Genomic DNA, 115,343 nt, shown 5'->3' on the forward strand with positions numbered 1-115,343 from the left:
CGATGGTATCGTCGGGGTCCTTGCCGCGGCCGAGCTGCAGCCGTGCCTCCAGTTCCAGGCCGCGCATCAGGTCCAGGCCGGGGCCGGTCTCGTCGCCGACGATCCGCGGGGCCAACCGGGAGCGACCGAGCTCGACCAACCGCCGCCGCAGATCCGCGACCAGCCGGTCGATACCCTTCTCCCGCACCCGGCCCTCGGCATCCACCTCCGGTTTCAGGGCGGAGGCGATAGTCTGGCTCAGGGTCTTGCGATCAAAGGTGCCGAGGTAGGCCGCGCCATCGACGAACAAATGATGGTAGGCGCGGTCCCACAACCGCGTGCGCGGCTCCTCCAGGGTCTGCAGCACCTCAATGCTCAGCGCGTACCGCGGCTCGATCACGGCCTCGCCGCTGCGATAGCGCTCCGCCTCCCGCTCCAGCTCCGAGACCAGCGCGTCCATGCGGGTTGCCAGCCGGGCGTATTGCCGTGCGCGCGTATCCAGATAGGCTTGCAGCGCCCGCAGTTGGCGTAATGCCACCTCCGCGTCCAATACCTTGGGTGCTGCCGATGCCGCGCGCCGGTAGCCCTCATAGGCCTCGTCACGGGCCTCGAGGAAGGCCTGGTCCTTGCTGAAGATGGAACGTTTTTGCGCCTCGGCCTTTTGTTTGTCGAACAGCTCCCGTTCCAGGCGGTCCAGGACCGCCGGATTGCCGATGTCGCGCTGCTGGGCGGCCTTGAGCTCCTGCTCGCGTTGCGGCAGCCAGCGCGTGGTCAGGCGCTCCAGCAGGCGCAGGACCAAGAAGCGTTCGGCCACCGGGTCCAGTTGCAGCCGGGCGATCGGCTCGCCTTCCTCGGCCTCCATGAGCAGGCCACGCAGGCCCTCGTCCACCGCCGCGCGGGCCGCCCGCACGTCCTCCTTGAGCCGGTCGATGTAGTCGGCATACTGGCTCACCGCCTCGGCCGGATAGTTGAAGGCGCGCTGGCTGATCGATACGCGGTTCATCAGCGTGCGGCGGCTCTCCTGCAGCGCGGTCTCGACGCGGTCGATCGTGGACGGCAGCCGCACCGGGTCGCCGTTCTCATCCCGGCCGCTGATCCGACCGTCGTCGATGTCCTGCACCATCTGCGCCCAGATGCCGTCCGGCAATTCTTCCTTTTCGTCCTGGCGCGCCAGCTCTTGCACCGAGGTGATGAACGCCTGATTGATCTCGCGCTCCCGCGACTGCTCGGACAGGCGCAGAAAGCGCGGGTCGGAATAGTTCACGGCCAGCCGGGCCAGGGCCCGCGCGCGATCGTTATCGGGCGCGCGCGGATCGATGCCGAAGGTGATCAGGCTGCGAATACCCTCGGCGGCGAACCGCAGCGCGCAGTACTCCAGCAGGTCGCGCGCGGGCAGATGCATCACGACGGCACCGAAGGCGCCGAAGTTCTTGGAATAGCCGAGCCCGACATCGCGCAACTCGCCGGGAAAGCGGGTGAGCGATTCCAGGTTCTTCTCGTAATTGTCCAACTCGCTCGCCAGGTTGTCGATCAGCGGCGTGAAGGTCTGCAAATAAGCGCCGTCGCCGATGGCCGCCTCCACGTCCGGCAGGTTGATGTGGGCCGGGCGGTCAAACAGGAACGACAGGAAGAAGGGCCGGCCGTGGACCATCGTTACGTCGTCCTCCGAGGTCGCGAGGCGGGTGGTGTCGTCGCGCAAGTAGGGGTAGGGTTCCGCCCGGCGACCGCCGCGTTTGACCTGATCGTAATCGAGTTTGTTGAGATGCTCGATCTCCTTCAGCGCCGCGTAGGCATTGGCATGGATGTCCGCGTGCAGCTCCGGGCCGACCTTATCCAGCATCAGCGTCGACAGCAGCAGATTGCCGATCACCCGCGGTTGCCATTGGCGCTCGCGGATGACCGCGTCCACCAGGTACGCGGCGGACAGAAAACTGCCGGAGCCGGTTCCGCCGGCGAGGGTGCAGAACAGATAGATGTTGAACTTGGGCGGCGTGGACTGCCGCCAGGTATTGCCGGGGGCGAGGCTGGCCGCGACCAGCTCCTTCAGGCGCTGGCGGATGGTCGGCGAGTGGTAATAGAAGCCGAGCCGGGACTCCACCCGGATCTGACCCGCGCCGGGCTTGAATCCGGGGCGCGGCTCGTAGCCGCGGTCCAGCCACTGCAGCGCCTGCTGCTCCTCGGACTGGCGGAAGCCCTCAATGACCCTGGTCTTGTCGAAGGCCGCGATATTGATGCGGTTGCCGTCGGGGATGTACCTGAGCTTGTGCTGGTCGAGTTCGTTGGTATCGATGGAGATGAAGCTGGTCAAGGGCCGCAGCTTGGTCTCCCAGTCGTCCAGCGTGGCGGCGCGCTGCGCGATGCGGTCCACGATGCGCGAGCCCACACCACCGAGCCCGATGAACATGGTCGGAATGACACTGCCCTGACGCTTGCCGTTAACCTCAGCCATCGGCTGTCTCCTGTTGCGGGTTGAGGGACCGATGAGCAGGCCGCGCCAGTCGCGCGTCCGACGCTAGCGGTATTCGAGCATGAAGGAATAAGACTTGTCGCTGTCGTCGTGCCACAGCCGATAGCGGGTACACACCTCGGGATAAAACACCCCCGCCGCTCCGGCCTCCGGCCCGTCGCCGGAGCCGATCCGAAAGCCACGGCCCGGCCTCAGGGCAAACAATGCGCCTTGATGCTTGCGCCCGGCGGTCGGAAAGATCTCGGCGATCGGCCGCTCCTCCCCGAGCACGTCGATACGCTGTCGCGGCCTGAGGCCGAACAGCGTCGCAAACAGCGGCCACGGTTCCACCTCCTGCGACGCGCCTGGCTCGGCGGATTCCCAGTGTTCGACCCGGTAGACCAGATCGCGGGGGAATGCCGGGCGCGCACGCAGGTGCCAGACGACCACGACCAGATAGACGATCACCAGCGCCTTGAACAACAACAGCAGCAATGGCTACCTCCAGCGGGAGTCGGGCACAGGCCGACGGCCTGCCGTCAGGGGCTCCCACGATTGCGAATGCGGCATCCCGCATTCTAACGCCATTGGGCCGCCCAGCGAGGCGCGCGGTTGCGGTCCAACGTCGATCAGGGCGGATCATCATGAAGGGGGCCGATGGTGTTGCAGTCTCGTCAGGATGCGCCGCGCAGGGCGAGGCGGAAGAACGGCCCGCGACTGCCGATGCGATAGGCCTCGCCACCTGCCCTTGCCTGTCGGCCCGCTGACCCGACCGCAATCCAGTCGTCGGCATCGAGTTCGTAGAACAGGTCAGCGGCGAGGGGCACCACCATGACCGTACGGCCCTTAGCGACGAGACCGGCCAGCGCTCCCCGCCCCCGCCCCGAGACCTTGAAGTCCGTGTGCAGATAGGCGCGCGCCGGGCGGAACCAGCCGGCACCGGTTCCGCGGTAATTCTTCAACGCCACCGCGGTGCTCTGCTGCAGCTCATCCTGACGCGCGACGTAGACCAACGCGAGCTTGGGTGGAAACCGGGGAGCGGCGATAAATCCGCCGACCAGCGTCGCCAGCACTGTCGCGACCAGGGCGCCCGCGATCCAACGCCACCAGTGCCGCCAGAACGCCTGCCACAGGCTCAGGCCCTGCACCTCCCAACTGACGCGCATCCCCACGCCCTGCTCCGGCGCGGTGGTGCCGGCCACCTGCAGACGCAACCGGTCGTCGTCCGTCAGGCGCGAAGTGCGTGCGTCGTCGGCGACGCGCAGGCAGAGCTCGTAGCGGTCACCCGGCAGGCTCGCGACCGCCGGGCCAGCGAGTCGGATCTCCTCCCGCGGCAGCCGTACCCAGAGCGTAAACCCTTGGGGCAAGGCGTGCGTGGTCGTGAGCTTCAGCGCCACCTCGCCATAGTGCTCGGCGGCCGGATCGAACGGCAGGCAGCGCTGCGCGCCCAGGGACAGGGGCCCGAAATCCAGCGGGACCGTCACCCCGCTGGTGCGAAACACGCTGCCGGGTGGCTCGATCCGGACCGGGTGGGCCTGATCGCCGGTCAGCTCGCCCACCAGGGCCTCGCCGCGGTAGGCGCGCAGCTCGATATAGCCGAGGTAGGGGCGCCGGTGGTCCGCCCCGTGGGCCGGGAAGGTCGCGATGATCCGGTAGTCCCGGCCCTCCGCGCCGGGTTCGCCGACGTTATCGACCGGTGGCAGCGCGTCGCCGACAAAGGCGTGGCCCGTGGTGCCGTCGGCCGCGGTCAGTCGCTCCCCGAGCAACCGGAAGCTCAGCCCCACCGGTCCGGGGTCGCCGCCGCCGCTGGCCGGCGCCACGCGCACCCGCAGATCCAGCGGCCGACCGACCATCGCGCGCCCCGTCTCGTCCCCGGCGCGGGCCGGCAACACCCGTAGCGCCAGGCGGGTCGGTCGCAGCACCGCGGCGACGGCACCGGAGCCGTCGCTCGTGAGCCCGTAGCGTCCGGGTTCCGGGTTCAGGACGTGCAACAGCGTATAGGCACCGCCCGGGACCGCCGCGGTCAGCGCGCCGTCCGGGGCATTCAGCAGCGCACCGGTCGGCGGGGTCAGGCGTAGCGCCGGGGCCGGGGCATCCCGGGCGGTCGGGTTGCGGACGGTGCCCATCACCAGCGCGATGGCCCGCTCCGGGCTCACCCCGCCGGCCAGGTCAAGGCCCGGCAGGGCCGACACGGGCTGCGCCTCGTCCGCGCGATAGCCGAAACTGCGGGTAAAGATCTGCACCATCCCGTCCAGCAGGTCCGCGGCGCCCTGGGCCGGGATCAGACCGCCGGCTGGCCGGTCCCCGCCGGCCGCCGCCAGGAGCTGATCGAAGAATGCCCGATAGCGCAGCGCATCGTTGCCGAACGCGAGCACATAGAGCTGCACCTTCGCGGCGCTCAGGCGCGGCAACAGCCGCTCCCGGATCAGCGCCAGTTCGCGCTCGCGGGTCTCGGCCTCGGGCACGCCGTCGGTCACCAGGATGATCACCCTGACCCGGTGCCCATCGGCGGGCGGCGGCAGGTCATCCAGCGCCCGCGCGAGCACCGGGTAGAAATAGGTCATCGGGCTATCGTAGGGGATCGCCTTCAGTTGCCCGAGGAACGCGGCCCGGTTGCCAACCCCCGCCCGCAAAATCGGCCGCCGGGATGGCTGCGGCTCGGCATCGGTCGCCGGCCAGGCCAGCCAGTCCTGATCGAACGGGATGACCGCGAAGCTGTCTCCGAGCGTCGTGTTCGGGTGCGCGAGGTCGAACAGCATCGCCGTCGCCAGCACCGCCAGGCGGTTGGGGTCGTTGCGACCGCCGCCGCCCTGCAACGCGATCCGCATGGACAAGGACGTATCGAGCACCACCCGCACATGATCGGTCGCGACCGCCGACCAGGCCGTGCAGCAGAGCAGGATCGACAACAGCACGCGCAGTAAGAGGGTCATCGGCTCATATTCGACAAACGGAAGTAGGGGCCGCGCTCGCCGATGCGAAAATCGAAGCCGGGACGGGCCGGGTAGCCTTGGGGCGCGACCTCCTCCCAGTCGCCCTCGGCGCTCTCGCGATAGAGCTGCTGCGCCACCGGCAGCGCGCGCGGGTAGCGCGCCTCGGCCTTCAGGCAGGCCAGGGCCCCGGCGGCGCGGCCTGAAAGCCGGTAATTGCCGTGCAGATAGGCGCGCGCGTCGCGATAAAACCCCGCGCCCACGCCCCGCCACTGGCGCCGGATCGACAGCGGCTGGACCTCGTCCAACTCCTCCCGGGTCTCGACGAAGACCAGGCCCAGGGTCGGGCGAAAGCGCTTTGGCACCATGAAGCCCGCGACGATCAGGGCGAGCACCAGCGCCGCGGCGAGCAGGGCCAACAGCCAGCCCCAGCGAGCCAGAAATCCGAGTCCTTGCACCTGCCAACGCAGCCGGATCGTCAAGGGCTCGCCGTGCGTGCCCGCCGCGCGCAGTTCCAACCAGGGCTCGCCCAGTGCCACGGAGTGCGGCGCACGGGGGCCGGTGCGCAGACACAGGATCGCGGCAGCGCCGGGGGCGAAGGGCAGCGCGCCGCCGCCCGGCTCCAACTCCCCGGTCGGCAACCGCAGTGCCAGGCGATGGTCGGCGGGCAGGGCGCGGAGTGCCGCCAGTTGTACCGGCACCTCGCCCGCGTGCATCGTCGGCGCGATCGGCAGGGGTCGGCAGGCCTCGGCGGCCAGCCCGAGGGTACCTAAGTCCAGGTCCACGGGCGCACCGAAGCGCAGGGCCCCGCCCACCTCCAACTGGCCCGACACCGACCGCCGCGCGAGTGGGGAATCCAGGTGCAAGGTCACCGGCTGTACCCCCGCGCGGGGGAAGGTCACCAAGGCGCCGAAGCGCCCATCCCCGGCCACCCGGTCGCCATCGCGCCCGGCGTCGTTGAGCCCCACGGACTGTCCTTCGGCCTCCAGGGTCAGCCGTGTCGAGGTCAGTTGTGCGGCCAGGGCCGGCGTCCCCGCGGCGCCGCCGATCCTCACCTGCGCCTCCACCAAGGCCGGGGTGCCCGCCATCGCGCCGGTCGGCGAAAGCAGCACCGGCGTCAGATCGGCAAACTGAATCACCGCATAGGCCGCCGCCGCCCCGCCCCCCTGCACCGCGATGCGCCAGTCGCCGGCGGCCGGGCGTTCCAGATAGGCGACGCGATAGGCGCCGGCCTTGGGCAACATCGCCGCGGCATAGTCGGCGACGACAGTGCCGCCGGGGCCGGTCAAGGTCGCACCCTTCAGGGAGTCATCGCCGTAGGCCACCACCCAGACCTGCTCGGCACCGTCCAGAATCCGGAACACCGGCTGTTCCTGCACCCGCGCGTCGATGGCGTAGGGTGCGCGTAACGCGGTGCGCAGGGCGGCGGCGAAGGCGCGCATCAGGTCCGCCGGGGTCGGCACGACGCGCGGCTCGAGACCGGCGCCGCGCGCCAGCGCGGCATCCCCCTGGCCAAACAGAACCGCCTCGATGGCGACGCCATCGGCCTTAAGCTCACCAATTGCCGCGCGGACCCGGTCCGGGTTGTCATCCTGCCCGTCCGACAGCCAGATCACGGTCCGCGGCGGCCCCGCGTCGAGCTGGTCGAAGACCCCCCGGGCGGCACGGAACGCGAGGGCGAACATGGAGTTGTTGGCCTTTTGCTTGAGATGTTCGGGCAAGGCCCCGCGGAAGCGCCGATCCGCGCGCGCGCCCCGCTCCAGCACGCCGAGGCGACCCTGCCGCGCCAGGGTCTCCCAGTCCCCCTGGGCCTCGACGCGCTGGCATTGCCCATTGGGCGATTCGCTGCAACGGACCCGCTCGCCGGTCTTGCGGCTCGGGATCAGACGAGAGTCCTCGCCCACGTCGAGCAGTCGTACCACGGCGAACGCGCCGGGCACGATGTCCGCGAGCAGACCGGTGACCAGCAGGGAGACCTGGTGCGGGTCCATGTTCGTCGCGGCCATGCTGGTCGAGGTATCCACGATCACCACCACCTGCGCGACGGCTGCCGCTTGCGCGAGCGGCGCCCCGCAGACCAGCGCCATGGCGCACAGAATCGCGGCCAGGCGCGCACGCCGTCGGGCGGTCCGGCGTCGGCCCCATGCCGGTTGCGGCCACTCATGCACCATCTGCTTTGCGTCGGCTGCGTGCGATCTGCCCGACGGTTCAGCGCAGCCACGCCTCGACGCGGCGGTTCTTGGGGTTGCCTTCCTTCTGGTTGGGATCGTCCCAGGCCACCGGTGCCTCTTCGCAATAGCCGCGGACCAGGGCGGGGCTGGGCACCTGCCCGCGCAGCGCGCTGGCCACCGTGTCCGCACGTTTCTGAGATAACCCACAGTTCGCCTTGTAATCTCCCTTGTTGTCGGCAAAGCCGAGCAGCAGCAGCGCGCGTCCGCTGTTCTCCGGCTGCTTCATGAAGTCGACCAAGCGAGTCAGGTCATCCCGCGCCCGGTTTTCGAGGTTGTCCTTCGCAGTTTCAAAACGAAAGGTCACGGACAGTCGATCCGCCCCCTGGGTGTCCCGGATCAACTCGCCCAGGATCTTCGGGTCCTGCACCTCGATCGCGGCGGCGCGGCAGGTCGCAAGCCGGTGCTCCTTGGCCTCCTTCGAGCCGCTGTCGCCGACGTTGAGGTCGACGTACCTATCGGCGTCATCTCCGCTGGCCGCGGTGCTGACCACCCGCTGGCCCTCCTCGCTCTTTACGAACCTAATGAAGCCGCGCACGAACTCGCTGGTGTTGTCCGGCGTGTAAAAGTACAGCCGACGCGACAGCGGGTATTCCTCGGTCTTGACGGAAAAGTCGCTCGCACCGACGCTGATCCAACCCTCGTCGAGCTTGAGTGCCTTGGCGCCTTTGCTACCCTCGCCGACATAGGCCATGCCCACGAAACCGATGCCGTTCGGATCGCCGCGTACATCGCCGACGAGCTGGGTGCTGTCCTCGTAGCGGCGCGCATTGTCGCAAAGCTCGGATGTTTCCAGCACGAGGGATTTGAAGGTGTCGTAGGTGCCGGAGTTGGCGTCGCGGGCATAGGTCTGGATGCGTCCGCCGCTGCCGCCCACCTGGGACCAGTCCGTGATCTCGCAGGCGAAGATGCGCTTGACCTGATCCATGGTCAGGCTCGATACCCGGTTGTCTGGATTTACGATCACGGCAATGCCGTCCAGCGCGATGATGTGCTCGTTCCGGTCGCTGGTCATATCACCGATCGCGGCGAGCTTGAGTAATTCTTCGGCTTTGACCGGCCGCGAAGCCATGCCGACCTCGGCATTATGCGCGCCCAGGGCATCGAAGGCCGTCTTCGAGCCGTAGGGACGCACGTAAATCCGACTGGGTAGGCCCGAGTCACGACTGGTGACGTCAAGCACCTGATAGCTTTCTTGTTTTGTCTGACCGTCGACCTCCACTGGCTCCGAAAAGCGCTGCCACCCGCTGAAGCTTGCATTTGCATCACGCTGTTTCAGATAGGCCTCGATCAGCCGTGGAGCCAGTCTTGCCCCGACCGTATTTGAGCCGTGGAACCGCACTTCGGGCCCCGCCGGCGTATCGGCGATCACGGGACCGCAGATCATCACAAAGCCGAGCACAATCGCAAACCTGCCGAGCAACGCCATGGTGTGACCTCGTTTTCTCGTTCACCGGTTGTCAATTAGGCCAGCACGTTCTATCCGCGACGCAACAGCGACCTTCGTCACCATGCATCTCGAAAAAATACGGCTGCATCAAGATAAATTACGGCGCGGAATCGGGCTGTAGCTGCTCCGCGGCCTTACGCGCGTCGGTGCGGATCTGGGTATCGGCGGAACGGGTCGCAGCAAGGTCAAACATTTCGCGGGCGAACTTCGTGCTTGCTTTCCTTGAAAGTTCTCGATCAGGCAGCCGCGAGAAAGCACCGCCACACATTTGGGCCACTCTAAAGTCCCCACTGGATGCCGCTTCGCGACAACGCAATTGCGCATTCGCGAATTCTCCCTTGCGGATCAACTGTCCGATTTCCTGAAGAATTGTTGCCCATTCGGGAGAGGGCGGGGTGTCGTCGGCCCCGATATCGATATCGATCCGATGATCCGCGCTCGAAGCCTTGGCATCGTCAGTGACGCGATACCAAGCGGTCGCCACGCCGCTCTTACCCTCGGGGTCGAACGTCAGCAGACGGCCATTGGACAGGTTGATGTGCCCAAACGAGGGTTCACGGACTAGCTTGGACCGCAATCCCTGGCCTTGTGCGGCATCGGGGTCTGAAACAAACCCGGCGAGATCGATCTCGATCGGCTTGTTCGCTGCCCCGGAGATCCGGGCGTCCCGGGCCGTCGGCGGCTGGTTGACTACGGTCAGGCTGATCCGCCCAGTGCCCGACCGCCCCTGAGCGTCGGTGGCAGTAAAGCTAAACGCTGTGCTTCCGTAGCGGTCCACCGGCGCCAGGATCTCAACCGTGTGATCGTCAACGCGTCTCGGTACCCCGATGCTGGCGGTCCCCACGCTGGCCAACCGCCAGGTCGGTCCCCAACCGTTGACAATTTCGGCGAGGTCGAGGCGCCGGGTTTCGCCGACGCGGATCGGGTCAGGCACGCTTGCGTCCGGGAACCGGGTGTCTTTGGGCGGCTCGAGGCGCACCAGGATGCGCCCCTCGGCCGTGGTGCCGGCCTGATCCGTGATCCGATAGGGCCACTCCACCTGCGTATCGCCTTGCCCCGGCGTAAAAATGATCGACTTGCCGCTCACCGCAAAGCGCGGGTCCGGCGGCACCGTCAGGGTCCAGCCCTGCCCGCGGGCGCGGTCGGCATCCTGCACATAGGCGGTGACATCCACCGTGACTGGCTGGCCCACGACCGTCTGGATCTCTATGGGTTTGAGCACCGGCGGCTGGTTGTCGATCTGAACTTCCACGGTGCCGCTGCGGTGCTGTCCATCCTGGTCCGTTGCTCGATAGGAGAAGCTTGCGGTCCCGCTGAAGTCGAGAGGGGCCGTGTAGAGTATCTCACCGCCATCCAACCGGGCGCTGCCGTGATCCGGTGAGTTGACGGCAACGTCGGTGAGTCTGGTCAGTTCGGGATGCCCCGCCCTACGGAGCAACTGCCCAGGCTCGATGCGTTGCTCGGCACCAACGAGGACCCGGACAGGGCCGATCGGGGGCAGCGTGCTGACCGGCGGCGGCACCACGTCGAATATCAGCGGGACGTCAGCCATAGCCCCTACCGGATCCTTCACCTGGCAGTCCATCAGGACGTTCTTGCCGGGCCGTCCGCTGGGAAGGAACTGCGCGTTCAAACCCCCGAGCAGCTTGATTTCTCCGAATTCGTTCGGCTTACAGTTAACCAGTTCCAGTTGCGCCCCTTTGCCAGGTTTGATGTCATCGTCCCGGACGACCTCAGAGAGGTCGAATTTAGGCTGCTCATTTGTCGCAATCGGTTTGTGCCGGTATGAATCTTTAACTGTCGGGGGACGATTGACGATCGATACATCGACTTGTGCCGTTACGCTCTCCGGCGCGGTGCCATTGCCGTTTATAGTAACCCGATACGCGAAGCTGTCGGGGCCATCCTTACCCTCTGGGGCAGTGTATTGAAGAACCCGGTCACTGACGACGACGACTCTCCCGAGCGACGGTTCGCGAACCGGGCTGACCTTGAATGGTCGTCCCCGTGTGCCCGTCACCCTCCCGTCGGTGTCGAAATCCAGCAGAACCGCCTGACCGGGATGAACCTCGAATGAAATTGCTACGGCCGTCAACTTCTTATCGCCCTTATCGCCGAAGAACACCCACAGAACGATTGCCATAACCGCCAGGCTGGCGAAAACGGCCAACAAGGTACGCCAATGAATGCCGCCGCCGCCGCTGGTCTCGTCCGCGCACGGCCACAGGTCGAGCAGGCTCTGCGGGCGCCAGGATTTGTCCAACTCAAGCCCGCGACCGATTCCCGGCAGTTTGCCATCGGGTTGCGCCGGGTCGCGTAGCGCAAAGCGGACGTCGTCACCGGGCTGGAAGCGTTCTTCATCAACTTGCCAGCCGCTGAGGCCGGACTGCTCACAACGGAGCGTAACGGCGGTCTTCCAGTCCGATTCCGGAACGGTGTCATACCAGCGGTCCGAGTCCGGATCTGGGACCTTGCATGCGGCATACTGGATCTCGTCGGGCAGGCGCACCGCTAAGTCGGCCGTCTCCACTGCGACAATGCGGCTCCCCCCGTCGCTGGACGAGCGGGCCTTGTAACACTTCAGTAATAATGCCACTGCCGTATCGTCCCGAAGTCCAGCCGTTGTGCGTCCGGCCGGGCATTGGGCGCGCCGCGCGCCCGCCGGGCCGGGATGGAGGCTATCTATTTCCCCGGAGTGTAACCCCAACTATCGCACAGAGCCAAGCCCGCGTTGCCGTCCGCGTCTCCATGCACCGCACTTGGGGTATGCGGTTACTTTGTTCCCGGGCACCGGGGCGCGGCTGGCCGCCACACCGGGCGATCGGGCGCACGTCTGGCCCACGCGGTCAGTCCAGCCAGCGCCGAACACGCCGCCACCAGCCTCGGGGGCCTCGGCGCCCCTGGGCGCGGGGCGCCCAGACCCACCAAGCGGCGCCGAAGCCGATGACATAACTCAGAAGCGTACCGGCTAGGAACTGGCCCCAGGGTTGCCCGACTTGCGTCGGCTCCCGGCGGGCCAGGCTGGTATCGGTGCGGGTTCGCATCTGGTCATTGGGCAGGGTCAGGCGCCATTGCGCCAGGCTCTCGGGCGTCAGCACGCTGGCGTCGGCGTCCTCCAGGACCACCGTCAGGCCGATAAACTGGCCTGGCTCCAGGCGGGCCAGGCCGCGGATGTCGATGGTCTCCGCCCCGACCGGCCAGGGGTCCTGGACGCGCGCGCCGGGCGACCGCGGGCTTGGCTCAAGCCGCACATCGGCGACCCGCTCCAGCAAGTCCGGCGGGATCGGGATAGACACCTGCCGCTCGCCGGACTGAAAGCTCAGGGCCTCGCGCCCCGGATTCTCTATGTGCCAGGTGAGCACATGGCGCGGCTTCGTCGTCAGGCCCTTGTCGTCGCCGCAATGGATCCAATGGCTGCGATCACCCTGCTTGTAGACCAGTGCGAGTTCGGGCACCGGCGTCCAGGACAAACTTGGGATTGCGAAGTCATAGATGCCGCTGCTGATCAGATTCAGCAGGATATTGCCGCAAACGGTGCCCAGCAGGCTGAGCGCGACGACGGTCCAGTTCTTACCCATGCCGCTGTCACGGCCCCCATCGCTCATGCGTTCATCTCCCCCGTGGTGAAAAACCATCGATTGCGGCAATCATAACCCGCGTCCGCCGCTCAGCACTTGCCGATCCTCGTGGTCCTTGACCAGGGTCTCGATGAACGGCAGTTTGCTCAAGTCCTCGGCCAGTACCGACGGCAGCCGCCCCGCCGCCAGGGCCATCACGCGCAACCAGACGAGGCACTCGCCGGTGGCCGGAAGTCTGCGCAACGGACAGTCGCGCAGGCTTAGAAAGCGCTCCACCGCCTGGGTCAGCAGGGCATCGGGCAGCGCGGCGAACTCGTCGCGCCGGGCGTTGATCACGGCATTCAGATGTTTCGCGTCGAAGCGGATGTGGTGATAGACGCAGCGACGCAGGAAGGGCTCCGGCAGGCGCCGCTCGCTGTTGGAGGTAATGAACAGGATAGGGCGATTGGCTGGCGCGGCCGCGATCCAGGCGCCGGTCTCGGCGACCTGAAAGCGCATGCGGTCCAGCTCCAGCAACAGGTCGTTCGGAAAGTCCCGCGGCGCCTTGTCGATCTCGTCGATCAGCACCAGCCGCGGATGCCCGCTGTCGAAGGCCTGCCACAGCTCGCGCTTGTCGATGAACTGCCGCTTGGCCGGCAGCGGCCGGTCGCGGCGCAGATTGGCCTCGTGGAAATAGCGCACCGCATCGAAGCGGTACAGCAGGTCGCGCGCCGTGCTGTCGGATTTCACCTGAAAGTGCAGCACCTCCCCGATGCCCAGGCGCCAGGCCGCCCAATAGGCGGCCTGGGTCTTGCCGGTGCCGGGCTCCCCGGTGAGCAACAGCGGGTCGCCCAGCGCGATGGCGGTCTGCATGGCGTCCGTCAACTCCCGGCCGGGGACGAAATGGCGCGCATCGTCGGCGAAGGAGCCGCGCCAGGCGATAAAGGGCCGCGCCGCGAGGTCGGGCAGCGGCCCGGCGGGCGGGGTCGAATCGCCCTCCAACAAGTCGAAGCGATAGGTCATTGGGGGACTCCCCGATCGGGACCTTGGCCGGCAGCGGCCGGATGGGTGGATGGGCCGGCGTCCGCCGCCGGAACCGCGGAGCGCCGCGCGACGGCCTCCTCCAGTGCGTCCAGGGTGTCCTCGAAGCGTCCGCCGGTGCGCCGCAGGATGTCGTCCAGCGCGGGGTCCAGGCGGCCCGGCGGAAACCCGATCTTGAGCCGCACCAGAAAATCCTTCAGATCGCGTTTGTCCACCGCCTCCAGCCCCTCCAGCAGATGGGCGATGGACTGCCCGGGCGGATGGCGGTCGATCGCTGCCTGCATCGCGGCCGGAAACCCCGCGTCGGTGCGGCCACGGCGGTCCGGCGCCAGCAGTTTCGGCACCGCGACGACGGCAAAGGCCGACGCCCGCGCCAGCAGCGGCACCAGCTCCCGGTCGCACCATTCGAAGTAGCGCGCCAGGGTGTCCAGGTCCGGCAGCCCGTCCGGATCGATCGGCGTGTGGCGCAGGTACAGCAGGCGCGGCCGACCCGCCGGCGCACGGATCTGCGCGCGCACCTGCGCCGGCAGTTGGTCGAGGTGCCGCAGGTGCAGTGCCGCGGCGAGCATTCCGGCAAAGGGGTCGTCGCCGGCCCAGTGATCGGGCCACAGCGGCGTGACGGGCCATACACAGCCGGCGCCGTGCTCCTGTTCCAGCTCGTGGGTCAGCCGACGCTGGAACAGACCGACCCCCTGGCCGCGACTGCCGTACCAGCAATAGAACAGGCAGCGGGGGGCTTGGTCATGCAACATCGCCTTCACGTCGAAGGTCGCCTGGGCGATCTGCCGACGCCGATCGAGCTTGAGCCGCCAGTGCGGGTCTTTGCGGTCGAGCTCGCTGTCCGGGCCTGGGGGTTGGGCGTGCCAGCGGTCATACCGGGCGTGCAGTACGGGGTTCAGCCAGCGCTCGTTGCCGAAGCTCAGGCCCAGTTCCGGCAGCCGATTATAGATGTCGGCCAGCGCGCGGTGGGGCGGCTCGCCGGCAAGCAGCAGCGACTCCCAGAGGGCCAGGGCCTGGGCGCGCGCGGCCGTCACATAGGCCGTCGTGCGATTCGTGATGACCGCCGGGATGGTGCGCCCCAGCGCAGCGCCGACGCCGAGTGCGGCGCCGGCATCGCCCTTACAGCAGTTGATGTACGCGAGCCGGGGCGGTCCGCCCTGGGCCCCGGCGAGAATCTGCGCCAGGTCTTCCATGGGCACCTGGACGGCGCCCCCCTGCTCATCCTCGAACACCAACCGGGAGCGGCGTCGACTGCCGGCGCCATGACCGTAGAAATAGAAGGCGGGGTAATGTTGCACACGCAGTGCCGCTTGAAGCGCGGCGAGCGTGTGTACCACCTGCAGCTTGTGCCCCAGGGTCCAACCGGGGTCCGCGGCGGACAGCAGCGCCTCCAGGTCCCGCAGATGGTCCTCCCGCTGGGTCTCCCCCGCGCTCCCCGGCCGCGGCGCGGCGATCAGCAGCCGCGGCGACGGCGGCAGTTGTACCTCATCGTCGGTCCCCGGGCCGCACAACTCCACCGACCAGCCGCGGGCGGCGAGATAGCCCCGATCATCGGCGAGCAACACCCAGGGCAGCGCGATGGCGTGGTCGTCGTCGGCAGCATAACGCACGCGCAGGCGCCGGTCCGCGTCGTCCGGCAGCGGACGGCCACCCTCCACCCAGTGCGCGAGGGTTCCCCGATACAGATGACGGCCGAGGTCCAACTGGCCACGCTCGTCGAGATGGGCCTCCAGAAACCCCAGGTCGAAGGCGCCGAGGGCGTCGAGCACCGCAGCGAGTGCCAGGGTGCGGCCCCCGAGGCTGATCTCCGCGTCCGGGCCGATAGGCACCGGGTCGATCGCCACGGCCGGCCATTGCGGCCCCGCCTGCACCATGACCCGATACCCACCGTCGCCCTTGCGCTCACAGTGCAGCCAGAGTTGACCCATGATTCCCCCTGTTGTCCGGTAACCCGCGGGCGCGTCACGGGCCCGGCCGCGACTCCCGCACTCATTCTGTTCGTTCCCCGACGCGCGGGCAAGGCCCGGGCGGGCGACGGTGGCGAGCACATCAACGCAGCCAGACCTCGACGCGGCGGTTCTTCGGGTTGCCGTCGCGTTGGCTCGGGTCATCGCAGGCGACCGGCGCCTCCTCGCAATAGCCGCGTACCAGCGCGGGTTGGATGCCGAGGGCGCGGAGGCGGGCCGCAACCTTGTCGGCACGGATCTGGGACAGGTTGCAGTTGGCCTGATAGGGACCTTTGGAATCCGCGAACCCGAGCAGCAGCAGTTGCCGACCCTGGTTCTCCGGCTGCTGTAGAAACGCGACCACCCGGTCGAGGTCATCCGCGGCCCGGTTGTCGAGGTCCAGACTACCGGTCCTGAAGCGGAAGGTTATGGATAGTCGGTCGGCGCCCTGGGTATCCCGGATGAGCCCGCCGAGTCTCTTTGGGTCCTGCGCGTCGATCGAGACGGCGCACGTTGTCGAGAGCCGGTGTTTGAAGGCCTCTTGCGAGCCGCTGTCACCGATACGCAGGTCGGAGAAGCCGCCGGCGGACACTATAAGCTGACCGGCATCGCTCTTTGCGAAGCGGATAAAGCCCTGCACGAAGTCGCTCTGCCGGTCCGGGGTGTAGAAGAACAGCCGCCGCGACAGCGGATACTCCTCGGTCTTCACGGCAAAGACGCTCGGACCCACGCTGATCCAACCCTCGTCGAGCTTGAGTGCCTTGGCGCCGGTGCCAGCCTCGCCGACATAGGCCGCGCTCACAAAGCCGATCCCGTTGGGGTCGCCGCGTACGTCGCTGACCAGTCGGGCGCTGTCCTCGTAGCGGCGCGCATTCGAGCAGAGTTCGGACCTGGGCTCGGATGTCGCCAGCACGAGAGACTTGAAGGTGTCGTAGGTGCCGGACTTGGCGTCGCGGGCATAGACCTGGATCGGTCCTCCGCTGCCGCCCACCTGGGACCAGTCAGTGATCTCGCAGGCAAAGATGCGTTTGAGCTGATCCAGGGTCAGGCTCGCTACCCGGTTGCCGGGATGCACGATGACAGCTATGGCGTCCAGCGCGATGATGTGTTCGTTCCGGTCGCTGGTCATATCGCCGATCTCGGCTAGCTGTACTACTTCTTCGGCTTTGACCGGCCGTGAAGCCATGCCGATCTCCGCCTGGCCCGCGGCCAGCGCCCGAAACGCCGTCGACGAACCGTAGGGACGGACAAGGATGCGACTCGGCACCGGCACGCCGGGGGGCGCGCTGGTGACTTCAAGTAGCCGGGACTGTTCCTGCCGCACCTGACCCCCGACTTCCACCGGCTCCTGAACGCTCTGCCAGGGTCCGAAGCGCGCGCCCAGCTCCTCCAGGTAGGCCTCGACCAGTCGCGGCGCCAGGCGCGCCCCGATGGTGTTGGAGCCGGCCAGCCGCAGCTCCGGCACCCGGGGCCCGGTCGGTGCTGCCGACAGCGCCGCGACGCGCAGCGGTTCGAGCGCGAGCAACGCCCGCCCGGCGAGTCCCGCCCAGGTATCGCCGGCAGCGGGCAGAATGCGATCGATGCGCTGGAACCGATCCCGTGCCGGGGCCGTCGGGTCGGCTGTCGGGTTGGCCGTCGGCAACCCCTCGCCGTGCTGCCACCAGGCCAGTTGGGTGCGGTCGCCCCAGGGTGCGAGATCGGCCAGGATCGCCTCCCACTCGCCGGCCAGGTCGCGCGTGACCGGCAGCGGCCCCTGACCGTCGCGGACCGCCGGGATGGCCTCGGCGATCTCGTAGAACCAGTCGACGGAACGGTTGTTCAGCAACGCCTTCATCAGCAGCCGGGTGTCGGCGATGGCCGGTGCGCGCGGGTCCTGGAGCGCGAGGCCGACCACGAGGATGGCGTCGCGGTCGTCCTCGGCGACCGGACCCCGGTAGTCCGGTTGCCAGGGGGTGCGGGTGTCGTCCGGCCAGTCGGGCGGGCAGCGCCGGCGCACCAGGTGCGGTGTCAGCCGTTCCTGGCAGGGCTTGTCGAGCACTACGGGGTCGTGCAGCGATCGTCGGCCGCCGCCGGTGCTGGCCTTGAAGTCGGCCTCCCGGGTGGCCGAGTCGATGGTTCCGTTCCAGGCCAGCGAGAGCCGGTAGGTCCGCTCGGGGACCAGGTCCCAGCGCGCCCTGGCGGAGGTCTGGAGTGGGCCGACTGGCTGCCAGTCGTCGCCCGCGACGGGCTGCGCGAGGCGCAGCGGCACCCCGGGCGTGCCTTGGTCCGTGACGAGCAAGTAGTGCTCCGTCGGCGGACGGCTCACAGACCAACCGGTCCAGCCGAGCAACAGGCAACCGGCCAGTGCGAGCGCGGCGGCGGCGCGGCCTAGGACGCGGCGCAGCGGGTCCTCGCCCGCGATGGCCCGCGCCTGGGCCGGCAGCAGGTCGCGCCAGCGGGCCGCGTCGCGGCGGCCCCCGAGCACCGGCAGCACCGCGAGCTCGGCCGCGAGTGCCGCGTCCGCGCGCACGGCGCCGCCGAGCGGGGTTGCGGTCAGCGCGTGCAGCCGGGCCAGTGCCTCGGTGCGCTGCTTTGGGTCCGGATCGTAGAGCTGCAGCCAGCGGTAACGCCGTTCCCAACCCAGGTGCGCGAGGCAGTCCGGGGGCTTGGGCTCCTCCGCCCTGAACTGCCGGTACAGAAAATCATGCACCTGACGGCGCTGGTCGCTGGACCAGCGGCGCTCGAAACCCGTGCGCAGGGTCGCCCGCACCGGCGCCGCGAGCTGGAGCCCCGCCGCGGTCAGGAGGCTGTCCGGCAGGGCCATGAGCCGTGCCAGCCGCTCTGCCGGCAGCGCGGGGAGGAAGTGCCGACGCAACCGCTCCGCCAGGCCCAGGGACACCGGGGGCGGCACCAGCGCAACCGTTTCCGCCCAGCCCAGGGCATCGCCCAGCAGCCACTCCAGGCGCCGCGCGAGGGTGGCACCGCTGGCCGGCACCGCGGCTCGGGCCGGGGCCGCGTGGCGGTTCGGTGTCGCGGCACGCTCGGTCAAGAGTCCGCGCACGACCGCCCGCAGACCCGCGTCGCTCGCCGGGTAGCGCGGGAAACCCAGGGCGGCGATCCGCCGGTTACCCGCATCCCCCGCGCGCGGCTCCCGCGGGTCCAGCCAGGCGACGCGGGGCCAGCGCACCAGGGTTTCCAACCCCGGGTCCGGCCGCCGGCGGACCAACCCGCGGCCATCGCTGACCACCAGGACGAGGTAGCTTTCGCGCTCGTCGTCCAGGTCCGTCAGGTGGTGCTCATGGCCGTCCGGGGTCCGGAACCGGGTCAGGCTTGCCTCGAAGCGTCCATACTTGACCTCGAGGCCGCGCCGCGCCAGCCCGTCGGCCAGCTCGGCCGCAAGCGGGCACCAGGCGCGGGCCTCGGTGCGCAGGTCGTCCAGGACCAGCACGCGCCGGGCGTGCCGCCGGGGCCGGAAGCGCGGCATCGCCAAGCCCCCCTGGGCGACGGTTGCCGCGACCGAGGCGGCGGCGTCCAGGTCCCGGCCGGCCACCGGTTCCTGGAAATGACCCAGGGCGTCGGCCAGTTCATCGAGCACCGCCGGCGCAAGCCGTGGGGGTGGCGGCCCGCCGATGCGGCCGGGGTCGAAGTGCCGCGGACCGGCGTCGTCCCGCCATGGGATGGGCGTCGGGCGCGGCGCTCGGGCGAGCCACCAGCGGACCCCCTGGAGCAGGCCGGCGAGCGCGAGCAGGCCGCCGGCGATGGCGAGCGCGGGCGCCCAGGTCGCCCGGGGTTCCCCCGCGATGGACTCGTGCGGACCGAACCTGGGCATGCCGGCATAGACCCGGGTCGCGACGGTCGGCGGCAGTGCGGGTCCGGGCCCGGGCTCGGTGGGCTGGGTCGTCACCGGTTTAGCAGGACCTGTAACGCCGCCGCCCGACAGCCCGGGGCCGGTTACGGGTTCAGGCACCAGTGGCGAGTGCGAATCCCCTGTCAGCACTGCCGCCGCGACCAACAGGAGCAGCACTGCCGCGAGCCGGACCCAGCGCCGCCGGGACCGGGGCAATGGAGCGGGCGGCCGGACGGGATCTGTCCGGTCGTTCGCCCTCGGGTCAGCGGGGGTCGATGTCCGAGCCGCAGCGCCCTCGCGCAATGCGCGGATGCGGGTCAAGACCCGGTCGCGCTGCTCGGGGTTCGCCGCCGCCCCGGCAGCGGCGCCGAAGAAGGCGTCGAACAACCGTTCGTACTCCGATAACTGCTCCGGGTCGCGCACCAGCAGCCCGGCCAGGACCCTGCGCAGGCGGTCCGCCGACCAATCCGGCGCGGTGCGCAACGCGAGTGCGATCCGCCGGTGCTCCAGCGGGCCGGCCAGGATGCCGATGGACTGAAGCGACGCGATGAACGGCGCCAGCGGGAGCAGCGGCAGGTCGTCGGGTCCGACGGCATCGGCTTCCCCGCCAGACACCCCGTGAGCGCCAGACAGCAAGTGGAACAAAGGTGCAGACATCGGCAGGGACCTCCCGCTCGGCTGGCGTTGCGGTTCGTGGGCGCCTTCGCAGGTTCCGATCGGCACCGATGGTGCCAGTGGGCGGCCCGCTCCGGTCGGTCCCACAGGACTCCGCCCGGCAGCGGTACAGGCCGTGATCCGTATCCTTGCCCGTACTGGCGATGAAGGATAATCTACGCAACGGATCGACAACTAATCAATCGCGGCGCTCGCAGGATGGTATTGATGGTGGACGACGGCTCCAGGAGACCTCGCACCGACCCGCTGATCGTGCGCCTGCTGGGACTCGAGTTCGAGTTGCGGGAGCCGTGGCATAAGGGCGTGGCACTGGGCGCGCTCGTATCGGCGCTGTTGTGGGTCCTCGGCGTCTTGTTCGGAGGTTTCGGGCCGCCGCCTGGTGTAGATCCACCGGGGACGGGGCCAGCCCTGGCCCCAGTGCAGATCGGGATATTCATCGACTTCAATATCTTTGGACCTCCTGCGCCTGGCGCCCCCCCCGTGGCGGGCCCTCCCGGAGAAGGGCCCCCGCGGCGAGGGTGGCGTCCCCGCGGGCGGGGTCTACCACTGGGACGTAACGGATTTCGCCACGACCGATCGCCGCGGTCAGCCCGTGCGCGTCCAGGTGGGCCACATCTCAGGCCCCTTCGGCTGGTCGTTAGCCGCCGTGGATCGTATCCAGATCGGGGCGAGGCCCGCACGGGATCTCCCCCTCGCGGAGCTGATGTCCCATCTCGGCGCGAGTGAGAACCGACCGGTCGTCGCGGTCGGCATGGCCTCCCACGAGGGCGATGTGGCGGCCGAGGAAAACCGGGCGCAGGCGCGCTCGGACAACCTCGCCGCACAGGCCATGCGCCATCTGACGCAGGCGCCGAAGATCGGCACGTTGAACCTCGGGCGCCGCGTCGGCAATACCGTGCCGCGTGAGCAAAGCGTCTACGAGCGGCCGGTCGCCCTGGCCGTGGTCATCGAAGGGGCAGACAGCCCGGACCTGCCGCGGGTCATCGGCGAGGCGTTGGTCCGCGCGTACGAGACGCGGCGATTCCCGATCGATGCGCGGGACTATTCGCGTTTCGCACACACCGTCGAGTCGTTCCAATGGGTGAGGAATTGACCGCCACGGGGCGCCAGGGCGACGTCGCGCCAACCGGTGCGGGTGATGCGCAGACCGCCGCCCGGTCCGGCCAGCCGGGTCCGCGGCTGTCGGTCTCCCAGCCGGATGCTGCGACGGTCAGGCTCACCCTCGCCGGGGTCGGTGCGCTGCCCCCGGCGCCGCTGTTCGCGCTGCGCCGGGACGACGGCACCTATTTCGATCCGAACGGGGGCCGTGCGCAGTCGCCATTGCCCTTTCCCGCCCCGCATCGACGCGACGGCGACCGTTTGGCGGTGGACCTCCCGGACTTGCTGTGGCTGACCGCGACCGATCCCGGCCGGGATCTGATGCTCGAGGTCTGGCGCGACGGCGACACCGCGCCAATGATCACGTCGGCCCCCTGGCCCCGTGACGAGGAGGCGAGTCCGTCGCCGGTGCCCCCTCCCGTCGGGTCAGAGCCCGAGCCGCGCCAGGGGCGACGGATCAACCGGCTGCGGTTGCGCCCCGGCAGCTTTGCGATCGACCCGCTGCTGCCGAACCAACTCGCCCCGGCCGCGGTCACGGGGATCGAGGCCAGCGTCGCAACGGACGTGGACGGGGACACCGGCGTCCGGGTCGAGGTCGCGCGGGAGGCGCAGGCGATCAGGATCGACCTCCCCGCCGGTGCGCCGGTGCTGCATCGCTTGCGTTATCGACTGGACCTGGCCGATGCCCCCCCGGTGGTCGGCGACATTCGCATCCTGTATTTCAAAGCGTGGGTCTGGGCGGCACTGGGCCTGTTCGTGCCGGCGGTCGCGCTGCTGCTCTGGTGGTTGACCGTTTCGCTGGCCGCGCCGCTGCTGGCTCGCGACGATCGGGTGACGCTGGCCGCCGGCGGGGAGGCGTTGGTCGATTTCCTGGCCAATGACCGCCTGCCCGGCGACCCAGGTGTCAGCCTGGGCCCAGTGGACGCCTGCGGCGTGTCGGCCGAAGCGGTCGGCGCGGGGCGCGCAACCCGGGCGCGGCTCCAGGCGTCCACGGCGGCGGTGGGCGACTGTGCGATCCCCTATCGCCTGACCGGTGGCGGCCTCACCAGCACCGCCGTGATCCGGGCGCGGGTCGAGCCGCGCCCGCTGCACGCGCGCGAAGACCGCTTCGCCGTGCCGCGCAACGGCAGCCTGGCGCTCGACCTGATCGCCAACGACGAATTACCGGCGCCCCCCGCGCGCGCTGCGGTGACCGTAGAACTCGACCGCGAGGGCCTGATCGGCGAGCTGCGGGAGACGGACGTGCCCGGCCAGGTGCGCTATATCGCGCCCTATGGTGTCGAGCAGGCGGATCGCTTCCGCTATCGCCTGACGTCCGACGGGCAAATGTCCGAGTGGGCGCAGGTCGAGGTGCAGATCGGTCGCGGCGCCTCCGGGTCGCCCCCGCCGACGGACCTGCCAAAGCCGCGGGAGCCGATCGGCCTGGAGGCCGTGGACGACCGGTTCGACGCGGCGACCGGCTTGCCGCGCACCTTCGACGTACTGGCCAACGACCGTTTCGACCGTGCGGCCGGGGCACCGCCGCCCGGGTTGACGCTCACCCGCTCAGCAACGGGCGTCGCGGCCAGCCTGTCGCCGGACGGTCGGCTGCGGATCGACACCGCGGGCCCAGCAGCTGGCGCAGCGGCCGTCCTGGAATACCGCCTGACCCAAGCCGATCGCGGCGACACGGCGCAGGTCACAGTGCAACTGCCGCCGCCCGCAGCCGGACCCACGGCACCCCCGCCGGGATCGGCCACGGCCTGTCGATCCGCCCCCGGCGAGCCGGCCTTTGTGCTGATTCCAAAAGGCCAATACGCACGGCCCGCCAATCCTGGCCGCGAACTGGCGCGCGGCCTGGACGCCTTCGCGCAGGCCGACATCGACCTGGGCGGCCCGGATGGCGGCTTTCCGGTGGTGTTGGAGCAGGACATCTGCCTCCAGCGGGAGGAAGTTTCGGCACGGGCCTACTTCGAGTACGCGGACCACACGCCGGGTCAGCAAGAACAGGCCCAACTCGTTCGCGGCACGATGGAGCAGATGAAGGCAATGATGAAAGCGGAAGGCACAAGCGACTCGCCGGTCTTCTCCCTCGCCAGCCGAGATGCCGAGGGTTTCCTGGCATACATGCAGCGCCAGCACCGGCGGGACTACCGGTTGCCAAGCGTGCGCGAATGGCTGGCCGCGCTGTTGTACGCCGTTGCCAACCGGGATCAGGCGCTTGAGGTCAGCCTCCGGCGGCGGGTGCGGGAGTTTTCCGCGGACCGCACCGCAGGGGGGCAAGTCCTGGCACTCGGCCCATCGGAGATGCACGACCGGCGCTGGATCGAGGAGGCGGATCCGGCCGTGCCGGTCCTGGATGCGGGTCTGCGGCTGGTCAGGCCGCCGGAGGCGCCATGAGTTGCCGCCGCGCGTTGGTACCGATCGCCGCTGCCTGGCTTGGCCTGGTCGTTGCGTCGCCGTTGGCGGCCGCGCAGGGGCTACCACCGCTCCCGGTCGCGCTGCTGGGGTCGTTGCGGCCCACTGCCGCAGCCCCATTGATGCCGGCCCTGCCGGTCGGGCTCATCCAAGGCTTGGGTCCGGTACCCGCGCCATCTGCGGCCCGGCTGCCGCCGCTGCCGGTGGGGTTGCTCAGGGACATGACGTCGGTGGCGGGCACGCCCCCGGCACCCTGGCCGCCGTTGCCGGTCAAGCTACTCCAAGGCATGGCGCCGCAGGTTGGCCCGCCCCCGCTCGCGTGGCCGCCGCTGCCGGTCAGGCTGCTCCAAGGCATGGCCCCGGTCGCTGCGCCACCCCCGCCCGGTTGGCCGCCGCTTCCGGTTGCCTGGCTGAATGGCCTCGGTCCTTATCAGCCGTTGCCGACACAGCCACCGTTGCCCACCGCGCTGCTCCGGTCCCTGGGGCCAGTGACGCCGCTGGCGTTCCGCGTCAAGTTGCCGGGCGGGCTGACCTCGCGGATACCCCAAGGCACCGTGGCCCCAGCCCTCAAACTGGTGCCGCTTGATGCGCAAGGGACGGCCATCGGCGCCTGCACCGCAAGCTGGGAGGCGCCAACCAGCAGCATCGCCGCCGCCTGCGATCGGGCCCCGCGGTACGGGTTTCAATGGGGCGTCGTCGAAAGCGAGGCGTTCGGGCAACCCGAGGCTGGCGCCACGGTGGAACTGACTGAGCAGCAGTTGACCGTCAACGCGGACGTGACCATCCCGGACGCCTGGTTCGCGCTACGCGGTCAGCCCTCACCCGTGCAGCGAGACGTCAAATTGCCGCTGCCCCTCGCAGACCTGCTGCGGGTCCATACCGCGCCTTACAGCGTCGAACAGGCAGTTCAAAACGTCACTGGCGCGACCGCGGGTATCGATCTCCCTTGCCAACTCCAGCTCCGGCTCACTGACCCTGGGCTACTGACGCGACTGCTGTTCGGATCGCAACCCGTTGCAGCGGCGGAACCCTGTGTGCGCGTTCGCCTGAACTATCCCCCGGCCTGGCACGGCGGTGCCGCGAGCGCAGTTGTGCCGGAAGTTAAACCTGCGAACGGCAAGGCCATCCGCTGCCAACAGGCACAGATCGGGCAGTTCACCTGCGTCTTCGACCGCGCACTCGAGGCGCCCGCGGTGACGGTGGGCTGGGGCCCCGGGTTTGCTAAGGACCTCATTCGGCCGACCCCGCCTGCTGCACCGACGTGGGAGTCGGAACAGGCGTTGAAGGCGCCAACTCTCGCGTTCGAGAGTCAGGACCAGGACAGCATCCGCTTCACGGCCGTTCAGATGCGGCTGTGCCGTGGTGCGGACGAGTCCGCTTGTTGCCCAACGGCGTTCAAACGACTGACACCGCTGCCATCGGTGACGGACTTCGGCTGCGAGCGCGACAAGTCCCTGCCCGACCATCTGCGCGCGACCCTGAGCACCAAGAACCTGAATGCGCCCCGTGGCGGCGTCTACCGCGAGACCGTGGAGATCGTCACACCGATAGCCGACCTCTCCCGATTGTTCGACACCGCACGCGATCAAGCCTTTCTCGGCTATCCCGTGGCCGTTGCGGTCACCGACCACCGCGTCGATGGCCGATCGGTCCGCCTCTACCCGAACCTCGCCGCGTGCGAGCGCGACGACAGTGAGTTTCAGAGCGCCTCCTTCGCCTTCGATCCCGGGGCACGGGACGGATTGCACCTGCTGGCGGGCTACCATCTGCAGCAACAGGGTGCGATCGCGTTCGCCGATCGGCGCGGACTGGTCTCCGGATGCACTACGGGCGGGACTCTGGTGAAACCGGGCAACCAAGAGGTACTCCGGTTCGACCAACCGCCGCTGCTGGTCGATGACGGCAAACGGACGCTGGTGGTCCTGACCGCGACCGCAGACTTTGGCAAGGACAACATGCTTCGTGTCGGTCGCGCCTTGGGCGAACTGTTGAACCCGCGGCTGGACGCCGACACGCCGACGCCGAGCCCCCTGATACTGCTGCGCCTGGAACCGAACGGCAGCGTCGCGCCCGTCGCGGACCTCTCCAACCTGCGCCGACTGGATCCCGGAGCGGTCCGGGAGCGGCTCGAGCGGATCGCGGACCTGGGTGGCATCGGCCAGGACCCGCTGCAGGAACTGCAAACGATCGAGACTTGGCTGTTGAGCCAGGAGCTCCCCGTCGGGGCCATCCTGTATGTCGGCCCCGCCCGCGCGGGCAATCTTGACCGACGCCTGCTCGGACCGCCCCTGGCATGGCAGCGGGAAGGCGTGCGACTGTCCATCGTCGTCGCAACCGACCAGCCCCAGCGACTTGGCGGTGCCGACCCCTGTGCGCCCTGGCGGGAGCAGGTCGGCGTGGCGGATGCGGACTGTCTGACCTTGGGGACCGAGAACGGGTCGAACCTCGAACAATACCTGGAGCAGCGGTTGCCCCATGCACCGCGCAACTGACCACAGTGAAGAAGGAGGGTGTCATGTCCTTGTATTTATTAGTCCCCGGTCGATCCTGCAGCGGGTCGGCTGGCCGACTGCTCGTCGGCCTGTCACTGATGTTCGCGAGTGTGGCACCCTGGGCGGACACCCGCGATTGGGGCAATTGCGCCACGTTCGATTTCCATCACCTGTTGGAAAAGGCCGATACCCGCGAGTTGGCTCGCGATGGCGCAGGCCGGCCCCAGGTCGCCGCTGAGGGGGGCGCTGCCTTCGTGATCCGCGAGGGCACTCGCCCGCGCGTCGAACCGTCCGCTGACGCGGCGCCATCGGGCAAGCCGCTGTCGTTCAGGAACGTGGTTCGCATCCTCGATTACGAAAAGATGGACGCCGACGGCGACCCGCTGCCGGACGCCTGGGCCGCGATCGGTCTGAGTGGACAGCAGCGCATCGGCTGGATCCCGCTCGCAGACCTCCAGTGCGGCACGCGCCCGATGATCGACCGTGCGGACAGCTTCTTGGAGGTGAAGGCCTTCGCGAAGCCAGACCTATCCGAGGAGGGTCCGGCGAAAACGGTTATGGCTTGGCCGAGCCCGGACCTGACCGGCTGCGCCGGCGACGACTGCGCCAAGCTCTCCCGGTTCGATGTTTACTACGTCATGGACCAGCGCGGCGATGCATTGTTGCTCGCCAGCAGCCCCCAACTGAGCCCCAATCAGCCGGAGCTGATCGGCTGGATCGACCGCAAGGACGCAATTCTCTGGAACACGGTTCTGGAGGTGCGCCCCCACGAATTGCTTGGCAACCAGGGCACCACCTGCGGCTATGTGTCGAAGTCCGATGCCCGCGATCGAAAGGACTGTCAACCGATTCAAGGCGGGGCGCAATGGTTGGCGCGCAAGTTCTATCTTCCCATCGTCGAGGTCCACGACAACGGAGACATTTACGAGGTCGTCGTCACGAGCAAGACAAGCTTTGAACCGGGCGCCACCAATACCGGCACCCCGCCACAGCCGCGCGTCTTGGGTGATATCGAAGAGGACGACCAAGAGCGCCTGGCCCTGGAAAGTGTCAATCATGTCGATGTGTTCTTTCTGATCGACGGCTCCCAGTCCTTGCGCAACTGGATCAGTGACATCGTCGGTACGAGTCAGTCGCCTGGCGTAGTCCAGCAGGTCCAGCAGAAACTGGCTGACAAGCTGCCGAAGGGGGTGCGAGTCCGCTATGGATTCCGGGTCTTCACCGATACCTATAAGGGCCAAAGCTCCCTGGGCCTGGTCCACGCCCTCCCGAAAGCGGATTGCGGCGCCCAGACGCCCGAGCAGGTGGAACGGCACAACGCGGAGTTCAACGAGAAGTTGGCCAAGGTCCGCCAGCGCCGGGAACCGAACGACGATTACTGGGAGGATCTGTACGGTGGCCTCAACCAGGCAATGCGCGATCTCGGCGGCTGCAAAGATCACTACAAAATTCTGATCGTCATGGGAGACGGGGGCTACAGTGCCACGGCTCAGCAGGAGCACGGGGTTTCGCTGCTCGATGCGGAATCGTTTACCCGAACGGCGATGACCTTCAGCCGACTCAATGTCTATTTCATGCGAACGCCGGAAGATCCGACTGTGCTGGTTCGATACCCCGATGAAAGCCCCAGCAAGGCCGATGAACGGCACCGGCGCTATCGTGCTGCTCGACGGGACTTCACGCAACAGGGGCAGGCATTCATCGCGGCGCTCGCGGCGCGCAACGAACCGCTCTCTGGGGTACTCACGCCAACGCGGCGCGATGCACCCGGTGCGCCGCGGATGGCCGCTCCGCCCGGGGTAGGCTTTGGCGCAGGCGCCTATTCGGAGCTTGAGCTCGGCAAGACCGATGCAGGCGAGGGCCTCGTCAACCAGCTTGCGAGCAATATCGAACTCTATGCGCGGCCAGATGAGATAGCCCAGGTGCGGGACGACCTCAGGACCGGGGCCTCGGTGGTGGCGGCGATAAACCGGCTAAAACTGACCGAGGACGATGTGCCCGTGCTGCTGTGGAAACAGACCCTGGCCGCGGACCTCTGCAGGCGACTGGGGCCGGAGCGTTGCATCAACCGGGTATTCGACTACACCGATAGGCTGTTCCTACGCAAAGATGAGACCTTCACGTTGCCAGGTAGCGAGGTGTCGGTGCCGGCCTTCGTGCCCGGGGCGATGCTGGATTCGGACGCTTTCGCGAAGCTTAAGGGCTTCATCTCTGGCGTTCGTCAGGCGAGCGAGCAATCGACTGTCGGGGCCAAGCGGAGCAGACTGCTAGGTGCGATGCTTGCGCAGGCCACTCAACTGGCGCGTCAGGACGAGTCTTACAGTCAGCAAAGGGTCGATGAGATCTTGCGCAAGGGCGCCAACCTGCCGGTGCGCGAGAACAGCCCGTTGCTGCAATACGATTCGGCCGAGATCAATAATCCAGACCGGGTGCCCGCCTGCGAGATCGATGCTATTGTCGATTGGGTCAAGTACGTCGATCGGATGCTGGTGGTCGCGGGAGCCGGGACGACCCGGCCGCGCTTCGACGCCCAAGAGCTCGCGCCGGATCGACTATGTCCGGGCCAGACCTTCAACGACAAGAACTGCCCCGGGCTATCTGCGAAGGGGCGCGAAATTCCGCGAATCGTGCGCGACTTCAGTATCGATGCACTCGATTCAACGAATCCCGAAGTATCGATGCAGAAGAAGATCGGCGGTCGCGTGTATTACCACCTGCCGATGTGCTATCTGCCATGAGCGAGGCGCCGAATGCGATGATGAAGCTACCCGCGGAGCAAGTGCGCCAGTTAGCGTTGACCGCTATTCGGATCGAAGGCCTGACCATCGTCTGGCATAAGGGCACACCGCGGCAGGAGACACCCCTCGAAGATTGGTCGGAGCACCTGCGCTTCACCCGCGACGGCCCTGGCTCCCGCCTGCCGATCATCGGACGCAGCGGGTCGGGCAAGTCCAGTCTGCTGTATGTGCTCGCCGCCCTCAAGCGACCGGCCGTCGGGCGGTTGAGCTATGAGTTCCAGAGCGCCGACGGGGCGTCATGGCAGTTGACCATCGAGGCCGATCTGAAGGACCCCGAATGGGCGCGGCGCGCCCGTTTTCTGCGGCGGCATTGCCTCGGCTATCTGGATCAGGACACGCGACTGCTCCCCTACCTGCGGATGCGCGAGAACCTCGAAGCGGTGCCCCGCCTGCTGACCGGCTGGCGGGACGAGCACCAGAACCGGGTCGATGGGATGCTGCCGCGCCTGTTCCCGGAGGTCAGCGAATCCAAACCGCAGGACTTCCCGGCCACCCTGTCGGGCGGCCAGCGCCGACGCGCCGCGATGTTTCCCCTGATGGTCGATCCACCGCGGGTACTGTTCGCGGATGAGCCGACGGGGAGTCTCGACCCCGCATTGAGCCGTTCGCTGTTGGATGAGGTGGGCGCCTGGCAGGGCGAGACCGGGAGTGTCTTTATCTGGGTCACTCACGATGATCCGGCCGGGCTCGGCCAACGGGCGGGCCAGGTGCTGGACTTCGGTAACGGCGGTGGGCCACGGCTGATGTCGGCCATGGCGGCGGCAAACCATGGGGGGGTATGACGATGCGCTGGAATGGCCTGCACTGGCTCGCGTGGCGGGAGTTCGCGCGCGGGGTCTTTTCGCGGAAAGCACCGGGGGGTCGGGATTTCCTGTTGCTCAGCCTCGTCCTCGTCGGCCTGATGGCCACATCCGGCATCCTGCTCGCGGTGCGCAATGGTCTGGTGGACGGCCTGGCCTACAGCCTGCTGGGGGGCGGACCTGACCTCGACCTGCCCATCGCGGTGCGGCGGCACGGGGAGCAACAGATCGCCGGGTTGGAAGCCAACCGGGTGTTGCATGGGCGATTCTCGACCGTCACCGTCGTCGCGCCGTCCGCAATCACGTTACCGGCGCCGTCGGCGTCCAGTCGCACCGACCCTGAGGATGCCCCCATCCGGGCGAACGGCCACGGGGAGGATGGATTGGGCGACTTGACCTTCGCCCCCTACTGGAAGCTAGAGGGCAGCGAGCACGACCCAGGATTTCCGCCCCCTCCGGAAGACCTCAAGGACGAATCCGGGCGGCCGATACAACCGGACACCAGGGCTGAACAGCCCATGTTTGGCTGGGCGTTGCCGCCCGCGGACCCGCTGTGGAACTGGGTAGCGCACTACCGGATCGGCTCGGGTCCGCTGCCGCCGGCCGATCGGTTGCGGCCCTGGCTGGTACTGAATCTGGCGGCGTTCCGGGACTTCGACTACGCCGCCTACCGCCACTGGCTGGAAGACGAGTTGCCTAAGCCGGTGTTCGACCAATTGGCGCTGCCGCAGCCGCCTGACAGCAGCCCGGATACAGGTGTATCGGGGATACCAGCGCGGGCTACCCAAGCGACCGCGACGCCCCCCGACGGCAAGGTCGATGCCTGGTCCGCGCTGCGTAAGACCTTGCTCGCGTTCGATCACATGTACCTTGATACCTGGCTCGGGGCGGGTGCCGCCGAGCCGGTGCGATACCAGGTAATCTGGGTGGAGGGGCTGCCGGTAACCGAGCAGGTCACCTACCTGCTGCCGCTCGCTATCCATCACGCCGCCGCCGCGGCGCGCTTACAACAACCCGGCGGGTGGATCCGCTGGTTCCCGGAGGTCGGCGACACGGACGACGGCAAGCGGCTGCAAAGCCTGAGCGTGGAACCCCTCACCTATCAGTCCGAAGAAAAGGATGCCGCCGACGCACTTCAACGTGTGGCCGACTGCCTGAAGGTATCTCCCGCGGCCCTGCGCGACGGGCTGCCCCAGTGGTTACCCTGGAATTGGTACGAGGCCTGTGCCCGGTCCACCGGGCTTGATGAGACGCGGTTCACGATCAGGCCCGGCACCGAGTCGGCCCACCCGCTGACTGCGCCGCGGCCCCTGGTGCTGGGCGGCGTACCCTGTGACCTGCTCGATGCCCGGTATCGCCTGGCCGCGACAGGGGGGGGTTGCGAAGCGGATCTGCTGCGCAATCGGCCTGCATTCCTGGCCAACGTCCTGGCGCCGACCCGGCAGACGCTGTTCGCCGCCGTGCCGCGGCTCGAGCAGGCACGCGACCCCGAGGGTAATCGCTATTTCTTTCTGGACCCGAACTACCGCAATGCCCTGGATCGCTTTCACTTCGTGTTGGCCCTGGTGGCATGGGGTCAATGGCCGATCGTGCTTGGCTTGTTCGCGTTCGGCGGCTATGTGCTTGGGATCGTTATCCACGGTTTGCTGGGGCACCGGCGCATCGATTATGGCCTGCTGCTGTCCCGCGGCGTAACGGTCGGCACGCTGCGGGCACTGTTGCTTTGGCAGGTGACCATGGCGGTGGCGCTGGCCGCGCTGCTTGCCCTGCTAATCTTGTTCGGGGCCTGGATCGTCGTCAATGCACTGTTCGCCCCGAGCGAGGCGGCGGCCATGGGTCGCGGGCTCGGCGTCGCCGGACAACAGGTGCTGGTGTTTCCCTCTGCGCTAGAGCTGGCCGCCCTGCTCGGCGTGACCTGGCTGCTGACTACGGTACTGGTGCCGGTGACCATGTACTTCGCTGGTATCCGTAACAACTGCGAACCGATTCAACTGCTTAAATGACGAACGGAGCCCCCATGACCTCGCACAAGCCCCCGCAACGCCCGAATGCGCCCCGTCTACCCGTCGCCTTGTTGGCTGCCGGGCTGCTGCTGGTTATCGACAGTGCCGCCGTCGAGTACCCCGAGTGGCCGAAGACGCCGGTTGGAGCCTGGACCATCGACCGCTTTCTGCCAGGCGCCGCATGTTCCGGTGAACACTGCCCCAAGGACCAGCTGACCGACCGTCCCTACTGCTTCATGTCCCAACAGGGACCGGTGCCCGGGACCGCACCGGCCTGGGTCGACAGACAGAGTCCGCCAGCCCTGTTCATTACCCGTCTCAAGGTCGGCGACCAGGCTGCAGGCGCCACGCCCCCTCCAGTCGAGGTCTGGATGCTGTCCGTGTCCGCGAAGGCGTTTCCGAGCGCGCCCGCGAGAATAGAAATCACCGCAGTCATCGATAGTAAGGGTTTCCAACAGCCGTTGCAAAAGGACCCCGATTCCGGCGTCTGGTATGCGTTGTTCTCTGCTGAGGATCTTGTCGAAAAAGGTAAAACGACGCCCCAGCGGTTCACGAAGGCCGACCAACTGAAAGAGGCTTTAAAGGGCGGTAATGCGCTGAAGCTGGTCGCGAAGGAGGGCACCAATCAGGGGGATCTTACGTCAGTGAGCTTGACAGGACAAAACAGCAGCACGCAGGCACTCACGCAGTTCGAAAATTGCTGGGCAACATTGGGCAGCGCTAACTGATTTCAGGCGCCGCGGGGGTCCAGCCGGCCGAAGGGGGCGACGTGCTGGCCCATAGCCCCCCTCGGCGGCCATATGGCACCAGATCTAAATCCAACCGATCGCGACCACAACGATGACCTGGAATATCAACATCACCGTTCCGAAAATGATTGTCGGTGGTGCCGCGACTATCGCAGCATGCGTAGTCGCCACCTGGACATTGACCGATTGGGTGCATAACACCTTCGTCTCAAAGGACGCCGCCGAGGTTCAATTGTGGCAGGAGAAGAACCGAGGTCGGCTCGAGCGGATGGAGGGACAGTATCAGGCGTTGACTGATCGTTGGAACCTCGTGCAGTGGCAAGCGGTCCTCCCCGCGGAGGCCTTGGGTAAGTGCCCGCCGGACGACCCTCCCGCGCAGGCGTTGCGCGACCCGACGGGTTTCGTGCATCTGCGCGGGCGAGTGTGCGGCAGCAAGCGCGGGACCACCGTATTCATGTTGCCGGCAGCCTACCGTCCGCAGCAGGCCATCCAGCAGCCCATCGCCGCCAAATACCTGCCCTCAATCCTAATCATCGATGCGCAAGGCCACGGCAAGGTGAAGTGCCTTGAACCCTGCTATGACAGCCAGGACAGCTATTGGTGGTCCCTTGACGGAGTCGTATTCTTCGGTACCCCCGACGCAAACGCGAAACAATAGCGGTCGCCGCCGCGGCAGATGTCGCAACAATCGTCGTCGTTATCGCGCCGAGCGAAGCTTGACGTCTTTTGCGGGGTGAGAGTCCCCGTCTGGTAAGGGCTAGCGACCCGCCCGTATCAAGTGTTGGTCCCATTGCGGAGTGGGGTAACCCGCGAACAACATTATGGGGCAAGCGTACACAGAGAATTTTGTAGGCCGTAGGGAAATCGCGTTCCCTTTGAAATAGCTAATGCGGATGCCGACAGTTTTAACGCGCTGGAAGGCAACATGAAGTCAGTACGTGAGTACGTGAGTACGTGAGTACGGGGGGCGCGGTGGCCTTGATCATCGCTCCGGCCAGTCGTGGTCCGTTCGCAACCGGAGGTCGAGCCTTTACCGTGAAAGTCCGGCGGGGCTCCTGTGGGAGCGGCTTCAGCCGCGACGAGGCTTCGCGGGTTACCTGCGACCTTGGGGGCAGTTTGCGAGGCCGCGTCGCGGCTGAAGCCGCTCCCACAGCGTCGCTGCGCCACTTTGACGTAAAGCCGCGACTTCCAGTGGCCGGAACGGCAATCAAGGCCAGCGCGGCGAGGCGTAGATTTCTCTCTTACCGTACTTCCGTACTAACGTACTTTCTTTTTTGGAGTATCCGCCCGATGAGCACCGACCAGTTCACCGCTCCCGGCGCCCCCGCGGCACCTATCCACTGCCTGTCCAACGGGCGCTACGAGGTCCTGATCTCCGGCACCGGGGCCGGGCGGTCCACCTGGGATTGGATCGGTCTCACGCGCGGGGGCGGTGATGCGGTCGAGGACCAGCTCGGCAGCGTCCTGTACCTGCGTGATCTCGATGACGGGCGTTTCTGGTCCCTGGGGTATCAACCGACGCGCACCCCGACCGCGCTGTATCGGACGCAAGCCACAGAGGGGTCTTTTCTCCTGGAGCGCGAAGACGCCGGGATCGGGGCGCGGCTCGCGGTCCGGGTCGCCGCGGACGCCGACCTGGAGGAGCGCCGTCTGACCCTGACCAACGCCTCCGAGCGGCCACGGCGCATCGAGGTCACGAGCTACCTGGAGGTGGTCCTGTGCCATCCCGCGGCGGACGCCGCCCACCCGGCCTTCGTCAAGCTCTTTGTCCAGACCGAGCGGGACGCGGCGACCGGCGCCCTGCTGGCCCGCCGCCGCCCGCGGGCCGCCGACGAGCAGTGGCCCTGGCTGGTGCACGCCCTGGCGGGTGGCGGGGCCCAGGAGTGGGAAACCGACCGGATGCGCTTCCTCGGCCGCGGCCGGACCCCCGCCGCCCCCGCCGCCCTGGTACTCGACGGGCCTCTTTCCGGCACCGTCGGCAATGTGCTCGACCCGGTCTTGAGCCTGCGCACCAGCCTCTTGCTGGCCCCTGGCGCGTCGGCCGAGTTGCTGTTCCTCACCGGCGTCGCCCCGGACCGGGCGGCGGCCCTGGCGCTGATTTCCGGGACCGCCGACGACCCGCTGGGCCTGGTACATCTTTCCCCCCAACCGCCCGCGCCGCCCGAGCCCCTGGCACCCCCCCCGGCCCCTACGGCGCCTTCTCGGCCGACGGCCGCGAATACATCATCCACCTGCGCCGCCAGCCCGACGGACAGTTGCGCCGCCCCCCGCTCCCCTGGACCAACGTCATCGCCAACGAGGTCGCCGGCTGCCTGGTGAGCGAGGTCGGCGCCGGCTACACCTGGGCGCGCAACAGCCAGGCCAACCGCCTCACCCCCTGGTCCAATGACCCGGTGAGCGACCCCGGTGGGGAGGCCTTCTATCTGCGCGACGAGGCGACCGGCGCCTGCTGGTCCCCGCTCCCCGGACCCCGCCCGGCCCCGTTCGACTACGAGGTCCGCCACGGCTTCGGTTACTCGATCTTTCGCTGCGAGGACCCGGACCTGGCCCAGGAGACGACCCTCTTCGTCCCCCGCTCGGACCCCCTGCGGGTCTTGCGCCTGCAACTGTGCAACCACGGCGACCAGCCCCGGACCCTGGCCATCGTTTCCTATCAGCGCCTGGTCATGGGCAACCAGCCGGCCAGCCCGAGCCCCATCCTGACGGCCTGGGACCCCGACCGCGACCTGCTGACCGCCACCAACCCCGCGGCCGGCGACTTTGCCGACGGCACCGCCTTCGCCTTCGCCGTCACCCAGGGCGGGACCCCGGGCCCGGTCAGCCACACCTGTGATCGCGCCGCCTTCATCGGCCGCCACGGCGACCCGGCCGACCCCACGGCGCTGCGCACCGGCACCGCGCTCGACGGCGCCAACGGCGAGGAACTCGACCCCTGTTTCGCCCAACGCCTGACCCTGCGGCTGGCCCCCGGCGAGACCGCGCGGTGCAGCTTTCTGCTCGGCGAGTGCCTGGAGGCGGCCGAACTGGACCGGCTGGTCGCCCACTATCGCCAACCCGGGGCCATCGACGCGGCGCTCGCCGCGGCCAAGGCCTTCTGGACCGACCTGGTCGGGCGCCTCCAGGTCGCGACCCCGTCCCCGGCCATCGACCTCATGCTCAACGGCTGGCTGGTCTACCAGAACTTGAGTTGCCGCATCTGGGCGCGCTCCGCCTTCTACCAGTCCGGCGGGGCCTTCGGCTATCGCGATCAGCTCCAGGACGCCGCCGCCCTGGTGCTGCTGCGCCCGGATCTGACCCGCGCCCAGATCCTGCTGCACGCCGCGCACCAGTTCGTCGAGGGCGACGTGCTGCATTGGTGGCACGCGGCGCCCATGGAACGGGGCCTGCGCACCCGGTTCTCCGATGACCTGCTGTGGCTGCCCTATGTGACCAGCCACTATGTCAGGACCACCGGCGAGTGGGCGATCCTCGACGAATCGCTGCCCTATCTGAGCGCCCGCGCCCTGGAACCGGGGGAGGACGAGAGCTTCCTGGAGCCCGCGCCGAGCGGGGAGTCCGGCGACCTCTACGACCACTGCTGCCGCGCCCTGGACCGCTCGCTCACGCTCGGCGTCCACGGTCTGCCGCTGATGGGCACCGGTGACTGGAACGACGGCATGAACCGCATCGGGCGGGAGGGGCGGGGGGAGAGCGTCTGGATGGGCTTCTTCCTCTACCGCTGCCTGGGGGATTTTCTGCCCCTGTGCGAGGCGCGCGGCGACACCGCGCGCCTCGCCCGCTACGCCGATTACCGCACCGTCCTGACCCTGGCTCTGGAGGAGTCCGGCTGGGATGGCGCCTGGTATCGCCGCGCCTACTATGACGACGGCACGCCGCTGGGCTGCGCCGCGGATGACGAGTGCCGCATCGACGCCCTGGCCCAGTCCTGGGCCGCCATCTCCGGGGCCGTCCCCCGCGAACGGGCGGAGCAGGCACTCGACGCGCTGGAGGCCCAGTTGATCAACGAGGACGAGCGCCTGATCCGGCTCCTGACCCCGCCCTTCGTCGACACCCCCAAGGACCCCGGCTACATCAAGGCCTATCTGGCCGGGGTGCGGGAGAATGGCGGTCAATATACCCATGCCGCCTGCTGGGCGGTGCTGGCCATGACCGAACTCGGGCGCCGGGAGCGCGCCGCCCGCCTGCTCGCCATGCTGAGCCCGGTCTCCCATACCGCCACGGCGCCGGCCGTCGAGACCTATCGGCTGGAGCCCTACGCGCTGGCCGCCGACATCTACGGCGCCGCGCCCCACGTCGGCCGCGGCGGCTGGTCCTGGTACACCGGCTCCGCCGGCTGGATGTATCGGGTCGGTATCGAGGCGGTGCTGGGTCTGCGCGTGGAGGACGGCCGCACCCTGGTGCTGAAGCCCTGCATACCCGCCGACTGGCCCGGATTGCGCATCCACTACCGCCTGCCCGACGGTATGACCCGCTGCGAGATCGCGGTGGAGAACGGCAGGGGAGGGGGCCGGGTGGTGGCCGCCAGCCTCGACGGGGAGCCGACGCCGGTCAGCGACGGGGCGGCGCGGGTGACGCTGCCGGCGGGGGGCGGGACCTTCCGCTGGGAGGTGCGGCTCGGGTAGTCGTTTAGGTGCCGCCGACAACTCGCTCTGGTGACGGTGTCACCCCGGTGTCAGGCCCTCTGCGCCCGGGGGGCGGATGACGCCGTAGGTTGTGGTGTATGATGGAAACAGCCACTTCAGCAACTTTCATGGGAGAAAAATGGACGATCTCGTCTATCCGCGCGAGCACACGCTCGGCATCATCACCTTGGTGCTCGGCCTCCTGATTTGGCTGGGCCTGATCGTCGGCACCGTTGGCGTGGCATTGGTCGCGCTCGGGATTGGCTTCGTGCTGTACCTGTTTGCCCAGTCCACGCTGATCGCCCACATCAAGGGCAATGGCGTCGAACTCTCGGCCGCGCAATTTCCGGACCTCTACGAGCAGTTCACGAGTTGTTGTGAGCGGCTCCAGATCAAGGAGCTGCCCGCGGCCTACATCTTGAATGGCGGCGGTGGTTTCAACGCCTTCGCCACCAAATTTCTCGGCGCCCAGTTTGTGGTGTTGTTGTCTGACGTGGTCGACGCCATGAACCAGCATCCCGACGGCGTACGCTTCTATATCGGCCATGAGTTAGGGCACCTGCGGATGAAGCATCTGCGCGCCACGTTCCTGCGCTGGCCGGTGTTGTGGCTACCGCTGTTGGGTGCGGCCTATTCCCGCGCCCGCGAGAGTACCTGTGATCGACACGGCCGGGCCTGCTGCGCCTCGCCGGAAGGGGCCGTGCGCGCCTTGGCCGCACTGGCGGCGGGGTCGCAGCGCTGGGCTCAACTCGACGTTGCGGCCTATGGGCGACAGGTCAAGCATTGTTCCGGCTTTTGGATGTCGTTCCATGAATTGACCTCCGGCTATCCCTGGCTGACCAAGCGCGCCGCCCGGGTGATGGACCCGCGAGGACAGCTACCCGGACGCAGCGCCTTTGCCTACTTCCTAGGGTGTTCAATATCTCACCTATATCGCAAATTAAATTCATGCAGTTTTCGTGTTTGACACAAAATCAATGAGAGCACGCCGACGCCGGGCCAGCATCGACGCACCGAGGTGCGTTGTCGCCCACTGCTCGACATCAATAGTACGCACCGATTCCATCGCCTCCTGAATCAACGGAGTCGCTAGGTCGGCGATGAAGGCAGGAATCGCAAGCACCAGCTTACCGATCTCCTTGAGCGGCCCCCTGGTGGTGAAGCATTTGTATTTCCCGAAGACCGATTCGATGATATCGGAGGAGGCCAGCCAGACACTATCAGTCGGGATCTTGGCGGATTCCAATGCGACCTTCGCGAGAATCTGTTGGGTAAAGGCCGCCGCCCGTGGGGTGAGCGTTGACGGCGGTGGCAGCGTGGCCTGGAGTGATTCTTGGGAGCCCTGCTGAAGACCCGTGGATTTGAGATGCGACTGAATCAGCTTGGATTGCGCCATCATTTGCGCGTAATCCACCAGGTCATCCCGGTAGGACAGTAGCCAGGCAAAGCCGTCAAGGAAGCGGCTGTACCCGGCGTCCGCTTGCTGCCAGAACACATCGTCGAGCGTATCACTCTCGAGGTCTGAGTGTGTCTGCAGTGCCTGGCAAAAAGCCGCCCGGTCGGGATAGCGAATGCCGACGATGGCCCGCAATGGGTGCGCCCGGGCGGCGCCGAACCGCGCGCACAGGTGCTCCCATGCCGACCACTTCAGGACGTATTGCGCGCGGATCGCGCTGAAGTCGCCGCGATCATGGTAGGCGAGGACGCGTTGTGCCCACCGCACATGGACATCCAGATTCATAAAACGCGCCTTGATGCGCTGCCGAGGCGGCAGCAAGAAGGCGAGATCGGTCTGCTGCAAGGACGACCACGCGCGGCGACAGTGCGCCAGCAAGGACTCCCAGCGCGCATCTCGGCCCATCTCGGCCTTGAGCCGCGTCGCAATAAGATGCGATATATCATAAGTATAGACGCAGGCAGTGGCGTGCTCCTGAAACAAGGCGATGCCCTTGTGCAGGTCGCTGCCGTGGTCGGCAACGATCTGGACTGGTGGACCGGTGCGTTGCGCAACGCGCCTGAGCACTTGTGCGACCCACGCTCCCGTGCTGTGTGTTGTGATCTCCACGGCCAGCACCTGCATGGCGCCGTGACACGGGCTGTAACCGCTCTGGGCCAGTGCACTCACCGGAATACCCAGGATGACGAGGCACTTGGACGCCCCCAAGGCGATCGTATGGTCGGCGACGTAGATCCAATCCGTGCGCCATTGCGGTTGGCGATTGAGAATCGCGAGACCGCAGCGATAGACCCAGTTGAGCACGGTGGTGTGGGCTGGCGCCGCCACCGGGAGTGACGCGCCGAACAGATTCAATACCCGCGCCACCCCGCGGCTGCCGAGCCCCGCGTGCAGATACAGCCGCATGGTTAACTGCATGACCATGACCGAATAGTGATGGCCGACCGGCGGGGACAGCGCAAGGTGTGGTGGCTCATCCGCTGGTTCGTCATCCGCCGGCGCCGCGGCCTCTTCGGCTCCCGTTCGCGCACGCTCCGCCTTTAGCGCACGCGCCTTCCACTGCGCGCGGCTGTGCTCCAGATCCCGAATCTTGACCTCCGCGGCCCGCAGGCGCTGCTGCCGCTCCAACGCTTTCGCCTTCCAGGCATCACGTGATCGCTGGAACAGGTTGGCCAGACGGCTCGCTGGGCTCTTGAATGCATTCATCACGTCGTGCGTGCTCCGGCAAGGCGGTCAGATCACCGCGCCAGTAGACTGATCAAGCGTTCGTCGTTTGTCAACGGCTTGGCATGAGAAAGTGTCGCACGCGTCATCGTACTCCCCCAAGCACAGAACCGACCGCCGGGCCTTCCAGGCAACACGCTTCTTGCATCGACTTTTCGGCGCCTTTTTAGGTCAGATTGAACACCCTACCTACTTCCTGGCGGCCTTTGTTCCCTATTTCGGGCGTCTGGGTGCAGGCTTCGGCTTTTTGTTCCTGGTTTATATCATTGTCGTATTGGCCGCAATCGCTGTGCCGGCCTATCACGATTACTCGGTGAGGGCCAAAATGACGGCGGCGATTAACGGCTCCCAGGGTGCGCGCGATGGGCTGGGCACTTATTACTTCGCCAACCAGAAGGTTCCCGAATCGCTGGAGAGTGCCGGGGTGACCGCGGAACTGGCCGACGGCATCCATTTGTCGCTCGGCCAGGAGGGTATGGTGCTGACGGTGAGCACGCCGCAGGGTGATCTCATTTTCACCCCCAGCGCCGATGCGCGCCGCCAGATTATCTGGAGCTGCACGCCCGGTGAAGGTCTGAAGCCGACGCAGGTGCCACCAATCTGTCGCAGCGGCGCACCAGCCCCTGGCAGCAATCAGTAACTGACCGGCGTTCGTGGTCGGATGGGGCATTCGCCCCGTCCGCAACCCCAATCAGGTCGGTGATAGATACCCCACCCTCACACAAATCCTCCCCGGGGGGCGACTTCTATCCTGACGCCCGGGGCCACCGAGGTGATGGATAAACCCGTGCCGGCCACGCCGGCGGCCACCATGTCGAGCAGCGACACCAAGCGTTTTGAGTGGATCCCTGACAACCACTGACCGAGCCAAGAGTGTAATAATGCCGACGCGTACATGAGGGGGCCTCCTTTGATCTGCCATGACGGCACGTTTTCACGCACACTACTCCCTCTCGCGATGGGGAGAGGGTTGCTCTTCTCGCCCCTTGTGGGAGAGACCGGGGGTGCGGGAAATGGTGTCGTCGTGAACGGGCAGAATCCATGAGCCATCATCCTGATACTGACGCCACCATGAATCTGATCGGTCGCCGTCTGGGGCTGCTGCTGCTGCTGGCGCCCTTTTCCGCTGCCGGTGACGACATAGTGCGGCTGCAACTGAAGTGGCAGCACCAGTTCCAGTTCGCCGGATATTACGCGGCCCAGGCGATGGGCTACTACCGGAACGCGGGGCTGGAGGTCGAAATTCTGCCCGCCGAACCGGGAGAAGACCCGGTGCGGCAGGTGATGAAGGGCAAGGCCGAGTTCGGCGTCGGTTCCACGGAGCTGCTGCTGCTGCGGGAACAGGGGGTACCGGTCGTGGTCCTGGCGGTCATCTTCCAGCATTCCCCCCTGGCGCTCATGACCCTGAAGGATGATAGGATTCAGACCATCCATGACCTGGCTGGCCGCAAGGTCATGATCGAGCCGGGGTCGGCCGAGCTCCACGCCTACCTGCGCCGAGAGGGGATCTCCGCGGACAAGTTCACGCTGGTACCCCACACCTTCGACGTCCAGGCGCTGCTCTCGGGAGCGGTGGACGCCATGTCCGTCTATGTCACCGATGAACCCTTTGCGCTGAAGCAGGTAGGGCGGGAGTACTTGCTCTATTCCCCCCGGGCGGTGGGGATCGATTTCTACGGCGATAACCTCTTTACTACCGGGGATCTGCTCCGGCGGCGGCCCGAGTTGGTCAGGAAATTCCGGGAGGCGAGCCTCAAGGGGTGGGACTACGCGATGCAGCACCAGGACGAGGTCGCACGGCTCATCTACGACCGTTACAGCCAGCGGCACAGCCTGGAGCACCTCCGGTTCGAGGCCCGGCAGATGGAGTCGCTGCTCCAGCCGGCGCTGATCGAAGTCGGCCACATGAATCCGGGCCGGTGGCGCAACATCGCCGAAGTCTATGCGGAAATGGGCATGCTGCGGCGGGACTTCGACCTGAAGGGCTTCCTCTACGACCCCCAGCCGCGGGACCTGACCTGGCTTTTTGGTGTGGTTGCCGTCGTTGCCTTCCTGTTGCTGATTGCCGTTCTGGCGGCGGTCCGTTTTGCCCGGCTCTCCGGGGCCTTGCACAAGAGCAATGACGAGCGGGAGAAGACGGAGGTGGCGCTCAGGGAAAAGGAGGAAAAGTACCGCATTCTATTCCTGGAATCACCGGATGCCTATCTGATCGTCAGCGACGGTGTGTTTGTCGATTGCAACCGGGCCGCCGAGGCCATGCTGGGGGCCGGACGGGCGGAGATTGTCGGTCTCGCGCCTGACGAAATCTCTCCCGAATTCCAGCCCGATGGCAAAAAGTCAATGGATACGGCTCGAGAAAAGATCGCCCTGGCCTTTCAATGCGGCCGTCTCACCTTCGAGTGGGTCCACCGCCGCCGGGACGGCACGGATTTCCCGGTCGAGGTCTCCCTTGCGACGATCCGCCTGGACGGAAAAGACGCCTTCTTTATCACCTGGCGCAACATCAGCGAACGCAAGCAGGTAGAAGCGGCACTCGCAGAGCGAGAAAAACAACTCCGGAATCTATTCGAAAATGCCCCGGTGGGGATATTCCACTCCAACCTGGAAGGACTGATGGTGGAGGCCAACCCTGCACTGGCGAACATGCTGGGATATTCATCTCCGGATGAATTGAAAACAGCCATCGCCAACATGACCACCCAAATCTACAATGACCCGGAACTGCGCCCACAGATCATGACTGCATTGCTGGATACCGAGGGTTGGGTCCACTATGACGATGTCGTCTGGCGCTGCAAGGATAACCGCCTCATCACGGTTGATATGACCGGGCGGAAAGTGCTGAACAACACCGGAGCCATCGCCTACCTGGAAGGCTTTATCGAAGATATCACCGGGCGGAAGCAGGCTGAGGAGGCTCTGCGGGAGAGCGAGCAATTTCTTAAGGACGTCATTAACAATAATCAGGACGGCATGCTCGTGCTGGATCGGGCGCAGCGCGTGGTGCTGGTCAATCCGGCGGCGACGACGTTACTGGGTACCACCGCCGAGGCATTGCTTGCGCACGAGTTTGGTTATGTGGCGGCCGATGTCCCCGTTGAGATTCAGGTGCTCGGCGCGGCAAACCGCACGACTCTGGAAATACGGACCACCGACCTGGCATGGAAAGGCGAGCCTGCCCAATTGGTGACCTTGCATGACATGACCGAACGCAAGCGGGTGGAAGAGGAGGTTTTGCGCAGCAACACCCGGTTACAACGTTTGGCGGACATTCTTCAACATCCTTCCGAAACGATTCAGGAATTTCTTGATTACGCCCTGGAGCAGGCGCTCCAACTGACCGAAAGCAGGCTCGGCTTCATTTACCATTATCATGAAGATAACCAGGAGTTTGTCCTCAACACCTGGTCTCGGGACGTCATGCCGGAATGCGCCGTGGTCAATCCTCAAACCTGTTACGCGCTGGACCAGACCGGGCTATGGGGCGAAGCCGTCCGCCAACGCCGTCCGATTTTGGTCAACGATTTCCAAGCCGCTCATCCCTTGAAAAAGGGGTATCCGCCCGGCCATGTTCACCTGTTGAGGTTCCTGACGGTCCCTGTCTTCAGGGACGACCACATTGTCGGCGTGGTGGGTGTGGCCAACAAAGAAGCCGATTACGCGGAAACCGACATTTTCCAGATCTCCTTGTTGATGGATGCCGTCTGGAGCGTGACCGAACGCCGACAGGCGGAAGCGGCGCTGCAAGCCAGCGAGGCGAAGTTTTCCCAGGCATTCATCGCCTCGACCTATGCCAGCATCATCACCCGCGCGGCGGATGGCGTCATCGTGGAAGTCAACCCGGCCTTCGAGACCATGGTCGGCTACGGTCGGGCCGAGGTGTTGGGAAAATCCACCCTCGACCTGGCGCTCTGGGAGAACAGCCAGGACCGTCAGCACTTCCTGTCACTGTTAATCGAGAGTGGGCGCGCCGATGCGCAGGAATATCGTTTCCGAAAAAAGAGCGGCGCTATCCTGATCGGGCTGCTTTCCGCCCGCCTCTTTACGCTGAACAATGAGCGGGTGTTACTGGGGAACATTACCGACATCACGGAACGCAAACAGATCGAGGAAGAACTGGCCCGGTCCAGGGACGCGGCGCAGGCGGCCAATCGCGCCAAGAGTGAATTTCTGGCCAACATGAGCCACGAGATCCGCACCCCCATGAACGCGGTCATCGGCCTGACCCACCTGGCGCTCGAGACCGACCTGACGCTGAAGCAACAGGATTATCTCCACAAGATCCAGAGTTCGGGCCAGGCCCTGCTGGGACTCATCAACGACATCCTCGACCTGTCCAAGATCGAGGCGGACCGGCTGGAGCTGGAACAAATCCCCTTCAGTCTGGACCAGGTTCTGGACCGCATCGCCACCATGACCAGCCTGAAGGCCGAGGAAAAGGGGCTCACATTCGGCTTCCACCTGGACCCGGCCACGCCGCGCCGCCTGCTGGGGGACCCCCTCCGCCTGGGGCAGATTCTTCTCAATCTTGTCAACAACGCCGTCAAGTTCACGGCCCAGGGTGAAGTTGTCGTCTCCGTGTCACCCGTGGCCCGGGCCGGCGCTCAGGTCCGACTCTGCTTCGCGGTGCGGGACACTGGCATCGGCATCCTGCCGGCACAGCAGGCACGGCTGTTCGAGGTGTTTTCCCAGGCCGACGGCTCGACGACTCGCCGCTACGGCGGTACCGGACTGGGGCTGGCCATCAGCAAGAAGCTGGCGGACCTCATGGGGGGTGAGATCAGCGTCGAGAGTGCTCCTGGTGTCGGGAGTACCTTTACTTTTGTCCTGCCGTTCACCCTGGATGTGTCCGCCGCCGAGGCGCAGATGGAGGTCATGCCGGCCTCTGAAGTCGCCGCCTTACCGGCGCCGTCCACTGTGGTCGGAGCGCGGGCGCTGCTGGTGGAAGACAACGACATCAACCAAATGGTAGCGCGGGAAATTCTGGAGGGCTTCGGCCTGGTTGTGGAGATCGCCGACGACGGGCGCACGGCCGTGGAACTGCTGCGCGCCAATCCCACCCGCTGCACCCTGGTCCTCATGGACCTGCAGATGCCGGAGATGGATGGCTTCGAGGCCACCCGGATCATCCGGGAGGAGTTGGGGCTTAACCTGCCGATCATCGCCATGACCGCTCATGCCCTGGCGGACGAGCGTCAACACTGCCTGGCTTCTGGTATGAATGACCACGTGGCCAAGCCCATCGATCCGCCGACCCTCCTGACGGTGCTCGCCCGCTGGCTTCCCCCCCGCGGCGATGAGGGAGCGCCTCCGGACGAGACCGCCGCGGCCACTGATCTCCCCGCTGCGCTTCCCGGGGTAGACCTGTCGGCGGCCCTTAGTCGACTCTCGGGCAACCGGGAACTACTCCTGAAAATGCTGCGGCACTTCGGTCAGCAGTGGTCAGCAGCGCATGAATCCATCCACCTCGCCCTGTCGGCAGGCGACCTGCAGCAAGCCCGTCAGACGGTCCACACCCTGCGCGGAGTGGCGGGTAACCTGTCGATGAGCAACGTCGTCACCGCCGCCGGAGCACTGGAACAGGCGCTGGAGCGGGAGGAGAGTCACGCGATCGAACGCTGCCTGGAGACGCTGGCCGCGGCCCTCACGCCGGTGCTGGCCGGACTGGAACGGTTGCCGCCCGCGTCGCCGCTCCCGGTCGACGTCGGCCCCTTGGATCACCCGCGGTTGGGACGTCAACTCTCGGATCTGGCGCAATTGCTGCGCCAGCAGGACATGAGGGCCGAAGCCTGCTTCGCCGAATTCCGGGAGTGCCTGGGAGCCGGTGAGTGGGCGGACGCGATGGCGCGCCTGGAGCAGCAGCTTGACCGGTTGGATTTTGCTGCGGCGGGGACAACGCTGGCGGAGGTAGCGGAGTTTCTGGGGGTTCAGAAAGGTAAAACAGGCACTGAAGGCAGTACCCTCTAGACACGTTTACCAACCAAGACCCAGGTTGTCAAGCATATCACGCTGAGGACCGTGGGCCGATGACGATGATCGGGTGGCGTGTTGACCAGTGCTGCGACGGAGCGACATCTCATGACGCGCAAGCGAATTGTATCCCGCTTGATCAACCGGCGGACATTCACCGTATTCCTGTTGGCCGCCCTCATTCTGGTTTTCGGGATGTACGTCCGTACGGAGAAGGCGATCGATCGCGCCAACGAACAGCGCCAGGCCGTCATGGCGCTGGCAGATGAATTGCGCCAGTCCTCCGATGATCTGACGCGGATGGTCCGAACCTACATTGTGACCGGCGATCCGGTCTACAAACAGTCCTATCAGGATATCCTGGACATCCGTGACGGCAAGCGACCGCGGCCGGAGCACTATCAGAATGTCTATTGGGACCTGGTCGTGGCCGGTCGACTCCCCCCGCCCCCCGCCACAGGGCAGGCCATGGCACTCCTCGAATTGATGCGTCAGGCGGGCTTCGGGGACGCCGAGTTTCGCCAGTTGGCGCAAGCCAAGGCGCACTCCGACCACTTGACTGCCACCGAAGTCACGGCGATGCGACTTGCCGAGACGGTCGGTCCTGACCGGGAGGAGGCGCTGACCCGGGCGCGGCGTCTGCTGCATGACGACGCATATCATCAGGCCAAGGCCGACATCATGCAGCCCCTCTATGAATTCAATGTGCTGATGAACCGGCGGACCCTCGCCGCGGTCCATGCGGCAGCGCACAATGCCACGCTGTTGCGCGGCATCTTCATTGTTGTCGGGCTGATCCTGTTCATCATGCTCTGGCGGACCTGGGCGACCTTGCGGGAGACGTTGGGGGCTTCGGCCGAGGAGGTGCGCGCCCAGATCGTCAAGCTGGGGCACGGCGATTTCTCCGCGGCCCCCCCGGTCCCGCCCGGCGCTGACCATAGCGTGATCGGCTGGTTGGCGGAGACCCGGCAACGGCTCAACCAACTGGCGCAGGCACAACAGGAGGCGGTGGTTCGTTATACCAGGGCCGAGCAGGCGCTGCGGGAGAGCCTCGGGCGTTACGAGTTGGCCATAAAAGGGACAACCGATGGCATCTGGCACTGGAATATCCTCAGCGGTGAGGATTTCCACTCCCCCCGTTACCGGGAACTGCTCGGTTACGATGCCGATGAACTTCCCGATACCGCGGACGGTTTTGAGGCCATTGTGCATCCCGATGACCTACCGCAGGTGAATGCCGCGCAACAAGCCCACCTGGTGCGGCGGGAGCCCTACAACATCGAACTACGCCTGCGCACAAAGCAAAGGGATTACAAATGGTTTATATCGCGGGGTCAGGCGGAGTGGGACGCAGCGGGACAGCCGCTGCGGATGTCCGGCTCGATCACGGATATCACCGAGCGTAAGCGGGCCGAAGAAGAGTTGGCCCGGTCCAGGGACGCGGCGCAGGCGGCCAACCGCGCCAAGAGCCAATTTCTCGCCAACATGAGCCATGAGATCCGCACCCCCATGAACGCGGTCATCGGCCTGACCCACCTGGTTCTCCAGACTGATCTGACGCCGAAACAACAGGATTATCTCTACAAGATCCAGAGTTCGGGCCAGGCCCTGCTGGGGCTCATCAACGACATCCTCGACCTGTCCAAGATCGAGGCGGACCGGCTGGAACTGGAACAGATCCCCTTCAGCCTGGAGCGGGTCCTGGACCCCATCGCCACCATGATGGCCCTGAGAGCCGAGGAAAAGGGGCTGAAACTCTCCTTCCACCTGGACGCGACAGCGCCGCGTCACCTGCTGGGGGACCCACTCCGACTGGGGCAGATTCTCCTCAACCTGGTCAACAACGCCGTCAAATTCACGGAACAGGGCGAAGTCGTCGTTGCCGTGACACCGCAGGCTCGGCCCGGCGCTCAGGTCGGGCTTCGCTTCGCCGTGCGGGACACCGGCATCGGCCTCCTGCCGGCGCAGCAGGCCCGGCTCTTCGAGGCGTTTTCCCAGGCCGATGGCTCCACCACCCGCCGCTACGGGGGCACCGGGCTGGGGCTGGCCATCAGCAAGAAGCTGGTAGATCTCATGGGGGGCGACCTCAGGGTCGAGAGCGCCCCTGGCGTCGGGAGTACCTTTACCGCCATTCTGCCATTTACCGTGGACACGGCCGCAGTGCCGGACACTCGCGAAGACCGACCGGAAACCGGACGCGCCGGCCTCATCCCGCCGTCATTTCCGACCGATTCCCGAGTCCTGCTGGTGGAAGACAACGCCATCAACCAGCAGGTGGCTCGGGAGATTCTGCGGAACTTCGGGTTAGGCGTGGAGATCGTCGGCAATGGGCGTATGGCCGTGGAACTGCTCCGCGCCAATCCCGCCCGTTACGCCGCGGTGTTCATGGACCTCCAGATGCCGGAGATGGACGGCTTCGAGGCCACCCGGGTCATTCGGGATGAGCTGGGACTGGCCGACCTGCCGATCATCGCCATGACGGCCCATGCCCTGGAAGAAGAGCGCCGCCGCTGTCTTGCCTGCGGTATAAATGACCACGTGGCCAAGCCCATCGATCCGTCGGTCCTCCTGACGGTGCTCTCCCGCTGGCTTCCCACCCGCGGCGATGCGCAGGAGCCTCCGAACGAGACCCTTTCGGTCCCTGATTTCCCCGCTGCGCTGCCCGGGGTGGACCTGTCGGCGGCCCTGCGTCGGCTCTCGGGCAACCGGGAACTGCTCCTGAAGATGCTGCGGAACTTTGGTCAGGAGTGGTCAGGAGCACATGAATCCATACAAGTCGCCCTGTCGGCAGGCGACCTTCAGCAAGCGCGCCAGACGGTCCACACGCTGCGCGGAGTAGCGGCTAACCTGTCCGTGAGTCACGTCGCCGCCAGTGCCGAGGCGCTGGAGCAGGCGTTGAAGCGGGGAGCGAACCACGAGATCGAACGCTGCCTGGAGACGCTGGCCGCGGCCATCTCGCCGGTGCTGGCCGGACTGGAGCGTTTGCCGCCCGCGCCGCCGCTCCCGGTTGACGTCGGTTCCCCGGATCCCTCGCTGTTGGAACCTCAAGTCTGCGAACTGGCCAAATTGCTGCGCCAACAGGACATGAAGGCCGAAGCCTGCTTCGCCGAACTACGGGTGCGGCTGGGCGCCGGAGAGTGTTCGGAGGCGATGGTTCGCCTGGAGCAGCAGCTTGACCGGCTGGATTTTGCCGCGGCCAGGATAACGTTGGCGGAGGTGGCGGAGCTTCTGGGAATGGCGGCATTGGACCGATGAAGCGAGGGGGAGGTAGAGCCGACCTTGCAGGTACCCACTCAAAACGCGGCGAAGTCCGGCCACGCCGGCAGGGCGTCCGCATCGAGCTGCTCGCCCTCGTTGAAAAATCTGAGCCAACGCTCGAGCTCGGTCGCTACGTCTCAGCGGGTTAGCGAAAATCCGCGGACTGTCGCTCATTCTCCAGAAGCTTGGGGCTAGGTCGGCGCGCAAGTCGCTGATATCGTTAAGGGCGATCTTAACTTAGCGCCATTCGACCCTGGCCCCCTTTTCCGCAACCGGAGTCGCTGGACTGGGGTGGGTGCCCGCTCGTCGATAAGGTCCGATACCGGACCGGGTGCGTGCTCAGGGCGGACAACACTTGGTGTTCTCGACCGAGTAAACGTCATGCGCGTACAAAATGGCGAACAGGCAACCGTCGATGTTCGCAAACGATGCATATGGTCAGCGCTATCAGATCGACTTCACTCGGTCGGCGTGCAGTGCCCGCGGGGCAAGCACGTAAGCGACCGGCGTTCCGAGGAAGCGGCCGCCGGGAGTCGATGGGTTCCCGCGCCCATCCTATCATCGCGGTCAGGTCATCTGTCGAGGGTGCGATCAGAACTGATGTGGTGACCGAAATCCCGTGTACGTTGTCGTTGTCGTTGTCGTAATCGAATAATCCGACCACGACCACGACTACGACAACGACAACGACAACGACAACGACAACGACGCCCGGTCCGTGAGAACGTCCGGTGGCTGTGGGGTACGCGATGCGTACCCGACGACTCATTTGGGGTAGCATGGACCTCAACGGCTTCCCGCCTCTGCCGCTGCCCGAGCACACTGTCGATGACCCCACCCACCCCCGCATTCCGCGGCAACAAGGCCGCCCTGCCGAGCAAGCCCTGCGCCGCCTGCGGTCGGCCGATGACCTGGCGCCGCCGCTGGGCCCGCTCCTGGAACGCGGTGAAGTTTTGCTCCGCCGCCTGCCGACGCGCCAAGGGTGCCCGTGGCTGAGCTGCGCCGGTTGGTGCTCGCGCTGGGCGACCAGCTCGACCTCGAGGCCGCCGCGTTCGACGGGTTCGACGCCGCCCAGGACGCGGTGTGGATGGCCGAAGTGACCGAGGAATCGACCCATGTCTGGTCGAGCAAGCCCCGCACGGTGCTGTTCCTGGCCGCGATGCGCCACTTCGCGCTCGCGTTGCGCGCGCTCGGTCGGCCGCTGCACTACACCCCACTCGACGACCCCGCCAACCACGGCAGCCTGCACGCGCAGTTGCAGGCCGACCTTGCGCGCCTGCGCCCCACGGGTCTGGTGCTGACCGCGCCGGGCGACTGGCGCGTGCTGCAGGCCATCAAGGGCGTGGCGCAGGTGCATGGCCTGCCGCTGGACATCCGCGAGGACCGCCATTTCTACTGCAGCGTGCGCGAATTCGCGGCGCACGCGCAGGGCCGCAAGTCACTGCGCATGGAGTACTTCTACCGCGAGCAGCGCAAGCGCCACGGGGTGCTGATGCAAGGGGACCAGCCCGAGGGCGGCCGGTGGAACTTCGACAGGGACAATCGCGGCGCCTTCGGTGCCGCCGGCCCCCACGCCGTGCCGCCGCGCGCGCTGTTCGCGCCCGATCCGCTGACGCGCGAGGTGATCGCGCTGGTCGAGGAGCGCTTCGCCACCCACCCCGGCCAGTTGGACGACTTCGCCTGGCCGGTGACGCGCGACCAGGCGCTCGTCGCCCTGCGGCGCTTCATCACCGAGCGCCTGCCGCTGTTCGGCCGCTACCAGGACGCGCTGTGGCCGGGCGAGCCCTGGCTGTACCACGCGCACCTGTCGGCCGCGCTGAACCTGAAGCTCCTTAAACCCCGCGAGGCGGTGGACGCGGCCGTGGCGGCGTACCGTGCGGGGGCCGCGCCGCTGGCCGGCGTGGAAGGCTTCGTGCGCCAGATCCTGGGCTGGCGTGAGTACGTGCGCGGCATCTACTGGACCCGGATGCCCGGCTATGCGGAACTCAATGCGCTGGATGCACAAGAAGACCTGCCCGCCTGGTATTGGACCGGCGCCACCGATATGGCCTGCCTGCGCGATACGCTGGCGCAGACGCTGGCTCACGGCTACGCCCACCATATCCAGCGCTTGATGGTCACCGGCCTGTTCGCACTGCTCTGTGGCGTGCAGCCGCGGCAGGTCCATGCCTGGTATCTGGCGGTCTATGTCGATGCGGTCGAATGGGTGGAACTGCCCAACACCCTGGGCATGAGCCAGTACGCCGACGGCGGCCTGATGGCCAGCAAGCCCTATGTGGCCACCGGCAAGTACATCCAGCGCATGAGCCCTTACTGCCGGGGTTGCCGCTACGACCCCGCGCAGCGCACGGGTGACACGGCCTGCCCGTTCACCACCCTGTATTGGGATTTCCTGATGCGCCACGCGGCCCTGCTGGCCGCCAACCCGCGCATGGCGTTGCAGGTGAAGAACTTGGCCCGGCTGGACGACGCGCAGCGGCAGGCGATTGGCGAGCGCGCCGCGGCCATCCGCCGCGGCGCGGTGGCCTGACCATGGCCGCCCTGGTCGATGTCCCGGCCGGCACGTCGGTGGCCTGGGCCGACGCGCTGCCACCTACGCGCGGCGCGGCGCTGGCGCGCATCGCCCGCGTGCGGCCCGCCGACTATGCGCGCACGCGCAACCACCTGGACGGCGCGGTGACGGGCCTGTCGCCTTACCTGACGCACGGCCTGGTCACGCTGCGCGAGGTCCTGGCCGGCGTGCTCGAGCGCGAGCCGCTGCCGGTGCAGCACAAGCTGGTGTCCGAGTTGGGCTGGCGCGAGTACTTCCGCCATGTCTGGGCCCACGAAGGCGACCGCATCCTGCACTCGCTGCACCCGGGCCCGCGGCCCGACACGGCCTACGCCCCCGCGCTGCCGCCCGACATCCGCCAGGCGCGCACCGGCGTGCCCGTCATCGACGAGGCCGTCCGCACACTCTACGCCACCGGCACGCTGCACAACCACGCCCGCCTGTGGCTGGCAAGCTATCTGGTGCACTTGCGCCACGTTCACTGGCGCGCGGGCGCCGACTGGCTGGTGGCGCACCTGCGCGATGGCGATCTCGCCAGCAACCACCTGAGCTGGCAGTGGGTGGCCGGCACCGGCAGCGCCAAGCCGTACTTGTTCAACGCCGACAACGTGGCGCGCTACGCCCCGGCGCACTGGCACAGTCCCGGTACCGTGGTCGACCAGTCCTACGAGGCGCTGGAGCGCATGGCGCGCGATCCGCATGCGGCAACGGTGAGCGCCGACACGGCCGGCACGGTCGACGCCACGCCCGAGCCGCCGCTGCTGGCCGCGCCGCCCACCGATCTCAGCCTGCACGCGCCAGACGCCGCCGCCGCCGACCGGCTGCGCGGCCGGGAGGTCTGGCTGGTGCACCCCTGGGCGCTGCGAGCGCCGGCGGCGGTTCTCTCCGACGGAGCCGTGGTTATCGGCCTGTACCTGCGCGAATACCACCAGGCCTGGCCCTGGTCCGCGGCGCGCTGGCGCTGGGTGGACGCCGCGATGGCCGCGGTGGCCCCGCGGCGCTGGTACGTCGATGCCGCGGGCCTGGCCGGCGCGCTAGCCGACGCGGCGCGCGTGCGCAGCATCGACGACCCGCACTTCGGGCGCCGGCTCCAACCCGTGGCGCAACAGGACGCCGCGCCGACCTTGTTCCCGCCCGTGGAGCGGCGCTGCGGGAGCTTCTCGCAATGGTGGACGCGCGCCACGCGCGGGCTGCACGGTGCCAAAGAGTTGCTGTGAGGCAGAGTGGCGCGAGGTTCTGTTGGATCTCCTTCGCAGCACTCCGGAGACGCCCTACGAGGCCCCGTCGGACCAAGAGCTGATACGCGCCGCCGACGACATCTTTAAAGAGATCGATCGACGCGAGACCCCGGCGTGACAGCCGCCTGCCGCGGCGAGGTCTGGCTGATAGAGGCGGGACTGTGCTTGTGGTTGGGCATTGGATTCGTTTAGCAAGAACACTTCGTAGCGGATAAGTTTCGAGCCTGGCCCCTTATCCCGCGACCAGGCGGAGGCCGGGGCGGCCATCAGTCGGGCGCACGCCGCCCAGGACCGGGCGAACGCGGCTAAGGATCGGGCGGCGCGGGCCGGTCATCCGCGGTAGGCACGAGGAGAGGCCAACGAGGTCTTCCTCACCCGGTTGCCACGCCCGGGTTTACCTGTACCAGGGTTTGCAACCGCTCAAGGACGGCGTCGCGCAGGTCACGGAGTTCTCCCAACCGTGTCAGTGCCTCCGGTTCCCGGCCTTGCGCCCGCAGCTGACACAATGCGACCGCCAGCGCATGCGCCCGCTGGTGCGAGGCATCGATGACCTGCAAGCCTGACCATGCATCTGGGCGGCCGCGGCCGGCGGCATCCAGCCAGACACCGAAGCCGCACCGGTGCTCATCCAGCGGCGGCGGGGCCTCCCGCTCGCCCCTGAGGTAGCCTTCCACCGCGGCAATCCAGGCGCGATGCGCGGCGCCGACAAAGAGCAGCGGCACGGCGTCGCGGCTCACCGGTGCCAGCCCGACCCAAACCGGAGCGGGCCGCCAGGAGGCCACCCAGGTTGGGATCTCCGCCGCCGGCATCGGGCGGGCAATGCCGTAGCCCTGGGCCAGTTCGCAGCCCAGTTGCAGCAGCAACTCTCCCTGGGCCAGGGTCTCCACCCCTTCGGCGATGACCTGGCGACGAAAGGCAACACACAAGCCGATTACGCCATCCAGGATGGCCAGGTCATCCGGGTCGTCCAGCATGTCGCGCACGAAGCTCTGGTCGATCTTGATCTGGACCACCGGCAGGCGTTTCAGGTAGGTCAGCGACGCATAGCCGGTGCCGAAGTCGTCCAGGGCACACAGCACCCCGATGCCCCGGCAGGCATCGATCACCTGCGATACCCGGACCAGGTCCGCCAGGGCGCTGGTTTCCAGTACTTCCAATGCGAGGTCCCCCGGCCTGACCTGCGGATGCGCCGCCAGCGATGCCCGCAGGCGCGGGAGGAAGTCCGCCTGCTGCAACTGGCGGGCGCCGACATTGACGCTCACCGGGATCTTGACCCCGGCGGTCTGCCAGTGCTCCATCTGGCTCAGCGCGGTCTCGATCACCCATTCGCCGACCTCCACGGCCAGCGGATGATCCTCGATCACCGGCAGGAAGGCCGCGGGCGGCAACAGGCCGCGGTCCGGGTGTTGCCACCGGATCAGGGCCTCGGCACCGATCAGGGTGCCCGTGCGCATGTTCACCTTGGGCTGGTAATGCAGCACGAATTCGCGTGCATCCAAGGCCCTACGGATGCGCCCCAGGCTTTCGTGGTAGCCGCGCACGCTGCGATCCAACTCGGCATCAAAGACGCTGTAACGGTTCTTGCCTGCCAGCTTGGCCTGATACATGGCCTGGTCGGCTTGGCGCAGCAGTTGCTCCGGATCGATGTCGTCGGCCTGCGGATAGAAGGTGACGCCGACACTGGCGGAGACTTGCAGCACCTGCCCACCGACCGGTACCGACCGGGCGGCGGCGGCCAGCAGGCGGGCGAGCAGCGGCACGCTGGCCTGGACGTCGGCCAGGTCGAGCAGTACGGCGACGAACTCGTCGCCGCCGATGCGGGCGAGGGTGTCGCCCTCACGCAGGACCTGCTGCATGGCTGCCGCCGCGGCGATCAGCAACTCGTCGCCCGCGGCATGTCCATGCCGGTCGTTGATGGCCTTGAATCCGTCCAGATCGAGAAAGGCGACGGCCAGCAGGCGCCCATACCGCTGCGCCTGCACCATGCCTTGGCGCAGGCGGTCGGCCAACAGGACGCGATTGGGAAGATCGGTCAGTACATCGTGGTGGGCAATGTGCTGCAACGCGCGCTCTTGCTCCTTGATCAGGGTGATGTCGGAGAACAGCGCCACGTACAGCCGGGTGCGGCCCTGGGCATCGCGTACGGCGCTGATGGTTTGCATCACGGCATACACCTCGCCGTTGTTGCGGCGGTTCCAGATCTCGCCGGACCATTGGCCGCCTTCGGTGAGACTGGCCCACAGCGCGGCGTAGAAAGTCCGGTCCTGACGCCCGGAACTGAGCAGGCGCGGATTGCGGCCGATGACTTGCTCGCGGCTATAGCTGGTGATCCGACTGAAGGCCTCATTGACATCGATGATGGTGCCGTCAGCGGCGGTGATCATGATGCCTTCCCAGGCATGGGTGAAGACGCTGGCAGCCAACAGGATCCGCTCTTCGGCCTGCTTGCGTTCGGTGATGTCATCATAGATCCCCAACAATCCGGACACGACCTGGTTCCGATCCCTGAGCACGACCTTTGACGTACGCAGCCACAACGTCTGTCCGCTCGGGCTCGTCTGCTGTTCATCATAGGATAGCTTAGGGATCCCAGACGCCATGACGGACCGGTCATCGGCCCGATACTGCCCGGCCTGCGCCGCCCATCCCAATTGATAGTCGTCTTTGCCGATCACATCCTGCGGGCACGCCATCCCGGCGTCCGCGGCAAAGGCCTGATTGCACCCGAGGTAGCGCAGGTTGCAGTCCTTCCAGAACACCCGAATCGGTGCGGTATCAAGGATCGTCAAGAGCACGGCCTGGGCCTCGATCATCGCCGCTTCCGCGTGTTTACGCTCGGTGATGTCGGTATGTGTGATGACCACAGCGGCGTCGGCGTCGCGGGCCAGCGGCGTGACGGTCATCGCGAACCAGCGCTGTTGCGCCGGTGAATGACAGGGGTATTCCAAGCGGAAGCTGGGTGAGCGGCCCGCCAACACTGCCCGGATGCCGGCGCTCGCTCCATCATCCTGCGCAGCGCAACCGGTACCGGTCCGGCAGACCTCCAGATAATTGATGCCGACCTGCGTATGCAGCGCGGGCCGGCCGGGTTCGTTGCCGTTATCCACGGCGAAGCGCCGCCAGGCGTCGTTGACCGCCAGGATCACCCCGTCAGGCCCCACCACCGCGATCTCGGCGGGGACGGCATTCAGGATGGCGAGTTTGAAGGCCTCACCCTCCCGCCGCAGCGCCTCGTGACGCCTGATTTCCTCGGTGAGCCGGCCGGCGATCCGCACGGCGTCGGTGCGCGTATTGGTCAGCGCGAGTATCAGCCAGAACAGCAGGCCGCTGAGCGCCAGCCCGCCGACCAGGGTCGACCAGGCGGGGGCGTAGCCGCTACCGGGGGTGCTTGCGGCGTGATCGAACACCAGCAGCCAGGGCCGGCCGTTGACGTCGAGCAGCCGCTGCACGCGCCACGGTGACCGCGCACCCGGGGTGCGGTCCGGTTTGCTGTCGAACAGGAGTTCGGCGGGCGACGACTCACGACCGTTGTAGACCCTCAGGTCCATGGCCGTGCCTACATGGCTCTCCCAGTCGCCGAGAAGACCGGTCATGAGGTCATGCATGCGGTAGGGGCTGTAGGCCCAGCCGATCAGCGCCGCCCGCCGCTCCCGGAGGGTCGCCACCGGGGCGCCGTTGCGATAGACGGGGACATACATGAGGGTCCCGGCCTGGACCTGGGTGCCGGTCTCCTGCACCAACCGGACCTTGCCGGACAGGGCCGCCGCCCCGGTGTCGCGCGCCTGGTCCATGGCGGCCCGCCGGACCGGCTCGGTGTACATATCGAAACCGAAGGCGCGCAGGTTACGGTCGCGGAAGGGTTCCAGATAGATGATGGCGGTGTAAAGTGCGCGCCTGCCGGGTGGACGGACACTGTAGTCGGGAAACCCCTCGCCCCGGATGCGCTCGAGGTGGGCGGCCAGCTCCTCCGGGGGAATAACCTCGGCGAAACCGATCCCTTGGATGCCGGGCACGCTGCCGCTCGCGTGCAGGGTTTCGACATAGGCCCGCCACTCGCTGCGCTGCACCATGGTCGACGCGGCAAACAGGGCCGCGCCGCCGCGCAGGATCAGCGCATAGGCGCCCATGCGCTCCTGCACCTTGAGGGCGACCTGATCGCAGCCGAAGGCAAACTGGCTGACGGCATCCTGTTGGCCTTGATCATAAATCCGGCCAAGACCTAGCGTAGGGCTTGGTTAACCCCCACTGGAGAGCGGCAGGACCCGCGAAATTGTGTACCCTTGGAAGTGCAAACAAACCGAGGGAGAAGCACGATGTTCGAAGGTCCTGCCGGGATCGACTTTAGCGCAGACATCGGGTCGACGCCATCGGGCGTGGTCCGGCGGTCGGCCGGCGGTGGGTCGTGAAGCACCGCTCGCGCCTGGAGCGAGCCGAACAGCGCGGGGCGGCCGTGGCCCGCTTGGCGACGGGGCAGCCGCAACGCCACGTCGCCGCCGAACTGGGCGTGGCGCGCAGCACCTTGCAGGACTGGTGCAAGCCGACCCCGGTCGGCGCGGCCCCGGCGGTGTTGGCAGCCTTCGTGGCGACCCCTGAGGGCGTGCAGTGGCTGCACCAAGTGGTGGTGGCGGCGCACTTCGTCATCACGCTGCACGGCGGTGCCGGGGTGCGGATGGTGTGTGAATTCTTGAAGTTGAGTGGGTTGTCGGCGTTCGTCGGCGCGAGCTATGGCACCCACCAGGCCCTCAATGCGGCCTTGGAGGAGATGGTGGTCGCCGTGGCGCGTGAGCAACGGGCGGCGTTGGCGGTGGGCATGCCGCACCGCGCGATCACGGCGTGCGAGGATGAGACCTTTCATCCGCAGATTTTGTTGGTCATGTTGGAGCCGGTGTCGAACTTTCTGCTGCGCGAACAGTACGCCGCCGATCGCACGGCGGCCACCTGGACGCAGGCGTTGCGCGCGGGTCTGGACGGCTTGAACGTGACCGTGATCCAGGGCACCAGCGACGAGGCCACAGCGTTGCGCCGCCATATCCAGACGGATTGTGCGGCCCATCATTCCCCGGACCTGTTTCATGTGCAACAGGAGGTGTCCAAGGGCACCAGCCTACACTTGGTCCGCCACGTGAAACAGGCGGGCGCCAGCGTCGCGGCCGCCCAGACGTCGCTGGACGCTGAGCGGGCGACCGCGCAGGCCTATGACGCCCAATCCCCGCGTCCGCGCGGGCGCCCACCGGCGTTCGCGCCCCGCATTGAAGCCGCCCTGGCGGTCGTGGTGCAGGCCGAAGCCGATCAGGTACAGGCGCAAGCGCGTCAGGCCGAGGCCCGTGAACTGGTGCGTGAGTTGGGGACCCTCTATCACCCCTATGAGTTGGAGCAGGGACAGGCGCAGCCCGTGGCGCGCATCGCGCAACGCTTTGCCGACGTGTGGACGCGGCTGCAACAGCTGGCCGACGCGGCCGATCTGCCAACGCGCGCCCGTGAGCGCCTGGCCAAGGCGCAGCGCCTGACGATTCAGTTCCTTGCCACCATTACCTTTTTCTTTGCGACCGTGCAGGCCAAGGTCGAGGCGCTGAATCTGCCGCCCGCCGTGGAACTGGCGTTGCTCACGCAGCTGATTCCGGCGCTCTACCTCGAGCGCGTCGCCAATCGCAGCACGCTCGCTGAACCGCGCCACCGTCTGCACGCCCTGAGCCGGCAGTTGCTCGAACCGCTGCGCCAACGCGATCATCCGCTCCAGGCCCTCCCAGAGGCCGAGCGCGCGCGCCTCGAACAGGTGGCCGGTGACTGCGCCGACCTGTTCCAGCGCAGCAGTTCCAGCGTGGAGGGGCGCAACGGCCAACTGTCCCTACATCACCATGGCCGACATCGCCTGAGCGACCGCAAGCTCGAGGCACTGACCGCCGTACATAACTTCCACCTCCGTCGCCCCGACGGGACCACTGCCGCTGAGCGCTTCTTCGGCCGGGCCCACGAAACGCTGTTCGCGCAGGTGCTCCAGCGCATGCCGTTGCCCCCGCCGCCAGCGCGCCGACGACCGCGCCCGCCCAAGCCGCCCGCGCTCCTGCCGGTAGCGGCGTAACGGGGGTGGCCGGAACGATGATCAAGGCCATCCTGTTCGATCCCCTGCCTGACCGCAAGGGCGGCGAAGCCGCTCGCCAGTAACCCGACGCCGAGTGTGACCCAGGCGAGTCTGGTCTTCCGGGATCGGTTGGATTTCAGCATGGGGCTTGTGCGAAGGGTCTGTTGGGCGGGGCTGGACGTGTCGGCCCATTATCCACCAGCATCGCAGGATAAGGGGCCCAGGATAAGGGGCCAGGCTCGAATATAATTCCGCTACGCTAACAGCTCGGCTCTTGGCCGGAAAAGGATTCGAGCCTGGCCCCTTTACCCACTCCAACCGAGCGGCGGAAAGAGTCGCGCGGTGCTGGTATCCTTAGGGTTAGGACGGGCACGGTGTTGCCGTGCCGACCCCGAAAGCGCGGCGGGGCCTTCGCAACTCGCGCAAGCGGTGGAGTTCCGGCTGAGTGCCGCGTTGGGCTTGGCGGATGCCGCCGGCCAAGAGTCTGGCTCTTACCGTCGCGCAGAAGTATCCGCGCCTGGCACCAGAGCCCGTCCCTAGCACTTTGACGCCAAACTTTAGGGGTCGATTATGAGCGCAGCCGCCCGTCAATTGCTCCAGTCGTTCGCCGCGCTAGCTGAGGCAGAGCGGCGCGAGGTTCTGTTGGAACTCCTTCGCAGCACCCCGGAGACGCCCTACGAGGCCCCGTCCGACCAGGATCTGATACGCGCCGCGGACGACATCTTTCAAGAGATCGATCGACGCGAGACCCCGGCGTGACAGCCGCCTGCCGCGGCGAGGTCTGGTTGGTCGATCTTGGCCTCGCGGCCAAGATCCGCCCCTGTCTGGTGATGAGTGTGCCGACAGAAGACACAGATCGTGCCCTGGTGACGGTCGTCCCCCACACGACGGCGCTGCGGGGATCGCGATTCGAGGTAACAGTCTCGGCCCGCTATCTGAAGGTCGGCGGCTTCGATGCGCAGGGTATCGTCACCATACCGGCCGTGAGGCTCATTCGTCGACTTGGCGTGCTCTCTGCCGCACAGATGAGGTCGGTAGAGGCGGGACTGTGCTTGTGGTTGGGCATTGGATTCGTTTAGCAAGAACACGCCGTAGCGGATAAGTATTCGAGCCTGGCCCCTTTACCCGCGGACAAGGCCGAAATGACCGGGCACTAAAACGCGCTGCGGCGCTAGCCGTCAGCCCGCGGCGTCGGGGTCGATGCCCAGGGCGCGCAGGCGCTCGGCAAGCTGCTCGGCGCGGGCGCGTTCCTGCTCGGCGCAGATGCGTTCCTGCTCGGCACGGGCATCCGCCTGCGCGGCACGGGCATCCGCCTGCGCGGCACGTACATCCGCCAGCTCGGCGCGGGCGCGTTCCTGTGCGGCGCGCGCATCGGCCTCCCGCGCCTGCGCCTCGGCCTGCCGGGCACCACGGGCCAGTTCGACCGGGCTCAGGAACGGCCGGCCGGTCGGGTCGAAGATCTCCAGGGTCTCGGCGCGCAGGGCAAAGCGGATACCGAGCCGGGGGCTGGTCCAGCCGTTGACGTAGGTCACGGGGGCGAGCCGCCCGTCCTGGCGCAGCCAGACCTCCAGACGGTTGCGCTCGGGGTCGTAGAGGTAATACTCAAGCGCACCGTGGGTGTCGTAGAACTCCAGCTTGTCCTTGAGTTCCTTGGGCCCGTTCGAGGGCGACTGGACCTCGAAGACCACCTGGGGGGCGATGCCGCCCTCCTCCCACTGTTTGTAGGACCCGCGTGGGCCCTTGGGCCGGCCGAAGACCACCATGGCGTCCGGGGCCATGGGGTTGGCGAGACGCCGGTCCTGGACCGGGTACCAGAAGAGGTCACCGGCGACGAAGACCTCCGGGCGGTCGGCGAAGAGGATCTCCAGGTTCTCCTTGATCTTCACGATCCAGTCGAATTGCAGCGTATTCTCCGCCATCGGGGCTCCGTCGCTGTCGGGATAAGGGTCGGCGGGGTCGAAACGGGGCACTGGGTTCATGGTGCTGGCTCCGGGCCGGGGGGCGCTGGGTCGGTCTGACTCGCTGCTAAGAATAGCAGCGGCAAGGGGGGACCGACACCGGGGGAATGGCGGGGACAGTAGACCTGACTCGTGGCGTCCTTCCGGTTCATCGACCGCGACACGATGCTCAGGGCGATGGGCATCAGCGAGCGCACCCTGCAGCGGGCCAAGCTCGCGTACCGGCCGCTCGACAGCAACGCCAGCGACCGCTCGCCGCGGCTGGCCGCGGTCGCCGAGCAGGCGATCGAGGTCCTGGGCTCGCAGGAGGCCGCCGAACGCTGGCTGGCGGCCCCGGCCGTGGGACTGGAGCGGTCAATGGTGCTAGCATTCAGTCAAGCCCCTAACCGGCGCCACGCCGCGGAGGACCCGATGTCGCTGATCTGCGAACTCCATCATGCCAGCCTGATCGTGGCGGACACCGCCCGCTCACTGGCCTTTTACCATGACGTGCTGGGCCTTTCCAGCGATACCGGGCGCCCGGATTTGGGATTTCCCGGGGCCTGGCTCCAGGTCGGTCGGGGCCAGATCCATCTGCTGGAGTTGCCCAACCCCGACCCGACCGAGGGACGGCCCGCGCACGGCGGCCGGGATCGTCACGTCGCGCTGACGGTGCCTGACCTGGGGCCTGTGCTGGCGTGTCTCAGCGCCGCCGGGATTCCCTGCACCACCAGCCGCTCCGGCCGCCGGGCGCTGTTCTGCCGTGACCCGGACGGCAATGCACTGGAATTCATCGAGTCGCGGGTGTCGCCCGATGACGCATGAAATACTCCAACAGCGCTGTGGTGGAGCCGTCATGCGCAGGGCCGACCTGGCCCTCATTGAGTTCCTTGAGGATGACGCCGGCGAGCTGTTTGCCGAGTTCCACGCCCCACTGATCGAATGAGTTGACCTCCCACAGCACGCCCTGGGTGAAGATGCGGTGCTCATATAGGGCGATCAGCGCGCCCAGGGTGTGGGGGGTGAGGCGCTCCATAAGGATGCTGTTGGTGGGGCGGTTGCCGGGGAAGGTGCGGTGGCTGGCGAGGAAGTGGGCACGCTCCGCGGGCATCCCGGCGGCGAGCATTTCGGCCAGGGCCTCGTCGAAGCTGCGACCGCGCATCAGGGCCTCGGTCTGGGCGAAATAATTGGCCATGAACTTCAGATGGTGGTCGCCCAGTTCATTCTGGCTGTGGATGGCCCCGATGAAGTCCGCCGGGATCATCTGGGTGCCCTGGTGGATGAGCTGGTAGAAGGCGTGCTGGCCGTCGGTGCCGGGTTCGCCCCAGACCACGGGGCCGGTGCTGTAGTCCACCGCGGCGCCGTCGCGGGTAACGCGCTTGCCGTTGCTCTCCATGTCGCCCTGTTGCAGATAGGCGGGCAGGAAACGCAGATACTGGTCATAGGGCAGCACCGCATGGGTGCGGGCGCCCGCGAAGTTGGCGTACCAGACGCCGATGAGTCCCAGGACGGCGGGGATGTTCTCGGTGAGGTCCGCGTTGCTGAAGTGCTCGTCCATGGCGTGGGCGCCTTCCAGCAGTTCCACGAAGCGCTCGAAACCGATGGCCAGCGCGATCGGCAGGCCGATGGCCGACCACAATGAGTAGCGCCCGCCCACCCAGTCCCAGAAGCCGAACATATTGGCCGTGTCGATGCCGAACGCGGCGACCTTCTCCGCATTGGTGGAGACGGCGACAAAGTGCCGGGCCACCGCCGCCGGGTCCCCGAGCGCGGTCAGGGTCCAGGCGCGCGCGCTCTCGGCGTTGGTCATGGTCTCCTGGGTGGTGAAGGTCTTGGAGGCGACCACGAAGAGGGTGGTGGCGGGGTCCAGGCCGCGCAGCGTCTCGACCAGATGGGTGCCATCGACGTTGGAGACGAAATGTACAGTCAGGTCATCGCTGAGATAGGGTCCCAGGGCGGCGCAGACCATCTTGGGTCCCAGGTTGGAACCGCCGATGCCGATGTTGACCACGTCGGTGATGGCGCGCCCGGTATGGCCCTTCCACTCGCCCGCGCGGACCTGGCCGACGAAGGTCGCCACCTGCGCCAGGACCTCATTGATGCCGGGCATCACGTCCTGGCCATCGACATAGATCGGGTGATTGGAGCGGTTGCGCAGGGCCACATGGAGTACGGCGCGCTGCTCGGTGTTGTTGATCTGGTCGCCGGCGAACATGCGCCTGGTCCAGCCCTGGAGGTCCACCGCCCGGGCCAGGTCGAACAGCAGCGCGAGCGTCTCGTGGGTGATCAGGTTCTTGGAATAGTCCACCATGAGCCCGCCCGCCGACAGGGTCATGGCCTGGGCGCGCTGGGGGTCTGCGGCGAACAGGTCGCTCATGCGCGTGTCCTTGAGCTGCTGCCAATGCCGCTCCAGGGCCTGCCATTGGGGGGTCTGAGTGACGAGCGCCATTGCGTATTCTCCTGCGGGTGTGATTGAGGTGGTTGAGTTCTTGTGGTTTGTCGAAGAAGATTAATTTAGCCGCAAATTAACGCAAATTAACGCAAATGAAGATAATGGACCAGGAGTAGCGGTCCGACGTACCCGAACCACCGGCCAGGCGACCAACCTGCCGACACGCTGAATCAGCATTCTCTCTATTTGCGTCTATTTGCGTTCATTTGCGGCTCAATTCTTATTCTTCGTCCAGGCCGTTGCGCCAATGCTGGTCTTCCCGGTCGAACAGGCGGTTGGCCTCGCCCGGTCCCCAGGTGCCGGCCGGATAGGTCGGGATGAAGTCGCGCTCCGTGGCCCACAGCTTGAGCACCGGGTCGACCACCTGCCAGGCCCAGTTGATCTCGTCGGAGCGCAGGAAATGGGTGTGGTCCCCGGCGATGACGTCCAGGATCAGCCCCTCATATGCCTCGTTGTGTTCCGCCGACAGGGTGCAGGTGCTGGCGTCCATGCGCTCGGTCTGGGCGCGCATCTCCAGCCCCGGCTGCTTGACCTGGATCTCGAAGCGCATGCATTCGTGGGGCTGGAGATTGAGCAGGATCCAGTTGGGCCGGATCTGTTCGATTGCGGTGTGCTGGAACAACTGCTGGGGCGGGTGCTTGAAGCGGATGGCGATCAGTGAGTTGGTGCGCCCCAGGCGCTTGCCGGTACGGATGAAGAAGGGGACGTTGCGCCAGCGCCAGTTGTCGATATAGAGCTTGAGCGCGGCATAGGTCTCGGTGGTGCTGTGGTGGGCGACCCCGGTCTCGTCCAGGTAGCCCGGCACCGGGCCCGCCTGATCGCGCCCCGCGACATACTGGGCGCGGCAGGCCTGGGCGTGGACGGCGGCGCGCGGGATCGCGCGGATCGAGCGCAGGACCTTGACCTTCTCATCGCGCAAGGCCTCGGCGTCGAGCGACGGCGGGGGTTCCATGGCGATCAGCGTCAGCAGTTGCAGCAGGTGGCTCTGGATCATGTCGCGCAGGGCCCCGACGCCGTCGTAGAAGCCGCCGCGTTCCTCGATCCCGCGCGTCTCGGCGTGGGTGATCTGCACATGGTCGATGTAGTTGCGGTTCCACAGGGGTTCGAGCAGCAGGTTCGCGAACCGGAAGACCAGGATGTTCTGGACCGTGTTCTTGCCCAGATAGTGGTCGATGCGGTAGATCTGATCCTCGGTGAAATAGCGGTGCAGGCGCCGATCCAGTGCCTGGGCACTCTCCAGGTCGAAGCCGAAGGGTTTCTCCACCACCAGGCGTGACCAGCCGTCCGTCTCGGCCTGGAGCCCCAGCGCGTGCAACTGCTCCGCCGCGGCGGCATAGTGCAGCGGTGCCAGCGAGAGATAGAAGACCCGGTTGGTCGGGAACTGATCGTCCTCGCGCAGGCGCCTCGCCAGCTCGTTGCAGCCATCCGGTGCCTCCAGGTCGCCGGCGACGAAGTGCAGCCGCTCCTGAAGCCGCGTCAGCACCGACGGATCGGGCGCGCCGACCACGCGCGCGGCCAGGATGCCCTGGACCTCGGCCCGCCACTGGGCGTCCGACCAGGGGCGGCGCCCGAAGCCCAGGATGCGCGTCTGGGGGTGCAGGTGCCCCCCGGCCTCCAGGTGGTAGAGGGCCGGCAGCAGCTTGTAGTGGGCCAGGTTTCCCGTGGCCCCGAAGATCACGATGGTGCAGGGTTCGAGCATCACGGGCGCCCCTCGGTAAGCGAAAAAATGTGCTAACGTGACGGCCGTAAAAAAGCCGTCACGTCGCACCGCGGGTGACGATGTTAATCCATATCCAAGGGCGCCGGGGCGTCCTCTCGCCTACAGGGTCTCGCCATGGAGCAAACACAGTACCGCTACCCGAGCCCGGACGGACTGCGCATCCTGATGGCCAGCAGCGAGGCGCATCCGCTGATCAAGACCGGCGGTCTGGCCGACGTGGCCGCCAGCCTGCCGGCGGCCCTGCGCGAGCTCGGCCACGACGCGCGCCTGATCATCCCCGCCTACCCGCGCGCCGCCCGCCAACTGCGCGAGCCCAAGACCCTGTGCGAGATCAAGGTGCCCGGTTCGCGCGCCAATGTCCGCATCCTGGGCGGCAGTCTGCCCGAGCACGACCTGCCGGTCTATCTGGTCGACGCCCCCGAGCACTTCGCGCGCGAGGGCAACCCCTACACGGACCTGTCCGGGCGCGACTGGGGAGACAACGCGGAGCGTTTCCTGCTCTTCTCCCGGGTCGTAGCCCAGTTCGCCCAAGGCTTGCCGGCCCTGGGCTGGCGGCCCGATGTGCTGCACGGCAACGACTGGCAGACCGGGCTCGCCCCGGCCCTGATGCACGGTGAGGCGGCGCGCCCGGCGACCGTCTTCACCATCCACAATCTCGCCTATCAGGGGCTCTTCGACCGCGCCACCTTCGACCGCATCGGCCTGCCGACCTCGCTGTGGGGCCTGGTCGGGCTGGAGTTCCATCAGCGCATGTCCTTTATCAAGGGCGGCATCGTCTTCTCGGACCGGGTCAACACCGTCAGCCCCACCTACGCGGAGGAGGTGCGCACGGCGGCCCGCGGCTGCGGCCTGGACGGCCTGCTGCGCCAGATCGGGACGCGCTTCTCCGGCATCTTAAACGGCATCGATTACCGTGAATGGGACCCCTCCACCGATACCCTGATCCTCCAGGCCTACGACCCCGGCAGCTTCGGGCTCAAGGCGGAGAACAAGCTGGACCTGCAGCGCGAGTTCGGGCTCACCCGCAACGAGGGCGCCTTCCTGCTCGGGTATGTCGGGCGTCTCGTCGAGCAGAAGGGGATGGACCTGATCCTCACCATCCTGCCCGGCCTGCTCAAGGACCCGGACGTCCAAGTGGTCATCCAGGCCTCGGGCGAGCGCGCCCTGGAGCAGGCCCTGCAGACGCTCGCCGCCGCGCACCCGCGCCAGGTCGGCGTCTCCTTCGGTTACGACGAGGTCCGCGCCCACCGTATCGAGGCCGGCTGCGACAGCTTCCTGATGCCGTCGCGCTTCGAGCCCTGTGGCCTCAACCAGCTCTACAGCCTGCGCTACGGCACCCCGCCCATCGTCCACCGCACCGGCGGACTGGCGGACACCGTGGTCAACGCCACTACCGGCACCCTGGCCGACGGCAGCGCCACCGGCTTCCTGTTCGACGCCCCCACCGCGGACTCGCTCTGGCACGCCGTCGCGCAGGCCCTGGCCCTCTACCGCGGCAACCCCGACGGCTGGCGCCGGCTCGCGACCGCCGGCATGGTACGCGACTTCAGTTGGGAGGCCAGCGCGCGCTCCTACCTGCAACTCTACGGCGAGGCGATGGCCGAGCGGCACCTGGCGGGTACTCAGGCGACGGAGCCGGCGGCGGCTTGAGGGGGGAGGCGCTGGAGTGGCTCGGAGGTGGCCTTGATCATCGTGCCGGCCGCCCCGGGCCGGAGTCCAAGGCTTCAGCCTTGGATGGACAGGACCAAGGCTGAAGCCTTGGACTCCAGAAGATGGCCGCCGGCCGGAACGATGATCAAGGCCGCTGAGGTGATGTTGAGCTTTTGTGTTTCTCTGCGTCTTTGCGTGAGTCCTCTTGAAGAGTCTCACGCAGGGACGCGGAGACGCAGAGAAGAAAAACGGTTCTGTCGCTCTCGCCGGTTAGGTCTCGCAGATGCACAAAGCCTCCGCCTTCAACTTTCTGCGGCAATTCCAGCGCTCTCTGAACAGCGAGTTGCCGGCTGTGACATCACTTCGTTCAAACGTACGCCAAATCGCATCAGCAGCCAAAGGTAGCGACGGCGCACCACATCTGCGTCGTCCTGAAGAGGCGTTCCTAAATACCTACGTAATTCCCCGGCTATACAAGGACCTTCAATTGCTGTGCGGCTTGAGTCAAGAGCAGGCACGATCTGCGCTGCTCTCGGAGAACTTCCGACATCTGCCTGAGATGTGTTCTGCCTCGCCAGCCAGAAAGGACCCTCACCCTTTTGATAAGACATTTCCTCAGGACCCTGCCAAGGTTATGGCGCAGTGGCAAAGCAAGGAAGCAAATGCACTGCATCGAAGTTGTCCAGACTTTGCAATCCGATTCCCCTGTCCCTATTCGATAGTATTTGAGGGTAAGTACTTTGAATCCGGCAGTATTGCGAAAGCTGAAGCCGAACTCGTCAGAAATATCTATCAAACATTCTTTTATCGTGCGCTACCGAAGATTGCAGAAATCAAGCTCCGGCCTGCTTGGGACTATGAGTTTGCATGTCTGCTTGCCTGCGACGCTTCACCGGAAGGTTTACTAAAACGCGCATGGGACTCACTTGAGCCAGCCGTGCAGGAGGGCTTCTGGAGTGGCGCGAATCTCTATGTCATGATCATCCGAGGCGATCCCTGACCGCTCGCGTCGGTAGGTGGGCCTCGATCGTCGTTCGGGCCGGCATCGGCAGGCATGAGGTCTTACGGGGGCGGTCCCGAACCGCACGGCGAGTGCAAGACAAAGATAGTTAGACAGGATTAACAAGATTTACAAGATGTTATTCGTTTTCAATCTTGTAAATCTTGTTAATTCTACTTTGTTAACTTGAATTCTGGCCGCTTTTCAACTAGCCTGGCTAGGCTATCTTGTAACGCCGCTCGATATCGCTACGCCGTTGATCATGCCTGACCGCCATTTGTGCAATACGCTTTTCAACCATAGCCTCATCCTGCGTTAGTAACGCGATAATCATCAGCCGAACGTCCCGGCAGCTTAATAAAGGGTATTCAAGTTTGTGCGTAATACGCTCTTTTACGATAAAGGAGAGTGAGAGCATGACAAGTGCCATATGATGGTGCCAGGCATTCCATTTCCTAACTTGATAATCAGACATCCCGATTTCGGATTTAGCCTCCTGAAAGGCACGCTCCACCCAATATCGTTGGGCTTGCATGTATGCTAGCCTTTCAATCGGTGTCTCCATGTAGTCAACGTTGCTTAGCGAGTATTTGATCTTATTGTCGGCCAGATTTCGGCTTATTACCAAGACTCGCTCTATTGCACGATCACCTTTGCCATCCCAGACCCACACTCTTTCCGCATGAATTGAGAGCGTCAACGGCCCCTTAACCGCATCGCGAACTGTAACGTTTCGCCATGCATGAGAACTTAGAGAAGTGCCATAGTTCTTCACCGTTATGGGATCTATATCTGTTTGTGGCTTCGTCGGTTGGCGACCCGGCCCAGGCTTCTTCTCAGGAACTGAAATCGTTGGTTCAACGGTATAAATTAGCTGATTGCAATGAACGTCGAAAACAAACGTTAAGCCCATGTTATCTATAGCATTACTTAATTCCCATCCATGTCCGTAGACGCCGTCTCCACCGACCCAGCCAAATTCCACGCCTGCCGCCATATCTGCTGTCACCATATCGAGCGCCAGTTCCAGCTTGGTCTTGAAAGCACGCGCGTCAGGAGGTATGCCCGCTCTTTCACAACGCTCTGGATTGCTGGTCCATGACTCTGGTAGAAAGAGGCGACAGTTAACCAACGTGCTGTGACACTGCCAAACTAAGCTCGCGTAGACGCCAACCTGGCAGTTATCCACTTTTCCGACCACCCCAGCATATTGTCTGGAAACACCCGCCGAATAGTTGCCTTTCTTTAGATGTGCGGATTCGTCAATAATATAACCGACGTCACGAGAGCGATAGTCGTGTTGGTCGGCATACAGATCAGATGTATTTTGGGCAACTAAGCGCATGACTCTCTCTGAAGACCAGGGGGAATCCGTGATAAAGTGTTGAAGCTGCTGATAGCTGTTATCCGGCATCTCGATCTCTTCGTTAAGGCGTTCGATGTTACGCTTACCAGACTCTGTTTTCAGAAGGCCGTTGATGTAACCTCGACATAACTCATAACCATCGGAAGTTTTGGTCAGAAAGCATTCATGATAGCCTTCAAGATGATTTGATAGATGCTTTACTATCCTTTTCAAAGCATAGTCCGGTTGACCATAGTTTGTTTTATTCACCAGGCTTCTCTTACACGCTCCGAATATATTTTTACCGCTGCTAAAATTATATCAAATTCAATGGCCTATTGCAATTTAACAAAGTAGAATTAATCCTGTCAAAAAATTTCACAACCGGTCAGGGTCGCGGCCGGGACCATGATCAAGGCCGGTAGGTGCCGAATGATGGGCATCGCTGCGCTCTGCCCATCCTACCGAACTGACGGTTGCGGCGATGAGGGCGGCAGGTCGGGGGGACGAAGGAACTCCACCGCTGCGCCGGGGATGCAGCGTTTCGTTTCTTATCCCAACCTACAGGCCGTTAGTGAAACCAAGACTGCGGAGAAAAAATGGTGCTTAAGCAAGCAAGACTCGGTTGCCTTTGCGTTCTCGTCGCCCTCGCGTTACCGCTCACCGCGAACGCGGGGTTTCGCTGTCAGGACGGCAACCTGATACTGGAGGGAGATTCGGCTGCCGCCCTCGTGAGCAAATGCGGCAAGCCGCTGTATCAATCGAACATCGTCAATCGCGAGGGCTATGTGATAGGGCAGCGCTTTACCTACCAGGATCGCATCGATAATAGTTGGATCTACGTGGTGGACACGGTCGATGATAAGATAACCAAGATCGAAGCAAGGCGTCGGTAGGACCCTGGCAGGTGGCCGGAACAGCCATGCGCGTCATATCAAAGAAGCCCATCAGGGAATTCTGGGAACGTCATCCGGAAGGGCGGCCGGTTTTAGAAGAGTGGTTTCGCAAGGTTAGCCGACTTGCCGCGGTATCTTTCCCGGAACTGCGGCAGGTCTTCCGCTCGGCAGATTATGTCGATGGCTACACATTGTTCGATGTGGGCGGCAACAAGTATCGCATCGCTACCGTTATCCACTATGATAGACAACGGCTTTACGTCCGGGAAGTCATGACTCATGCGGAATACGACAGAAATGCCTGGAGAAGAAAATGAACGCGGCACTTGATGTTGAAAAGCTCGTTCCCGTCTGGCAAGCGCTCAGATCAGCGGCTCCGGTGTCGCACATCGAGTCGGAAAGTGATTATGACCGGACCACGGCGTTCCTCAATAACCTGCTTGATTTGGTGCGGGACGATGCCGGGCACCCTCTCTATTCGTTAATTTCCGTGGTTGGCGATCTCATAGAAGCATATGAAATCGATCATGAACCACTTTAGCGGGCATCGCCTTACAGGAAATTGCTGATCGCCGACAGGTTCTCGATCTCCTGCTCGACCTGGCCCCGGATCTGGTCTTCCAGTGCCGTGCGGGCGCCCTCCGCCTGGGCCCGGACCTTCTGCGCGACCTGCGCCTTGATGTCGGCCCGCAGGCCGGCGATCTTCTCGTCCGTGAGTGCGCGGGCGATGAGCCAGCGGGGGGCCCCTTCCCAGGACTCGGCGCGCCGCCTGGCCTCTTCCACGCCATAGGCCAGGACCAGTCCGCCGGCGATGAGGCCGATCAGTGCGCCGAGCAGCAGACCCATGTGACCGGCCATGATCAGCGCCGTGCCGGCCCCGCCGCTGATGACGGCGGCGAGCACCGCGACGATGGTGGTGGACAGTGCAAAGACCACGTCCTGGATCTCGGCGAAGATGCGCGGGTCCGCTATGCGCAGCTCGGCCTCTGTCGTCATCGCCCGGTCCTCGTGGGTGAGTCCGGCACTGAAGACAAGCCGGTGGCGGCGGTACCAGTCGCGCATCAGTTCGGTGGTGTCGGCGGCCACGCCGCTCAGGACCCGGGCGATCTGGCCCGTCACGATGGTCTCGATCTGCGGCTGAAAGGCGGCGGCCTGGGCGGCGATCTGTGCCTTTAGCCCGGCGACCGAGCCGCCCTCCTGGCGGAAGTGCGCGAGGATGGGCGCGATCCCCTCGTCGAAGAGCCCGACCGCAACCTGTTCGGCGATGCGCTCGGCCACCTCGTCCAGTCGGCGTTCGAGCAGGGGGTTGATGCGCTCGCTGATGAAGACCGGCAGTTCGGTGCGCAGACCGCTCTGGGCGGCGGTGAGGCGCGCCTGCAGGGCCGGGAGTATGGCCAGTCCCTGGGAGACGGTGACATAGGGCCGGTCGCTGTGGACCAGCCGCGGGGGCTGCGCAAAGTGCGCCAGCTCCTCCTTGATGATCGTGGCGACAAAGGGCCAGGCGCTGCTGCCCCCGGTGAGGATCACACAGCTTGGCTCTTGGATGCGCACCCGCTCATTGGCAAGCCCAAGGCGCAGCGTCTGGCGGAACCAGTCGAGCAGGTCGAGCCCCGTGGCGCCGGCCAGCAACTGCTCATAAGCCAGCGGATTCATGGTCCGGAGATAGTCGGCGAAGGTGTGCGAGGGCCGGTAGCGGCGCGCCCGGGTCAAGAATGCCTCCCAGGTCACCTCGCTGATGCGCCCGAACTCGCCGATCGCCTTGCGAAAGGGCTGCGACGGGTCGAGCGCCATGGCGAGCGAGAACTTCTCCTTGGCCTCCCGGCAGCGCACGGCCAGCACGAAGAACTCCGCGCGTTCGCGGCTCATGGCCGCCGTCGCGTCCGGGTTCTGCTCGATAAACCATTGGTAGAAGAGGTCGTCGAACAGGCGCCCGCCCAGGTGCATGTCGCCCCAGGAGTGCACCACCTCGCCGCGCACCAGGAGCGCGAAGTCGCAGGTGCCGCCGCCGAAGTCCACGACCAGTGCCCCCTGGAGCGCCTCGGCGGGGGTGATGTCCTTACGCTGGAGGTGGAAATAGATGGCCCCCTTGGGCTCGTCCACCGTACGGACCTCGCCGAAGCCCGCCTCCCGGGCCGCGGCGCACAGCAGGTCGCGGTACTCGGGGGACGCCTCGCTCGGGGCGCCGAAGATGACCTGACGCTGCAAGGGGTCGATGTCCTTGTGCTGGCGCCGGGCGACAGTAAGCAACCCGGCCAGGAAGTCGCGGGTGTTGCGGCGTGCCTCCGCGCTGCTGGCAAGGTCCGGCTTGAATTGGGCACGGATCTGATAGTCCGGGTGGTCGGCGGCGCCGTCGCCGAACTCCTCCAGGGCCTGATTGCCGATCAGCGGCTCCTTACCGTCGCGATAGAGGATGGCCGTGGCTAGCCCGTCGCGACCGTCGCCGAAGTCGACGCCGACCGGTTCCTCCCGGTCCCCCGCGCACTTGGTCACATAGGTGTTGGAGGTGCCGAAGTCGATGGCGAGCGTCGGGCGGACCGACGGCGGCGCGAGCCGGAGTGCGTTAGGCACGTTGTTTTCGTACAAGACCTTTCTCCAAAACGCGGTCGTTCTGAATCACCGGCTCGTCCTCGACGATGACGGTGTCGCCCTCCTCGATCAGACCGAAGGGGCGGTAGCGCTGCGCCAGCTCCGGACCCCAGCGCAGGCGCGAGCGCCCGGCGCGCTCGGCCGCCGTGAAGCGCGCCGGCTCGGTGAGGCCCGCGAGCCCCAGGCGGCGCCCCTCCAGCAGCAGGGCCTCGGCGGCGGTCGGCAGGTCCGGAAGATCAGCACGGTGCAGGTCGGCGATGGCCCGCGCCAGGTTCTTGTCCAGTACGATGGCCTTGGGCTCCGCGACCGGTGCGCTGGACAGGCTGCACAGCAGCAGTGCCGAGCACTCGACCCACTGCCGGATCAGGTCGCGGATGGAGTCCCGGTAGGCGTTGCGGTCGTAGTGCGCGCTGCCACGGGTGAAGGCGAGGAGCGCCACGACCCCCGGGTACAGCAGGATGCGCCGCAGCAGCCCCATACCGGCGAGTCGGCCCCAGAGCCCCACCAGGCCAAGGGTCGCGACCCGTGCGACGTCCAGCGCCCCGGCCACGCCGAGCAGGGTCTTGAGCGCCGTCCGCAGGGCCTTGCTTTCCGTCAGCCGGCCGACGGCATACAGGGCCCCCGCGGCACCGGCCGGGGCCCCGATCAGCATCCCCAGGGCGCGCATGTCCAGGCTCAGGTTGAGCAGGGTCCCGAACACCAGCATCCCCAGCACGCTGCCGACGGCGGCGGTCGCGGCGAGGTGCCGCGCCGAGAGGGCGCGGCCGGCCGTCGGCGGACCGGGCAGCACCCAGGCCGGGTTGAGCCCGAACCAGCGGCTGCGCAGGGCCTCGCGGGTACCGGCGCCCTGGGGCGGGGTGGGGAGTCCATCCAACACCGCGTCCGTCGTCAGCGCGGCAAAGACCGCGTCGCGGGCAGCCGCGACCGCCCGCTCCAGTTGGGCCGGGGTCAGGGTGTCGCCGTCCCCCAGGGCGGCAAAAAAGCGCTCGACCCCCTGCGTGGTGGCCTGCTCGCGCAGGCCCCGGTTTGCCGCCATCCAGCCGCGGATGGCCTCTTCGATGATGACTGACACGGGATTTCCTCTCTTGATGTGCCGGGAGCACCGTTGCCCGGGGTGGCGCCGCCCATCAGTATAGGCAAGGGCGCTCGCCGCCGGGATCGCGCCGCCGCCGCGTGGTTCCAACCATGGAGTATCGCGCCTGTTGGTGCGCCTGTCGGTGCCCCAGCGCGCTGAAGGCGATGACCGGGGCCGTAGGGTCCGCTGCGCGGACCGCTGCAGGCCCGCAAGCGGGCGCGGGAGTGGGAGCGACTTGCGCCGCGACGAGGTCACGGCAGCTTGCGCGGTCGCGTCGCGGCCTGGGGCGGGACGGGGCATGCGCCCGGTCCCGAGTGTTTAAGTCGCTGGTCGGTCCCGCAGGCTCGCGGCTCGGAGAAAACGTTTCGGACGGGGCGAATGCCCCGTCCGGCCCGCGACCGTAGGGTGCGCCGTGCGCACCATGGCGCCGCCCGAAACCCTGGCTGCGGCAACCAACCTCAGCCTCTCAAGGTGAGCGCGGCGCACCCTACCCGGGCGGGCGCACCCGACGCCTCATCGTCCGCACAATTGCGCTTGGTGGTACTAATCGGTTCGCGGCAGTTCGGCGAGCCAGGTCTCCAGGATCAGGGCCGCGGCCAGGGCATCAATGGCGAGGTCCCGCTCGCCGGCGCCGCCCTTGAAGCCGGGCCGGGCGCTGAGTTCGCGGCGCGCCTCGATCGAGGTCAGGCGCTCGTCGATCAGGTGCACTGTCAGCCCGAAGCGGCCCTCGAGCTGGCGGGCAAAGCGATGGACCCGGGGTGCCCAGTCGACTTGCGTGTCGTCCATGTTGAAGGGCAGGCCCACGACCGCCGCGCTGGGCTGCCACTCGCGTACCAGGGCCTCGATCCCCGGCCAGTCGGGGCGCTCGCCGCGGCTGCGCAGTGTCGTCAAGGGGGTGGCGGAGCGGGTGACGGTCTGGCCGACGGCGACCCCGATCTTGCGCGGGCCGAAGTCGAATCCAAGCAGCGTGGGCATCTAAGAGGATTGGTCCGATTTGCGTTCATTTGCGTTCATTTGCGGACAAAACTCTCTCGCGATCATGCGTGCCCGGCCTCGCCGCTCAACAGGTTCATGTCGATCCCGAGCAGCTTGGCGGCGGCCAGCCAGCGCCCCTCGGCGGCGAGCCGGAAGATGATGTGGTCGTCGGCCGGGCCGCTCAGCCAGGCGTTGGCGCTCAGTTCCTGCTCCAGTTGGCCGCTGCCCCAGACCGCGTAGCCCAGGGCGATCAGGGTCTGCCGCGGCCCCTCGCCGCCGGCGATGGCCTCCAGTATGTCGCGGGAGGTGGTGACACTGATCGCGTCGGTGATGTTGAGGGTGGAGTCGAAGGCGGGGCCGGCGGTGTGGAGCACGAAGCCGCGGTCCGTCTGCACCGGTCCGCCCTGATAGACCGGGATCTTGCGCACCGCCGTCAGGCGCGTGGGGATGTCGAGCTGGGTCAGCAGTTCGCCCAGGGTCACCTCGGTGGGGCGGTTGATGACGATGCCCATGGCCCCCTGGTCAGTGTGTTCACAGACATAGGTGACCGTGCGCGAAAAATTCGGGTCCTGCAGACCCGGCATCGCGATCAGGAAGTGGTTGGTGAGTGAGGTCGTGAAGCCCATGGGGCTAGTATCCCGTGCGCCGGGGGGGGAGGCAAGTCGAAAGGAGTGTGGGCGTCCCGCCCGCGCGTGTATCCCGGGCGGGACGCCCGGGCTCCTTTCTATTCCCACGCCAGCTTGCCCCCGCGCAGAAATTGCCAGGTGCGCACGATGTCGAGCACGTCGGTCTCGGCGGCGATGTCCGGGGGAAAGGCGGAGTAGGGGGCGGCCAGTTGGACGATCTGGATCGCGGCCTGGTCGAGCAGTGGGTAACCGGAGGAGCGCACCACCCGCACCTGCTCCACGGTGCCGTCGGCGCGCACCGCCACACTGAGGATCAGGTTTCCGTAAAGGTGCTGGTCTTTGGCCGCCTGCGGGTAGTTGATGTTGCCGATGCGCTCGACCTTGCGCGCCCAGGCGCCCAGATAGCTCGCGTAGCGAAACTCACGCGTACTGGCGCTGATGGACTTGCGCCGCTGTCGGCTGGCGTAGGCGGCCGAGCGCGCCTGCAGGCTCTCGGTCAGGCGCGCGATCTCCTGGTCGCGGCTCTGGAGGATCCGGGCGGCATCCACGGGCCGAGCCGCTTGGGCCGCGGGCGGCGGCCGGGGCGGGGGCGGTTCCGGGACCTTGGGCGCCGGCCGCGGCTGCGGGGTAGGGGCCGCCACCACCCGCTCGGGGCGCGGCCGCGGGGGTGTCCGCGCGGCGGGCGGCGCCGCGGTCGCGACGGCGGGCTGGGCGCGGGGGTCTTGCGCCCGTGGTTCATCCGGCAGGGGCTCATCTTCGGCGGGTGTCAGGGCCGGCAGCGGCGGCCCGTCCAGCGGCGAGGCGATGACCCCGTCACCCCGCGGTGATTCCCCGACCCGGGAGCGTTGGGACAGGGCGGCGTCTGGTTCCGGGTTGCGGGTGGCCTGGCCCGGGTCCTTGAGCAGCACGATCTCCAGGGACTGGTCCGGGGGCGCGTTGCGCGGTTGCGGCAGCTTGAATGAGATGGCCAGGATCAGGAACAGGTGCAGCACGGCCGCCCCCAGCAGGGCCGCGGGCAGGATGCGGGAGGGGCCGCCGTCCAGGGGCGCGGTGAGTGCGCGGGGGAGGCCCTGAGTGTGGCTGGTTTCGATCGGGGTATGCTCCATGGACCTGGCAGGCAAACTGACGCCGGCACCGCGACGCGCAAATTCCGCAGCCATCGGAGAATAACCCTGGGCTTGAGAAATGGACAGGATTAACAGGATTTCTCAGGATTTACAGGATCTGTTGTTGCTGTGCGTCGCCCCGTGATCTATCCTGCTAATCCTGCAAAATCCTGTTAATCCTGTCTAATTTTTCGGCTCTGGATCAATCGCCAGGCTGGCATCGGCACTTGCGCTCCGCGATACTTGGGCGATCCGGGCCGCGATGGCGTCCATCAGGTCGCCCGCGATGTCCAGCCCGAACTGGGCGTCCAGTTCACGGATGCAGGTCGGGCTGGTCACGTTGATCTCGGTCAGATAGTCACCGATCACGTCGAGACCGGCGAAGAGGATGCCGCGGGCGCGCAGTTCCGGTCCGACTTGGGCGCTGATCCAGCGGTCGCGCTCCGTGAGCGGTCGGCCCAGGCCGCTCGCCCCCGCCGCGAGATTGCCGCGGGTCTCCCCGGGGGCCGGGATTCGGGCCAGGCAGTAGGGAACGGGTTCGCCGTCGATCATCAGGATGCGCTTGTCGCCCGCGGTGATCTCCGGGACATAGCGCTGGGCCATGCACAGGCGCTGCCCGCGTTGCGTCAGCAGTTCCACCATCACGCTGAGGTTGGGGTCCCCCGGGTTCACCCGGAACACGCCGCTGCCGCCCATGCCGTCCAGGGGTTTCAAGATGATGGTCTGGTGGGCGGCCTGGAAGGCGCGGATGTCGGCCAGGCGTCGGGTCACCAGGGTTGGGGGCGTACACTGGGGGAACTGCGCGGTAAACAGCTTCTCGTTGGCGTCGCGCAGCGCCCGCGGGTCATTGATGACGCGGGCACCGGCGCGCGCCGCGTGTTCCAGCAGATAGGTGGAGAACACATATTCCATGTCGAAGGGCGGGTCCTTGCGCATGAGCACCGCGTCAAGGTCCGAGAGGGCGCGGGTGGTTTCGGCACCGAAGCGGTACCAGCCGGCCGGGTCGTCGGTGACCGTCAGCGCGCGCATCCGCGCCTGAGTGCGACCCTCGCCCAAGAACAGGTCGCCCAGTTCCATGTAGGCGAGCGGCCAGCCGCGCCGTTGCGCGGCCAGCATCATGGCGAAGGTGCTGTCCTTCTTGATCTTGATGGACCCGATGGGGTCCATGATGATGCCGAGTTCGATAGTCATGGCGTCAGTGTAACCGAATGCCGGTGCGGATGGTCCCTCGGCGGGGGCGGCCACGGCGCCGTGCGCCCGCCCGGGCTGATCGCAGTCCCGGCGCCACCCCCGTAGGAGCGGCCCCCCGGCCGCGACGGGTGACCGCAAGGGCCAAGAGACAAGGGTCCGCGGTGATGCTCAAAGCCCTCGCGTCCCGCTGGGAAAGACCAGGCCCTATCCGTCAACCCTCTGATCGACAGAAATATGACGCGCCCTGCTGCCCTCGACAAAGAAATTTATCTGAGGCGGTTTTGATGCTATGGTCCCAAGAACCCTCGCCGTCCTGCCATCCTGCCGTCCTGCGCTCGGGTTACCTGCCCCTGATCGGAACCCGGAAGATGAGGATAGCGTCATGACATCGTGTTCGTCTCCGCGCAGATCGCCGCGTGCATGGGCCGCAGGGGTGGTCGGTCTGGTTCTCGTCCTGGCGGCATCGCTGGCGCAGGCCGCCGCGACCTCGGTCGCAATCGGGTTCGATACCGACAACAATTCCGCGACCGGGTGTACGCTCACGCTCGGCAGCCGCACGCTGCCGGGCCTGGAAGTCGCGCTGACCACCGAAGTGACGACCACGGCGAGTACCGGGACCGTAGGGACCATCACGCGGCGCGCCTGCACCGGCGGCGGATTCGGTGCCGCGGTTACAGTGAGTCCCGGCGGCTGGCCGGTGGGAATGGCAACCGGCCTCGGCGGATCGGACCTGATCGAGACCTTCCTCCCGCTGGCTGACCTGGGCAGCACAACCGCGGCGCGGATCGGTGCCATCACCGCGGGCGACAGTCTGAGCGCGAGCAACCTGTTTTATCCGTTCGGCCTGCCCTCCGCGGTGGCGGTGCCGATCCCGGCCCTGTCGCCGACCGGACTGCTGATACTGCTGGTGTTGGTCGGTGGGTCGGGCTGGCTGATGCGTCGCTATGCGCGTCCGGGCGGGCAACTGATGCTCGTGCTGTGTGTAGTGGCGAGTGCCCTGACCACCGTCTCCGCCCTTGCCTTCGTGGCGGATGGCAGCGGGATCGATTGGAACGGCATCGCACCGCTGGGGCAGGATAACCAGGGCGATGCGCCGGCTGGCCAAGACCTGGTTGCGCTCTATGCCGCCACGGACGGCGCCAAGCTTGCGCTGCGTATCGACATGGTGCTGGCGCGTGACGCAGCCAATCAAGCGCCGGTGGTCAACGCCGGTGCCAATCAGGCGGTCACACTGCCGGCGGCGGCCACACTCGCCGGCACCGCCACGGATGACGGCCAGCCGACCCCCGCCCACCTGACGACGACCTGGAGCCTGGTTTCCGGTCCCTCTGCGAACGTGGTGTTCGGCAACTCTGCGATCCCCGCCACCAGCGCGACCTTCAGTGCCCCTGGCCTTTACACGCTGCGTATGACCGCCGACGACGGCGCACTCAGTACAACCAGCGACATGCAGGTGACCGTCAGCGACGCTGCGCCGGTGTTCCTGGCGGTCCCGGATCGGACCATCGCGCTCGGCACCCGCTATCAGCAATTGCTGGTGGCGAGCGACGCCAACGTTGGCGACACGTTGAGCTACGCGCTGCCGACGGCGCCGACCGGCGCGGCACTGAGTCCGTCACCGCTCATCGACTGGACCCCGACCGCGGCGCAATTGGGACCCAACACCTTTACCGCCACCGTCGCCGACACCGCCGGCCACACGGCCACGACCACCTTTCATGTCACGGTCGAACACACCAATCAGGCGCCGCAATTGGCGCCCCAGGTCAATGTGATCCTGCCGGTCGGCGCCGCGTTCAGCCGCACCCTGCAGGCCACCGACCCGGATGCGGGCGACACGCTGACCTTCGCGCTGGTGTCGGGTCCGGCAGGGATGACGCTGACCGGCGGCGTGCTGAACTGGCCGACCGCCGGGGTCGCCCCCGGCGATGCGGCCGTCACGGTCAGCGTGACCGACGCGGGCGGACTCACCGACAGCAAGCCGTTCACCGTCACGCTGACCCCGGCGGCGCCGGGGCCGGTGGCGCGGGACGATCAGTATCAGGTCCAGCTTGGCGAAACGCTGACCATCCCGGCGGCCGGCGTGCTCGGCAACGACACCGCATTCAGCGGCAACCCACTGTCCGCGACGAAGTTGACCGATCCCGACAAGGGCACGCTCAACGCGTTGAATGCCGATGGCGGCTTCAATTACACCGCGCCGGCTACACTGCCGCCCGTCACCGGGCTGAATCCGGTGGTGGAATGGCGCTGGGGACTTGGCACCAATGGGGCCTTCGTGTTGGCGGCGGATTTCAATCACGACCAGGTCGTTGAGCATGTGTCGTCCGACTTTGGCAACTTTCGCGCTTGGCGCGGCAGCGACGGCGCGCAGTTATGGCAATTGGATCGATCGATCAAGACCCACGCGGACATATCAGGTTGCGGTACCGCTTGGGAACAGTTCGCACTGGGCGATGTCGCCGGCGATGGCGACATTTACCTGTTTTCTTCGATCAATTGCGATCAACTTGGCTACGCCGGTTTTCCGGATCGCCTGTTCGCCGTCAACGCTTCGCAAGTATCCGGCGGTAAGGTCGCGGCACGGTGGCTGAGCCCGCGCCTGTCGCAGCCGCATCCCGGCGCCTATGCCACCGCCACGTCGTCAGAGCCGGCCAACCCGCCGATCACCCCGTCCTTCGCGGCATCAGCGAATGGATCGGTACCGACGCTGGCAAGACTCACGGCGGACGGAGCGACCAAGCTGATAACCCGGTTCCTGGCGAGGAGCGACTATGGTTATTACTACGACACGCCCTATTCCAACCACCTCGCGTATGCCGCCTGCCGCACGGTAACGGGCCTGCCCGCGGATGAAGGCCGCCCCTGCAAAGCAACCTTTGTGATCGACGCCGCCACCGGCGCCATCGACTAGGTGCTCACGGCGCCGAATGCCGCCAACCAAGTGAACACGTACAACCCTCAAGGTACGCCGACCGAGCAAAACGTTCCGATCGTGGCCGACCTCGACGGCGACGGCCAGGTCGAAATCATCTCGGGCGGCGACGTGTGGAACCTGGTGGACGGGATATGGACGCTCGCCTGGCAGGCGGAATTCGCTTCCGTGACTTCTGGCGTGAAACTCGGGTTTGAGCCCACCTCGGTCGCGGTGGCTGATCTTGACGGCGACGGCAAGGCCGAGGTCATCATCCACATCATTGGTTACGACAACGGCCCGCAAAAGAACGCGGGCGGCATCCATATTTTCAATCACGACGGCACCTTGCGCCGCACCATTCCGATTCCTTTCACCTGGATCAACGGCCTGCTCAGCGTGGCCGATGTTGACGGCGATGGTGCTCCGGAGGTCCTGCTTGCCGGTGATAGTTTCGTCTATGCCTATCGTCAGGATGGATCATTGCTCTGGGCCAAACTGCCGCCCGACATCATCAGCGATGTCGTGCCCGCCATCGCGCCCATCGCGATGCCGCACACCACGGATTCGCCGCTCTATGTCTATGACCTCAATCTGGATGGCGTACCCGAAGTCATCCTTCAGGGCACGCGCCGCCTCTTTATCCTGAACGGGCGCACCGGCGCCGACCTGTGGAGCATCGATACCGAAAGCTCTGCCTATTACATTCACGGTAATCCACTCCTGGTGGATGCCGACAACGACGGCCACATTGACATCCTGGTGCATGTCCCCGATCGCTGGAACTGCAACTATGGCCCCGGAACGGGACCGGTGAATTGCAAGGGTTCCGCGATGCGCATCAGCGGGGGTGACCACAATTGGGCGCCGGGGCCGAAGGTACAGAACCAGCTCAATTTCCGACCGGCAGCCACCGACGATACCGCGCAAATCCTGTACGACGGCTCGGTGCGCCGCGACTTCCGCCAGCAGATTCAGCAGGGCACGGTGATCGATCCGCGCCTCGCGCAGACCACGGCGTTCACATACAAGGCCAATGATGGCGCGGCGGATTCGGCGCCCGCGACGGTGGCCATTGATATCAAGCCGGCGAACAGTCCGCCGGTGATCACGTCGATACCGCCCAGCGCGCTTCTCAGAGTCAGCCCGGACGGCACGAAGACAATCTACACCATCACTGCCTTGGATCCGGACCTGGGCGACACCGTCCATTACGAGCTGGTCACCAGCAGTTTCGGACCGCCATCCTATCCGGGCCCGACGGTCGATGCGGTCACCGGCAACCTTGGTCTTTACAGTTGCAGGGCCTGCGGCTTTCAGCGCATTGTGATGACCGTCGCCGCAGTCGATACACAAGGTGCGCGCACCGAGCAGTCGTTCATCATCGACCTCTCCCCCACTGCGGTTGCTGTTCCGAACGTGGTCAACCAACTGCTGCCCGACGCCCGCACCATGATCGAGGCCGCCAGCCTCAAGCCCTTGGTCGTGACCGAACTCTTTGGGCCGCAACCGGCCGGAACGGTGGTCGGCCAGGACCCGCTGGCCGGCACTGCCAATGTCGCACTCAGTGCCACGGTGAGACTGACGGTCTCAAAAGGCCCGCAACCCTTCACGATGCCCTTCGTCGTCGGCGACCAACTGGCGCCGACCAACGCCCGGCTCACCGGCGCGGGCTTGACGGTCAACGTGACGGCCGCGTTCTCCACCACCATCCCGGTCGGCGACATCATGGCCCAAGCGCCGGCGGCCGGCACCGGGTTGCTGCCAGGGAGCGCACCACCAGTCGCCCTGATGGTCTCGGCCGGCGGCCCCTTGCCCGCACCGATCGCCTCCATCGTCCTGGAGCCGGGCCCCGGCCCCTTGCTGCGCCTCGCGGGCGATGAATTGCAGTACACGGCCGTCGCCATCCTCACCGACGGCACCAGCGCCGACGTAACGCTGACCGCGGCCTGGTCCTCGTCGGCCACGAGCACGGCGACGATCAGCCCCACCGGGGTCGCCAAGGCGATCCACGAGGGCGCGACGACCCTCAGCGCCAGCCTCGACGGCAAGACGGGGCAGGGCACGCTGAACGTCGCCGCGCGCGCATCCAGTGACAATACGCCGCCCACCGCCGGCATCACCGCACCGGCGGACGGCGCGACCGTCACCGGCCCCGTGTCGATCGTGGGCACCGCGAGCGATACTAACTTCCTGCGTTATGAGCTGGCTTATGCCCTGGCCGGTGAGGAGAACTACACGCTGATTGCCGAGGGCACCACGCCAGTGACCGACGGTACGCTGGGCACGCTTGATCCGACCACGCTGGTCAACGACCAATACACGCTGCGCCTCAAAGTGTTTGACCGAAGCGAGAACGAGAGTGTGACCACACGCACGGTGCAACTGACCGGCAACCGGAAGATTGGCCTCTTTAGTCTCACCTTCGAGGATCTCAGCATCCCGATGTCGGGCATCCCGCTCACCGTCAGCCGCACCTACGACAGCCGCGACAAGACACAAGGCGATTTCGGTATCGGCTGGCGACTGGGCTTCCAGACCCTGCGGCTGCGCACGAACCGCGTGCTGGGCACCGGCTGGGTGCGCACTGTCTCGGGCATTATGGTCACGCTGTCGTCGACCGACGAGCACAAGGTCAGTCTCACGTTGCCAGACGGCCGGGTCGAGGAATTCGACATGATTGTGTCGCCAACGGCGAATGTCGGCTCGCTGGACTTTACGAACGTGACCGGCTTCCAGCCAAGGTCCGGAACGCTGGGACAGTTGCAGGCATTGGGTAACAACAGCTTGCTGATCGCGAGCGGCGGCGCGCAGGTCGAACTGGTCGACGACTCCACGCTCAAGACTTACTCGCCAACGCTCTATCGCTACACGGGCGCGGATGGCACCCAGATCGAGATCAGCCCGACCGGCGGCGTGCAGAAAGTGACCGACCTCAACGGCAACACGGTGACGTTTGGTCCAGGCGGAATCATCCACTCGGCGGGCAAGAGCGTCACCTTCACCCGCGATCCGCAGGGCCGGATCACACAGATCACCGACCCGCTGGGGAACGTGCAGAACTACAGCTACGACGGCAATGGCGATCTGGTCGGGCACGTCGATGCTGCAGGCGGGGTCTCGAAGTACGCATATAACCGCGGCCACGGGCTGATCGATATGCAGGACCCGGCCGGGAACCACCCGTCGCGCAACGACTACGATGGGGCGGGTCGGCTGATCGCGACGACGGACGCGAACGCAAATCGGATAACGATCACCCGCACCCAGGGCGTCGCGCAAGAACTCGTCCACGACCGGCTGGGTAATCCGACAGTCTACGACTACGACGCCGCGGGCAACATTGTGGCGCAGACCGATGCGCTGGGTGGTGTCCGGACCTTCACCTACGACAGCCGTAACAACCAGCTCACCGAGACCGATCCGCTGCTGCGCGTGGCGAGCAAGACCTATGACAGCCTCAACAACCTGCTGGCCAGCGTCGATTTCGACGGTAACGCCACGGTGCGCACCTTCAATGCGCAGGGCCAGCCGTTGACCATCACCGATCCGGAAGGACGCATCACGACCAATGTCTTCGACGCCGGCGGTAACCTTACGCAGACGACCGATCCGGAGGGCGGAATCACCCGCTTCACCTACAACGGCGCCGGCAACCTGCTGACCCGCACCGATCCCCTCAACCAGGTCACTACCTTTACCTACGACGGCGCGGGCAACAAGCTGACCGAGACCGATCCGCTTGGACACCGCACCACGCACACGTATGACGCCAATGGCAGGATGCTGAGCACGACCGATGCGAACGGTAACACCGAGGAGCGCGCGTACGACGGCGCGGGCCGCGTGAGGAGCGTGACCGACAAGCTTGGCAACGTCACGACGTTCACCCACAGTCCGGTCGGCGACGGGACCAAGGTAGCGACCAAGACCGACGCGCTGGGGAGGGTCACGCGCTACGACTACGACGCCGTGGGCAACCTGGTCGGGAGCCGGCTGCCCGATGGCGTCGCGGATGCCATGACCTACGATGGCGAGAACCGCGAACTGACCCGCACCGATCGCGACGGCCGCACCACCTTGTTCCAGTACGACGCGCTGGGCCGCAAGGTCCGGACCACCCATCCGGACGGGACCTTCGCCACGACCACCTGGGACGCCGCGGACCGGATGCTCGTGGCGACCGACGAGCGCGGCAACGCGACCGGCTATACCTATGCCGCAAACCGGCAAACCGTCACGGATGCGCTTGGCTATGCATCCGTACACCACTTCGACAGCAAGCGCCAGCGCATCGAGTTCACCGATCCGCTGTCCCGCGTCACGACCTTCGCCTACGATAGTCAAGGTAACCTCACGCGGACCACGTTCCCCGACGCCACGTTCAGGTCCACGACGTACGATGCCGCGAAGTGGCGAATCGCGCAGACCGACGAGGCCGGACGCTCGACCCAGTTCGGCCACGATGCCGCGGGCCGCCCGATCGTTGTGACCGACGCGGCAGGCGGCGTCACCAGGTTCACGTATGACGCCGTCGGCAACCGCCTGACCCAGACCGACGCGAACGGCAATACGACTCGTTCTGTGTATGACGCGATGGGTCGCGTGGTCAGTCGCACGCGCCCCGCGGGCGAGCGGGAGAGCTTCGTCTTCAACGCCGGCGGCCAACTGCTGGCGCACACCGACTTCAACGGCCAACTCACGACCTTCATCGCGGACGCCCTGGGCCGTGTCGTGCAGAAGAACCTGCCAGGCGGCGTCTCGGTGCCGTTCTCGTGGACGCCGACGGGCTTGCGCACGCAGGCGGGGGGCGACGGCTACCGCTACGACACGCGTGGTCGCCTGTCGCAGGAAACCAAGGCGTCCGGTGCAACGCTGACGTACACCTACGATGCGGTGGGAAACAGGACCGCCCTGACCACGCCGCAGGGTATGACGTCGTACACGTACGACGCGATGAACCGACTCGCCACGGTGACTGATCCCGCCGGCACGACGACCTACGGCTATGATGCAGCCGGCAATCTCGCGACCACCGCCTATCCCAACGGCGTCATCGCAACCCACAGCTACGACACACGCAACCGGCTCGTCAACGTGACCAACAGGGGCCCCTTCGGCCTCATCTCGTCGTACACGTACAGCGTTGGCCCGGTCGGCAATCGGGTGCAGGTGGTGGAAGCCGGGCCGGCGACTGCCGGGCGGACGGTAACCTACGTGTATGATTCGGTGTATCGGCTGACGCAGGAACTGATCGTCCAGGCGCCCGGCCTGAATGTTGTCATCGACTATGCCTACGACGTTGCGGGTAACCGGACGCAACTGAACCGCAACGGTACCGTGACAACTAACGTGTACGACAGCAACGACCGGCTGCTCACCGAGACGACCGGCGCGACCACCTTCAGGTCCACCTACGATGACAACGGCAATCTCAAGTCGCGCGGCAACGGCGTCGCCACGGAGGCTTATCAGTACGATGCGCAGAATCGCCTGATCGGTGTCAGCGGCGCCGCGGGCGCAGCCACGTTTGCCTACGATGCCGACGGGATGCGCACCGGCAGGACCGTTGGCGGCGTCACGACGACATTCCTGCTCGACAAAGCAAGACCGGCTGCACCGTGCGGGTGCGCCGGGGATGCGCAACCGCCGCTGGCGCAGGTCGTCGTGGAGACGCGTGGCGCGCATACCATCACGTATACTTATGGCCACGCGCTGATCGCTCAAACCCAACCCGGGTTCGGGACGAGCTTCTATCTCGCGGACGGCCAGCGTTCTCACCGGCAGTTGACGAATGCTGCGGGGGCGGTGACCGACACCTACAGCTTCGATGCCTTCGGCGTGCTGCTCGTCGGCAGCGGATCGACCCCGAACGCCTATCTCTATGCCGGCGAGCAGCTCGATCCCAACCTCGGTTTCTACTACCTGCGGGCCCGCTATTACCAGCAGACGACCGGGCGCTTGGTGTCGACCGACCCCGAGCTCGGCAACTTCTTCGATCCGATGTCGCTGCACCGGTATCTCTATGCGCATGCGAACCCGGTCGACAACCGCGATCCGTCAGGTCGGTCCGACTTCAACCTGATGACGGTGATGGCCGTCCAGATCCTGGCAAAATCGGCTGGAGTGGGATTCATCGCAATGATCGGCACGAAGGCGCTGGGGATTGCCAAGGACTGGGGCACCGCCCGGACCTACGGCGTCGGCTTCGCGATGGTCGGCCTGACCTGGTTCACCGGCACCGCGATCCTTGCGGCAGGCGAGCTCGCGGCGGCCGAAGCAGTGGCGACCACCGCCATCCCGACCGGTGCGCTGAACCAGTTCCTCTTGGCTGTCGAGGCCGGAGAAATAATGGCTGCCCAGACGCTGATGCGCAGCTACGTACTCCGTACGTTCCTGTTCTCCTCCGCGGCACGTTGCGTTTTCCTCGACACCGTGGTTGCGGCCGTGCCCTGGGTCGTCGCGGGAGGACTCACCGCCACGGCGACCTACAACCAGGGCGTGTATTACGTAACGCCTAATGATCGCGTTCCTCTGATCGTTGCCGGCGTGGCACAGTTGAGATCGCTGGCTGAGGGCCTCGGTTGCAAGTGAGCGCCGGTCGACGGACGCGCGCCGACGACCCTTTACTTACGGAAGCACCGCCCGATCAGCTAGTCCGCCGCGCCCATGCCAACGCGAAAAGTGCCCGCGCCGGCACGCGACTGATCGGTGCCGCGGGAACCATCGACGCCCGTGCCGCGCCGTGGTAAAAGGCAGAAGTGCCCGTGGGTGTCGTGCGCTCCGCGCGTAACCGTTCAGCCTGCCCCCACCCCAACCCTCCCCGACTAAGGGGGGAGCAAGAGGATCAGGCGCTTGCGCTGTCGGCGCAAGCGGCGGACCGGGGCGGGCGCAAGGCTCGGCTCCCGGCGGCTGTCTGCCGCGGTGTCGGCGGGCGTTCCGGGGCCTGAGCAAGGTGGTGGCAACGGCGATGATGAAACCAAGACGAGACCAAGACCAGGACCAAGACCGCAGGTCGGTGAGGGCGCGCGATGAGTGATGACGGCGACCCGTGGCCGACCGCCGCGGTGCGGCCCGGTGCCCAGGTCCGCAACGGTGCCGAATTGTATGAGCTGGTCGCCGGGGTCGCGGCGCGCTATCCGGCCCCGGGGGTTCGCCCACCGGCGGATCAGGTCGGGCTCGCGCACTGGTCCGGGCTCCTGGTGCGGGTCGATGACTGGTGCTTCCTGGCGCACTTGGACCAGATCGCCGCGGTGCTGGAGGTCCCGCCCGACCTGACCCCGGTGCCTGGAACCGGGAACCGGGTGCGCGGGATTGCCAACCACCAGGGCACCCTGTTGCCGATTCTCGACCTGGCTGCCCTGATCGGTGGCGGACCCGCGGCCCGGTGCGACACTGAGCGCGTCCTGGTGGTGCACCAGGACGGCCCCCCCTGCGGCCTGGCGGTGACCGCGGTGCTCGGCCTGCGCCACTGCGACCACGGGGCGCGCCGGGCCCCGCCGCCTGGCGGCCCCGCGGTGCTGCGGCCCTTCGTCGATGAGGCCTTCGACCTCGCCGGCGAGGTGGTGCCGGTGCTCGCCCTGGACCTCTTGTCGGCGGCTCCGCCGATGGGTCTTGGCTAAGTTCAACCGGACCTGGAGTCGGTACAAGATGGCGATACGAACCAAGACAGGTGCCGGGACGGCCGACGGCACCGCGCCTGTCGGCACTGCCGCGGCGGTGACGATCAGCCTCTGGCTGTGCCTGGCGCTCGGTGCCGGCCTGGCACTGACGAGCGTCGTCCTGACGTGGGACCTGGACGCGCGCATCCTGAGCCGGTCGCGGGCGGCGGCCGCCGCGCAGGTGGCCGGCCGGCAACTGGTGCACTCCGCCGCGGCGGCGCTGCAGGGAGACGAAGGTGCCTTTGCCCAGTTGCGCGGCGAGCGGGATCACGTGCAGTCGCTGATGGACGGGCTCACCGGCGGGGTCCCGCTGCCGCCCGGCGCAACGCCGATGGCGACGGCACAAGGCGCCTGGCTTGCCTATCGTGAGGCCGCTGACCGGATACTGGCCGCGCAGGACGCGATCGTGGGGGTCCGTGCGGCACTCGCCGCGACGACCCCCCTGCTGAACGAGCTTGCGGCGTCGATGGCGAAGTCCGCTGAGCTGATGGCCGCGCAGGGGGCGCCCGCGGGGCAGGTCCTGGAGGCGGGCTGGCAGCTGGCGCGGATCGCGACCATGAGGTCCGACTTTCGGTCACTGCCGGGCATCGACGGTGCGCCCCCTTACGCTGGTGACCCCGGCACGGTGGCGCTCGCGACCTTTGGCGCGAGTCTCCAGACCCTGGTTGCCGAGGCCGGCGCCCGGGCCGAAGCGGCGGCCGGGCCCTCGCTTCAGGAGACGGCCCAGCTGTTCGAGGCCGTGCGCCTGGCGGCGGACCCGATAGCCAAGTTGGCCCCCCAGGCCCAGCCCGTGCTCACGACCCTGGAGCCCATGCAAGCGGACGCGCAGCAGTTCGCCGCCGCCCTCGACCCACTGGTGGCGGGGGCTTGGCGGGACCCGCGTACGACGCGACTGGGCCCGCTGCCGGTCGGCCCCTGGTCGGCCCCGGTATATGGCGCCCTGGCCCTGGTCAGTGCGCTCCTGCTCGCCCTGCGCGCACTCCGGCGCCGGGAGGGCGCCGCCCGCCGCCGGGGCGAGCGGGACGCCGCGGCTGCCCTGGTCCTGCGGCAGGCGTCGGACAGCCCGCCCGCTGACGGCAGTGCTGACGGCTTCGATGATCGTCTTGAGCGCGGCCGCCCGACTGGCCCGGGGCTCGGGGCCGACGAGGATGGGGTGGGAGGACAACTGCGGCTGCACCACAGCATCGATGCGACTGCCGGTAAACTGATGGCATCGGTCGCGCAGACGCGTGCCGAGGCCTTGCACCTGCGCGAGGCGGCGGCCGTCCAGGCGGGGCAGATCGCGCTGCTCTGCGGTGCCGTCCAAACGCTCATTGCTGACTTGGATGCGCTCGGTGGCCAGGCCGCCGCGTCCGCCGGAGCGGCGACGCAGGCGGCGGCCGTGGCCAGGCGCGGCATCCAGATGGGGCGCGAGGCCCTCGCCGGGATGGCCGCCGCCGGCGGCCGGTTCCATGCGGGCAGCGAGTACCTCACTCGTTGCGGCGAGACCGCGCAGACGCTCGCGGCCCTCCTCGAACGGCTCGCCGATAGTGTCGATGAGAGCAACATCCTGGCTCTGAACGCGGCCATGCAGGCGGCCAGGGCGGAGGAGGCGGGGCATGACTGCACGGTGTTCGCCGAGGAGGTGCTGCGCGTTGCCGGGGCGTCCGGCGACAGCACCGGTCAAGGCCAGGCCCTGGTGCGCACCCTCCAGTCGGATCTGGCGGCGGCGTGGTCGTCCTTGCAGACCGGCAGCGCCGCCGCGGCGCCGGTTGCCGATCTGCTGCCGCAGGCCGGGGAGGCCTTGACCCAGATCGAGACTGCCGGCGTCGCCGGTGCCGATCTGGTCAGGGGTGTGGCCGACGCCATACAGCGCCAGTCGCAGTCCCTCACCGACACGCTCCAGCCGCTGCGCGCCATCACCGCGCAGAACGCGCAGGGGATCCGCGGCCTGGTCCAGGCGCATGAGGATTTGGTGACAGTCGCCGCCGAGCTGCAAGGCTTGGCGGCCGCGTTGCGGATGCCATGACGAACGGCGCGCGGACCGGTGGTCCGGGCGCTATCCCCGGGTCTGAATCAGGACCCGATCCAAGGGTCTACACCAAGGGAAGTCATCCCATGGCAGAGAAAGTTGTCGGTGGCCTGAAATGGGTCAAAGGTGAGATCGCCATGACCCTGCGCCGGGTCAAGGGCCTGGTGGAAAGCTATGGGCAGACCAGTGAGCCCAGTGCCTTGGGCGATGCGGTGGAGGCCTTGTTCGAGGTGCGCGGGGTCCTGCTCGCGCTGCAGCTCACGCTGCCCGCGCGCCTGGTCGACGAGATGCAGCGGTTGTGCGATGCCATGGCCGAGCGTCGGGTGCGTAGCCCCAGGGAGGCGGCCGAGGCCATGATGCTGGCCCTGATCCAGTTGCCCAGTCATCTGGACCGGCTGGACGCCGGGGCCGAGGTCCTCCCCTTGAGCCTCTGGCCGACCATCAACGATCTGCGCGAATCCCGCGGCGCCCCGCCGCTGACCCCGGCGGAGTTGCTGGTCCCCGGCTCGGTGCTGGCGATGGAGGACGAGGACCTGCCCCCGGAGGCCCTGGAGGCGCTGGCCGTGGCCTTGCGCAAGGTCCGGCCGCATTTCCACCGCCACCTGGTCGACTGGTACCGTCCCGACACCGCCGCCGAGGGCCTGATTAAGCTCAGTCGCCTGTTCCAACAATTGCACCGCTTCATCAAGGACGGGATTCTGGCCGATCTGTTCCGCCTGGCCGAGGCCTATGCGGCAGGTCTGCAACGCGGCCAGGTGGCCGCCGATAGTGCCGCCCGGGCCCTGGTCGGGCGTCTGGACCGGGTCTTCAAGCCCCTCGTCACGCCCCCCCCGGCTTGGCCGGAGGCTGCGATCCGGGATCTGATCGATGAGTTCCTGACCGAGTTGGATCAAGCCGAGGTACAGCCGGTGTTGGTGGCCGAGATTCGCGCCCACTGCGCCCGGCCGGCGGTCGATCTCCCGGTGTTGGAGGGGGCGCCCGAGGCCCTGGCCGGCCTGGCCGAGGCGATGCTGGGCGAGCTTGCGATTCTCAAGGAGTGCCTGGACCTCTTCGTGCGTGGTGAGCATGACGACCGGACCCCGCTCGCCGCGCTGCGCACGGGGATGCGCAATCTGGCGCGCGCACTCGAAGGCGCCGACACCGGCGACACGGCCGAGCGCCTGCGCGCCCTGGCGGGCGGTTTCGGTGACCTGGCAACCGCCGATGCGGCCACGGATGCGGCGCGTCTGCAACCCCTGACGGCGGAGCTGCTGGGGATCGAGACGGCGCTTCAGGCTTATGCCGCGCAGCGTCCGCGGTCCGCCCGCGGCGAGCGTGCCCCCGGTCTCGCGGCCATGCAGTTCGCGGCGGCGGCGCCTGCGGCACCCGCGCCACCGGCCGCGCCGGCGCCGGATGATCCTGCCGCGGGGGCGGCGTCCGCGCTTGGCGGGTACCCTGGAAGCGGGCGGGCCGGGGCGGGGATTGCGCCGGAGTTCCTGGACATCTTTCTGGAGGAGGCGCGGGAGGAGCTCGAGAGCATTGGCGAGCAATTCGTGCGCTGGGGGGCCAACCCGGGCGATGAGGTCGCCCTGGCCCAACTGCGCCGCGGCTTTCATACCATGAAAGGCAGCGGGAGACTGGTCGGCGCGGCGCGTGTCGCCGACCTTGCCCAGGCCGCGGAGGATATTCTCAACGGGTTGATCGAGCGCAGTCTGAGTCGCGATGCCGACCTCTTGGCCTATCTGGCGGAGGTGGTTGACCTGATGCCCGAGCTGGTGAACGCGGAGGCGCAGAACCGCCCCCTGGACACCGTCGCCCTGTTGCGCAGGGCCGCCGCCTGGGTCCGGTCCCCGCCATCGGCGGTGGCCCCCTCGCCAATTGCGCCGTTCCCGCCAGTGGCCGCGGTCGGGCCGGTCCCGGCGGACCCGGTGACGCCCGCCGCATCCGAGGGGTTACTGATCGAGTCCGCAGACCGCTGGTTCGAGGCCCAGCCCGGCCGGTCGGCGCCGACCGCGGCGCCGCCGCCGGACTGGCCCCCCGGCGCCGGGGCCCGGGATGACCCCGGCAGTGCGGCGGTCGCGGACGATAGTGATCGGGTGAGTCGGTTTGCGGCCGACCCGGAGTTGCTGGACCTGTTTCGCGGCGAGATGGTCCACTATCTCGCCGATCTGCGCGCCTTCCTGGGGCGGGCCGCGGTCGGTCAGGCGGTGCCGGACGAGGCGACGGTGCGCGCCCTGCATACCCTCAACGGCAGCGCCGGTATGGCCGGTATCGACTCCATCGCCCAGGTGGCGCAGTCCCTGGAGCAGCGGTTGCGCCCGTTCCAGGTCGCGGCCAGCCCGGTGCCGACCGCGCTCTTGGACCTGATCGAGCGGGCCCTGGGCGCCATCGCTGCCCGCATCGCGGAGGTCCCGACGGGGGGGCCGGGGGTCGCGGCCCTGGGCGCCGTGACAGCGGCCCTTGCCGCCTTGCCGGAACCGGGGCCGGAGCCGGAGTCGGGGCCAACGACCATCGGCGTAGCGGATTCAGGGTTCGCCGAGTGGTCGGCGCCTACCCTCCCGGGTGGCACCCAGGGGCGCGCGCCGGGCGCGGATTCCGCCGCCATCGACCTGGCATGGCGGGATTCGGATCTGGCGGACTTCTTGACTTGGCCACCTGAGCCCGGGCCAGGCCCGGAGCCGGACGCGCAGGGCGCGGCGCTGTCCGCGGACGAGCCCTTTGCCGACCCCTTTGCCGACCCCTTTGGTGACCTCTTTGCCGACCCCTTTGCGGCGCCGGGCACGGTCGTCTCCGCGGACAGCCTGCCGGACCTGCTCCCAGTGCCGGTGCCGCCGCCGCCCGCCCCGGTGTCCTCGTTCCCGCTCGCCCCGCGGCCGGCGGACGAGGACTCCGCCACCGGTGCGGACGCCTTGGCCGCCGAACTGGCACAGGCATTGAATCTCCTGGACGGAGAACTGGCGTCCGACGAGCGGCGGGGGCGGGCGGGGGACGGTGCGGCGCCGCCCGCCCCGCCGGCGGTCGCACCGGCGGTTGCGTCCAGCGACGCCCGCGACTGGGAACTGGTGCCGCTGGACTTGCCGCAATGGCTGGCGGCGGGGGAGGGGATCGATCAGGAGACGCCGCGCCTGTCCGTCGGCGTGCCCGAGTCATTTGCGCTGGTCGAGTCCGCCGACGCATGGGAGCCGTTGGCCGAATTGCCCGCGTCGCCCGCGGCGGCAGCCGGGGGCGAGCCGGCCGCCGACACCGATGGCGGCGTCGCGGGCACACCCAGCGTTGAGGCCGCCCCGTCCGCGGAACCGGCGTCGGACCTCATAGAGGTCCTTGGGTCCGCGGTGGTCGACCCGCAATTGCCCACACCATGCCAGTCCCCGGAGCTGTCTCCCGAGCTGTCGGCGCACGCCGTGCATGACGGGCTTGCGCGCCTGCAGCCTCCCCTGCTGCCCGCCCTCCTGGTGGGCGTCGCGGGCCAGGTCTACGCGGTTCCCCTGGCCGGCGTCGCGGGCCTGGCGCGTATCCCCCGGGACGATTTGGCCGCTATCTACGCCGGTCAGGGGCAGGATTTTTCCGCGCAGGATTGCCGGTACCGGGTCGCCCACCTGGGCCGTTTGCTCGATCCCACGGCGGCGTCGGACCTGGATCAACGCCGGTGGCTGCCCCTCTTACTCACGAGCGCGGGCGCCCCGCGCCTGGCCCTGCAGGTGGACCAACTGATCGGTATCACGCGCATCACGGTCACGCCGCTGGGACTAGGACTCGCCGCGGTGCGCTGGCTCGTCGGTGGCACCATCCTGGCGGACGGGCGGGTCGCCCTGATTCTGGATGCCCAAGCCCTGGCGCAGACCGTCGGCGGCCGAAACGAGAGGCCCGGTGCGGACGGCGCAGCGGCGGCCGTTCCCCTGAACCAAGAGGAGCCGGGGCCGCTCGCCCCGGCGCCGGCAAGGTGAACAGGGTGGAGCGGGGGCTGCCCGTCCTGTTGCTCCCAACGGCGTCCGCGGCTGGCCCCTGGGACCTGATGGTGCCGGTCGCGGCCGTAGAGCAGGTCCTGCGCGCCGCGTCCCTGGGGCCCCCAGCGGCGGGGGCACCGGACTGGCTCAGGGGCCTGCTGCCCTGGCGTGGGCTAAGGGTGCCGGTGGTGTGCCTGGGGCAGGGTGCCGGCCCCGCCGCGGATCGCCCGGCGGGCCCTTACGTCGTGCTGTGTCGGGCGCCGACGGGCGCGCCCGTCCTGCCGTATTTTGCCCTCGCGAGTCCGACCCTGCCGCGTCTGGAGCGGGTCACGCCGGGCTCCCTCAGCCCTGATCCGGCGGCGGCCCCCGGCCGCCCCTTCAGCGTGATCGCGCTGCGTCTTCAGGGCCAACCGGCGGTGCTGCTGGACCCGGACGCGCTGCAGCGGGCCTTGCTGGCCGCGTCGGGGCTGTGCTGAGCGCCCGGGCGCGCGGCGGCGGCGCGGCGGCCCGCCGCGTCAGTCCCGCGGGGCGCCGGCCGCGTGCGACTTGGCGTGCAGGGCGTAGAGCACGTCCTCGTCGGCGATGTGGTCGACCAGCCAGTCCTGGGTGAGGTCGAGCGCCCGCTCGGCCAGATCGGGGCTGGGTCCAAAGGTCGCCAGGTCTTCCGCCAGGGCGTCCAGCCGGGCAAAGAAGGCGGCGTGGAGCGCTTGGTGGGCCGCGAGTGCCGGGTACTCATGGTCGCGCATAAAGGCCTCTTCCGTCTGGAAGTGGCTGCCGGCATAGTCGCGCATGAAGGCGATCGCCTCCGCGACCCCCTGGTTGGCCTCGCGGTCCAGGATCTGCTCGTAAAGACGGTGGGAAGCGGCGAAGAATCCCTGGTGTTGTTCATCGATCGTCGGGATGCCGACGGAGTAGACCTCTGACCAGTTGCGCAGCATGGATCACCTGTGTGTTCTGTGAATGGGGATGGGCGGTTGAGGCACGGTTCGTCGATAAGTCAAACGAGACGCTCAGGGGCTGTTCCCGGCACCGTTGTCGTTGTCGTAATCGTAATCGTAATCGAAGAAGCGATGCACTTTGGGTGCGAGAATCCGTGCCGGTACGATAAACTCGACAACGACAACGACAACGACAACGACAACGATCGGTTCGTGCTTGATTTGCGCTTGACTCGTTCCTTACGCGACCGCGGCGAGCGCCCCGCTGCGCTCCAGCAGGAGTTGCACCAAGAGCGCGACGGGCCGGCCGGTGCCGCCCTTCTCTTTGCCGTTGAGCCAGGCGGTACCGGCGATGTCCAGGTGTGCCCAGGGGTACTTCTTGGTGTAGCGCCAGAGGAAACAGGCGGCGGTGACGGCCCCGCCCTCGCGCCCGCCGACATTTGCCATATCTGCGAAGTTGCTGTCGAGTTGCGTCTGGTAGTCCTCCCACAGGGGCAGGCGCCAGACCCGGTCCCAGGCGGCGTCGCCGGCCGCCTGGAGCTCTTGGGCGAGTCGGTCGTCGGGGGTAAAGAGCCCGGAGGGGTGCTTGCCCAGGGCGACCACGCAGGCGCCGGTGAGGGTGGCCAAGTCGATCACGAGCGCCGGGTCGAAGCGCTCGCAATAGGTGAGTGCATCGCACAGGATGAGCCGGCCCTCGGCGTCCGTGTTGAGGATCTCGATGGTCTGGCCGGACAGGCTCTTCACGATATCGCCGGGCTTGTTGGCGGCCCCGTCCGGGAGGTTTTCGGAGGCCGGGACCACGCCGATCAGGTGGATCGGCAGCTCCAACTCACAGGCCGCCTGGACGGCGCCCAACACGCCGGCCCCGCCGCACATGTCGTACTTCATCTCGTCCATCTCGGCGGCCGGCTTGATCGAGATACCGCCGGCGTCGAAGGTGAGCCCCTTGCCCACCAGCACCACCGGGCGCAGGCCTGCGGGGCCGCCCTGGTAGCGCAAGACGATCAGCTTGGCCGGCTGGCGGCTGCCCCGAGAGACCGACAGCAGGGCGCCCATGCCCAATTCCTCCATCTGGGCCTCCTCCAGGACCTCGACCTCGAGCCGGTCGAAGCGGGCCGCCAGTTCGCGGGCCTGATCGGCGAGATAGGACGGGGTGCAGAGGTTGCCGGGCAGGTTGCCCAGTTCCCGGGCCAGGGTCACGCCCTCGCCGATGGCGGCGCCGTGCAGCCGCGCCTGCTCGGCGGCGTCCAGGTCCTGCTTCCTGGGGACCCACAGGGTCAGGGTCCGCAGCGGGGTCTTGGGGGCCTGCTTGTCGTCCTTGGTCTGGCTGTAGCGGTAGACCCGCTCGGCGGCGGTGGTGACGGCATCACGCACCGCAAGATACTGGCTGAGCCCCTCCGGGGCCGCCTCCGCCAGGGTGGACAGGGCCTCCCCGGCATGGGTGCGCTGGAGCAGGTCGATGGAGGCGGCGAGCGCCTGGCGGTAGTTGGTGCGCGTGGCCTCCTTGCGCTTGCCGCAACCGACCAGGAGCACCCGCTCCGCCGCCACCCCGGGCAGGTCATAGAGCATCAGGGTGCGGCCGGTCTCGCCGTCCAGGTCGCCCTTCTTCAGCAGTTCCGTCAGCCGGCCGCCGCTCGCCTTGTCGAGTGCCTCGCCGGCGGGGGTGAGTTTGCGCTTCTCGAAGACGCCCAGGACCAGGCACGGGGTCTTGTGCCTGGAGAGGTCGCCGGTCTTGATCTTGAACTCCATCGGGGGGTACCTCGGGGGGCGGTTCTTTGGTGAGTCATTCGGGGTTACGATGTGGGGACGCATGAGTCTACCGGATTGCGTGCCGGACCCGAAACCTGTGAGCACCCGCGGCGCCGGGCACCGGGGGGCGCCGCGCACCAGTCAGGCGCCAGGCACCGCACTCGCGTGCGGACAAGTCCTTTTTTTCTTGATCGAGAACCAGCGGGTGCGACGTTGCCAGGAGACCGGCCATGGGACTGAGAATTCTTGACCGCTATCTGGCGTGGGCGGTGATCGCAGGCACCCTCCTGACCCTGGGCGTGCTCCTGCCGCTCTTGGGATTTTTTGTTCTCGCCAACGAGTTGGAGCAGGTGGGGGTGGCCGGCTACCGCCTCCAGGACGCCCTGCTGTTCATGGTCCTGAGCCTGCCCCGCTACGCCTATCAGGTCTTCCCCATCGCCACCCTGATCGGCGCCCTGCTCGGGCTGGGCGCGCTCGCCAACCGCTCCGAGTTGGTGGCCATGCGCGCCGCGGGGGTCTCGGTGGGGCGGATCGCGGGGGCCGGGTTGCTGGGCGGGGTGCTCCTGGCCGCCGGCGCCATGCTGATCGGCGAGGTGGTCGCCCCCGTGGCGGAACAGCGCGGGATCGAGATCAAGCGCGCCGCCCTCTCCGGGGCGGTGACCCAACAGACGGAGTCCGGCTTCTGGGCGATCGACCAGGGGACCTATATCAACATCCGCGAGATCCTCTCCGGTACCAGCCTGCGGGACATCTTCATCTACCAGGCGGACAATGCCGCGGGGACCCTGATCGCGACCCATGCGCAGGGGGCGCGCTATCAGAACCACCAATGGGTCCTGGAGGGCCTCTCGCGCAGCCGGGTGAGCATGGACGGGGTGCAGGTGGAGCGCCTGCCCAATGCCGTTTGGAGTTCCCTGCTCAATCCCGGCATCCTGGAGGTGGTGGTGGTCGACCCGCGCATCCTGCCGGTCTGGGGCCTGTGGAAATACATCCGCTTCATGACGGTCAATGCGCAGGATGCGAGCAACTACCAGGTGATCTTCTGGGGCCGGGTGCTCTACCCCCTGCTCACCCTGTCCATGGTATTGGTCGCGATCCCCGTCCTGCTGGGCTCCGCGCGCAGCCGCGGGACCGGTGTGCGCGCCTTCTTCGCCGTTCTGGTCGGCATCCTCTATTACCTGGTGAGCAAGACGTTTTCCTATCTGGCGCTCCTCTACGGCTTAAGCCCGCTCGCGGCCGCCCTGGCCCCACCGGTGCTCTTCATCGGCGCGGCCCTGCTGTTGTTGCGGCGGGTGGGGTGAGGGGCGCGGGTGCCCGCTGTGCGGCTACCCGACAACGCCGCGGTACTCGCGGCACCGCGCCGGAGGCTCCCGATGGGTAGAGCGCAGCGAAACCCATCGCTTGCGCGCAACTCAAGCGTTGATTGGTGGGTTTCGCTGCGCTCTACCCACCCTACGGATCGGGCGTGGAGCGGGTCCCGGGCGGATACTTGCCGGATCGCTCCAGCGGCCGGAACGCGGATCAAGCCCGCCGAAGCTATAATCAAGGTTTCCCTATCCACTGTTCAAGAGGATTCCGGAATGGCCGCTACCACCGCCGACGAAGTCTGGGCACTACTGCGCGAGTTGCTGGAGGCCCAAAAAGAGACGGATCGCAAATTTCAGGAAACCGACCGCCAGTTGCAGGAACGGGTTCAGGAAACCGACCGGCGGATTCAGGAGCGGGCGCAGGAAACCGACCGCCGGATTCAGGAACGGGCGCAGGAAACCGATCGCCGGGCTCAGGAAACCGACCGCCGGATTCAGGAAACCGACCGCCAGATCCAAGAGGTCAACCGCCAACTCGGCCGCCTCGGCGGGCAATGGGGTCTGTTCGTGGAAAACCTGGTCGCCCCCTCCTGCGAGCGGCTCTTCACCGAACGGGGGATACCGGTCCACATGGTCAGCCGACGGGTGCTCAAGCGCAAAGACGGCGACACCCTGGAGATTGACGTGCTGGTCGTAAATCTGGGCCACGTCGTCATGGTGGAGGTCAAGTCCAGCCTGCGGGTGGACGATGTGAAGGAGTTGCTGGAGGACCTGCGCCGCTTTCGCCACTTCTTTCCGGAATATGCCGACCATCAACTGCACGGTGCCGTTGCTGGTATGCGCATCGAAGAAGGTGCCGATCGCTTCGCCTACCGGCAAGGGCTCTTCGTGCTGGCCCAGACCGGGGACAGCATGCGCATTCTCAACGATGCCGCCTTTGAGCCCAAGTCCTGGTAGCGCAATCGAAGGCCTCGGCCTTGGAGCCCTCCGCCAAGGCTGAAGCCTTGGACTCCGGGCTTTGGCGAGGTGCTAGCGTCCGCGCGGGACCACGACGAGGCGTGTGCGGGAGCGCCGGTCGTGCCAAGCCAGATGCGCGCGGTCGAACAGGCACCACCAGAGCCCGAGCCCGAGGGGCGCCAGGCTCAGCGCCGCCCAGGCGAGCCGGCGCAGCGCATCGCGCGCACTCAAGCGCCTGCCGTCGTCGCGCACCACGCGCAGGCGCCAGGCGCTCATCCCCAGGGTCTGACCGCCGTGGGTCCAGAAATAGACGAAAAACCCAACGATCACGGCGAGCAGATAGGCCTGGAACAGGGTCCGGTACAGCCATTCCCCCTGGGGGTAGGGGCGGGCGGCGAGCAGGTCGTAGGGGATGATGAAGAGGGCGGTGGCGAGCAGGAGCAGGGCGAACAGCAGGATGCCGTCATACAGCAGGGCTCCTAGGCGGCGCGGCAGGCGTGCAACCTGGAGGGCGGCGGTTTCAGGGGTTTCAGGGGGTGTCACTTCCGTTGGAAGGGCCATGACGGGCTCCGCTTGATCGATGGGGTCTGACGACCGGCGGGTGCCGGTGGCCTGGCTTGAAGGTCAGGCCGGATTGTCCCCGTCCGCGCGGCTTGGCGCCAGGGCGGGGTCGGCGTACCCTGCGGGTTTGGCGCGCGCATCAAGGCCGGTGGGGTGCCCGATCAGTTCGGGTGGCCGCGAGACCTGCGCCGCACTGGGGTGCGGCGCTCCCGGTGTGGCGGGTGCGTGCCGCGACCTGGGTGCGGCGCCCCCCGGTGAGTGTGAGACTTGTACCATATCCCCCTAAAACCCATCATCTTTCGCCTGCTGCGGCGGGTCCCGATGCCGCTCATCGCGATGGTGATCGGGCTCGCGGCGGGGCTCGCCGTGTGGGTGGTGCTGGATCAGATCCAGTCGCGGCAGGTCAATCGGATCTTCGATCAGGAACTCAGGGACCAACTCGACCTCCAGGCGCGCGAGAGTCTGATCCGCTTCGACCGCTACCTGGCGAGCTACGGGATGACCACTCGGCTGCTCGCCAACCACCGGCGTCTGGCGGAGTACCTGGAGCCCCTGTTCTGGTCCAAGGAGGGGGCCGCGGCGCCCCTGGTCTATCAGGAGTTCCGGCCCTATTGGCTGCCGGATTTCTTCGCGCGCGATGCCCTGCGCCCGCCCAGTCAGGTGCTGCTGACCGATCCGCAGGGCCGGGTCCGGGAACTCTACCAGGCCGGCACCCGGCCGCTGCCGACGGAACTCGCCACCCGGGTCCCGGCCCAGTTTCTGGACCCCGCGTCGGTGCGGACCGTGCCGGTCAAGCTGGGGGAGGGTCTGTACCTGCTGGCCAGCGACGCGGTGGAGGATTCGGCCGGTTATCCCATGGGCTTTCTGGTCGTCCTGGTGCCCATCGACGAGGCCTTTCTGGCCGCCTCCCAGCGCGGCATGGACCCGAGCCGGGCGGCGGTTGCCCTGGTGGAGGGTGACGACCAGCGTATCCTGGCGAGCGCGGACTCGGCCAACCTGGTCCCCGGCAGCACCCCGAACCAGTGGGGCGACCGCTATCTGATGACCTCCCAGTCCCTGCCCCAATACGAGGGGGCGGACGACAACCTGCTGTTTGCGACCTTCGTCACCCAGGGCAATGTGGAGCGGATGTCGCGGCATGTGCGCATCTTCGAGCACCGCCAGCGCCTGTTCGCGGCCGTCGTCTTCATCCTGGTCTTCACCTGGGTCATCTATCTGGTCTCGGCGCGGCTCAACCGGGTCTTGAAGCGCATGACACGCTTCTCCCAGCGCGCCCTGGGCATTCCGGAGCCGGGGTTCCATCGCGAGGGCAATCAGTTGCTGCTGCTGGAGGAGTGGATCGCCCATTTCACCCAACTGGTGCTCAAGGCGCGCGAGGAGATGAACCGCCGCCACCAGGCGGAGATGCGCGAGAGCGAGGCGCTGAAGGCGGCCGTGATGGAGGCCGCGCTGGACTCCATCGTCACCCTCGACCACCATGGCCACATCATCGAGGTGAACCCGGCCGCGGGGCGGATCTTCGGCATCGTGCGGCAGGAGGTCATCGGCGCCGCCTTCGGTGAGCGTCTGCTGCCCGAGGTGGCGCGCACCGCCTTCCGGCGCCTGCTCGACCGCTCCCGCCATGACGGGCTAGAGCCCGCGGGTCGCGGTGAATTGGTCGCGTTGCGCGGCGACGGTTCCGAGTTTCCGGTGGAGATCTCCATCGTCCCCATCGATCTGGAGTCCGAGCGCTTCTACACCCTCTATATCCACGACATCACGCAACGCAAGCAGGCTGAGCGGGAGATCAAGAGCCTGGCACGGCTGGCGAGCGAAAGCCCCAACCCGATCCTGCGGGTCAGCGCCGCCGGTCAGATCGCCTATGCCAACAATGCGAGCCGCCCCCTGCTGCTCGCCTGGGGCACCGAGCAGGGCGGGGCCCTGCCGGCGGAGTGGGTGGCCGAGGTGGCGGAGGCGCTCGGCAAGGGCGAGCCGCGCGAGCGCGAGACGACCCTGGGGTCCCAGGTCTACGCCCTGCTCTTCGCCCCCTTCCGGGACCTGGGCTATGTCAATATCTATGCGCGCGACATCACCGCGGTGCGCCGCGCCGAGCAGGCGTCGCGCAAGCACCAGGCGGAGCTGGTGCATGTGAGTCGCCTGAGCACCATGGGCGAAGTGGCGACCGGCATGGCCCACGAGTTGAACCAGCCGCTCTCGGCCATCGTCAATTATGCCAACGGCTGCACCCGGCGCATCCAGGGCGGCCAGGGGACGCCCGATGATCTGCTGGGCGCCCTGTCGCAGATCGCGAGCCAGGCCAAGCGCGCCAGTGAGATCATTCGCCGCCTGCGTGCCTTGGTCGGCAAGCAGCCGCCAATCCGGGCCGACGTGGATCTGAATCACCTGGTGCGCGAGGTCTGTTCCTTCGTCGAGTTCGAGACCGGCAAGCTCAGCATCCAGATCGAATTGGACCTGGCCGCGGAGCCCATCCCGGTGCATGTGGACCTGGTGCAGATCGAGCAGGTGCTGCTCAATCTGGTCCGCAATGCCCTGGATGCGTTGGAGGAGTCGCCGGAGTCCGAGCGCCGGTTCCTCATCCATACCGGGGTCCAGGGGGCCGAGGCCGTGGTCGCCGTGCGCGACAGCGGTCCGGGGGTGGAGCCGGAGCGTCTCAAGCGCCTGTTCGACCCCTTCTTCACCACCAAGGAGGGGGGCATGGGGATGGGACTGCCGATCAGTCAGACCATCCTGGAGAATCACGACGGGCGCATCTGGGCCGAGTCCGAACCCGGCCAGGGCACCATCTTCCACGTCACGCTGCCGCTCGCGCAGTCCGCCGCCGATGCCGACCCCGAGCTGCCGGCCCACACCGCATCAGGAATCAGCCGATGACCACCGCCTCCACCGTCTTCGTCGTCGATGACGATCAGGCCATGCGTACCTCACTGCAATGGCTGATCGAATCCACCGGCATGAAGGTCCTCACCTTCGAGTCCGCCGACGCCTTTCTGGCCGGCTACTACCCGGGCCGCGCCGGTTGTCTGTTGGTGGACGTGCGCATGCCCGGCATGAGCGGGTTGGAACTGCAGGCCTACTTGACCCGGGAAGGCTATCGGCTCCCCGTCATCATCATCACCGGCCACGGGGACGTGGCGATGGCGGTAAAGGCGATGAAAGCCGGCGCCATGGATTTCATCGAGAAGCCCTTCCACGACGAGGACCTGCTGCGCAGCATCCGCCGCGCCCTGGAATACGACCAGCGCCAACGCGTCGGCCAAGCCGCCCGTGAGGACCTCCAGGCGCGCCTGGCGGACCTGACCCCGCGTGAGCACGAGGTCATGGGCATGGTCACCGACGGCAAGTCCAATCGGGAGATCGCCGCCGCGCTTGGGGTGACGCCCAAGACCGTGGAGGCGCATCGCGCGCGGGTGATGGAGAAGATGCGGGCCGAGTCCTTGGCGGAGTTGGTGCGGATGGCGCTGATCGCGGGGCGGGAGGAGGGGGCCTGACCAACAAGAGAGGATTTGTCCGCAAATGAACGCAAATGAACGCAAATAAGACAGTGCCGGCCTTGATCATCATTCCGGCCACCCCGCGGGTAACATCCGTCGCGGCCGGGGGGCCGCTCCTGCGGCGTAGGAGCGGCCCCCCGGCCGCGACGGGTTGCCGCAAGGGCGCGCGGCCGGAGTGATGATCAAGGCTGACAGTGCCCATCCTTCAATCCGGACCCACATGAGTGATGCGATATGGCCGTGCCACCTACCGACCGCCGCCAGGTACTCGCCTGGTCCTTCTATGACTGGGCCAACTCGGCCTTTGCCACCGTGGTCATCGCCGGGTTCTTCCCGGTCTTCTTCAAACAGTTCTGGGCCGCGGACCTGGCCGTCACCGACAGCACCCGCTGGCTTGGCTATACCAGCAGCACCGCCAGCCTGATCCTGGTCTGCATGGCGCCGCTCCTGGGTGCGCTGGCCGATCAACTGGGGGCCAAGAAGCGCTTCCTGCTCACCTTCACCACGCTCGGGGTGCTCGGTACCGGCGGGCTCTTCTGGCTCGCTGCCGGGCACTGGGGCGCCGCCCTGGCGCTCTATCTCTTTGGCTTGGTCGGCTTTCTCGCGAGCAACGTCTTCTACGACTCACTTATCACGGACGTCGCCGACCCCGGGGACTACGAGCGCGTCTCCTCCCTGGGCTATGCCCTGGGCTACCTGGGGGGCGGACTGCTGTTCGCGCTCAATGTCGTCATGGTCCAGTTCCCCGCGTCCTTCGGCTTCGCCGACGCGGGGGCCGCGGTGCAGGCCGCCTTCCTGGGGGTGGCGCTCTGGTGGGCGCTCTTTACCCTGCCGCTCGCCTTCCTGGTCAAGGAGCCGCCGGGTCTGGGGGAGCAGAGCTTCGGCGGGGCCCTCCGCGGCGCCTTCAGCGCCCTGGCCCAGACCTTCCGGCAGGTCCGCTCACTGCGCAATACCTTCCTGTTCCTCATCGCCTACTGGTTCTATATCGACGGGGTGGACACCATCGTGTTCATGGCCGTGGATTTCGGGCTCTCGCTGAAGTTTCCGGCCGCAAGCCTGATGGTGGCACTCCTGATCACCCAGTTCGTCGGCTTCCCGGCCGCGCTCATCTTCGGCCGCCTCGGTAGTCGGTGGGGACCCAAACCAAGCATCCTGCTCGCCATCGGCGTCTATATGCTGGTGGTCGCCGCCGCCTCGCAGATGCAGCAGGTGTCGCACTTCTATGCGCTGGCGGTCGCCATCGGGCTGGTCCAGGGCGGCGTCCAGGCCCTCTCGCGCGCCCTATTCGCCGGCCTGATCCCGGCCGGGCAGACCGCGGAACTATTCGGCTTCTACAACATGGTCGGCAAGTTCGGCGCCGTCCTCGGCCCCTTCCTGGTCGGCACCACGGCCTATCTCACCGGCGACCCGCGCCTGTCACTGCTGCCGATCCTGCTCTTGTTTCTGATCGGGGCGGTGCTGCTCACGCGGGTGGATGTGGCGGCGGGGAGGGCGGCGGCAGGGGCGGCGAGTTAGTAGGGCGTTTTGTCTTATCTTGCGATTCGTCCGAGCCCCGAAGGGGCGTGACATACCAGCCCAGGGCACCGCTCTGGGTATGAGGTATAGGGCGGGGCCTAGCCCTGAAAGGGCGTGACATAAGGAGCGCCAGCGTTATGTCACGCCCTTTCAGGGCTAGGCCAAATCAAATGCCGCTATCCCAGGGCGTTGCCCTGGGCTGGCATGTTCGACCCCGTTGGGGTCGGTACGCAACAATAAATGGAACGGGGTACTGATTGCCCGTTTTCTTCATGAGAAATTCGGCATCGTAAGTCGAATCCATGATATCGAATCGTACGCCGTTCACAGTTTCTTAATAATAGGTAAGACGCCAACTGAGGTCGATCAGCAGAAATCGTTTGAACTTTTTCGGCGAAACTCAAAAGACGTTCAAATTGTTACTTTCGATGAATTGCTGGAGAAATTGCGCCAACTCCGCAGTTTTCTGGCAGAGGAAGATGAGTAAGCAATGTTGGAGCGAATTGGCCGGCCTTGATCGTCGTTCCGACCGCTCCAAGACCAACATGGCACTGTGGATGACGGTTGCCATCATCCTGGTTCCCCTCATCCCCTATGCCCTGGATGGCACGGGTGGGTAATCGGGTATGCCCGATCTGCGAAACAGGCGGCGCGAGCCGCCTTTTTGTTGGGCGACAACCGCGCTTTCCAGGTTCATTGGGTGCCGGCTTCCTCGCCCGGTCTTGCGGTTGCAAAGATCGCCTGCAAGAGGTCGAGTTTGGTGCGCACCTCCGGGGGGATGGACGCGGGATCAATGAACCGTACAAGCTGATGCAACTCGCCCTTGCGCAGCAACATCGCATGACCCAAGCGCTGCGCCAGGCGGCGGAAGAATTCCTCCGCGAAGCTGCTGAGCTTCAGGCGCTCGGTCTTCGCTTCCCAGACGAGGCGGGCCGCGTCCGGGGCGGCGTTCTTCCAGGTCGCGAAATCCTCGCTGCTGCCGCCGAAGACCTGCTCCTGGATCACGGCGTCCAGCACCTCATCGGTCTCGATTTGAAAGCCGTCGAACAGCAAGTCGCCGTAATGCTCGGCGACATAGGCGCGCAGGACCTTGGGTGTGATGAAATAGTTCTCGGCCTCATAGCGCCGCCAGTAAACGACCCGGAGCCCGCCCTCGTCCAGGTCCGCACGGTTGCGACCGTCGTTGTCCAGAATGGCAAACCCTTTGAGACCCGGAATCATCTCTCGCAGCGCGAAGAAATGGGCCTTCGGTGTCACACCGAAGCCCCCTTCCACGCGTTCCAGTTCGGAATCGAGACTGGGGTCCGGATAATTGTTCGCCACGTAGAAGGCATTGATCTGCTCATCCCACACCTGCGTCACCGGGTGGCCCAGTCGTTGCGCCAGCGCCCGCAGCATGTCCAGATCCGTTCCCCCTTCGACGTACAGCACATAGCCTCGCTGGCGCGCCCGGACATAGTGCTCGGCCCCATAGTGCTTGAGTGCGTTGCGAATGTCTATCTTGGCCGCCAGGTTATCCGCGCGTCCCTCAAGCAGCAGGGTCAGGTTATGATCGAGTGCCTCATCCAGAATCACCTCCGAATGGGTCACCATCACCACTTGGGACTGGTTTTCCGCGGCGATCTCGCGCAGGAGCACATAAACCTGCTTCTGCCGCAGAATCTCCAGGTGTGCGTCCGGTTCGTCGATCAGGAGCACGCTGCGGCGGTGGGAATAGAGGTAGGCAAAGATCAACAGCAATAGACCAACTCGTCCCCTTGGTTGCGAAAGCTCATGGTGACGGGCTCGACCCTGTTCTCGTGTTGGACGCCCAGGGTGATCAGCAGGGGGATATCCCGATTGCCGGTGCGCACGGCGGTGTTGTGCCAGAAATAGCGGGTCCGCTGCACCGGCACTGAGACGATGTTCAGGCGATTGATGGAGGTCGAGGTGCGCTCCGCGGGGGTCGAGGTCTGCTTGGCGTCGAACCAGGTCTTGACCGCCTGGGACCAGAGGGCAATCGCCTGGATCGCCGTGGTCTTGCCGCAATTGTTCGGTCCGATCAATACGGCCGGATGGTCGAGTTCGATACGCTGCCGGTCGCCGAAGCGTTTGAAGTTTTGAATCTCAAGATAATGCAACAGTCTCATGTCGTATCCCGTGGGCGTACCTGGTAATCGCGGCAATGGGCGATCTGACGGAGCATCTTAGCACTCAACCTGGAAAGAGCAGTTGGGCCGCAAATGAACGCAAAAAGACGCAAATAATCACGGTCCCGGCATGTTCTGTCCAGCCGCCCGCCGGGTGTGGCCCAAGACTTCTCTAGGAATATGATGTATTTGCGTTTATTTGCGTTCATTTGCGGCTAAACTCTTTTCTTAGGCTCAGGGGTCCGGTTTGATCTCGCCCCGGGCAAGACCCGCGATCATGTCCCGCAACTCCCCGATCGCCTGTTCCCGCCGGGGATTGGGGTCCCAGCGCCTGCCCATCCAGGCCAGCACGTCCTGCGGCGCGGCCCCCAGCCGCTCCGGCACCAGCAGGTCGTAGATGCCGCGCCATTCGCCCTCCACCCGCAGCGCGAGGCGCGGGTTGATGAGGTACTGGCCGCGGCTTATCCGCAGGAAGAGTTTGCGGTTGTAGGGACCCTCCCGGTTGACCTCGTTCTTGGAGAGGATGGATGAGACATAGGTCTGCTTCTTGCGCCGGGCCGGCACCACCGACTCTGGGAACTGCCCCAGCACGGCGGCAAAGTCGACGGCGTTCAGTAGGTTGCGCCGCGTCGCCCAGTTCTCCCCGAGTCGCTGGTAGAAGAGTACCAGGGCGATACAGAGCATCAGGTATTCCATGTGCCGCCGGTCGAGCTTGACCAGGCGCCCGTCGACCTGGATGTCGATCCCGGCCGGGGCCAGCCGCTCGAAGACCGCGGGCAGCCGCGTGCGGGCGAAGCGCTCGTCCGCGCAGGCACGGTCCAGCGCGATCTGGAAGGCGTTCTGGCCATTGCCGTCGACCAGGCCCAGGTCGGCATCGCGCTCCAGCAATTCGGTGATGAGATCGGCGTGGCCCATGCGGCTGGCGATCATGAGCGGCGTCTGGCCGAAACAGTTGCGGAAGTCCGCCCCGTATTTGTCGACCTCGCGCAGGACCCCGCCCGCGTGTTTGAGGCTGTAGAGCAGGTAGTGCTTCTTCTCCAGGATCGGCCAGGCCTTGTCCGGGTGGCGGGCGGCCTGGAGTCCGGCCCGATCGAGTTCATTGAGCAGGCGCTGGTCGCGGTAGACCAGGGCGTATTCCATGAGGCTGATGCGTGCCTTCTTGTCGCCCTTGACCAGGGCCTGCTCGCGCAGTGCGGCCAGTGTCTCCCCGCGCAGCACGGCCCAGGGGACCTGCTGCTCTTTGAGGATCTGGGAGCGGATCTCGGCCGCCTGTTCGTCCTTGCCCTGGAGTTCCAGCCGATGGGCCTCGCGGCGCCACTCATCCAGGCTGGAGCGCTGCTCCTCCACGTCCGCCACCCCCTGGTGGACCTCGGTGAGCCCCAGCAGTGCGAGCAGGGGCTGGGCGGGGCGCGGCTCGATCAGATAGAGATTGCGCACCGCCCGGGTCACCGCCACATAGAGCGCGTTGATATAGAACTTGTAGATCTCCAGTGACTTGTCATTCTTGTCGCGCCCGCGGGCATAGCGCAGTTCACCCTGCAGGTCCGCCTCCGTCAGGTCCGCGGCGATGTCGCGGAAGCGCTTTTCCTCCCCGCTCACGAAGCCGTAGAGGAGCACATTCTCGTACTCCAGCCCCTTGGCCTCGTGGATGGAGAAGACGAGCGGGGTGCGGAAGAAGCGGCGCACTTCGGCCTTCTGGTCGTCGTGCAGGACCAGGATGGCGAAGCGGGCGGAGGCGGCGGTGCGCCGGTCCAGGTCCCGCTTCACCGCGTCCGTGTCCGCCAGGAGCCCGACCCGGCCGGCGCCCGGACCCCGGCTCACCACCAGATAGTTGCTCTCCCGGTCCACCGAGCCGAAGCGGGCGTGCTTGATGTGCAGCAGCCGGTTGGCGACCTCGGTGACCTCAGGGGAGTTGCGAAAGTTGGTGTTCAGTATCCTGATCAGTTCGGTGGGGGCCTGGTCCCCCGGCTGGTTCCAGAAGAGCGTCTTGACCTTGGACCAGGAGAAAAAATTCGGATGGACGATCTGGTTGGAGTCCCCGCACAGCAGGAAGCCGCGGGGGTCGCGCAGGGCCTTCAGGATCAGGAGCAACTGCACGTTGGTGAGATCCTGCACCTCGTCCACCACCACGAAGTCGTAGCGCGGTGCCACCCGGGTCAGCCAGGCGTGACTCAGGATGTTGCTGTCGAACCAGCCCTCCTCGGCCAGGAACTTCAGATAACGCTCGAAGAGGTCATAGACCACGCCGCGCAGTTCGGGTGGGTAGATGGACTGGCGCACGCCGAGCGCCAGATAGGTCTCCCGATCGAGATAGGAACGGTCCGGCGCGGTGCCGGTGATGGCCCCCTGGACCTCCTCGAAGAGCCGGTGGCTGTCCTGCAACTCCTTGGGCAACCGCTGGCGCGCCGCCCAGCCGGCGAAGACGCGCGGAGTCATCTCGCGGCCCGGGGGTACCTGGATGCTCTCCAGGTACTCCCGATAGGAGAGGAACTCGACCTCCTGGTCCTCGTTCTCATAGCCCTGGGCGTAATAGAGGTCCCGCGCGTTCTGGGCCAGGAAGGGTGAGCGGGTCACATAGAGACAGTCGCCCCGGGCGTCCTTTAACTTCTCCAGGGTCAGCGCCGTCTTGCCGCTGCCGGCCGAGCCGATGATGACGAGCGGCGGGGGCAGGCGGTAGATCGCCTCCTGGTCGTCGTCGAAGGACAGCACCTTGTCGAGCAGGTGAAAGCGGTGCAGGGCCGGGTTGAGATAGGGCAGTTGCGGGGCCGTCTGCGCCGCCGCGGCCGCGGCGTCCGGGATCTGGTCCTCGTCGATCGTCACCCCGCGGGCGAGGAAACGCGACTGCTCATAGGCGTGCCGGTGGATGAACTCCAGGGCCAGGACGCAGCACTCGTCGGCGTGCCGGTAGAGGGCGAACAGCAGCCGGTTGCTGCGGTCCAGCCGTGCCCGGTAGAGGTTGTCACCGATCTTTTTGACCTCGGCGGAACGGAAATCGTCGGCGCGCAGATAGGCCGCGAGCTTCTCGAAACCGGGGATGGCGGCGGTATCCAGACCGCGGTAGACGAGGATCTTCAAGGGGTTCCCCAGATCGCAAAGGCGTGGTTGAGGCCCCTGGACACGACGCACGGGGGCTTGGTTGGTCGGGATGATACCAATCCGTCCACGCGGCTTCAGGAGTTCCGGCGGTTCGGCGGTCCGCACAGCGGACCCTACGGCCCCGCGCCCGTAGGGTCCGCTGTGCGGACCAACGACCTCCCGCCCAGTAGGATGGCCTGGGTTATGATCAAGGCCACGCCTGGGTGAGACCGCACCGCGGTGTCATGCCGAGCGGCCGCGGGTCGCGGGCCGACGCCGCCCACTCGCGCGAAGCGCCCGGGCGCGCGACAATGAGCGGCTTTGTCGATACACCGACCGCTGCCCGAGACCCGCCCCATGAACCTAGCCCCGCGCTTCATCAACACCCTCTCCGCACCCCTGCGCCTGTTGCCGACCCTGGCCCACAGCCAGGCCCTGGCACTGGTGCTCAATCAGGTCATGAAGGACGCCATCGCCGAGGGTGAACTGGACTTCCTGATCGGCCGCACGGTCGGGATCGAGATCAGCGATCTCGGCATCCGCTACCGCCTGGGCCTCGCCGGCGGGCGGATTCGCGGCCACGGGGAGGGGGCACCCGCCGCTGCAACGATCTCGGGGGGCTTGCATGAGTTCATGCTGCTCGCCGCCCGGCGCGAGGACGCCGACACCCTGTTCTTCCAGCGCCGGCTGCGGATGGCGGGCGACACCGAGTTGGGGCTTTATCTGAAGAACTTCCTGGACGCCTTCGAGCCGCCGCCCCAGGTCGCGCCGCTGATCCGCGGGCTCGACCGGCTGCTGGGCGAGGAGAAGCACCAGCCGCGGCGGCGGAACCGCTGAGCCTGCCGGAAGCGGGGAAGGGATCTCGCAGAGGCGCGGAGGCGCAGAGGGGGGAGGCGCAGAGGGGGGAGGGCAGGGCGGGTGCGATCAGAACTGATCGGACCCGGGAGGGCGCATGGGCTGGGACCGGAGTTGCGGGGCTCGCGTCTGCCAGGGAGGCCGTTCTCGATCCTGACGGCTCTTCTCTGCGTCTCGGCGCCTCTGCGTGAGTCTTCTTTCGCCTGGCGCAACTGGCAACCGCTGCTCGCCGACGGCAGCGCCCGTTCGGCCACCGGGGCGGTCCTGATCGGGGCCGACGGTCTCGGCCCCTGGGAAGACGAGGAGACGCAGGCCCTGCTGAGCCGCGCCGTGCGCGAGGGTTGGACGGGGCGCGCCAAGGCTGACGGTCATGGCAGCATAAACCGCCACCTTGGACGATGACAGCCGCGCGTGGGAGCGGCTTCACCCGCGGCGAGGCCAGGGCAGTTTGCACGCTCGCGTTGCGGCTGAAGCCGCTCCCACAGCATCGCTGCGCGATTTGTACGGTAAAGCCTTGGACTCCGGGGTCAGGTGAGCCTGCTCGAGCTGATCCCCGCCGCGCCGCTCCAGTAGCCGTCGACCAGCCCGGTCGGGACCAGCCCGCGCAGGGTGGCCTGACCCTCGGCGGTCGCGAGATCGCCCGTGAGACAGGCGGCGAAGGTCCGCACGACGGTGGCGGTGTGCTGGGACTGGGGACTGATCCGGACCAGGTCCACGCCCAATGGGCCCAGTTCGCTCAAGACCGGGAGCAGGTCGTGGGTGGCGGCGGATTGGGTCTGGATGCCGTTGAGCGCGAGGAATGCCTGGTGTTCCTGGGTGCTGATCAGGAGCCCGTCGGGGTGTTCGCCGCAGCGCAACTCGCATTGGTCCTTGCCCTGGCCGTTGTTGAAGGCGGTGAAGCAGCGCGCTGAGTAGGCGAGCGGCAGGCGTCCGAAGGCGAAGACCTCGCACTCCACGCCGGCGGGGCGGGTGCGGATGAGATCCGTCGCGGTTTCGCGGCCCAGTTCCACCGGCAGCACCCAGCGCTTGAGCCCGCGGGCCGCCAGGAAGGCGAGCGTGCGCTGGTTGTAGAGGTTGATGGAGGTGCCGGCAACGAAGGGGCGCCCCTCCAGGAAGTCGAGCGCGGCGAGATCATTGGCCTCGATCAGGAAGCGCTGGTCGGCGCACTGGCGCTCCAGGGTCTTTAGTTCTCCCTCGGACTCGATCAGGGCGAGGGTGGAGATCACCGGCTCGCGGCCGCTCGCGGCGACGCGCTCGGCCAGATCCCACCAGTCCTCGGGGCGCATCAGGCGGCGCTTGGAGCAGATGGTCTCACCCAGGTAAACGACCTCGACCGGGGTCTCCAGGAGCTCCGCGTAGAAGTCCAGGACCTGCTCACGCGGCCAGTAATACAGAATCGGTCCCAGGGACAGGCGGGGGCGCCGGCCGGTGGGTGGCAAAACATCCGAAGGCATGGGTTCTCTCGGTGGTGATGGGGCAGGTCTCGGGTGGATCAGTTTGCCGATGGCTCAAACGTCGCGTTGGATTCAACTGCAACGCAGTGCACAGCGTGGCGGCGGCTCGCACCCAGGTCCACCCATTGCGCGTTCCGACCCCAACGGGGTCGAACATACCAGTGTCAGTGCCAAGTCCGCTCATAGGGCCCGATGGTGGTCTGGGTGCCCTCGGAGACGCGCGCCAGGGCGTCCATCCAGTCGGCCTGGGGGCGGAAGGCGGCCGGGTTGCGGGTGCAGGAGTCGATGGCCTCGCGCCACACCCGGGTGACCTCGGAGACATAGCGGGTGCTGCGCTGGCGGCCTTCGAGCTTGATGGCGGCGACCCCGGCGGCCATGATCTGCGGCAGCAGGTCCAGGGTATTGAGGCTGGTGGGTTGCTCGATGGCGTAGCGGATGTCGCCCTCGACCTCGTAGCGGCCCTTGCAGATGGTCGGGTAGCCGGCCGGCTCGTCGCGTCCGCGCCGCTCGATCAGAATCCCGCCCAGACGGGTCTCCTGGCCGTCGGGGGTGTCGCGCCACTCCACATGAGCGGCGGGGGAGCAGGCGCCGTAGGTGTTGGGGGACTGGCCGGTGGCATAGGAGGACAGGATGCACCGGCCCTCCACCATGACACACAGGCTGCCGAAGCCGAAGATCTCCACCGGCACCGGGCTCTCGGCGATGACGTGCGCGACCTGGGCGATGGACAGGACCCGCGGTACCACCACCCGGCGGATGCCGAAATGGCGGTGCATGAAGCGGATCGCCGCCGGGTTGGTGGCCGAGCCCTGCACCGACAGGTGCAGGCCGAGTTGGGGGTGGCGCTGCGCCGCATAGTCCAGCACCCCCATGTCCGCCAGGATCAGTGCGTCCACGCCGAGATCGGCGCCCCGGTCCACGGCCGCCGTCCAGCGCTGCCAGCCGCGGGGCTGGGCGAAGGTGTTGATGGCGACGAAGACCCTGACCTTGCGGTCGCGGGCGTAGCGTAGGCCGTCTTCCAACTGTTTGTCGTTGAAGTTGAGGCCGGCGAAGTGGCGGGCGTTGGTGTCGTCGCGGAAGCCGATATAGACGGCATCGGCGCCATTGTCCACAGCGGCCTTGAGGGATGGCAGGTTGCCGGCGGGGCAGACGAGTTCCATGGGCGGACTCCAGTAGCTAGAGAGAGTATTTGGCCGCAAATGAACGCAAACGAACGCAAATAAGTCCGAAGGGTCTTGCGCTGCTGCCCCAAGCCGATAGGTCACCCGGCCCATGGGCCGGGTGAGCCGGACTGGCACACGCCGCACGCCGTGTTAATTTGCGTCTATTTGCGTTCATTTGCGGCTAAACCGCTCTTCAATTAAGGGGTATAGGGTCAGGCTGTGCGGGCGAGGCAGGGCGGCTCCAGGTGCGCGCAGCGTGCGCCCTGGCGGGTGTCGCGGCGGTACAACTCAGCCTCGATCCGATTGAGCACGGCCCATTTCCAGGCGCACCAGTGGGGCGCCAGCAGGATGGAGCGGGAGGCCGTGCCGGTCAGGCGGTGGAAGACCACCGCGGGCGGGGTCCGTTCGATCAGGTCGGCGCAGATGCCCGCATAGTCATCCAGCGTCAGCGGCACATAGTCCCCGCGCTCCCACTCCAAGGCCAGCCGGGTGTGCCGCACCACATGCAGCGGGTGCAGTTTGAGACCCTCCACCCCCAGGTTCAGGACCCGCTCCAGGCTCCGGAGTGCGGCGTCCCGGCCCTCGCCCGGCAGCCCGACGATCAGGTGGGCGCAGACCTTGAGCCCCCGGCGCTGGGCGGCGCGGGTGGCGCTCTGGAACTCGGCGAAGCCGTGACCCCGATTGACCCGCGCCAGGGTCTCGTCGTCCGCCGATTGCAGACCCAACTCCAGCCAGACCTCCTTGCCCTGGGCGCGATAGCCGGCCAGCAGGTCCAGCACCGCCTCCGGCACACAGTCCGGGCGCGTGCCGATGGAGAGCCCGACGACATCCGGGATCAGCAGGGCCTCGTCATAGCGCGCGCGTAGCCGCTCGATGCGGTCGTAGGTGTTGGTGTAGGCCTGGAAGTAGGCGATGAAGCGGCGCGCCCCGGTGCGGCGTGCCAGCACTGCCCGCCCCGCGGCGATCTGCGCGGTGACGCTGGGTGGCTCCTGGGCGTTGGGGCTGAAGGACTGGTTGTTGCAGAAGGTACAGCCGCCGGTGCCCTTGGTGCCGTCGCGATTCGGGCAGGTGAAGCCGGCATTGATCGCGAGCTTGTGCACCCGCTGCCCGTAGCGGCGCAGCAGGTCCTGACCCAGGGTGTGGACACGCTCACTCAGAACGCGCGGCGCCTGCGGGGACCCTGGGGTGGACGTAGAGGGGGCGGGACACATCGGCGGAAGACTAACCGCATCCGCCGCCCCGGCGCAATGGCCTGGGTCGACTCGGATTGTGCGGTTGGTCGCGGGCTTGGGTGTGGCTGCCGCTCGCGGCCGGGTGCGATCAGAGCTGATGTGGCGACCGAGATCCCGGGTACGCTGTCGTTGTCGTTGTCGTAATCGAAGAATCCGACCACGATTACGACAACGACGCCCACTCCGTGAGAACGTCCGGTAGCTGTAGCTGTAGCTGTAGGGTACGCATCGCGTGTTCGGCTCAGGCCGGAATCCTGTGGGAGCGGCTTCAGCGCCGACGCGATCTCGCCAGCCGCCGTGGCCTCGTTGCGGCTGAAGCCGCTCCCACAGGGAACTTTCATCGTCCGGGTGCGATCCCGCGTGACTTGCTGCGCATCCCTCGTGTAGCATTCTAAGTTTTTGTTTTCACGATTTCGCCGATCCCCTGATCGGTGCCTTGAGAAGGGTTGGTTGCGTGTCTGTTCCGATGACGATAGGGGGCGGTGGGCGCGGCTGGCCGGGGACGACTGAAGTGGGGCATTTTTACTTTCTGTTGGGCCTGGGGGGCTTGCTGTTGCTGGCCTTCGGCCTGCACCTGCACCGGCGCTTCGGGCGTCGCGGACGCTTGCCCTTTGTGCTGGATCAGGCCCTGTTCACACCGCCGCAGCGCGCCTTTCTGGCCGTGCTGGAACGGGCCCTGGGCGCGGACTTCCGCGTCTACGGGCGGGTGCGGGTGGCGGAGGTGATCGCCCTGCGTCCGCGCCTGGATCGTGCCGCCCGGCGCCGCGCCTGGGCACTGCTGGGCGACCGGCAGTTCGATTTTCTGATCTGTGCGGCAGCGACCGGCGCCATCGTCGGCGCGGTGAATCTGGCGCCGCGCTCGCGCCGCGGGCGGCCGCCGCCGCGCGACGCCCTGGATCGCATCTGTGCCGCTGCCGGGCTGCCCTTCGTGCGGGTGCGCGAGGCTGACGACTACGCGGCGGCCGGGCTGACCGACCGCCTGGTCCAGGCCATGCAGCCCCAGGACCAGCCGGTGCCCGCGCCGCCGGTGCCGGGG

Annotated in this window: 73 protein-coding genes (2 of these 73 running past the window's edge); 42 read left to right on the forward strand and 31 right to left on the reverse strand. The window is 66.9% G+C overall.

From position 1 onward, the window contains the following. From THSYN_RS09975 to THSYN_RS10015, 10 genes are all read right to left on the reverse strand, one after another. Nucleotides 1-2,428, reverse strand: partial view of a tubulin-like doman-containing protein gene (locus THSYN_RS09975; protein WP_100919008.1) — the 5' portion only. The gene continues 872 nt to the left of window position 1, outside the view; 2,428 of the gene's 3,300 nt are visible here — the first part of the coding sequence; the start codon lies at nt 2,426-2,428; the stop codon falls past the left edge of the window. A 63-nt stretch (nt 2,429-2,491) separates the two neighbouring features. Then, complete coding sequence (locus THSYN_RS09980; RefSeq protein ID WP_100919009.1) at nt 2,492-2,920, reverse strand: hypothetical protein; 429 nt, start codon at nt 2,918-2,920, stop codon at nt 2,492-2,494. Between the two features lie 179 nt (nt 2,921-3,099). Next, nucleotides 3,100-5,358 (reverse strand): vWA domain-containing protein, encoded by a 2,259-nt coding sequence (locus THSYN_RS09985; protein ID WP_100919010.1) that lies wholly within the window; start codon nt 5,356-5,358, stop codon nt 3,100-3,102. Further along, nucleotides 5,355-7,442, reverse strand: a complete 2,088-nt coding sequence (locus THSYN_RS09990; protein WP_100919011.1) for a choice-of-anchor X domain-containing protein — start codon at nt 7,440-7,442, stop codon at nt 5,355-5,357. Before THSYN_RS09990 ends, THSYN_RS09985 begins: the two co-directional genes overlap by 4 nt. A gap of 121 nt (nt 7,443-7,563) precedes the next feature. Further along, nucleotides 7,564-9,012 (reverse strand): substrate-binding domain-containing protein, encoded by a 1,449-nt coding sequence (locus THSYN_RS09995; RefSeq protein WP_100919012.1) that lies wholly within the window; start codon nt 9,010-9,012, stop codon nt 7,564-7,566. A gap of 118 nt (nt 9,013-9,130) precedes the next feature. Further along, complete coding sequence (locus THSYN_RS10000; RefSeq protein WP_157817565.1) at nt 9,131-11,563, reverse strand: Ig-like domain-containing protein; 2,433 nt, start codon at nt 11,561-11,563, stop codon at nt 9,131-9,133. A 316-nt stretch (nt 11,564-11,879) separates the two neighbouring features. Beyond that, entirely contained in the window at nt 11,880-12,638 is a 759-nt protein-coding gene (locus THSYN_RS10005; RefSeq protein WP_100919014.1) for a hypothetical protein, read from the reverse strand. A 42-nt stretch (nt 12,639-12,680) separates the two neighbouring features. After that, complete coding sequence (locus THSYN_RS33645) at nt 12,681-13,613, reverse strand: AAA family ATPase (protein ID WP_157817566.1); 933 nt, start codon at nt 13,611-13,613, stop codon at nt 12,681-12,683. Further along, nucleotides 13,610-15,559: a hypothetical protein gene (locus THSYN_RS33650; protein ID WP_157817567.1), complete on the reverse strand. Its 1,950-nt coding sequence runs from the start codon at nt 15,557-15,559 to the stop codon at nt 13,610-13,612. Before THSYN_RS33650 ends, THSYN_RS33645 begins: the two co-directional genes overlap by 4 nt. A 121-nt stretch (nt 15,560-15,680) precedes the next feature. After that, complete coding sequence (locus THSYN_RS10015) at nt 15,681-20,060, reverse strand: substrate-binding domain-containing protein (RefSeq protein ID WP_157817568.1); 4,380 nt, start codon at nt 20,058-20,060, stop codon at nt 15,681-15,683. 469 nt (nt 20,061-20,529) lie between these two features. Between THSYN_RS10015 and THSYN_RS10020 the strand changes: the two genes are divergently transcribed. The 11 genes from THSYN_RS10020 to THSYN_RS10065 all read left to right on the forward strand — a co-directional run bounded on the left by THSYN_RS10020 (nt 20,530) and on the right by THSYN_RS10065 (nt 38,004). After that, on the forward strand, nt 20,530-21,171 hold the full coding sequence (locus THSYN_RS10020) for a hypothetical protein (protein WP_100919016.1): 642 nt from the start codon (nt 20,530-20,532) through the stop codon (nt 21,169-21,171). Beyond that, nucleotides 21,156-23,555 carry an SUMF1/EgtB/PvdO family nonheme iron enzyme gene (locus tag THSYN_RS10025; protein ID WP_157817569.1) on the forward strand — a complete coding sequence of 800 codons (2,400 nt, stop codon included), beginning with the start codon at nt 21,156-21,158 and terminating at the stop codon, nt 23,553-23,555. Before THSYN_RS10020 ends, THSYN_RS10025 begins: the two co-directional genes overlap by 16 nt. Further along, nucleotides 23,552-26,065, forward strand: coding sequence for a hypothetical protein (locus THSYN_RS10035; RefSeq protein ID WP_157817570.1), 2,514 nt, complete (start codon nt 23,552-23,554; stop codon nt 26,063-26,065). The genes THSYN_RS10025 and THSYN_RS10035 overlap by 4 nt, the downstream gene beginning before the upstream one ends. 23 nt (nt 26,066-26,088) lie before the next feature. Further along, the gene (locus THSYN_RS33655) at nt 26,089-28,803 is read left to right on the forward strand and encodes a vWA domain-containing protein (RefSeq protein ID WP_157817571.1); all 2,715 of its coding nucleotides are present in this window, start codon (nt 26,089-26,091) and stop codon (nt 28,801-28,803) included. Then, entirely contained in the window at nt 28,800-29,645 is an 846-nt protein-coding gene (locus THSYN_RS10040) for an ATP-binding cassette domain-containing protein (protein WP_157817572.1), read from the forward strand. Before THSYN_RS33655 ends, THSYN_RS10040 begins: the two co-directional genes overlap by 4 nt. Nucleotides 29,646-29,737: 92 nt before the next feature. After that, nucleotides 29,738-31,666, forward strand: a complete 1,929-nt coding sequence (locus tag THSYN_RS10045) for a hypothetical protein (RefSeq protein WP_157817573.1) — start codon at nt 29,738-29,740, stop codon at nt 31,664-31,666. Between the two features lie 14 nt (nt 31,667-31,680). Further along, nucleotides 31,681-32,394 carry a hypothetical protein gene (locus THSYN_RS10050; RefSeq protein WP_100919022.1) on the forward strand — a complete coding sequence of 238 codons (714 nt, stop codon included), beginning with the start codon at nt 31,681-31,683 and terminating at the stop codon, nt 32,392-32,394. Nucleotides 32,395-32,506: 112 nt separating this feature from the next. Then, on the forward strand, nt 32,507-33,073 hold the full coding sequence (locus tag THSYN_RS10055; RefSeq protein ID WP_100919023.1) for a hypothetical protein: 567 nt from the start codon (nt 32,507-32,509) through the stop codon (nt 33,071-33,073). Between the two features lie 632 nt (nt 33,074-33,705). Continuing rightward, nucleotides 33,706-34,734 (forward strand): hypothetical protein, encoded by a 1,029-nt coding sequence (locus THSYN_RS35800; protein WP_236848848.1) that lies wholly within the window; start codon nt 33,706-33,708, stop codon nt 34,732-34,734. Further along, nucleotides 34,671-37,037, forward strand: a complete 2,367-nt coding sequence (locus tag THSYN_RS10060; protein ID WP_236848849.1) for a glycoside hydrolase family 94 protein — start codon at nt 34,671-34,673, stop codon at nt 37,035-37,037. The genes THSYN_RS35800 and THSYN_RS10060 overlap by 64 nt, the downstream gene beginning before the upstream one ends. A gap of 139 nt (nt 37,038-37,176) precedes the next feature. Then, nucleotides 37,177-38,004, forward strand: coding sequence for a M48 family metallopeptidase (locus THSYN_RS10065; RefSeq protein WP_100919024.1), 828 nt, complete (start codon nt 37,177-37,179; stop codon nt 38,002-38,004). On the opposite strand, the gene THSYN_RS10070 is transcribed toward THSYN_RS10065, so the two are convergent. Then, on the reverse strand, nt 37,984-39,699 hold the full coding sequence (locus tag THSYN_RS10070) for a hypothetical protein (RefSeq protein WP_100919025.1): 1,716 nt from the start codon (nt 39,697-39,699) through the stop codon (nt 37,984-37,986). The two genes, THSYN_RS10065 and THSYN_RS10070, sit on opposite strands and share 21 nt — an antisense overlap. Before the next feature lie 160 nt (nt 39,700-39,859). Between THSYN_RS10070 and THSYN_RS10075 the strand changes: the two genes are divergently transcribed. The 6 genes from THSYN_RS10075 to THSYN_RS10105 all read left to right on the forward strand — a co-directional run bounded on the left by THSYN_RS10075 (nt 39,860) and on the right by THSYN_RS10105 (nt 52,713). Next, nucleotides 39,860-40,357 (forward strand): pilin, encoded by a 498-nt coding sequence (locus tag THSYN_RS10075; RefSeq protein ID WP_100919026.1) that lies wholly within the window; start codon nt 39,860-39,862, stop codon nt 40,355-40,357. Nucleotides 40,358-40,758: 401 nt separating this feature from the next. Next, complete coding sequence (locus THSYN_RS10085) at nt 40,759-45,684, forward strand: PAS domain S-box protein (protein WP_100919028.1); 4,926 nt, start codon at nt 40,759-40,761, stop codon at nt 45,682-45,684. A 198-nt stretch (nt 45,685-45,882) separates the two neighbouring features. Then, nucleotides 45,883-48,942: a hybrid sensor histidine kinase/response regulator gene (locus THSYN_RS10090; RefSeq protein ID WP_172965257.1), complete on the forward strand. Its 3,060-nt coding sequence runs from the start codon at nt 45,883-45,885 to the stop codon at nt 48,940-48,942. An 831-nt stretch (nt 48,943-49,773) separates the two neighbouring features. Further along, the gene (locus THSYN_RS10095; RefSeq protein WP_100919030.1) at nt 49,774-49,941 is read left to right on the forward strand and encodes a DUF2256 domain-containing protein; all 168 of its coding nucleotides are present in this window, start codon (nt 49,774-49,776) and stop codon (nt 49,939-49,941) included. Continuing rightward, a complete protein-coding gene (locus THSYN_RS10100) occupies nt 49,928-51,475 on the forward strand; it encodes a cryptochrome/photolyase family protein (protein WP_216644721.1) in 1,548 nt (515 codons plus the stop codon). The genes THSYN_RS10095 and THSYN_RS10100 overlap by 14 nt, the downstream gene beginning before the upstream one ends. Before the next feature lie 2 nt (nt 51,476-51,477). Then, nucleotides 51,478-52,713 carry an FAD-binding domain-containing protein gene (locus THSYN_RS10105; protein ID WP_100919031.1) on the forward strand — a complete coding sequence of 412 codons (1,236 nt, stop codon included), beginning with the start codon at nt 51,478-51,480 and terminating at the stop codon, nt 52,711-52,713. A gap of 392 nt (nt 52,714-53,105) precedes the next feature. Here THSYN_RS10105 and THSYN_RS10110 read toward each other — a convergent pair whose 3' ends face one another. Then, a complete protein-coding gene (locus THSYN_RS10110) occupies nt 53,106-56,861 on the reverse strand; it encodes an EAL domain-containing protein (protein WP_100919032.1) in 3,756 nt (1,251 codons plus the stop codon). Between the two features lie 275 nt (nt 56,862-57,136). Here THSYN_RS10110 and THSYN_RS10115 point away from each other — a divergent pair, with 275 nt between their 5' ends. The 3 genes from THSYN_RS10115 (at nt 57,137) to THSYN_RS10120 (ending at nt 59,892) form a co-directional block, all read left to right on the forward strand. Further along, nucleotides 57,137-58,813, forward strand: a complete 1,677-nt coding sequence (locus THSYN_RS10115; RefSeq protein ID WP_100918590.1) for a DUF6399 domain-containing protein — start codon at nt 57,137-57,139, stop codon at nt 58,811-58,813. A gap of 570 nt (nt 58,814-59,383) precedes the next feature. Further along, nucleotides 59,384-59,572: a hypothetical protein gene (locus tag THSYN_RS33660; RefSeq protein ID WP_157817574.1), complete on the forward strand. Its 189-nt coding sequence runs from the start codon at nt 59,384-59,386 to the stop codon at nt 59,570-59,572. After that, entirely contained in the window at nt 59,569-59,892 is a 324-nt protein-coding gene (locus THSYN_RS10120; RefSeq protein WP_100919033.1) for a type II toxin-antitoxin system PemK/MazF family toxin, read from the forward strand. Before THSYN_RS33660 ends, THSYN_RS10120 begins: the two co-directional genes overlap by 4 nt. Nucleotides 59,893-59,991: 99 nt before the next feature. Here the strand turns inward: THSYN_RS10120 and THSYN_RS10125 are convergent, their stop codons facing one another. After that, complete coding sequence (locus THSYN_RS10125) at nt 59,992-60,792, reverse strand: Uma2 family endonuclease (RefSeq protein WP_100919034.1); 801 nt, start codon at nt 60,790-60,792, stop codon at nt 59,992-59,994. 390 nt (nt 60,793-61,182) lie between these two features. Here THSYN_RS10125 and THSYN_RS10130 point away from each other — a divergent pair, with 390 nt between their 5' ends. Next, the gene (locus THSYN_RS10130) at nt 61,183-61,575 is read left to right on the forward strand and encodes a VOC family protein (protein WP_100922366.1); all 393 of its coding nucleotides are present in this window, start codon (nt 61,183-61,185) and stop codon (nt 61,573-61,575) included. Here THSYN_RS10130 and pgi read toward each other — a convergent pair. Further along, on the reverse strand, nt 61,541-63,199 hold the full coding sequence (gene pgi / locus THSYN_RS10135; RefSeq protein ID WP_100919035.1) for a glucose-6-phosphate isomerase: 1,659 nt from the start codon (nt 63,197-63,199) through the stop codon (nt 61,541-61,543). The two genes, THSYN_RS10130 and pgi, sit on opposite strands and share 35 nt — an antisense overlap. 223 nt (nt 63,200-63,422) lie before the next feature. After that, the gene (zwf, locus tag THSYN_RS10140) at nt 63,423-64,901 is read right to left on the reverse strand and encodes a glucose-6-phosphate dehydrogenase (protein WP_100919036.1); all 1,479 of its coding nucleotides are present in this window, start codon (nt 64,899-64,901) and stop codon (nt 63,423-63,425) included. A gap of 135 nt (nt 64,902-65,036) precedes the next feature. On the opposite strand from zwf, the gene glgA reads away from it, so the two are divergent. Both glgA and THSYN_RS33665 read left to right on the forward strand, forming a co-directional pair. Further along, a complete protein-coding gene (gene glgA, locus THSYN_RS10145; protein ID WP_100919037.1) occupies nt 65,037-66,572 on the forward strand; it encodes a glycogen synthase GlgA in 1,536 nt (511 codons plus the stop codon). 283 nt (nt 66,573-66,855) lie between these two features. Continuing rightward, nucleotides 66,856-67,572, forward strand: coding sequence for a hypothetical protein (locus THSYN_RS33665; RefSeq protein ID WP_157817575.1), 717 nt, complete (start codon nt 66,856-66,858; stop codon nt 67,570-67,572). A 217-nt stretch (nt 67,573-67,789) separates the two neighbouring features. Here THSYN_RS33665 and THSYN_RS10150 read toward each other — a convergent pair whose 3' ends face one another. Further along, entirely contained in the window at nt 67,790-69,187 is a 1,398-nt protein-coding gene (locus THSYN_RS10150) for an IS701 family transposase (protein WP_157817576.1), read from the reverse strand. A gap of 329 nt (nt 69,188-69,516) precedes the next feature. Here THSYN_RS10150 and THSYN_RS10155 point away from each other — a divergent pair, with 329 nt between their 5' ends. From THSYN_RS10155 to THSYN_RS10165, 3 genes are read left to right on the forward strand one after another with little or no spacing between them, the layout of a single operon-like run. Next, nucleotides 69,517-69,813, forward strand: coding sequence for a DUF2845 domain-containing protein (locus THSYN_RS10155; RefSeq protein ID WP_100919038.1), 297 nt, complete (start codon nt 69,517-69,519; stop codon nt 69,811-69,813). An 11-nt stretch (nt 69,814-69,824) separates the two neighbouring features. After that, nucleotides 69,825-70,130 carry a type II toxin-antitoxin system HigB family toxin gene (locus THSYN_RS10160; protein ID WP_236848850.1) on the forward strand — a complete coding sequence of 102 codons (306 nt, stop codon included), beginning with the start codon at nt 69,825-69,827 and terminating at the stop codon, nt 70,128-70,130. After that, complete coding sequence (locus THSYN_RS10165) at nt 70,127-70,354, forward strand: transcriptional regulator, XRE family protein (RefSeq protein WP_100919040.1); 228 nt, start codon at nt 70,127-70,129, stop codon at nt 70,352-70,354. The genes THSYN_RS10160 and THSYN_RS10165 overlap by 4 nt, the downstream gene beginning before the upstream one ends. Before the next feature lie 11 nt (nt 70,355-70,365). On the opposite strand, the gene THSYN_RS10170 is transcribed toward THSYN_RS10165, so the two are convergent. From THSYN_RS10170 to gshB, 6 genes are all read right to left on the reverse strand, one after another. Further along, a complete protein-coding gene (locus THSYN_RS10170; protein WP_236848851.1) occupies nt 70,366-72,396 on the reverse strand; it encodes an Hsp70 family protein in 2,031 nt (676 codons plus the stop codon). Further along, nucleotides 72,374-73,471 (reverse strand): hypothetical protein, encoded by a 1,098-nt coding sequence (locus THSYN_RS10175; protein ID WP_100919042.1) that lies wholly within the window; start codon nt 73,469-73,471, stop codon nt 72,374-72,376. The genes THSYN_RS10170 and THSYN_RS10175 overlap by 23 nt, the downstream gene beginning before the upstream one ends. A gap of 546 nt (nt 73,472-74,017) precedes the next feature. Further along, complete coding sequence (gene ruvX, locus THSYN_RS10180; RefSeq protein ID WP_100919043.1) at nt 74,018-74,449, reverse strand: Holliday junction resolvase RuvX; 432 nt, start codon at nt 74,447-74,449, stop codon at nt 74,018-74,020. 62 nt (nt 74,450-74,511) lie between these two features. Beyond that, nucleotides 74,512-75,075 carry a YqgE/AlgH family protein gene (locus THSYN_RS10185; RefSeq protein WP_100919044.1) on the reverse strand — a complete coding sequence of 188 codons (564 nt, stop codon included), beginning with the start codon at nt 75,073-75,075 and terminating at the stop codon, nt 74,512-74,514. Nucleotides 75,076-75,173: 98 nt separating this feature from the next. Then, on the reverse strand, nt 75,174-76,181 hold the full coding sequence (locus tag THSYN_RS36825) for an energy transducer TonB (protein ID WP_100919045.1): 1,008 nt from the start codon (nt 76,179-76,181) through the stop codon (nt 75,174-75,176). A gap of 183 nt (nt 76,182-76,364) precedes the next feature. Then, on the reverse strand, nt 76,365-77,372 hold the full coding sequence (gene gshB / locus THSYN_RS10195; protein ID WP_100919046.1) for a glutathione synthase: 1,008 nt from the start codon (nt 77,370-77,372) through the stop codon (nt 76,365-76,367). A gap of 862 nt (nt 77,373-78,234) precedes the next feature. Between gshB and THSYN_RS10200 the strand changes: the two genes are divergently transcribed. From THSYN_RS10200 to THSYN_RS10225, 6 genes are all read left to right on the forward strand, one after another. Beyond that, nucleotides 78,235-80,286 carry a putative Ig domain-containing protein gene (locus THSYN_RS10200; protein ID WP_157817577.1) on the forward strand — a complete coding sequence of 684 codons (2,052 nt, stop codon included), beginning with the start codon at nt 78,235-78,237 and terminating at the stop codon, nt 80,284-80,286. Next, nucleotides 80,287-86,880: a PASTA domain-containing protein gene (locus tag THSYN_RS10205; RefSeq protein ID WP_100919048.1), complete on the forward strand. Its 6,594-nt coding sequence runs from the start codon at nt 80,287-80,289 to the stop codon at nt 86,878-86,880. It begins immediately after the preceding gene. Nucleotides 86,881-87,317: 437 nt separating this feature from the next. Then, nucleotides 87,318-87,908 carry a chemotaxis protein CheW gene (locus THSYN_RS10210; RefSeq protein WP_100919049.1) on the forward strand — a complete coding sequence of 197 codons (591 nt, stop codon included), beginning with the start codon at nt 87,318-87,320 and terminating at the stop codon, nt 87,906-87,908. Between the two features lie 28 nt (nt 87,909-87,936). Beyond that, nucleotides 87,937-89,955, forward strand: a complete 2,019-nt coding sequence (locus THSYN_RS10215) for a methyl-accepting chemotaxis protein (RefSeq protein WP_157817578.1) — start codon at nt 87,937-87,939, stop codon at nt 89,953-89,955. Between the two features lie 89 nt (nt 89,956-90,044). Beyond that, nucleotides 90,045-93,881 carry an Hpt domain-containing protein gene (locus THSYN_RS10220; RefSeq protein ID WP_100919051.1) on the forward strand — a complete coding sequence of 1,279 codons (3,837 nt, stop codon included), beginning with the start codon at nt 90,045-90,047 and terminating at the stop codon, nt 93,879-93,881. Next, complete coding sequence (locus THSYN_RS10225; protein WP_100919052.1) at nt 93,878-94,357, forward strand: chemotaxis protein CheW; 480 nt, start codon at nt 93,878-93,880, stop codon at nt 94,355-94,357. Before THSYN_RS10220 ends, THSYN_RS10225 begins: the two co-directional genes overlap by 4 nt. Before the next feature lie 39 nt (nt 94,358-94,396). Here the strand turns inward: THSYN_RS10225 and THSYN_RS10230 are convergent, their stop codons facing one another. Both THSYN_RS10230 and THSYN_RS10235 read right to left on the reverse strand, forming a co-directional pair. Next, on the reverse strand, nt 94,397-94,819 hold the full coding sequence (locus tag THSYN_RS10230; protein ID WP_100919053.1) for a bacteriohemerythrin: 423 nt from the start codon (nt 94,817-94,819) through the stop codon (nt 94,397-94,399). 240 nt (nt 94,820-95,059) lie between these two features. Further along, a complete protein-coding gene (locus THSYN_RS10235) occupies nt 95,060-96,568 on the reverse strand; it encodes a leucyl aminopeptidase (protein WP_100919054.1) in 1,509 nt (502 codons plus the stop codon). Between the two features lie 236 nt (nt 96,569-96,804). Here THSYN_RS10235 and lptG point away from each other — a divergent pair, with 236 nt between their 5' ends. Both lptG and THSYN_RS10245 read left to right on the forward strand, forming a co-directional pair. After that, nucleotides 96,805-97,869: an LPS export ABC transporter permease LptG gene (gene lptG / locus THSYN_RS10240; protein WP_172965364.1), complete on the forward strand. Its 1,065-nt coding sequence runs from the start codon at nt 96,805-96,807 to the stop codon at nt 97,867-97,869. Between the two features lie 279 nt (nt 97,870-98,148). Then, nucleotides 98,149-98,832, forward strand: a complete 684-nt coding sequence (locus THSYN_RS10245) for a DUF3782 domain-containing protein (RefSeq protein WP_100919056.1) — start codon at nt 98,149-98,151, stop codon at nt 98,830-98,832. Between the two features lie 72 nt (nt 98,833-98,904). Here the strand turns inward: THSYN_RS10245 and THSYN_RS10250 are convergent, their stop codons facing one another. Beyond that, nucleotides 98,905-99,393 carry an RDD family protein gene (locus THSYN_RS10250; protein ID WP_100919057.1) on the reverse strand — a complete coding sequence of 163 codons (489 nt, stop codon included), beginning with the start codon at nt 99,391-99,393 and terminating at the stop codon, nt 98,905-98,907. A gap of 321 nt (nt 99,394-99,714) precedes the next feature. On the opposite strand from THSYN_RS10250, the gene THSYN_RS10255 reads away from it, so the two are divergent. From THSYN_RS10255 to THSYN_RS33670, 5 genes are all read left to right on the forward strand, one after another. Next, nucleotides 99,715-102,264 carry an ATP-binding protein gene (locus THSYN_RS10255; RefSeq protein WP_100922368.1) on the forward strand — a complete coding sequence of 850 codons (2,550 nt, stop codon included), beginning with the start codon at nt 99,715-99,717 and terminating at the stop codon, nt 102,262-102,264. Continuing rightward, nucleotides 102,261-102,881: a response regulator transcription factor gene (locus tag THSYN_RS10260; RefSeq protein ID WP_100919058.1), complete on the forward strand. Its 621-nt coding sequence runs from the start codon at nt 102,261-102,263 to the stop codon at nt 102,879-102,881. Before THSYN_RS10255 ends, THSYN_RS10260 begins: the two co-directional genes overlap by 4 nt. Nucleotides 102,882-103,124: 243 nt before the next feature. Continuing rightward, nucleotides 103,125-104,399: an MFS transporter gene (locus THSYN_RS10265; RefSeq protein WP_236848852.1), complete on the forward strand. Its 1,275-nt coding sequence runs from the start codon at nt 103,125-103,127 to the stop codon at nt 104,397-104,399. A 217-nt stretch (nt 104,400-104,616) separates the two neighbouring features. After that, a complete protein-coding gene (locus tag THSYN_RS37225; RefSeq protein ID WP_216644722.1) occupies nt 104,617-104,886 on the forward strand; it encodes a Shedu anti-phage system protein SduA domain-containing protein in 270 nt (89 codons plus the stop codon). Continuing rightward, complete coding sequence (locus THSYN_RS33670; protein WP_157817579.1) at nt 104,879-105,019, forward strand: hypothetical protein; 141 nt, start codon at nt 104,879-104,881, stop codon at nt 105,017-105,019. Before THSYN_RS37225 ends, THSYN_RS33670 begins: the two co-directional genes overlap by 8 nt. 73 nt (nt 105,020-105,092) lie before the next feature. On the opposite strand, the gene THSYN_RS10275 is transcribed toward THSYN_RS33670, so the two are convergent. From THSYN_RS10275 to THSYN_RS10280, 3 genes are all read right to left on the reverse strand, one after another. After that, entirely contained in the window at nt 105,093-106,139 is a 1,047-nt protein-coding gene (locus THSYN_RS10275; protein WP_236848853.1) for an AAA family ATPase, read from the reverse strand. Beyond that, entirely contained in the window at nt 106,130-106,528 is a 399-nt protein-coding gene (locus THSYN_RS35810; RefSeq protein ID WP_236848854.1) for an AAA family ATPase, read from the reverse strand. Before THSYN_RS35810 ends, THSYN_RS10275 begins: the two co-directional genes overlap by 10 nt. 234 nt (nt 106,529-106,762) lie before the next feature. Further along, the gene (locus tag THSYN_RS10280; protein ID WP_100919061.1) at nt 106,763-109,603 is read right to left on the reverse strand and encodes an ankyrin repeat domain-containing protein; all 2,841 of its coding nucleotides are present in this window, start codon (nt 109,601-109,603) and stop codon (nt 106,763-106,765) included. Nucleotides 109,604-109,960: 357 nt separating this feature from the next. Here THSYN_RS10280 and ubiT point away from each other — a divergent pair, with 357 nt between their 5' ends. Both ubiT and THSYN_RS10290 read left to right on the forward strand, forming a co-directional pair. Further along, nucleotides 109,961-110,440 (forward strand): ubiquinone anaerobic biosynthesis accessory factor UbiT, encoded by a 480-nt coding sequence (ubiT, locus tag THSYN_RS10285; RefSeq protein WP_100919062.1) that lies wholly within the window; start codon nt 109,961-109,963, stop codon nt 110,438-110,440. A gap of 81 nt (nt 110,441-110,521) precedes the next feature. Beyond that, nucleotides 110,522-110,860, forward strand: coding sequence for a hypothetical protein (locus tag THSYN_RS10290; protein WP_157817580.1), 339 nt, complete (start codon nt 110,522-110,524; stop codon nt 110,858-110,860). 125 nt (nt 110,861-110,985) lie between these two features. On the opposite strand, the gene ubiV is transcribed toward THSYN_RS10290, so the two are convergent. The 3 genes from ubiV to mnmL form a co-directional block, all read right to left on the reverse strand. Beyond that, nucleotides 110,986-111,912 (reverse strand): ubiquinone anaerobic biosynthesis protein UbiV, encoded by a 927-nt coding sequence (gene ubiV / locus THSYN_RS10295; RefSeq protein ID WP_100919064.1) that lies wholly within the window; start codon nt 111,910-111,912, stop codon nt 110,986-110,988. A gap of 164 nt (nt 111,913-112,076) precedes the next feature. Continuing rightward, the gene (gene ubiU / locus THSYN_RS10300) at nt 112,077-113,072 is read right to left on the reverse strand and encodes a ubiquinone anaerobic biosynthesis protein UbiU (protein ID WP_100919065.1); all 996 of its coding nucleotides are present in this window, start codon (nt 113,070-113,072) and stop codon (nt 112,077-112,079) included. 215 nt (nt 113,073-113,287) lie between these two features. After that, nucleotides 113,288-114,286 (reverse strand): tRNA modification radical SAM protein MnmL/YtqA, encoded by a 999-nt coding sequence (mnmL, locus tag THSYN_RS10305; protein ID WP_100919066.1) that lies wholly within the window; start codon nt 114,284-114,286, stop codon nt 113,288-113,290. Nucleotides 114,287-114,818: 532 nt separating this feature from the next. On the opposite strand from mnmL, the gene THSYN_RS10310 reads away from it, so the two are divergent. After that, a protein-coding gene (locus tag THSYN_RS10310; RefSeq protein WP_157817581.1) for a DUF2726 domain-containing protein crosses the window boundary here: on the forward strand, nt 114,819-115,343 show its 5' portion. 345 nt of this gene lie beyond the right edge of the window; only the first 525 of its 870 coding nucleotides appear in the window; its start codon is at nt 114,819-114,821; the stop codon falls past the right edge of the window.

The sequence above is a fragment of the Candidatus Thiodictyon syntrophicum genome (assembly GCF_002813775.1).
GTDB lineage: Bacteria > Pseudomonadota > Gammaproteobacteria > Chromatiales > Chromatiaceae > Thiodictyon > Thiodictyon syntrophicum.

Coding starts and splice junctions, on each gene's coding strand:
- ruvX (WP_100919043.1), bottom strand. CDS start 74,449: ATGCCCACGCTGCTTGGATTCGACTTCGGCCCGCGCAAGATCGGGGTC.
- THSYN_RS10090 (WP_172965257.1), top strand. CDS start 45,883: ATGTACGTCCGTACGGAGAAGGCGATCGATCGCGCCAACGAACAGCGC.
- THSYN_RS36825 (WP_100919045.1), bottom strand. CDS start 76,181: ATGGAGCATACCCCGATCGAAACCAGCCACACTCAGGGCCTCCCCCGC.
- THSYN_RS09985 (WP_100919010.1), bottom strand. CDS start 5,358: ATGACCCTCTTACTGCGCGTGCTGTTGTCGATCCTGCTCTGCTGCACG.
- ubiU (WP_100919065.1), bottom strand. CDS start 113,072: ATGGAACTCGTCTGCCCCGCCGGCAACCTGCCATCCCTCAAGGCCGCT.
- THSYN_RS10025 (WP_157817569.1), top strand. CDS start 21,156: ATGGGTGAGGAATTGACCGCCACGGGGCGCCAGGGCGACGTCGCGCCA.
- THSYN_RS10085 (WP_100919028.1), top strand. CDS start 40,759: ATGAGCCATCATCCTGATACTGACGCCACCATGAATCTGATCGGTCGC.
- THSYN_RS10250 (WP_100919057.1), bottom strand. CDS start 99,393: ATGGCCCTTCCAACGGAAGTGACACCCCCTGAAACCCCTGAAACCGCC.
- THSYN_RS35800 (WP_236848848.1), top strand. CDS start 33,706: ATGAGCACCGACCAGTTCACCGCTCCCGGCGCCCCCGCGGCACCTATC.
- THSYN_RS10040 (WP_157817572.1), top strand. CDS start 28,800: ATGAGCGAGGCGCCGAATGCGATGATGAAGCTACCCGCGGAGCAAGTG.
- ubiT (WP_100919062.1), top strand. CDS start 109,961: ATGAACCTAGCCCCGCGCTTCATCAACACCCTCTCCGCACCCCTGCGC.
- THSYN_RS10165 (WP_100919040.1), top strand. CDS start 70,127: ATGAACGCGGCACTTGATGTTGAAAAGCTCGTTCCCGTCTGGCAAGCG.
- zwf (WP_100919036.1), bottom strand. CDS start 64,901: ATGCTCGAACCCTGCACCATCGTGATCTTCGGGGCCACGGGAAACCTG.
- THSYN_RS10070 (WP_100919025.1), bottom strand. CDS start 39,699: ATGAATGCATTCAAGAGCCCAGCGAGCCGTCTGGCCAACCTGTTCCAG.
- THSYN_RS33670 (WP_157817579.1), top strand. CDS start 104,879: ATGAGTAAGCAATGTTGGAGCGAATTGGCCGGCCTTGATCGTCGTTCC.
- THSYN_RS33665 (WP_157817575.1), top strand. CDS start 66,856: ATGCACAAAGCCTCCGCCTTCAACTTTCTGCGGCAATTCCAGCGCTCT.
- THSYN_RS10110 (WP_100919032.1), bottom strand. CDS start 56,861: ATGGGCGCCTATGCGCTGATCCTGCGCGGCGGCGCGGCCCTGTTTGCC.
- ubiV (WP_100919064.1), bottom strand. CDS start 111,912: ATGCCTTCGGATGTTTTGCCACCCACCGGCCGGCGCCCCCGCCTGTCC.
- mnmL (WP_100919066.1), bottom strand. CDS start 114,286: ATGTGTCCCGCCCCCTCTACGTCCACCCCAGGGTCCCCGCAGGCGCCG.
- THSYN_RS10055 (WP_100919023.1), top strand. CDS start 32,507: ATGACCTGGAATATCAACATCACCGTTCCGAAAATGATTGTCGGTGGT.
- THSYN_RS33650 (WP_157817567.1), bottom strand. CDS start 15,559: ATGGGTCAACTCTGGCTGCACTGTGAGCGCAAGGGCGACGGTGGGTAT.
- THSYN_RS33660 (WP_157817574.1), top strand. CDS start 59,384: ATGAGCGCAGCCGCCCGTCAATTGCTCCAGTCGTTCGCCGCGCTAGCT.
- THSYN_RS09995 (WP_100919012.1), bottom strand. CDS start 9,012: ATGGCGTTGCTCGGCAGGTTTGCGATTGTGCTCGGCTTTGTGATGATC.
- THSYN_RS10215 (WP_157817578.1), top strand. CDS start 87,937: ATGGCGATACGAACCAAGACAGGTGCCGGGACGGCCGACGGCACCGCG.
- THSYN_RS10260 (WP_100919058.1), top strand. CDS start 102,261: ATGACCACCGCCTCCACCGTCTTCGTCGTCGATGACGATCAGGCCATG.
- THSYN_RS10235 (WP_100919054.1), bottom strand. CDS start 96,568: ATGGAGTTCAAGATCAAGACCGGCGACCTCTCCAGGCACAAGACCCCG.
- THSYN_RS33655 (WP_157817571.1), top strand. CDS start 26,089: ATGTCCTTGTATTTATTAGTCCCCGGTCGATCCTGCAGCGGGTCGGCT.
- THSYN_RS10255 (WP_100922368.1), top strand. CDS start 99,715: ATGCCGCTCATCGCGATGGTGATCGGGCTCGCGGCGGGGCTCGCCGTG.
- THSYN_RS10125 (WP_100919034.1), bottom strand. CDS start 60,792: ATGAACCCAGTGCCCCGTTTCGACCCCGCCGACCCTTATCCCGACAGC.
- THSYN_RS10015 (WP_157817568.1), bottom strand. CDS start 20,060: ATGTCTGCACCTTTGTTCCACTTGCTGTCTGGCGCTCACGGGGTGTCT.
- THSYN_RS35810 (WP_236848854.1), bottom strand. CDS start 106,528: ATGAGACTGTTGCATTATCTTGAGATTCAAAACTTCAAACGCTTCGGC.
- THSYN_RS10185 (WP_100919044.1), bottom strand. CDS start 75,075: ATGGGCTTCACGACCTCACTCACCAACCACTTCCTGATCGCGATGCCG.
- THSYN_RS10050 (WP_100919022.1), top strand. CDS start 31,681: ATGACCTCGCACAAGCCCCCGCAACGCCCGAATGCGCCCCGTCTACCC.
- THSYN_RS10210 (WP_100919049.1), top strand. CDS start 87,318: ATGAGTGATGACGGCGACCCGTGGCCGACCGCCGCGGTGCGGCCCGGT.
- THSYN_RS10130 (WP_100922366.1), top strand. CDS start 61,183: ATGTCGCTGATCTGCGAACTCCATCATGCCAGCCTGATCGTGGCGGAC.
- gshB (WP_100919046.1), bottom strand. CDS start 77,372: ATGACTATCGAACTCGGCATCATCATGGACCCCATCGGGTCCATCAAG.
- THSYN_RS10245 (WP_100919056.1), top strand. CDS start 98,149: ATGGCCGCTACCACCGCCGACGAAGTCTGGGCACTACTGCGCGAGTTG.
- THSYN_RS10035 (WP_157817570.1), top strand. CDS start 23,552: ATGAGTTGCCGCCGCGCGTTGGTACCGATCGCCGCTGCCTGGCTTGGC.
- THSYN_RS10105 (WP_100919031.1), top strand. CDS start 51,478: ATGGCCGCCCTGGTCGATGTCCCGGCCGGCACGTCGGTGGCCTGGGCC.
- THSYN_RS33645 (WP_157817566.1), bottom strand. CDS start 13,613: ATGACCTATCGCTTCGACTTGTTGGAGGGCGATTCGACCCCGCCCGCC.
- THSYN_RS09990 (WP_100919011.1), bottom strand. CDS start 7,442: ATGGCGCTGGTCTGCGGGGCGCCGCTCGCGCAAGCGGCAGCCGTCGCG.
- THSYN_RS10155 (WP_100919038.1), top strand. CDS start 69,517: ATGGTGCTTAAGCAAGCAAGACTCGGTTGCCTTTGCGTTCTCGTCGCC.
- pgi (WP_100919035.1), bottom strand. CDS start 63,199: ATGGCGCTCGTCACTCAGACCCCCCAATGGCAGGCCCTGGAGCGGCAT.
- THSYN_RS10095 (WP_100919030.1), top strand. CDS start 49,774: ATGACCCCACCCACCCCCGCATTCCGCGGCAACAAGGCCGCCCTGCCG.
- THSYN_RS10065 (WP_100919024.1), top strand. CDS start 37,177: ATGGACGATCTCGTCTATCCGCGCGAGCACACGCTCGGCATCATCACC.
- glgA (WP_100919037.1), top strand. CDS start 65,037: ATGGAGCAAACACAGTACCGCTACCCGAGCCCGGACGGACTGCGCATC.
- THSYN_RS10220 (WP_100919051.1), top strand. CDS start 90,045: ATGGCAGAGAAAGTTGTCGGTGGCCTGAAATGGGTCAAAGGTGAGATC.
- THSYN_RS10005 (WP_100919014.1), bottom strand. CDS start 12,638: ATGAGCGATGGGGGCCGTGACAGCGGCATGGGTAAGAACTGGACCGTC.
- THSYN_RS10230 (WP_100919053.1), bottom strand. CDS start 94,819: ATGCTGCGCAACTGGTCAGAGGTCTACTCCGTCGGCATCCCGACGATC.